Annotated in this window: 105 protein-coding genes, 2 pseudogenes and 1 riboswitch (1 of these 108 cut by a window edge); of the genes and pseudogenes, 52 read left to right on the forward strand and 55 right to left on the reverse strand. The window is 56.5% G+C overall.

What is annotated here, in order from left to right; genetic code table 11:
• Positions 1-397: 397 nt before the first annotated feature.
• The 14 genes from AC07UI_RS17240 to AC07UI_RS17305 form a co-directional block, all read right to left on the reverse strand.
• Entirely contained in the window at positions 398-2,287 is a 1,890-nt protein-coding gene (locus tag AC07UI_RS17240) for a DUF4915 domain-containing protein (RefSeq protein WP_494993634.1), read from the reverse strand.
• A 136-nt stretch (positions 2,288-2,423) separates the two neighbouring features.
• A complete protein-coding gene (gene cysC, locus AC07UI_RS17245; protein ID WP_494993635.1) occupies positions 2,424-3,035 on the reverse strand; it encodes an adenylyl-sulfate kinase in 612 nt (203 codons plus the stop codon).
• A gap of 69 nt (positions 3,036-3,104) precedes the next feature.
• Complete coding sequence (locus AC07UI_RS17250) at positions 3,105-4,253, reverse strand: glycosyltransferase family protein (RefSeq protein WP_494993636.1); 1,149 nt, start codon at positions 4,251-4,253, stop codon at positions 3,105-3,107.
• 5 nt (positions 4,254-4,258) lie between these two features.
• Positions 4,259-5,359, reverse strand: coding sequence for a non-hydrolyzing UDP-N-acetylglucosamine 2-epimerase (wecB, locus tag AC07UI_RS17255; RefSeq protein ID WP_494993637.1), 1,101 nt, complete (start codon positions 5,357-5,359; stop codon positions 4,259-4,261).
• 13 nt (positions 5,360-5,372) lie between these two features.
• On the reverse strand, positions 5,373-6,980 hold the full coding sequence (locus AC07UI_RS17260) for an FAD-dependent oxidoreductase (protein WP_494993638.1): 1,608 nt from the start codon (positions 6,978-6,980) through the stop codon (positions 5,373-5,375).
• Positions 6,934-8,217 (reverse strand): NAD-dependent epimerase/dehydratase family protein, encoded by a 1,284-nt coding sequence (locus AC07UI_RS17265; RefSeq protein WP_494993639.1) that lies wholly within the window; start codon positions 8,215-8,217, stop codon positions 6,934-6,936. The genes AC07UI_RS17260 and AC07UI_RS17265 overlap by 47 nt, the downstream gene beginning before the upstream one ends.
• Positions 8,218-8,219: 2 nt before the next feature.
• The gene (locus tag AC07UI_RS17270; RefSeq protein ID WP_494993640.1) at positions 8,220-8,627 is read right to left on the reverse strand and encodes a GtrA family protein; all 408 of its coding nucleotides are present in this window, start codon (positions 8,625-8,627) and stop codon (positions 8,220-8,222) included.
• On the reverse strand, positions 8,624-9,415 hold the full coding sequence (locus tag AC07UI_RS17275) for a class I SAM-dependent methyltransferase (RefSeq protein WP_494993641.1): 792 nt from the start codon (positions 9,413-9,415) through the stop codon (positions 8,624-8,626). Before AC07UI_RS17275 ends, AC07UI_RS17270 begins: the two co-directional genes overlap by 4 nt.
• Positions 9,412-10,425, reverse strand: coding sequence for a glycosyltransferase family 2 protein (locus AC07UI_RS17280; protein ID WP_494993642.1), 1,014 nt, complete (start codon positions 10,423-10,425; stop codon positions 9,412-9,414). Before AC07UI_RS17280 ends, AC07UI_RS17275 begins: the two co-directional genes overlap by 4 nt.
• Positions 10,426-10,437: 12 nt before the next feature.
• The gene (locus AC07UI_RS17285) at positions 10,438-12,828 is read right to left on the reverse strand and encodes a phospholipid carrier-dependent glycosyltransferase (RefSeq protein WP_494993643.1); all 2,391 of its coding nucleotides are present in this window, start codon (positions 12,826-12,828) and stop codon (positions 10,438-10,440) included.
• An 82-nt stretch (positions 12,829-12,910) separates the two neighbouring features.
• On the reverse strand, positions 12,911-15,382 hold the full coding sequence (locus AC07UI_RS17290; protein WP_494993644.1) for a glycosyltransferase: 2,472 nt from the start codon (positions 15,380-15,382) through the stop codon (positions 12,911-12,913).
• A 101-nt stretch (positions 15,383-15,483) separates the two neighbouring features.
• Positions 15,484-16,332 carry a sulfotransferase family protein gene (locus AC07UI_RS17295; RefSeq protein ID WP_494993645.1) on the reverse strand — a complete coding sequence of 283 codons (849 nt, stop codon included), beginning with the start codon at positions 16,330-16,332 and terminating at the stop codon, positions 15,484-15,486.
• A complete protein-coding gene (locus tag AC07UI_RS17300; protein WP_494993646.1) occupies positions 16,323-17,615 on the reverse strand; it encodes an ABC transporter ATP-binding protein in 1,293 nt (430 codons plus the stop codon). Before AC07UI_RS17300 ends, AC07UI_RS17295 begins: the two co-directional genes overlap by 10 nt.
• Positions 17,605-18,174 carry an ABC transporter permease gene (locus AC07UI_RS17305; protein ID WP_494993647.1) on the reverse strand — a complete coding sequence of 190 codons (570 nt, stop codon included), beginning with the start codon at positions 18,172-18,174 and terminating at the stop codon, positions 17,605-17,607. Before AC07UI_RS17305 ends, AC07UI_RS17300 begins: the two co-directional genes overlap by 11 nt.
• A gap of 542 nt (positions 18,175-18,716) precedes the next feature.
• Between AC07UI_RS17305 and AC07UI_RS17310 the strand changes: the two genes are divergently transcribed.
• The 4 genes from AC07UI_RS17310 (at position 18,717) to AC07UI_RS17325 (ending at position 23,991) form a co-directional block, all read left to right on the forward strand.
• Entirely contained in the window at positions 18,717-20,321 is a 1,605-nt protein-coding gene (locus AC07UI_RS17310) for a response regulator (protein ID WP_494993648.1), read from the forward strand.
• The gene (locus tag AC07UI_RS17315; RefSeq protein ID WP_494993649.1) at positions 20,318-21,010 is read left to right on the forward strand and encodes a sensor histidine kinase; all 693 of its coding nucleotides are present in this window, start codon (positions 20,318-20,320) and stop codon (positions 21,008-21,010) included. Before AC07UI_RS17310 ends, AC07UI_RS17315 begins: the two co-directional genes overlap by 4 nt.
• 309 nt (positions 21,011-21,319) lie before the next feature.
• A complete protein-coding gene (locus AC07UI_RS17320; protein ID WP_494993853.1) occupies positions 21,320-22,561 on the forward strand; it encodes a glutamine synthetase family protein in 1,242 nt (413 codons plus the stop codon).
• A 71-nt stretch (positions 22,562-22,632) separates the two neighbouring features.
• Positions 22,633-23,991, forward strand: a complete 1,359-nt coding sequence (locus tag AC07UI_RS17325; protein ID WP_494993650.1) for an MFS transporter — start codon at positions 22,633-22,635, stop codon at positions 23,989-23,991.
• Positions 23,992-24,046: 55 nt separating this feature from the next.
• Here AC07UI_RS17325 and AC07UI_RS17330 read toward each other — a convergent pair whose 3' ends face one another.
• From AC07UI_RS17330 to flgA, 4 genes are all read right to left on the reverse strand, one after another.
• The gene (locus AC07UI_RS17330; RefSeq protein WP_494993651.1) at positions 24,047-24,793 is read right to left on the reverse strand and encodes a flagellar brake protein; all 747 of its coding nucleotides are present in this window, start codon (positions 24,791-24,793) and stop codon (positions 24,047-24,049) included.
• A 91-nt stretch (positions 24,794-24,884) separates the two neighbouring features.
• A complete protein-coding gene (locus AC07UI_RS17335; protein WP_494993652.1) occupies positions 24,885-25,352 on the reverse strand; it encodes a flagella synthesis protein FlgN in 468 nt (155 codons plus the stop codon).
• A 48-nt stretch (positions 25,353-25,400) separates the two neighbouring features.
• The gene (gene flgM / locus AC07UI_RS17340; RefSeq protein WP_494993653.1) at positions 25,401-25,727 is read right to left on the reverse strand and encodes a flagellar biosynthesis anti-sigma factor FlgM; all 327 of its coding nucleotides are present in this window, start codon (positions 25,725-25,727) and stop codon (positions 25,401-25,403) included.
• A gap of 150 nt (positions 25,728-25,877) precedes the next feature.
• Positions 25,878-26,639, reverse strand: coding sequence for a flagellar basal body P-ring formation chaperone FlgA (gene flgA / locus AC07UI_RS17345; RefSeq protein ID WP_494993654.1), 762 nt, complete (start codon positions 26,637-26,639; stop codon positions 25,878-25,880).
• A 78-nt stretch (positions 26,640-26,717) separates the two neighbouring features.
• On the opposite strand from flgA, the gene AC07UI_RS17350 reads away from it, so the two are divergent.
• The 7 genes from AC07UI_RS17350 to flgE all read left to right on the forward strand — a co-directional run bounded on the left by AC07UI_RS17350 (position 26,718) and on the right by flgE (position 31,837).
• Complete coding sequence (locus tag AC07UI_RS17350; protein WP_494993655.1) at positions 26,718-27,650, forward strand: chemotaxis protein CheV; 933 nt, start codon at positions 26,718-26,720, stop codon at positions 27,648-27,650.
• Between the two features lie 44 nt (positions 27,651-27,694).
• The gene (gene cheR / locus AC07UI_RS17355) at positions 27,695-28,522 is read left to right on the forward strand and encodes a protein-glutamate O-methyltransferase CheR (protein ID WP_494993656.1); all 828 of its coding nucleotides are present in this window, start codon (positions 27,695-27,697) and stop codon (positions 28,520-28,522) included.
• A 46-nt stretch (positions 28,523-28,568) separates the two neighbouring features.
• On the forward strand, positions 28,569-28,820 hold the full coding sequence (locus tag AC07UI_RS17360) for a hypothetical protein (protein ID WP_494993657.1): 252 nt from the start codon (positions 28,569-28,571) through the stop codon (positions 28,818-28,820).
• Between the two features lie 62 nt (positions 28,821-28,882).
• Entirely contained in the window at positions 28,883-29,290 is a 408-nt protein-coding gene (flgB, locus tag AC07UI_RS17365; protein ID WP_494993658.1) for a flagellar basal body rod protein FlgB, read from the forward strand.
• Between the two features lie 3 nt (positions 29,291-29,293).
• Complete coding sequence (gene flgC, locus AC07UI_RS17370; RefSeq protein WP_494993659.1) at positions 29,294-29,737, forward strand: flagellar basal body rod protein FlgC; 444 nt, start codon at positions 29,294-29,296, stop codon at positions 29,735-29,737.
• 15 nt (positions 29,738-29,752) lie between these two features.
• Complete coding sequence (flgD, locus tag AC07UI_RS17375) at positions 29,753-30,481, forward strand: flagellar hook assembly protein FlgD (protein WP_494993660.1); 729 nt, start codon at positions 29,753-29,755, stop codon at positions 30,479-30,481.
• Between the two features lie 30 nt (positions 30,482-30,511).
• Complete coding sequence (flgE, locus tag AC07UI_RS17380; protein WP_494993661.1) at positions 30,512-31,837, forward strand: flagellar hook protein FlgE; 1,326 nt, start codon at positions 30,512-30,514, stop codon at positions 31,835-31,837.
• A gap of 436 nt (positions 31,838-32,273) precedes the next feature.
• Here flgE and AC07UI_RS17385 read toward each other — a convergent pair whose 3' ends face one another.
• A complete protein-coding gene (locus AC07UI_RS17385; protein ID WP_494993662.1) occupies positions 32,274-35,168 on the reverse strand; it encodes a ribonucleoside-diphosphate reductase subunit alpha in 2,895 nt (964 codons plus the stop codon).
• A 736-nt stretch (positions 35,169-35,904) separates the two neighbouring features.
• Between AC07UI_RS17385 and AC07UI_RS17390 the strand changes: the two genes are divergently transcribed.
• On the forward strand, positions 35,905-36,630 hold the full coding sequence (locus tag AC07UI_RS17390) for a response regulator (RefSeq protein ID WP_494993663.1): 726 nt from the start codon (positions 35,905-35,907) through the stop codon (positions 36,628-36,630).
• A complete protein-coding gene (locus AC07UI_RS17395) occupies positions 36,627-38,237 on the forward strand; it encodes an ATP-binding protein (RefSeq protein WP_494993664.1) in 1,611 nt (536 codons plus the stop codon). The genes AC07UI_RS17390 and AC07UI_RS17395 overlap by 4 nt, the downstream gene beginning before the upstream one ends.
• Positions 38,238-38,395: 158 nt before the next feature.
• On the opposite strand, the gene AC07UI_RS17400 is transcribed toward AC07UI_RS17395, so the two are convergent.
• Both AC07UI_RS17400 and AC07UI_RS17405 read right to left on the reverse strand, forming a co-directional pair.
• Complete coding sequence (locus tag AC07UI_RS17400) at positions 38,396-39,121, reverse strand: 4'-phosphopantetheinyl transferase family protein (RefSeq protein ID WP_494993665.1); 726 nt, start codon at positions 39,119-39,121, stop codon at positions 38,396-38,398.
• Positions 39,122-39,246: 125 nt separating this feature from the next.
• Positions 39,247-40,038, reverse strand: a complete 792-nt coding sequence (locus AC07UI_RS17405) for a dienelactone hydrolase family protein (protein WP_494993666.1) — start codon at positions 40,036-40,038, stop codon at positions 39,247-39,249.
• A gap of 206 nt (positions 40,039-40,244) precedes the next feature.
• Between AC07UI_RS17405 and AC07UI_RS17410 the strand changes: the two genes are divergently transcribed.
• Positions 40,245-40,922: a response regulator gene (locus AC07UI_RS17410; protein WP_494993667.1), complete on the forward strand. Its 678-nt coding sequence runs from the start codon at positions 40,245-40,247 to the stop codon at positions 40,920-40,922.
• Positions 40,919-42,265: an ATP-binding protein gene (locus AC07UI_RS17415; RefSeq protein ID WP_494993668.1), complete on the forward strand. Its 1,347-nt coding sequence runs from the start codon at positions 40,919-40,921 to the stop codon at positions 42,263-42,265. The genes AC07UI_RS17410 and AC07UI_RS17415 overlap by 4 nt, the downstream gene beginning before the upstream one ends.
• Before the next feature lie 46 nt (positions 42,266-42,311).
• Here AC07UI_RS17415 and AC07UI_RS17420 read toward each other — a convergent pair whose 3' ends face one another.
• Positions 42,312-43,310: an AraC family transcriptional regulator gene (locus tag AC07UI_RS17420; RefSeq protein WP_494993669.1), complete on the reverse strand. Its 999-nt coding sequence runs from the start codon at positions 43,308-43,310 to the stop codon at positions 42,312-42,314.
• 335 nt (positions 43,311-43,645) lie between these two features.
• On the opposite strand from AC07UI_RS17420, the gene AC07UI_RS17425 reads away from it, so the two are divergent.
• Together AC07UI_RS17425 and AC07UI_RS17430 are read left to right on the forward strand one after the other, a co-directional pair.
• On the forward strand, positions 43,646-44,992 hold the full coding sequence (locus AC07UI_RS17425) for a dicarboxylate/amino acid:cation symporter (protein ID WP_494993670.1): 1,347 nt from the start codon (positions 43,646-43,648) through the stop codon (positions 44,990-44,992).
• A gap of 150 nt (positions 44,993-45,142) precedes the next feature.
• Positions 45,143-46,324 carry a CaiB/BaiF CoA transferase family protein gene (locus AC07UI_RS17430; RefSeq protein WP_494993671.1) on the forward strand — a complete coding sequence of 394 codons (1,182 nt, stop codon included), beginning with the start codon at positions 45,143-45,145 and terminating at the stop codon, positions 46,322-46,324.
• A gap of 56 nt (positions 46,325-46,380) precedes the next feature.
• On the opposite strand, the gene AC07UI_RS17435 is transcribed toward AC07UI_RS17430, so the two are convergent.
• Positions 46,381-46,875 carry a SprT family zinc-dependent metalloprotease gene (locus tag AC07UI_RS17435; protein ID WP_494993672.1) on the reverse strand — a complete coding sequence of 165 codons (495 nt, stop codon included), beginning with the start codon at positions 46,873-46,875 and terminating at the stop codon, positions 46,381-46,383.
• 162 nt (positions 46,876-47,037) lie between these two features.
• Positions 47,038-47,640, reverse strand: coding sequence for a Yip1 family protein (locus AC07UI_RS17440; RefSeq protein ID WP_494993673.1), 603 nt, complete (start codon positions 47,638-47,640; stop codon positions 47,038-47,040).
• A 360-nt stretch (positions 47,641-48,000) separates the two neighbouring features.
• Here AC07UI_RS17440 and ttcA point away from each other — a divergent pair, with 360 nt between their 5' ends.
• Positions 48,001-48,825 (forward strand): tRNA 2-thiocytidine(32) synthetase TtcA, encoded by an 825-nt coding sequence (ttcA, locus tag AC07UI_RS17445; protein ID WP_494993854.1) that lies wholly within the window; start codon positions 48,001-48,003, stop codon positions 48,823-48,825.
• 37 nt (positions 48,826-48,862) lie between these two features.
• Here ttcA and AC07UI_RS17450 read toward each other — a convergent pair whose 3' ends face one another.
• The 8 genes from AC07UI_RS17450 to arsC all read right to left on the reverse strand — a co-directional run bounded on the left by AC07UI_RS17450 (position 48,863) and on the right by arsC (position 55,982).
• Positions 48,863-50,398 carry an ArnT family glycosyltransferase gene (locus AC07UI_RS17450; RefSeq protein ID WP_494993674.1) on the reverse strand — a complete coding sequence of 512 codons (1,536 nt, stop codon included), beginning with the start codon at positions 50,396-50,398 and terminating at the stop codon, positions 48,863-48,865.
• Between the two features lie 152 nt (positions 50,399-50,550).
• The gene (gene arnT, locus AC07UI_RS17455; RefSeq protein ID WP_494993675.1) at positions 50,551-52,203 is read right to left on the reverse strand and encodes a lipid IV(A) 4-amino-4-deoxy-L-arabinosyltransferase; all 1,653 of its coding nucleotides are present in this window, start codon (positions 52,201-52,203) and stop codon (positions 50,551-50,553) included.
• On the reverse strand, positions 52,200-52,367 hold the full coding sequence (locus tag AC07UI_RS17460; RefSeq protein ID WP_494993676.1) for a hypothetical protein: 168 nt from the start codon (positions 52,365-52,367) through the stop codon (positions 52,200-52,202). The genes arnT and AC07UI_RS17460 overlap by 4 nt, the downstream gene beginning before the upstream one ends.
• A gap of 362 nt (positions 52,368-52,729) precedes the next feature.
• Positions 52,730-53,365: a lipopolysaccharide core heptose(II)-phosphate phosphatase PmrG gene (pmrG, locus tag AC07UI_RS17465; protein ID WP_494993677.1), complete on the reverse strand. Its 636-nt coding sequence runs from the start codon at positions 53,363-53,365 to the stop codon at positions 52,730-52,732.
• A gap of 464 nt (positions 53,366-53,829) precedes the next feature.
• The gene (locus AC07UI_RS17470) at positions 53,830-54,501 is read right to left on the reverse strand and encodes a DNA-3-methyladenine glycosylase I (RefSeq protein ID WP_494993678.1); all 672 of its coding nucleotides are present in this window, start codon (positions 54,499-54,501) and stop codon (positions 53,830-53,832) included.
• Positions 54,502-54,611: 110 nt separating this feature from the next.
• Positions 54,612-55,034 (reverse strand): DUF2069 domain-containing protein, encoded by a 423-nt coding sequence (locus AC07UI_RS17475; RefSeq protein WP_494993679.1) that lies wholly within the window; start codon positions 55,032-55,034, stop codon positions 54,612-54,614.
• Positions 55,027-55,632, reverse strand: coding sequence for an NAD(P)H:quinone oxidoreductase (wrbA, locus tag AC07UI_RS17480; RefSeq protein ID WP_494993680.1), 606 nt, complete (start codon positions 55,630-55,632; stop codon positions 55,027-55,029). Before wrbA ends, AC07UI_RS17475 begins: the two co-directional genes overlap by 8 nt.
• Positions 55,629-55,982 carry an arsenate reductase (glutaredoxin) gene (arsC, locus tag AC07UI_RS17485; protein WP_494993681.1) on the reverse strand — a complete coding sequence of 118 codons (354 nt, stop codon included), beginning with the start codon at positions 55,980-55,982 and terminating at the stop codon, positions 55,629-55,631. Before arsC ends, wrbA begins: the two co-directional genes overlap by 4 nt.
• 125 nt (positions 55,983-56,107) lie before the next feature.
• On the opposite strand from arsC, the gene AC07UI_RS17490 reads away from it, so the two are divergent.
• Complete coding sequence (locus AC07UI_RS17490) at positions 56,108-56,575, forward strand: TlpA family protein disulfide reductase (RefSeq protein ID WP_494993682.1); 468 nt, start codon at positions 56,108-56,110, stop codon at positions 56,573-56,575.
• A gap of 146 nt (positions 56,576-56,721) precedes the next feature.
• Here AC07UI_RS17490 and AC07UI_RS17495 read toward each other — a convergent pair whose 3' ends face one another.
• The 7 genes from AC07UI_RS17495 to AC07UI_RS17525 all read right to left on the reverse strand — a co-directional run bounded on the left by AC07UI_RS17495 (position 56,722) and on the right by AC07UI_RS17525 (position 66,835).
• On the reverse strand, positions 56,722-57,126 hold the full coding sequence (locus AC07UI_RS17495) for an META domain-containing protein (RefSeq protein ID WP_494993683.1): 405 nt from the start codon (positions 57,124-57,126) through the stop codon (positions 56,722-56,724).
• The gene (locus AC07UI_RS17500; RefSeq protein ID WP_494993684.1) at positions 57,126-57,560 is read right to left on the reverse strand and encodes a hypothetical protein; all 435 of its coding nucleotides are present in this window, start codon (positions 57,558-57,560) and stop codon (positions 57,126-57,128) included. Before AC07UI_RS17500 ends, AC07UI_RS17495 begins: the two co-directional genes overlap by 1 nt.
• A 97-nt stretch (positions 57,561-57,657) precedes the next feature.
• Positions 57,658-58,641 carry a 2-hydroxyacid dehydrogenase gene (locus AC07UI_RS17505; RefSeq protein ID WP_494993685.1) on the reverse strand — a complete coding sequence of 328 codons (984 nt, stop codon included), beginning with the start codon at positions 58,639-58,641 and terminating at the stop codon, positions 57,658-57,660.
• 66 nt (positions 58,642-58,707) lie between these two features.
• Complete coding sequence (locus AC07UI_RS17510) at positions 58,708-61,461, reverse strand: response regulator (RefSeq protein WP_494993686.1); 2,754 nt, start codon at positions 61,459-61,461, stop codon at positions 58,708-58,710.
• A gap of 516 nt (positions 61,462-61,977) precedes the next feature.
• Complete coding sequence (locus AC07UI_RS17515) at positions 61,978-63,399, reverse strand: TolC family protein (protein WP_494993687.1); 1,422 nt, start codon at positions 63,397-63,399, stop codon at positions 61,978-61,980.
• Between the two features lie 20 nt (positions 63,400-63,419).
• Complete coding sequence (locus tag AC07UI_RS17520; RefSeq protein WP_494993688.1) at positions 63,420-65,552, reverse strand: peptidase domain-containing ABC transporter; 2,133 nt, start codon at positions 65,550-65,552, stop codon at positions 63,420-63,422.
• Between the two features lie 11 nt (positions 65,553-65,563).
• Positions 65,564-66,835 (reverse strand): HlyD family secretion protein, encoded by a 1,272-nt coding sequence (locus AC07UI_RS17525; protein WP_494993855.1) that lies wholly within the window; start codon positions 66,833-66,835, stop codon positions 65,564-65,566.
• Positions 66,836-67,142: 307 nt separating this feature from the next.
• Here AC07UI_RS17525 and AC07UI_RS17530 point away from each other — a divergent pair, with 307 nt between their 5' ends.
• The 4 genes from AC07UI_RS17530 to AC07UI_RS17545 all read left to right on the forward strand — a co-directional run bounded on the left by AC07UI_RS17530 (position 67,143) and on the right by AC07UI_RS17545 (position 70,361).
• Complete coding sequence (locus AC07UI_RS17530; protein WP_494993689.1) at positions 67,143-68,837, forward strand: hypothetical protein; 1,695 nt, start codon at positions 67,143-67,145, stop codon at positions 68,835-68,837.
• Positions 68,821-69,309 carry a toxin-activating lysine-acyltransferase gene (locus AC07UI_RS17535; protein WP_494993690.1) on the forward strand — a complete coding sequence of 163 codons (489 nt, stop codon included), beginning with the start codon at positions 68,821-68,823 and terminating at the stop codon, positions 69,307-69,309. Before AC07UI_RS17530 ends, AC07UI_RS17535 begins: the two co-directional genes overlap by 17 nt.
• Before the next feature lie 521 nt (positions 69,310-69,830).
• Positions 69,831-70,022 carry a hypothetical protein gene (locus tag AC07UI_RS17540; RefSeq protein ID WP_494993691.1) on the forward strand — a complete coding sequence of 64 codons (192 nt, stop codon included), beginning with the start codon at positions 69,831-69,833 and terminating at the stop codon, positions 70,020-70,022.
• Between the two features lie 147 nt (positions 70,023-70,169).
• Positions 70,170-70,361, forward strand: coding sequence for a hypothetical protein (locus AC07UI_RS17545; protein WP_494993692.1), 192 nt, complete (start codon positions 70,170-70,172; stop codon positions 70,359-70,361).
• Between the two features lie 312 nt (positions 70,362-70,673).
• On the opposite strand, the gene AC07UI_RS17550 is transcribed toward AC07UI_RS17545, so the two are convergent.
• The 3 genes from AC07UI_RS17550 to AC07UI_RS17560 form a co-directional block, all read right to left on the reverse strand.
• Positions 70,674-70,916, reverse strand: coding sequence for a response regulator transcription factor (locus tag AC07UI_RS17550; protein WP_494993693.1), 243 nt, complete (start codon positions 70,914-70,916; stop codon positions 70,674-70,676).
• Between the two features lie 504 nt (positions 70,917-71,420).
• Complete coding sequence (locus tag AC07UI_RS17555; protein ID WP_494993694.1) at positions 71,421-71,627, reverse strand: LuxR C-terminal-related transcriptional regulator; 207 nt, start codon at positions 71,625-71,627, stop codon at positions 71,421-71,423.
• Between the two features lie 17 nt (positions 71,628-71,644).
• Entirely contained in the window at positions 71,645-71,803 is a 159-nt protein-coding gene (locus AC07UI_RS17560) for a hypothetical protein (RefSeq protein ID WP_494993695.1), read from the reverse strand.
• Positions 71,804-72,203: 400 nt separating this feature from the next.
• Here AC07UI_RS17560 and cysM point away from each other — a divergent pair, with 400 nt between their 5' ends.
• From cysM to AC07UI_RS17585, 5 genes are all read left to right on the forward strand, one after another.
• Positions 72,204-73,106, forward strand: a complete 903-nt coding sequence (gene cysM, locus AC07UI_RS17565) for a cysteine synthase CysM (protein WP_494993696.1) — start codon at positions 72,204-72,206, stop codon at positions 73,104-73,106.
• Positions 73,106-74,458 (forward strand): 23S rRNA (uracil(1939)-C(5))-methyltransferase RlmD, encoded by a 1,353-nt coding sequence (gene rlmD, locus AC07UI_RS17570; RefSeq protein ID WP_494993697.1) that lies wholly within the window; start codon positions 73,106-73,108, stop codon positions 74,456-74,458. The genes cysM and rlmD overlap by 1 nt, the downstream gene beginning before the upstream one ends.
• Before the next feature lie 124 nt (positions 74,459-74,582).
• Positions 74,583-76,826, forward strand: a complete 2,244-nt coding sequence (relA, locus tag AC07UI_RS17575; RefSeq protein WP_494993698.1) for a GTP diphosphokinase — start codon at positions 74,583-74,585, stop codon at positions 76,824-76,826.
• A 103-nt stretch (positions 76,827-76,929) separates the two neighbouring features.
• Positions 76,930-77,763 carry a nucleoside triphosphate pyrophosphohydrolase gene (mazG, locus tag AC07UI_RS17580; protein ID WP_494993699.1) on the forward strand — a complete coding sequence of 278 codons (834 nt, stop codon included), beginning with the start codon at positions 76,930-76,932 and terminating at the stop codon, positions 77,761-77,763.
• Between the two features lie 24 nt (positions 77,764-77,787).
• A complete protein-coding gene (locus AC07UI_RS17585; RefSeq protein ID WP_494993700.1) occupies positions 77,788-78,327 on the forward strand; it encodes a DUF2058 domain-containing protein in 540 nt (179 codons plus the stop codon).
• Positions 78,328-78,398: 71 nt separating this feature from the next.
• Here the strand turns inward: AC07UI_RS17585 and AC07UI_RS17590 are convergent, their stop codons facing one another.
• The 4 genes from AC07UI_RS17590 to purM form a co-directional block, all read right to left on the reverse strand.
• Positions 78,399-78,578 carry a hypothetical protein gene (locus tag AC07UI_RS17590; protein ID WP_494993701.1) on the reverse strand — a complete coding sequence of 60 codons (180 nt, stop codon included), beginning with the start codon at positions 78,576-78,578 and terminating at the stop codon, positions 78,399-78,401.
• Between the two features lie 297 nt (positions 78,579-78,875).
• A complete protein-coding gene (locus AC07UI_RS17595) occupies positions 78,876-79,589 on the reverse strand; it encodes a DUF3108 domain-containing protein (protein ID WP_494993702.1) in 714 nt (237 codons plus the stop codon).
• Positions 79,590-79,597: 8 nt separating this feature from the next.
• Positions 79,598-80,248: a phosphoribosylglycinamide formyltransferase gene (gene purN / locus AC07UI_RS17600; protein WP_494993856.1), complete on the reverse strand. Its 651-nt coding sequence runs from the start codon at positions 80,246-80,248 to the stop codon at positions 79,598-79,600.
• Between the two features lie 11 nt (positions 80,249-80,259).
• Complete coding sequence (gene purM / locus AC07UI_RS17605) at positions 80,260-81,318, reverse strand: phosphoribosylformylglycinamidine cyclo-ligase (RefSeq protein WP_494993703.1); 1,059 nt, start codon at positions 81,316-81,318, stop codon at positions 80,260-80,262.
• A gap of 386 nt (positions 81,319-81,704) precedes the next feature.
• Here purM and AC07UI_RS17610 point away from each other — a divergent pair, with 386 nt between their 5' ends.
• The 6 genes from AC07UI_RS17610 to AC07UI_RS17635 all read left to right on the forward strand — a co-directional run bounded on the left by AC07UI_RS17610 (position 81,705) and on the right by AC07UI_RS17635 (position 87,021).
• Positions 81,705-82,757 (forward strand): DUF2066 domain-containing protein, encoded by a 1,053-nt coding sequence (locus AC07UI_RS17610; protein WP_494993704.1) that lies wholly within the window; start codon positions 81,705-81,707, stop codon positions 82,755-82,757.
• Positions 82,758-82,792: 35 nt separating this feature from the next.
• The gene (locus tag AC07UI_RS17615) at positions 82,793-83,863 is read left to right on the forward strand and encodes an AI-2E family transporter (protein ID WP_494993705.1); all 1,071 of its coding nucleotides are present in this window, start codon (positions 82,793-82,795) and stop codon (positions 83,861-83,863) included.
• A 233-nt stretch (positions 83,864-84,096) separates the two neighbouring features.
• On the forward strand, positions 84,097-84,801 hold the full coding sequence (hda, locus tag AC07UI_RS17620; RefSeq protein ID WP_054049492.1) for a DnaA regulatory inactivator Hda: 705 nt from the start codon (positions 84,097-84,099) through the stop codon (positions 84,799-84,801).
• Between the two features lie 213 nt (positions 84,802-85,014).
• Positions 85,015-85,635: a C40 family peptidase gene (locus tag AC07UI_RS17625; protein ID WP_494993706.1), complete on the forward strand. Its 621-nt coding sequence runs from the start codon at positions 85,015-85,017 to the stop codon at positions 85,633-85,635.
• Positions 85,636-85,801: 166 nt separating this feature from the next.
• Positions 85,802-86,335: a C40 family peptidase gene (locus AC07UI_RS17630; protein ID WP_494993707.1), complete on the forward strand. Its 534-nt coding sequence runs from the start codon at positions 85,802-85,804 to the stop codon at positions 86,333-86,335.
• Between the two features lie 23 nt (positions 86,336-86,358).
• The gene (locus AC07UI_RS17635; RefSeq protein WP_494993708.1) at positions 86,359-87,021 is read left to right on the forward strand and encodes a class I SAM-dependent methyltransferase; all 663 of its coding nucleotides are present in this window, start codon (positions 86,359-86,361) and stop codon (positions 87,019-87,021) included.
• A 149-nt stretch (positions 87,022-87,170) separates the two neighbouring features.
• On the opposite strand, the gene AC07UI_RS17640 is transcribed toward AC07UI_RS17635, so the two are convergent.
• Positions 87,171-87,755: a hypothetical protein gene (locus tag AC07UI_RS17640; protein WP_494993709.1), complete on the reverse strand. Its 585-nt coding sequence runs from the start codon at positions 87,753-87,755 to the stop codon at positions 87,171-87,173.
• Between the two features lie 157 nt (positions 87,756-87,912).
• A riboswitch (cobalamin riboswitch) is annotated at positions 87,913-88,148 on the forward strand.
• Positions 88,149-88,225: 77 nt separating this feature from the next.
• Between AC07UI_RS17640 and cobO the strand changes: the two genes are divergently transcribed.
• The 13 genes from cobO (at position 88,226) to AC07UI_RS17705 (ending at position 99,081) form a co-directional block, all read left to right on the forward strand.
• A complete protein-coding gene (gene cobO, locus AC07UI_RS17645) occupies positions 88,226-88,837 on the forward strand; it encodes a cob(I)yrinic acid a,c-diamide adenosyltransferase (protein WP_494993710.1) in 612 nt (203 codons plus the stop codon).
• Positions 88,838-88,847: 10 nt separating this feature from the next.
• Complete coding sequence (locus tag AC07UI_RS17650) at positions 88,848-90,230, forward strand: cobyrinic acid a,c-diamide synthase CobB (protein ID WP_494993711.1); 1,383 nt, start codon at positions 88,848-88,850, stop codon at positions 90,228-90,230.
• Positions 90,227-90,877, forward strand: coding sequence for a 5,6-dimethylbenzimidazole synthase (gene bluB / locus AC07UI_RS17655; RefSeq protein ID WP_494993712.1), 651 nt, complete (start codon positions 90,227-90,229; stop codon positions 90,875-90,877). Before AC07UI_RS17650 ends, bluB begins: the two co-directional genes overlap by 4 nt.
• The gene (cbiB, locus tag AC07UI_RS17660; RefSeq protein WP_494993713.1) at positions 90,874-91,782 is read left to right on the forward strand and encodes an adenosylcobinamide-phosphate synthase CbiB; all 909 of its coding nucleotides are present in this window, start codon (positions 90,874-90,876) and stop codon (positions 91,780-91,782) included. The genes bluB and cbiB overlap by 4 nt, the downstream gene beginning before the upstream one ends.
• Positions 91,775-92,770 carry a threonine-phosphate decarboxylase CobD gene (gene cobD / locus AC07UI_RS17665; protein WP_494993714.1) on the forward strand — a complete coding sequence of 332 codons (996 nt, stop codon included), beginning with the start codon at positions 91,775-91,777 and terminating at the stop codon, positions 92,768-92,770. Before cbiB ends, cobD begins: the two co-directional genes overlap by 8 nt.
• The gene (locus AC07UI_RS17670; RefSeq protein WP_494993715.1) at positions 92,767-94,218 is read left to right on the forward strand and encodes a cobyric acid synthase; all 1,452 of its coding nucleotides are present in this window, start codon (positions 92,767-92,769) and stop codon (positions 94,216-94,218) included. Before cobD ends, AC07UI_RS17670 begins: the two co-directional genes overlap by 4 nt.
• A gap of 120 nt (positions 94,219-94,338) precedes the next feature.
• Complete coding sequence (cobU, locus tag AC07UI_RS17675) at positions 94,339-94,860, forward strand: bifunctional adenosylcobinamide kinase/adenosylcobinamide-phosphate guanylyltransferase (RefSeq protein ID WP_494993716.1); 522 nt, start codon at positions 94,339-94,341, stop codon at positions 94,858-94,860.
• The gene (gene cobT, locus AC07UI_RS17680; RefSeq protein WP_494993717.1) at positions 94,857-95,912 is read left to right on the forward strand and encodes a nicotinate-nucleotide--dimethylbenzimidazole phosphoribosyltransferase; all 1,056 of its coding nucleotides are present in this window, start codon (positions 94,857-94,859) and stop codon (positions 95,910-95,912) included. Before cobU ends, cobT begins: the two co-directional genes overlap by 4 nt.
• Positions 95,909-96,481: an alpha-ribazole phosphatase family protein gene (cobC, locus tag AC07UI_RS17685; RefSeq protein ID WP_494993718.1), complete on the forward strand. Its 573-nt coding sequence runs from the start codon at positions 95,909-95,911 to the stop codon at positions 96,479-96,481. The genes cobT and cobC overlap by 4 nt, the downstream gene beginning before the upstream one ends.
• Positions 96,482-96,483: 2 nt before the next feature.
• Positions 96,484-97,215, forward strand: coding sequence for an adenosylcobinamide-GDP ribazoletransferase (locus AC07UI_RS17690; protein WP_494993719.1), 732 nt, complete (start codon positions 96,484-96,486; stop codon positions 97,213-97,215).
• Positions 97,216-97,296: 81 nt separating this feature from the next.
• Positions 97,297-97,701, forward strand: a complete 405-nt coding sequence (locus AC07UI_RS17695; protein ID WP_494993720.1) for a MarR family winged helix-turn-helix transcriptional regulator — start codon at positions 97,297-97,299, stop codon at positions 97,699-97,701.
• A gap of 52 nt (positions 97,702-97,753) precedes the next feature.
• A complete protein-coding gene (locus tag AC07UI_RS17700; RefSeq protein WP_494993721.1) occupies positions 97,754-98,962 on the forward strand; it encodes an MFS transporter in 1,209 nt (402 codons plus the stop codon).
• Positions 98,959-99,081, forward strand: coding sequence for a hypothetical protein (locus tag AC07UI_RS17705; RefSeq protein ID WP_494993722.1), 123 nt, complete (start codon positions 98,959-98,961; stop codon positions 99,079-99,081). Before AC07UI_RS17700 ends, AC07UI_RS17705 begins: the two co-directional genes overlap by 4 nt.
• Before the next feature lie 171 nt (positions 99,082-99,252).
• On the opposite strand, the gene AC07UI_RS17710 is transcribed toward AC07UI_RS17705, so the two are convergent.
• The 3 genes from AC07UI_RS17710 to AC07UI_RS17720 form a co-directional block, all read right to left on the reverse strand.
• Entirely contained in the window at positions 99,253-100,524 is a 1,272-nt protein-coding gene (locus AC07UI_RS17710) for an OmpP1/FadL family transporter (RefSeq protein ID WP_494993723.1), read from the reverse strand.
• A gap of 145 nt (positions 100,525-100,669) precedes the next feature.
• Positions 100,670-101,152, reverse strand: a complete 483-nt coding sequence (locus AC07UI_RS17715; protein ID WP_494993724.1) for a hypothetical protein — start codon at positions 101,150-101,152, stop codon at positions 100,670-100,672.
• A gap of 271 nt (positions 101,153-101,423) precedes the next feature.
• Positions 101,424-101,648 (reverse strand): hypothetical protein, encoded by a 225-nt coding sequence (locus tag AC07UI_RS17720; protein WP_019407963.1) that lies wholly within the window; start codon positions 101,646-101,648, stop codon positions 101,424-101,426.
• Positions 101,649-102,632: 984 nt separating this feature from the next.
• On the opposite strand from AC07UI_RS17720, the gene AC07UI_RS17725 reads away from it, so the two are divergent.
• Both AC07UI_RS17725 and AC07UI_RS17730 read left to right on the forward strand, forming a co-directional pair.
• Positions 102,633-102,956 (forward strand): sel1 repeat family protein, encoded by a 324-nt coding sequence (locus tag AC07UI_RS17725; RefSeq protein WP_494993725.1) that lies wholly within the window; start codon positions 102,633-102,635, stop codon positions 102,954-102,956.
• Between the two features lie 175 nt (positions 102,957-103,131).
• Entirely contained in the window at positions 103,132-104,496 is a 1,365-nt protein-coding gene (locus AC07UI_RS17730; protein ID WP_494993857.1) for a DNA recombination protein RmuC, read from the forward strand.
• Between the two features lie 167 nt (positions 104,497-104,663).
• On the opposite strand, the gene AC07UI_RS17735 is transcribed toward AC07UI_RS17730, so the two are convergent.
• Both AC07UI_RS17735 and AC07UI_RS17740 read right to left on the reverse strand, forming a co-directional pair.
• A complete protein-coding gene (locus AC07UI_RS17735) occupies positions 104,664-108,134 on the reverse strand; it encodes a hybrid sensor histidine kinase/response regulator (RefSeq protein WP_494993726.1) in 3,471 nt (1,156 codons plus the stop codon).
• Between the two features lie 230 nt (positions 108,135-108,364).
• A pseudogene (locus AC07UI_RS17740) lies at positions 108,365-108,490 on the reverse strand (TetR family transcriptional regulator); the annotation flags it as partial.
• Between the two features lie 98 nt (positions 108,491-108,588).
• Between AC07UI_RS17740 and AC07UI_RS17745 the strand changes: the two are divergent.
• The 3 genes and pseudogenes from AC07UI_RS17745 to AC07UI_RS17755 all read left to right on the forward strand — a co-directional run.
• A pseudogene (locus tag AC07UI_RS17745) lies at positions 108,589-108,693 on the forward strand (cupin); the annotation flags it as partial.
• A gap of 104 nt (positions 108,694-108,797) precedes the next feature.
• Positions 108,798-109,967, forward strand: a complete 1,170-nt coding sequence (locus tag AC07UI_RS17750; protein ID WP_494993727.1) for a TDT family transporter — start codon at positions 108,798-108,800, stop codon at positions 109,965-109,967.
• A gap of 71 nt (positions 109,968-110,038) precedes the next feature.
• Positions 110,039-111,913 (forward strand): MFS transporter, encoded by a 1,875-nt coding sequence (locus AC07UI_RS17755; RefSeq protein ID WP_494993728.1) that lies wholly within the window; start codon positions 110,039-110,041, stop codon positions 111,911-111,913.
• 120 nt (positions 111,914-112,033) lie between these two features.
• Here the strand turns inward: AC07UI_RS17755 and sugE are convergent, their stop codons facing one another.
• The 3 genes from sugE to rdgC form a co-directional block, all read right to left on the reverse strand.
• Complete coding sequence (sugE, locus tag AC07UI_RS17760; protein WP_494993729.1) at positions 112,034-112,348, reverse strand: quaternary ammonium compound efflux SMR transporter SugE; 315 nt, start codon at positions 112,346-112,348, stop codon at positions 112,034-112,036.
• A 118-nt stretch (positions 112,349-112,466) separates the two neighbouring features.
• Positions 112,467-113,432 (reverse strand): bile acid:sodium symporter family protein, encoded by a 966-nt coding sequence (locus AC07UI_RS17765; RefSeq protein WP_494993730.1) that lies wholly within the window; start codon positions 113,430-113,432, stop codon positions 112,467-112,469.
• Positions 113,433-113,605: 173 nt separating this feature from the next.
• Positions 113,606-113,938 carry the 3' end of a recombination-associated protein RdgC gene (gene rdgC, locus AC07UI_RS17770; protein WP_494993731.1) on the reverse strand. 588 nt of this gene lie beyond the right edge of the window, so the window shows 333 of its 921 coding nt (coding positions 589-921); its start codon lies off the right edge, out of view; it ends in the stop codon at positions 113,606-113,608.

Consider the following 113,938-nt stretch of genomic DNA (forward strand, 5'->3'; position numbering starts at 1 on the left):
CCCTATCTGCATCTGCAGGTAGGGGTTTTGTTTTGCGCGCGATTTGTCGGCGCGAGCTGGCTCGCGATGGCGATTTCGACGACGCCATGGCGCGCACTCGGGCGTCGACCGGCTGCCCCTACACGTATGGACGTTATTTCAAAGCAGTCGGATTTGTATTTGCGGTCTGATAATGCGCCGTCAGGTCAAGAGCCGGGAGAGACAGACGGGGGCACGAAGCCTGTATATAAATGAAATCGGTTTTATCGATGACGAGATTGCCGATCACGACCATCTTGGCGTGAAGGGTAATAGTCGCCTGATGATCGTGTTATTCGAGTAGCTGCTCTGTGTTCTGGCTCTCAGACCTGTTCACTGGAGTAAGACGCACAACGCCTCTGAGTCTCAGTGTTGTAGGCTAAAGTCTCAGCCAGCGTCGAATGCCTCTGATGGGGCGTGTCAGCCGCCAGGAGCTGCTGTTGAGTAATCGCTGGGCCACTTGTTCGCTATCTTCGAGCTTTTGGCTGATGATCTTCAGCTGCGAATCACGTTCTGCCAACAAACCTTGAGCCGCTTCCAGCTCCTGATCTTTTTTCTGAGTCACATCGACCAATAAAGCGCGAGCCGCTTCCAGCTGTTCATCTTTTTGCTGAGTCACATCGATCAACAAAGTGCGAGCCGCTTCCAGCTGTACATCTTTTTGCTGGGCCACATCGATCAACAAAGCGCGAGCGGCGTCCAGCTGTACATCTTTTTGCTGGGTCAAATCGACCAACAAAGCGCGAGCCGCTTCCAGCTGTTCATCTTTTTGCTGGGTCACATCGATCAACAAAGCGCGAGCCGCTTCCAGCTGTTCATCTTTTTGCTGAGTCACATCGACTAACAAAGCACGAGCGGCGTCCAGCTGATCATTTTTTTCCTGAAGCACATCCGACAGCTGACTGAGCTGTTGTTTCTTTACCATGGACCGTTCAGTGATCTGATCCAGTTGCTGTTGAGTGACATCGTGTTTGGCTTTGAGCTCGGCTACAAAGTTTTCCCTGTCTGTTGCTTCGGCGACCAGGCTCTGAGTTCTTTGTTCTTGAGCCTGGATCTGAACGACGGCATCAAGCAGTTGCCGAGAGACATCGTTGGATTGCTCTTGCAGGGCTGCGGACTGTCTTGACTGCTCTTGAAGTGCATCTTCAAGCAGTTTGATGCTTGACGCATTCTGAGCGAACTTGAGTTGATCTTCAGCATGGAGAGCATCGTAGCGCTCGAGCTTTTGTATCAGTAATGCGTTTGCCTGCAGTAACTCGGCAATGCGGGCATCGCGCTCGGTCAACGCCTCGACATGTTCGGTAAACTGTTTATTTCGAGTGTCGAGATGTTCCTCAAGCGACCCACTCATCAGTTTGAATCGTTCGGCCTTTTCCGCGAGCTCCTGGATTTGTGCGTCACGTGAGTTTATGGATTGACGATAATCAGTTGCTGCGCGCTGGCTGATCCCCGCGAGTAAGGCTGGGAGCGCGTCAGGTTCGTCGACGGCAAGTACGGTGTAGATTTCCGATACCGGTAATTCTATACGGCCTGTTTCCTGCCAACTTTGAGCATCCAGCGCAACCAGATTTGCGTTCACTATTGCGCTGCTATCGATATTGCGTGAGCGACTCAGGCCGATATACAGAGTGCTGCCCTGGATACAGATACCCCGGGTGTACCCGTCCAGCGTCTTGCTTCTCAACAAGCTCCCGCTGATGTCGTATTCGCGTAGCTCTCTGGTTTCGGAGTTGGCGAGCAACAGGTTGTCACCAAAGGCGATCAAGCTATGAGGTTGTGACAGTCCTTCGATCAGGCGCTCTCCAGTGTGCAAGTCCTGGACGAAGCCGGCTTGAGCCGTTTGACCTTTGTACTGACGGTGGGTTGTGAAATCACCGAAGGCACAAAACACGATGTGCTGATTCCACTGTGTCAGGCAATTGATATGCCGTGCATCGTCTTCACCAGGAAATCGCCAGCTACGAACCTCTGCCGCATTCATGTCCAGCTGCACGATTTCATTGGCTGTTGTGCCCACCGCATAAAGAGCGGGGTCCGCGATCAGTACATCATGGATGTCATGAATCGGCGTTCCCAAGTCTTGTGTGGTGCGGTTGCCCTGGTAAAACACCAAACCCTCTGGTTGCAATCCCCTCAAAAATTTGCCGTCACTCAGGCTGATACCTGTCGTGTTGATGTCATCCAGACGAAACACCTGGCCATGGTGGATAAATAGCAGCCCACCTCCATTGGGCGAGGAAACCAGCAGATTTTCGAACGCATGGGTCATGCTTGTTTTGTTCCTGGGGAAGGGACGCTTGAGGGGGCCGTTTATGACCGAGTCAACTGAAAGTCGATTGTTGCCTCTGTCAACAGGGTCAACAGAGTCATCAAGGGCATTATCGGCAGGTTTCAGGGCTTCTGGATCATTGATTTGAGGTATAGACCGAGTCAATCAGTTTGAGCAGTTGATCAACTGAGTCTTCCAGCGTCGAGATATCGGTGTCGATTCTCAGATCTGGACGCTCAGGGGCTTCATAAGGGGAGGAGATACCGGTGAACTCCGGTAATGTTCCCGCTCTTGCCTTGCTGTACAACCCTTTAGGGTCCCGGGACTCGCAGACGGCCAGTGAGGTACTGACATGCACTTCGCGAAAGCTCTCGGTCCCTATGACTTTGCGTGCCAGGTTGCGGTCATGGTTGAAGGGTGAGATGAACGCAGCGATGACAATTATGCCGGCCGAATTCATCAACTTCGATACTTCTGCAATCCGACGGATGTTTTCGGCACGATCCTCAGGGCTGAATCCCAGGTTGTTATTGAGTCCATGGCGGACGTTGTCGCCATCGAGCACAAAAGACAGCTGTCCCCTGTCCATCAGGCTCCGCTCAAGGGCGAAAGCAAGGGTGGACTTTCCTGAAGCACTTAGTCCCGTGAGCCAGATCGTAATCGGCTTCTGCGTCAGCAACTGCCGACGGTCCTCGGGTGTGACCTGACTGCCATGCCAAACCAGGAGGGGGGGGTGTTTGTCTGCCATGAAATAGCTAAATCCAGTGTGAGTGCTGAAGGAAACGTTTATTGGCCAAGTGATGCTGAGCGCGCGTACTCATATGGCATTCCGTTGCGTACTTGAGCCCGGCACAGTAAGCACCGCGTGTGCTTGTGTCTGTAGTCGGGTTGCCGCAAAGCGGGTCGACCAAAGATTATCCTGGCGAAACTGGCGAATGCTCAAGTGATTGCTCTGGAAGTTGAGAGCTTCCAGGCTGATGTTGTGTAAATCGGACTGGTCATCGACTAGCCACACTTCAGGCTCCTTGCCTCGTTGCGTCATTTCACCGAAATGGGTGGATATGACCGGAAGGCCGAGGGAGCGGTATTCATAGTATTTGATCGGGTCGACTGAAGCGGTCAGGCGGTTGAGTTTGAATGGAATCAATCCCACCGAAAAAGCGGCCATGGCCGCTATGGCATCGGTATATGAGCACTCGGGCAATAACTCGATATTGGTGGGCAGGGTGCACGGCGCAGGGGTGAATACGGGGCCGATCAACTGGACCCGGTTTTCAGGATTGGCTCGCGCCAGTGCGATGACCAGATCCCAATCGAACCAATGGCCAATGGTACCGACATAACCCAGTATTCGCTGCTTGGTGCCCAGATCGAGGCTTTCGACGGGCGCAATTTCTTGCATATCACAAGCATTAAGGGCCAGTTCGACCTTGTCAGTTTTGCCCAGGAGTTTGTCGCGAATGGCGGTGGAAGACGCCAGTACTTTAGACACCCGGCTAATGAGTCGATGCTGGCGTCCCTCCATGGCGCGTCGTGAAAGCCCTTGATAGAAGGCCGGAAAATCGTCCATGGCGTCATAGACGGCATAGCTGTCTGGCATGCGCGCCAAGAGTTGCAGGGCGAGCTCGGATGGTTTGCCGACACAAATCATGCACGGCCGACCAGCCGAAAACGCTGCGGTCTTCTTGAAGATATCGCGCCAGAGCAGCCTCTGCATGATGCTCGAGCCCGGAATGGGCTCGATCGGCAACGCCAGGGGTTTACATATCTGCAGCCAGTATGGAACCGCAACGCTTTGCTGGTCGGCAACAGGCGGCTTGGACCTGAAGTCGTGCAGCGACGGCAGGCGTGTCGGATAGGGGTCCACCCACAGCACCGGCTCTCCTGTCTGACTGTTCAGCCAGTTGACGAAGTGATGCGGGCGCTGGCTGTAGCTGGCCCACGGAACTGGCGAGAGGTAGATCATTCGCATTATTGGAAATGCTGCCTTAACACGCTGACTATGCGTTCTGCCGCCTTGCCATCGCCATAAGGGGAAACTCCACGAGCCATGGCCTTGTAAGCCTCAGGATCGTCGAGCAAGCGCTGCGCCTGTTCGACGATGGTGTCGCGATTGGCGCCTACAAGCTTGACCACGCCAAGGTCTACGGCTTCCGGCCGTTCGGTTTCTTCGCGCAGTACCAAAACCGGTTTGCCGAGCGCTGGTGCTTCTTCCTGCACACCACCGGAGTCGCTGATGATCATATAAGAGCGTTTCATCGCTGCTATGAACGGTGCGTAGTCAAGCGGAGTGCAAAGAACGATATTGGGTGTACGGCCAAGTATCTGGTAGGCAACATCCTTGACGTTTGGGTTGGGGTGCACAGGGTAAAGAATCTGGATATCCGGATTTTGCTCAGCCAGCGTTTTCAGTGCCTGGCAGATATTCTGGAACGGCTCGCCGAAATTTTCTCGACGATGGGACGTCACCAGAACCAGACGTTTACTCGAATCCAGTTCGATATCGAGCGGCAGTGTCCGTGCAGCAGTCATCAGCAAAGCATCGATGACGGTATTGCCCGTCATGGTGATATCCGCTGGGGCTACGCCTTCACGCAGTAGATTGTCCATGGAACCCTGAGTCGGCGCGAAATGCCAACGGGCCAGTTTACCGGCGATCACGCGGTTGGCTTCTTCGGGGAATGGGTTGTGCATGTCGCCGGTGCGCAGGCCAGCTTCGATATGACCGAAGGGAATCCGCAAATAGAAACAGGCCAATGCCGCGCTCATCACTGTTGTCGTATCACCTTGAGCCAGCACTACATCCGGTTTCTCGGACTGCAGGACGACATCCAGATCCAGTAGCAACCGTGCGGTCAGCGTCGTCAACGACTGATTGGGACGCATGATGTCCAGATCTATATCGGGAGTAATACCGAAGAATTCGAGCACCTGATCAAGCATGCCGCGATGCTGGGCCGTGGCCAGCACCCGGCAATTGATATTTCCTTCGGCCTGAAGGGCCTTGATCACGGGAGCCATCTTGATGGCTTCAGGGCGAGTACCGATGATGCAGAGTACCTTGTGGGTCATTCCTTTCTACTTCCTATACCTGTGTTGCAAGTGAGCGCCCTATCCGGTCCGCATTGGCCATGATCGTTAGTGTGTGCGACTTTTCTGTAAGGCTTGGCAGGCAAGCCCCATCGACGATGTGTACGCCGGGGAGTCCTGCCACTTCTCCAAAAATATCTGTCTGTCCAAGTCTGGGGGTCGGGTGCATGGGCAGGGTTCCTGCATAGTGGATATCTGCCCCCGGCTTGCCGACGGTGAAACTCATAGGCATCAATACCGCGCCCATTTTCCAGTAGCTTTTACGCAGCAGTACCTCGGCGCTTTTCATGATCGCGTTCGTCTCGGGTTGCAGACCGCCATTGATTCGCAGCGAACCATCAGCGCCCAATACGGCGGTGTTTTTGGACATGTGGCCTGGAAGGAAGATATTTCCGACCAGGCAAGAACTGAGGAGGTTTTTCAGCAGTTCGACACTGTAGCGCTTGCTCATGGGAACACGGCTGACGAACTCGGACATCGGCAAGCCCGTAGTGCTGAAAGTCGAACCGAAAGCTGTAGTGCCTGAAGCAATATCAAGTGAGAACGACAACTGGCCCAGGCCAAATGTCGAAACTCTTGGGGTCCCTAACATTCTTGGCAGCCACAGCAGGAAGGCCGCTGTCGGCGACGACAGCAGCGGTAGCGGTAGCGTGTAGTCAAGGTGTTTGAGGGCTAGTCTGGTCGACGCCAGAGTGCCTGCAGCCAGTAGAAGTCGCTGGCCGGAAAAACGCCTGGATGAACGTTGATCAGTGATCGTCCATGAGCCGTCCTGCTTAAGGAGATCGTCCACCAAAAAATCCTGGACGTGCTGGAATCCTGGGTACTGCTTGAGCTTCGGAAGTTCCAGGGAGGCGGAGTACAGCGCCTGATTCTGACAACCCCACAGACAGTTTCCAGAAAGATCACAGGCTTTTCGTTCTTCCAGATTTTGACTCAAGGCTGCCACCCGCGAGCGGCCAAGGCGAAAACCCAGGTCGGGGAACGCCTGTCTGCGCCGGGTATAGTTATCGAGCAACCGTAGGTGCAGTTTATCCAGAGGCAATGGTGGCTGTGACCACTCATCAAGACCAAAATAGCCTGAGAGGTCGTCATCGACCTGGCCACTGATGCCCATACGCCGGGAGACTGTCTCGTAGGACTTCTCCAGCTCTGCGTAATCGATGGAAAGTCCAGGAAAGTCACTGGCGCGAAGGCGTGCGACACCGCAGCCCCATGCATTCGACAAGCCGCCGGTTGCCAGTGATCCTATGCCGATGAAGTTGTTCACCTCTATGTGATTGGCTGCACTGAACCCCTGAAAGACATGGGCATGGGTCGGGGTTTTCAGTTTGGGGGACACGGCATCCAGCTGGGTCAAGGCATGGAAGTTCTCGCCTATCATCCATTTCCACTGATGCTTGTCGTTCGACCGGCTGGCGAGGTACGGGGCGGTCGGCACGGCGGATGAGCCAGACGCGGCTTGGGCATCCACCATGAGCACTTTCAATCCGGCTTTAACGAGCGGATAGGCGGCAGACGTACCCGCCGGGCCGCTACCTACAATAATTACATCGAACTCAGGCTTCACGCTTGATTTCACTTTCAAGAAATAGATGACGAGCAAAGGGTTGGCACAGCAGGGCGAATATCCGCCACGTAAGCTCTTTAGCCGCGGTCAGGCCGAGCGATATCAGGGTCGTGAAGAAGTTGCCTTGTTGCAGGGGGCCTAGAAATACGCTTGCGCCCTGAGGGCTGGCCTCGGCGATGCTGACTGCAACCTGCAGCCGCCAGGATAATTCCCGACCATAAGGCTGGTTCAGGAAGTTGTGATTATCGAGTAGGGCCAGGAGAGCCGGCCATCGCACCATCAAGCGTGAGCTGATTACCTTTTGGGTTCTGCCTGTGCGCTCAAGGGCGTTTGCATAACGACGAACCAAGCTCTGTTCCGGAGGGCTTTTGAGTAAGTAACTCAAGAGCACAATCCCCTCCTGGAGTAATTGCCTGCGATGACCACGACCTGAACGATGCATGCCACTAGCAAGCGGTCGAAGCTCAATGCCCAGTCGTCGCATGGATATCTCGGTGTCCATGTGCGGGAGGTTGATGAGTGAAAAAATGCGGTCAAGGCCAAGTTTCACGCACAGGGATTGCCCTAATAACAACCCGAGCAGTTTGATGGGCGCTACCGGGAAGGGTACTGGAAGACGAACTGCATTTATGCGGTTGTCGGCGATCGACATGAGAAAGCGACCAAAGGAAACCGGTTGCACAGAGCCCAGGTTAAAAGTCTCTGCCCGAATATCTTCCCGCTCGACGATGGTCAGGATCGAGGCCGCAAGGTCATCGACATGCACGGGTTGCACCTGGGGCGCGGGTAGAAGTATCGGAATGACCGGAAAACGACGAACCAGCCTTGATAACATTCCAAAGAGCCCGTTCTCTGGACCGCCATACACTTGTCCCGGTCTGATCACGATCCCGCCAGCGGCTAGCACTTCTTGCTCGATGCGCCACTTTGTTCGGCCATAAGCGCTAGGGGCCTCGCATGCGGCAGTCTGGCTGGATATGAAGATAAACCTGGCCGCGACTTGTGTGGCGCAGCGGATCATCGCTTGTGCCGCCTGTACTTCGTCTTCCGAGGAAATCTGAGCACTTTTCGATGTGTCCGCGGCCAGGTGGACAAAGGCCTGGGTCCCCGCCGGGCATTCAGGTGCTTGTCCATGCAGGTCGTAAGGCAGCCACGTATAAGCCGGGGGGCAGGGCTTTCGTGTAGCGGAGATGATTTCGTACCCTTTATCTATCGCCAGGGATGCCAGCCGCTGACCGATATAACCTGTCGTTCCGGTAATGAGAAGTTTCATGCTCATAAGCTTTCAGGGCCATTGGACGGGGCAGGCCTGGTCGTATCGGGATGAAATACGAACAGTTTGCTTATCCAGTAGGTCAAGAGTACGCAGGCTACGTCCGAGATAAACTTGACAGGTGTGGGGCTATTGACGAAATACAGGCCTGCGGCAAACAAGGCTGATGAAAATGGTAGGTTGATGGCGAGTAAGGAGAAGTAGCGAAGTGCTTGCGCCTTGCTGCTGCCGCTGGTCGATTTGAACGTAAAGTGTCGATGTAAAAAGAACGCAAAGACTCCCGCGATGAGCTTGCTGGCAATATTGGCCAGAATCGGCTCATCCTTGAATAATAAAATCAATAAGAGAAAACATCCCATATCCAAGGCATAAGCCAAGAGCTGGATGACACCGTACTTGATAAACGTCAAGATTTTTTCCTGATAACGACGATGTGGTGGAGTGCGAGAGTACGCCTTAAAGGGTAAAGCAGTTTTTCGACGACTTTTATCAAGGGAATCAATGGGTCAGGTAGCAGTTGGCGAAAGTTTAGCCCGCCAGAGATCAGGTACCTCGGGTAGTTACCGCATATTTCCTGGTGAACGATCTCGAGGGTAGGGTGTTTGAGTTCGAACGCCTTTCTGTCTCGTACGAAGACTATATAACTGAGGGCCTGATTGGCGCCGTTCATAGGGCCGGTCGCAGGTGTTTCCCACGACTCAAAGTTCATGTCGAACCCTTCGGATTTGAATAGGCGCTTATAGATAAAGGCTGAAAAAGGACCATAAAAAGGTTCGATCAGGATTGCGCCGCCACCCGGTTTTAATGTCCTGTCGATTTCCGCGAAAAAACGGTCGGGATGAGGGAAGTGGTGAAAACAGTTTTGCCCGTAAAATGCTTTGACCGACTGATCATCCAGGTTCATCGACTCGGCATTCAGCTCCAGGTCCAGGTGTTTGGCGAATACAATATCCGAGGCCAATACTTCAGGGTAAGAGTCGCGCATGGGGGCAATGCCGGCGCCAAGCTCTACTTCAAGGCCCTCGACCTTGAAGTAACGGTCTGCCAGACGATTAAATAAATGATGGAACTCAATGAATACTTCACGCAGCATTCGCTTACGCTGAAGAACCTTTTCATGAAGTTCAAGGCGTTCGGCGCCATCGACGTCTAGTGTCTTGAGCGAAGGGTCCGACAAAAAGTCTCTCAGCGCTTTCATTTGGTGTCTTCCCGCATCAGGTTTACGTTACGGCGTTTGGCATGCCTCGGCCTGCTTGGAACGGAGGCGATGTCATAGCCAAGGAATGCCATAATCAACTGCAATCCCATGAGTATGGGAAGCGCACCGAGCATGACCGTGCCAGCGGGCGTCGGGATGCCATTGTTAGCGGATTCAGACCAGTGAAAGCTGCCGAAGATCAGACCGAAACAGAGCATCAAAACTCCAACCGGTAACTCGATCGATGCGAGAGACATGTCCCGCAGGTAGTAATTGTAGAAAATTCTCTTGGCAAAATTTCTGCTGTGTTTGAACAAAAATTCGCCGATGATTTTCGAGATTTTAAGATTACTGACTTCTTCGCCATACTTGGCTTCCATTGGTACATCAACAACAACGGCGCGCAAGGTATTCAAGCGGAATAGAATGTCAGTCTCGAAAAAATAGCGTTCACTGATTTTATCGAGAGGCAATAGTTTTGCCACGTCACGATGAATCGCGGTATAGCCATTGGTGGGGTCGAACAGATCCCAGTAGCCTGTTGATAGTTTGGCCATCAGCGACAATACGGCGTTGCCGAAGAGGCGAACGCGCGGCATTGATTGAACTTCCTCCAGATCAAAAAAGCGGTTGCCTTTGGTGTAGTCAGCTTCCCCTGCCAGGATGGGCTCAATGAAGAGCGGGATCAGAGCCGGATTCATCTGGCCGTCCCCATCCACTTTGACAATGATGCTCGCGCCGTCGGCAATGGCTGCTCGGTAGCCGGTCATCACCGCTCCGCCTACGCCTTTGTTCAAGTCATGGGGTAGCACCCTGACCCTGGGGTCGGAACAAGAGGTTATTACATGTCCACCGGAACCATCCGGGCAGGCGTCATCCACGACATAGATACGCCATACTTCGGGGCCTATCGCTTCAATCACACCCGCTATGTGTGCGGTTACTCTATAGCTTGGGATCACTACCGCGACACGCTGTTCTTCAGTGGAAAGCTCTATTTTTAAGTTCATCGATATCGCTGACTATTGTCTGAATGAGAGTGACTTGAACTCCAATGGAGTTTCAGTATGGCCTGAAGCATAAATGACAGCGGAATGAGCATTTGGCGGTGCAACTACCGTCATCTCATGAGTTGTCCATTCTGTTTTGCAGTCAAACGTCTCAATACTGGCCCTTATGAAGGAGCCTTTGGCATCCATCCAGTTGACTTGAATTCGCCCTGGTGCCGGTGCGGTAGAGCAGCGCGCGAGCACGCTGTTTTTAAAGCTTTGTCCTGGCGTCACTTCGACGGCCTGAATTGCGGGTGTACTCACACTAACCGTAAGAATTTTCCGGGCGCCGTCATAGTTCGATGGAGAAGTCAGCGTCCAGCCATCGAGGTTGGAAAGCTCCGTATTCAACAAGCGTTCCTGGCTGTAGCGATAGGCATCATTGAATTTCCGTAGTTCGATTCCAGTCAATGTTGCGACCGGGGAGGACACTTTGAGTAGTCGGTTAAGTTGAACCTCAGGGAGTTGCGAGGAATCGATGATCAGCCAATCGACCTGGCGACTCAGCAATAACTGCGCGAGTTGGGATTCAGTGGTGGCGGCATCGAACTCGGCCTTCCATTTTACGTTATACCAGGATGCGTAAAGGGCATCGCTGTTCAATCCCGCCGTCAATGGGGACGCAAAGACTGCAACGCGACGGTGTTCTGTATTGAGTGCATTGACGATGTCGACTATTTTCCGTATCGGCAAGCGTTCAGACAGATAGGCATCACGACCTGTGGCACTGAGCAAGGCGGACGGCACTAGCTGACCATAATAGGTGGCCGCTTGGAGGAACCACATATTTGATGTGATCAACAGGATCCCGGCAATAATTCCTGCTGTCTTGGGAAATATTTTGGTGTCGGAGAAGGGCAGGACAAGTACGACTGACAGTAGTGCGAAAGAAGGGAATATATAACGTAGATACGCAGTGGACTGAAACGTCATGATCAATGCTCCTGCGCCGATAAGCAGGATACGTAAAGCGTTTCTGTTGCCACTCAGGACGAGAGCGACTGCGGCGGTGGGGAGCAGTAGCCATTGGAAGCCTGCCGCGCCGATTTTGCCTTCAATGTATCGATTTGAATTGAAGACCATTCGATAGAGCGTATCCCATGAAACCCCGGTGCCAAAGGTCGCCGAGGGATCGAAGTTCTGACTTGGCCAGAATGGAGATTGGAAGATGGCATTGAAAAACGGGAAGACGGGGTTGCCAGTCAAGTACCACGCGGAGACATAAGGGATAGCACCCGCCAGTATCAAACAAACACTGCCCAGGAGGATGGTCCGGATGACTCCCGGTATGGCCCAGGCTTTGTATTGCGATAAGAGAATAACTAGAAGGACAGGAAGAACGCTCAGCGTCACGGCCTTGGCCGCCAGCGAAAAGCCCAGCATGACACCTGCCAGGAGAAGGTGCGACAGTCGCTCCCTGGCGTCAGGGGTCGAACTTGAAACTTTCAGTATTGCTAGTGTTCCGGCCATGACAAAAGCGGTCCACACACCCTCGATGTGCAGGCTGCTGTTTTCGGCAAAGGCTAGTGGTGTCGACAGGAAGATAAGCATCGCCCAGCGGGAACTGGTCGCGGTACCTCCTGCCCAGATCACCATTTCCCTGACTTGCCACGCAACGAGCAAGATGAATGCGGAGTTGATCAGGCGCGACGCAGTCTCGTCGGCCAGCATGTAAACAATGCTATAGATCCAGTCAGCGAGCATGGGCATTACGGCCCATACATAGTTTTGTGCATCGAACCCCCATTTATGCTGCTGGGCCATGTGGGAGGGGACGAATAGGTGCATGGCCAAAGCGTCATGTCCGATCTCTGGCATGAACGCGATCAATACGTACAAACACGCGAAACTGGAGATCAAAATATCGAGCGTCGTACAGGTAACCCTTCCTGAAGAACAGGCGGTTCGTATTCGAATAAGCAGCTCATGATAAATCGATGCGGTGTGTTTGCTACCCAACAAAAGCGCAAGCAAAAGCATTGCAGAATAAAGCCAGGAGTAGTTGATCGTGTAATACGCTGCCAGGCCTGTGAATGTGCCGAACGCGCCGGCTCCGATCAGGAGGTGGGTTGGCCAACTGGCGGAGATCCTGTGGCCCAGGATACATCTGCCGAGCACTGTGGAGGAAAGACCGAACACTGCCACGACAATGATCGGCCACGCGTGTCCACAGGCAATTGAGACACAGGCTATCAACCCGGCACCGAGGACGATCGGTGAGCGGCGGGTAAAGAAAGTCAGGGCGGCCAAGCATAAAGCCGACAATACTATCGCCAGGATGTTCTTGTCCCAGTGGGGAATTTCGAAAGTCGAAAATCCGTACACACTGACCACAGTAGTTGCCAATAAAACGGCCAGTATCACTGCGTATTTTATGCTGTCTCTGTGCAAAATATCGTCTCTGGTGTTCAGCCGTTAATGGTGTACAAATCGCTTGAACAGTTTTTCAAGCGTCTCGATACGTGTGCGGGGTCCAGGCCCCCCACTTGCTCTCATATATCGCTTTGTTCTTTTCGAAGAGCGCTTGTTTTTTCTCTGCTCCCAATTTATTGAACGAGGCAGACAAATGGTGGTGAACAAAAACATCCTCGGCGCAGACTGCACGCATACCGATGTGCTGCACACGGCGGCAGTAATCGTCATCCTCGAAAAAGCCCAGTCCGTACTCTTCGCAAAGGCCACCGATCTTTTCGTAGGTCGAACGTGGGAACATGACGCAGAAAAATGCCAATGTATTGATTTCGAACCACTTGCCCATCCGTGCGCGTGTGATTTCGGCAGACTCGATGTGCATGTCTGTTATCTGGGTGTAGCGGGTACTGATTCGTGCTTCATTGCCGATATTGTTGGTGATCGGGCCAACGATTCCGATGTCCTGGTTGTCCAGGAGGTGGCGCATCAAACCCTTGGCCCAGCCAGCGGTGACAACGGTATCGTTGTTCAGGATAACCAGATAATCACCACTGGCCGCTGCAAGACCTAGATTGTTGCCTGCGGCGAAACCCTTGTTGTCGTGATTGAGGATGATGATTCGGTTCGAATGCCCCTCGGCCCAGGCTTTCAGGAACGCTGGGGTATCGTCGCTGGAGTTGTTATCGACGACGATAATCTCAAGGTTGGCATAGTTACTATGAGTCACCAGGCTGTCCAGACAGTTTTTGGTCAACTCCAGATTGTTGTAGGTCAACACCACGACGCTGATTTTGGGCATTGGCAGTGTATCGATCGATTGACGCAGGCTTACGGCTCGATGCTGCCAGGTCTGACCCTCTGCAAATAATTGACGTGCCTGAAGCGCGGACTCTGGCTCCGGAAGGCTTTTCAGGACCTCATCTATTGCCGTGACAAAATCAGCAGGGTTTTCAGCTGTCTTGACCAGTTTTCCGAATTGGCTGAGCTCCGGCAGTTTCACCGAAACCACGGGTTTGCCTGCACTCAAGTACTCGTAGACCTTCACCGGGTTGGTGGCCAGTGTCAGAGGAATGACTTTGAACGGAAGCAGGCAGACGTCCATGGCATGGAGATAGTGCGGGAGGGAGGAGTAGGGGACTTCTCCTTCCATGAGGATATTCGGGTAGGCCTTGAGGTATTTCCTGGCGTTTACCGTATCGTTGCCAATCAGCAATATCAGGTGCTGTGGGAAGGATTGGGCGATTTGCTTGAGCAGGTCCAGATCGAACCACTCGGCAATGGCTCCGTAGTAACCGATGATCTTTCTATTCTCGGAATCCTGGTAGATGTTTTCTGGTCGCTGGCTGAAGAAACTGTATTCACCGGCATTGCGGATTACCGCCACATTGCGGTTTTCACGCTTGCCGTGCTGCTCGATCCAGTCGGACGTTGCCACCAGCAGATCCGCTCTGCGCATCAAGGCTATTTCGAGATCAAGCAGTTCCTGAGCGACGTTGCCAAAGCCTTCATGATGATCCATGCAGTCATAGATCAATGTGGAGTTGGGAATGCGCCTTGCGAGTGGGAACCAGTAGGCATGCTGGACAATACAGTGCACGGCATCGACATTCGCCCACTGCATGAGCAGCGCCAGGCTTTGGCATAGTTGCGAGATCGCTGCGGTTGAGGGTGGCGCATAATAGATAGGTGGTGCACCGCTGACTTTCAGGCGGACTTGGAACAGTCCGCTCGCCTCATCCAGATTTTCTACTTCGAAGCCCGGGGCATCGTCATCAAGAAAGTTATTTGAGATGTAAAACGTCGTCTGACCTGCTTTCGCCAGCTCTTTGGCCAGGTTTTGCGGGCGTTGAATACGGAAGTGCCAGTCAATGACGCCGAACATCAGCACTACAGGCTGTGCAGCTGAAGACTGTACATTTACTTTTGTTTGAGGCGGTACGCTCGGCAGCGTCGTGATTTTTGACGACGAAGATGACTCGGCGGATGTTGCTGTACTGGTTTTCAACCAGCGTCGAATACTACGTGCCAGTTTGCTCTTTTGAGCGGGTGTGAGCGGCAGGAGTGCGTAAATTCTGCGCGACCATTTAAAAAGCTGTTTGCGTATGAAGTAACGCAGCGGCGTGCGCTCGATGGTGCTGCCCCAGTCCGAGAGCTTGACCAATTCCGCCTGTTTTAAGGCCAGCTTTGTGCGTAAGTCGACTGCCCAATCGGAAATGGCCACGGCTTCGCTGGTTTTCGCCTGGAGCAATTGTTCGGCATTTTTGAGCTGCTGCTCAGTCGTCTGCAGTTGAGCCTCGATTTGTGCGTGCTGTTCTAGCAGCAATTCGAGTTCGCGGCCTTGAAGTGAAAGACGATTGCGAAGCTCTTGTTCATCTGCGCGTAGCTCGCAGAGCAGTCGATCTCTGCTCTCGATCTCTTTGACTAAATGCAGGCCTTCGGCCGATTTGCTTTCTGCTGAAAGAGCCAGTTTTTCGATGCGATCAACAAGGCGGTCGATCTGTTCCATGCGGTCTTCTGTCCCTTTGGCTGTTGCGGTCGGCTTGGAGTTGATAGGTGCTATGGTCACGGGGGCGCGCTTTGAAAATTAAGTTTTGGTGGGCAAGGGTTTTACTTTGCGGAGTCGCTGGACATTGCCGGCGCAAGTTCATAGCCAAACTCTTGCAGCGCCTCCCGGGCTCTTTCTGCCCAAGGGTGGCAGGATGCATCGCCGAGACTTTTCCAGTTGTAACAACGGCCGTTCATTGGTGGCTGGCCAAGGTTCTGATGATGTGGCAGGTGTCGCAGGTCTTTACCGAAACTCTTCCAGTCGAGCATCCGAGAGTCGAATGTCACCTGGAGGAAGTTGCACATTTGCTGGAGCATTGTTGCGGGGTCTTCGATGAAGTCCTCGTAACGGAGAAAAAAGTAATTCTCAGGATTTTGTGAGGCAAAGCGTTGCAAGTTGAGGTTGGTCGTGTTCCAGATTCCGGGGAACGTCATCTCAATGTTTTGCGGTGCCCAGGATGTATTTTGCAGAGACAACACGACGTCACGCACATCACGGACGATATGAATCAGTTTGATATTCGATTTGAATAATTGGGTATTACGCAAGATTCCAAGCGAGCCCAGATCATTGGGTGATTTATCGCCAGCGATAATGGCTCCGGTCTTCTGAGCGATTGACGCATACAGGCTTTCGAGTATCGCAGGCACCTTGTAGTCGGCGTTGTAAATACATGCCTTGACCTCGCTGGGGCTCAGGTGGCAGCCAATGCTGGCAGCGAAGTCCTTGGTCGAAACAATCATTTCTGCAACCAGCTCGCGACCGATATGGGCGTTAGGTATACGGTCGATCAAGAACGCGAGTGGAACAATGAAGTCGGTTTCGTGTGGAATAACGATTGCCGGATTCTGGTTGAGCGATTCTTTGAGGAATGTCGTGCCCGAGCGTGGGCTGCCAAATATTATGAACATTGCGATGCCCGCTGGACGCTGAATTGGGTATCGAAACAGGTCATTGTGCTGATTTTCTTGTGGCAACTTACGCTGAAGATAATTGAATTGATTATTCGGTCCGCCAGCGTTAGCTGAGACCCACCGTCCTGCTCATAGGAAGCGCCGACGCTTATGGAGTAGTGCCCCGGGTGCAGGAGGGGAATGTGGATGCGCGCTTCGATGGTCATGCGCTCGCCAGAAGAGGTGAATCGCTCTGCCGTCATGCACTCCAGTCGGGTGTTGGTTGCAGCTATTTCTTCGCCTCTGAAGTTTCTGACGATATAGCCGAATATCAGCGAGTTATCCGGGGTCAGGCTGGCATTGGCCACGGTGAATCGAAGGATGACATCTGAGCCGCCTTGCACCTCGTCGGTCGGCGTTCGGTCTTTATCGTAAAGGCGTGCACCGATTATCTGACAGCGTTGGTCTCCCAGACGCCTGTCAATGTTGGCGATATGTTCTTCGTCGCCGTTAGAGGACGAGAAGAGGGCAGGGGCGAGCTCCGTTTCTGGAGTGGCAACGGGCATTTGAAAGAGCCAGGCCAGGTAACTGTCGACGACCTCGTTGGACGCGCCGATGCTTCGAATCCGGCCTTGATCCAGCCATATTGCCCGGTCGCAGAATCGTTTGACCAGCATGCTGTCGTGGGTCACCAGCAGGATGGAGGTGCCACGTTCCTGGAGTTGGTGCAGGCGGTCCATGCAGCGATGAACGAAAAAAGCGTCGCCGACCGCCAAGGCTTCGTCAACAATCAGGATTTCTGGATCAATATTGGCCTGGATTGCAAACGCCAGGCGAACATACATCCCGCTGGAGTAGCTCTTGACGGGCTGGTCAATGTATTCGCCAATTTCGGCGAAAGCCTCGATAGCCGCGTAGCGCTGGTCGATTTCGGCGGAGGTAAGGCCAAGTAATGCGCCATTAAGATATATATTTTCACGGCCCGTGAACTCAGGGTTGAATCCAGACCCCAGTTCCAGCAGTGCAGCAATACGGCCATGGGTAATAATGCGGCCACTGCTTGGATTAAGCGTGCCGCAGATCATCTGGAGCAAAGTCGACTTACCACTACCGTTACGGCCAATGATGCCAACCGTTTCGCCTTTTCTTATCTCGAAGCTGACATCGTCTAGCACGGGGAAAGCTTTGAAGTACTGCTTGCGCCGTCCCGAGAGCATCTGCAACAGACGGTGTGCGGGCTTTTCATAGACATGATAGAGCTTGCTGAGTTGTTCGACCTGGATAGCAACTTCAGATGACATCGGCAAAGCCTTTTCGTGTTTTCTGGAACCAGGCGAACCCGGCCCAAGCAACCAATAGAGCTACAGCCGTATAACCGGCCAAGCTACCCCAATGTGGAGCCGTACCCCGGAAAAGGGCATTGCGAGCCATTTCTACTGGAAGGGTTAGCGGGTTCATCTGCAGGGCGGCATGATCGTTTTTCGGGAGCGCCGAGAGAGGATGGAAAATTGGCGAGAGGACGAGCATGACCATGGTGATAATGCCGACGAACAGGCCAATGTCACGCAGGTACACGCTTAGTGACGCGAGGAGCCAGGAGACTCCAGGTGTCAGCAGTGCAAGGGGGAGAAGTACTAACGGTAAACGAAATATGGTTACGGGGGGAAACCCGAACAGCACCACGTAGAATGCCAGCCAGGCCAGCAGCATGAAAACGGAGGTGAAGAGCGACCAAAAAATACCCTGCATCGAACCTTTGTAGCGGCCGACTATTTCTCTGTGGATTAAGGGGTGGATAAAGTTTCGATTTACACGAAGGCTGTTGATCATTACTGCGGGAGACATGCTAAACGGCTGCATCAGTTGCTCAATCCTTGACGTCATTCGGGTACATATCCTTGAGCGAGATCCTCATGGAATGGCAGATCAAATATAATTTTCCTGACGTTTTTTAACGTCTAAAGGGAGAGTCAGCATGTTCTGCGCTCGCACCAAAATGATATCACCGTCTTGGCAGGCTGGGAATGCGAGTCTTGAATCGTGGGGTTGGCGGGGTTTAGGTAGTGCAGGTGTCGCGTAAGCGGCATTGATCCGCACCCATTGAGTCGAGTCGCACCACTGCACCAGGTAAATAGGCGATTACTTGCTCGGTACCTATAAGGGAACGCGGCAAGTGGCCGATAACCCGATGGGCAGTTCTCCTCGTTAGCTGCCCCAGTGCCAGGGAAACCCGTAGATCTAGCCCAAAGCGTGCGGGAGGCAAGCGTAATTGAAGGTTTGTGTAAAATTGCTTGATAGCCCATGGCTACTAGCTATCATCTGCGCGCCGAAATGGGCAGCGAAGATGAGCTCGTCCTTGCATTTTCCTTTGGGTTCATCTTCTTATTTGCCTGGAATCTTCGATGCTGGCGTACCAACAAAAAAGTTTTTTGATCGTCGATGATTTCTCTGATTTCCGCACTTCAGTCAGGTCGATGTTGCGCGAGCTGGGTGTGAAGGACGTAGATACGGCCGACACGGGTGAGCAGGCGCTGCGCATGTGCGCGCAGAAGCGCTACGACTTCGTCCTGCAGGATTACCATCTTGGGGACGGCAGGAAGAACGGTCAGCAGGTGCTCGAAGACCTGATGGTCGACAAGCTGATCAGCCATGAAAGCGTGTTCGTCATGGTCACTGCCGAGACCAGTCAGGCCATGGTGCTCAGTGCCCTTGAGCATGAGCCGGACGCTTATCTGACCAAACCCTTCAATCGCGCAGGTTTGGCTCAGCGGCTGGAGAAGCTGGTGCAGCGCAAGACGTTGCTCAAGCCAATCCTGCAAGCCCTCGATCGGGGCAAGCCCGCCGAAGTCCTGGCTGCCTGCGCCGCCCTTTGCAAGCAGGATCCGCGGTTTGCTCCGTTGTGCCTGCGGTTCAGGGCTGATGCCCTGCGCGATCTTAATCAGCATGAGGCGCTGGAGCGCTTTCTCAACACCATTCTGGCAGACCGCCCTTTGCCCTGGGCCTATGCGGGATTGGGTCGGTCGCTGTTCAAGCGAGGGCAGGTCAGCCAGGCACAGACTCTGTACGAAACGGCGCTGAAGGCTTTCCCGATGATGCCGGCGCTCTACGACGGAATGGCTGATGTGCTGGTCGCCCAAGGAGACTCCAGGCGCGCACAGAGTGTGCTGGAGGAAGCCGTTCGCTTGTCGCCACTGGCTGTGCGCCGACAATCGCTGCTCGGCAAACTGGCGTTGGCTAACGAGGATTTTGAAAGTGCGTCGAAAGCCTACCGCCAGGCTGTAGCCCAGGGACAGCAGTCGCGTTTCAAGGACCCGGAGAGCAATCTCGGTCTGGCCCAGGCGTTGATCAGTAAAGGCAGTGAAAGAGGGCTGGATACGCGGACCCGGCTGGAGATCAATCAGACCCTGAGCGAGGTTGCCAAGGAAAACGTCAACGATCCAGGGCTGCAGGTGCGCGCACGGCTGATGAAAGCCACCAGCCTGCTGCTCAACGATGCCGAAACCGCCGAGAAGCTGACCGAGCAGGCGATGACCCGTCTTGAGGGCATGGAGCAATTCATGAGTGCCGACGCGGCGCTGTTGGTTGCCAAACAACTCCAGCAATTGGGGCAGGCGGATGCCGGTGCATCCATGCTGAAAAACTGTGCGGAAATCTATGGTGACGACCCGGCGGTGATGCAGGGTATTGCCAAGTTGACCGACGACCCGGCGATCCTCAATTCCGGCAACGCTGCGGCCGATCTGAACCGCCAGGGTGTGCGCAGTTACAAGGCAGGTACTTTGGCCGAAGCCCGGGAGCTTTTCCGTCGCGCGCTGGTGCTGCAACCGAAAAACATCAGTATCGCCCTGAACATGGCGCAATCGCTGTTGCACGGGGCCGATGCCAGTCTCGACACGGCACTGCTGCAAGAGTGCCGGGCCTGCTTGAAAATGGTTGGCATGATGCCCGAGAGCGACGCGCGCTATCCGCGTTACCAGAAGCTGCGAAGCAAGGCCTTTGGCGAATGAATGACGGTGACAAGGGGCTCGACTTTTCCACGGTGATTGCCTCCACCGTACACGACATGAAGAACTCCCTGGCCATGCTCATGCAGGCCCACGCTCAGTGGCTCGCACGGTTGCCTGACTCCCAGCGGCAAACCGGCGAGCAAGGTGTTATCGAGTACGAGTTCGCTCACCTCAATGGCATGCTGGTGCAGTTGCTGGGCCTGTACAAACTGGGCGTCAACCAGCTGCCGTTGAAGCCTGATTACCATGAGCTCGATGACTTCATCGAAGCGCAGCTGGTATGTCACCAGGACGTACTGAGCAGCCGTGGCATTGTCGCGACCTATGAAGTCGATGACTTCAGCCCCCTCGGTTTCTTTGATCGGGAACTGATCGGCTCGGTGGTGGCCAACATCGTCAACAACGTCATCCGTTACGCCCGCCATGCCCTGTTGATCAGCGTCCGTGAGGAGGCTGGGCAGCTGGTATTGTGCGTCAATGACGATGGGGCCGGTTACCCGCGGCAGATGATCGAGCGTCAGGCCGATTACGTGCAGGGCATCAACCAGAGCAGTGGCAGCACTGGCCTGGGCCTGTACTTCGCCGCGCGTATTGCCGAGCTGCATCAGCGCAACGGCATGCATGGACGTATCGAGATCAGCAATGGCGGCCCCTTGGGGGGCGCACTATTTAGTCTCTATCTTCCTTGAGCGCCTGCGCTGACGACAAAGGGCTGCAATTGTGCACCTGCGTAACCTTTCTCTGAAATCCTGAATTATCGTTTCAGCCTTCACTTCATTGCTGACCTGCGCCCTATATCTCTGCTTTTTGCGTGTGCCTGCTTGAAATCCTGAACGGGTGGTGCGTATTTTGTACGGGTCGCCGTTCGCGGCTTGCACAGTAACAAGGATTGAGTCATGACTACCGATGGCCACAAATCACTCGTGCAGCGATTGACGGGCATTGATGAGATTGAATGTGTCACTCCGGATCTGAACGGTGTGCCACGGGGCAAGGTGATGACCACCGAGGGGTTCCTTGAGGGGCGGCGGTTGCAGATGGCGCGGGGCGTGCTGCTGCAATGCATCATGGGCGGCTATCCGCCGGTGCGTTTTTACGGCAGCGATGACGGCGATCTGGCACTCAATGCTGATCCAAAACACATCCATCGCCTGCCCTGGAGCAAGCAGCCTCGGGCTTTGGCGATTTGCGATGCAGACGAGTTGACTGGAGAAAGCTCTCGTCTTTCGACTCGCGGTCAGCTTAAGGCGGTTATCGCACGTTACGCCGCTCGAGGTCTGGCGCCGGTGGTGGCGACCGAGCTGGAATTCTTCGTATTTGCACCCAATACCGACCCGACCCAACCGTTCCTGCCGCCGGTCGGTCTGGACGGGCGTCGTGAGGAAGGTCATTCGGCTTTCAGCGTCAGTTCCAATAACGGCTTGAGGCCGTTCTTCAGTGAAGTGTATGAATGCATGGCGGCGCTGGGTTTGCCGCGCGATACGTTCATGCACGAGATGGGTATCAGCCAGTTCGAGATCAATCTGTTGCACGGCGATCCGTTGCTGCTGGCCGATCAGACATTGCTGTTCAAGCATTTACTCAAGGAAGTCGCACTCAAGCACGGCTTGACGGTGGTCTGCATGGCCAAGCCGTTGGCGCATACGCCGGGAAGCTCGATGCATATTCACCAGAGCATTGTGGAGCTGGGTACCGGGCGTAACGTGTTCAACGACGATGCCGGCCAGCCGACCGCGACCTTCCGCCATTTTATCGGTGGTCAGCAAGCGGGCATGGCGGATTTCACCGCGCTTTTTGCACCGAACGTGAACTCTTATCAACGCTTGTGCCATCCTTACGCGTCCCCGAACAATGCCTGTTGGTCACACGACAATCGGGCTGCGGGTTTGCGGATTCCGGCAAGCTCGCCTGTGGCGCGACGGGTCGAGAATCGCTTGCCTGGCGCCGATGCCAACCCGTACCTGGCGATTGCCGCGAGTCTCGCTGCCGGGCTTCACGGCATAGAAAACGAGCTGGAGCCGACCCCGGCTGTCCAGGGGGAATTTGAAGTGCCGGAAAGTTTGTCGTTACCTTGTACCTTGCATGCAGCACTTGAGCGTCTGAAGCGTAGCCAATTGGCAAAGGAACTGTTCGGCAAGGAGTTCATCGAAGGCTACATTGCTTCGAAGACCATGGAGTTGAGCAGTTTCCATGATGAAATAACGCCCTGGGAGCGGCGTGTTTTAGCGGCCCAGGCATAACCGACCCGTCGCCGTCGGGCTATCGTTTCTGATAGCCCGATGCACAATTCAAGGAGCCGCTCGGAACGCCGATGCGCCAAATCTGGAAATCCTTTCGAGCGCTTTATTTCGCCTCGCTGATGATGCTGATCGGCTCGGGCTTACTCAGTACTTACCTGGCATTGCGCCTGGCTGCCGACCATGTCGACGGTTTGTGGGTCGGTGCGTTGATGGCCGCCAACTATTCGGGCCTGGTGCTGGGCGGGAAAATTGGTCACCGGCTGATTGCCCGGGTCGGGCATATCCGGGCCTACGCGACCTGCGCCGGCATCGTCGGCGCGGCGGTGCTGGGGCATGGTCTGGTGGATTGGTTGCCGGCCTGGCTGTTCCTGCGGATGATCGTCGGCCTGGGCATGATGTGCCAGTACATGGTCATCGAGAGCTGGCTGAATGAGCAGGCTGAAGCCAGGCAGCGTGGCCTGGTATTCAGTGGCTACATGATTGCTTCCTACCTCGGGTTGGTCCTGGGTCAGCTGATTCTGGTCATGCACCCGGCGCTGGGTCTGGAGTTGTTGATGCTGGTCGCACTGTGTTTTGCCTTGTGCCTGGTGCCCGTCGCCATGACCCGGCGCATTCACCCGGCGCCCCTGCATCCGGCACCGATGGAGCCGCGTTTCTTTATGAAACGCGTGCCGCAATCGTTGAGTACCGTGCTGGGGGCGGGGTTGATCGTTGGTTCGTTCTACGGTCTGGCGCCGCTGTATGCCTCTCAGCAGGGGCTTTCCACGGAGCAGGTCGGCCTGTTCATGGGTAGCTGCATTTTTGCGGGTTTGGTGGTGCAGTGGCCGCTGGGCTGGTTGTCGGATCGCTATGATCGGGCGTTGTTGATCCGTTGCTTTGCGTTTTCTCTGGCGCTGGCCGCGTTGCCTTTGGCGATAATGCCCGAGGTGCCACTTGAAGTGTTGTTTGTCGCCGGCTTCCTTTGCTCATTGGTGCAGTTCTGTCTGTATCCATTGGCGGTGGCGTTTTCCAATGACCATGTCGAAGGCGACCGACGGGTTTCCCTAACGGCAATGTTGCTGGTGACGTACGGCGTCGGCGCAAGCATCGGGCCGCTGGCTGCGGGTGTGCTGATGAAGCTGTTTGGCAGTCAGATGCTCTATGCGTTCTTCAGCTTTTTCGCGCTGGTGCTGGTGTGGCGCATTCGGCCTAAAGCGGTGACAAACTTGCATCAGGTCGATGATGCGCCTCTGCATCACGTCGCCATGCCAGACAGTATGTCGAGCTCGCCTTTGGTGGCAGCGCTTGACCCGCGGGTCGATGAGCAGGTCGTGCACGAACAGATGCAAAATGCTGTAAACCTGGAGCCTGAGCCGGAGCACGAAGTGGATGTAACGCCCGAGGAGCCAGATCCGGAGCCTGCGCAAAGCTTCACTCAGGTAAGGCCTTAGAAAAAAAACGGGCAGTCACCGAAAGGGACTGCCCGTTTTTTATTGAGGTGTTGACTCAGAAATCGTCTTTATCAAAGCGGCGTGCTTCGCGCTGAAGCTGATAGACGAAACGCTCGACCTGGCGTTGAACCTGGCCGCTCATGTTGTGAAAGCGTACGCCGGCGAAGGTGGTGTCGATCCGCTCTTCGTGATGCAGATAACGCAATTCGACTGGCGCCGTCATTTTGCCGAAGGGCAGGGCGGCAATGAATCGGTCGTAGACCTCGCCCAGTTGCAGGCGGTCGGAGATGTCGCCTTCAAAGCGCAACTTGCAGCCGGTAGCCGAGATATCCAGCAGTTTACCCTTGATCGGGGCTTTAAGCTTTTCGCCGCCGAGTTCGATGTTGACCAACTGAGCCAGTTTCAACGCTGCACGAAACGCATTGCGACGTTGGTGATAGACCACTTCATCAGGCATCGTGCCGCGATAGCAGCGACTGCCATTGGATTCGTCGATCGTCAGAGTGCCGGTGCTTTCCCAGGCAATCCGCACGCCGTCGTGGAAACCTTCGACGCGAAACGCTTCGCCATTGAGCAGAAAGCGTTCGCCATCGCGAGGAATCATCTCGTCCAGGGCGATCATGGTGCTGTCTCGATCGACTTCGACCAGATAGCTCTGAAAGCGCTGGGTGCGCTCATGAAAAGTGATGATCAGTGGATCATGGCTCTCTTGCAGCAACCGCAGATTGGCGGCAATTTCCAAAGGGGTAGTGAGCGCCTTTGGTGGCTGCGGAGCATCTTCTGCGTTTAAGGCATTGAACACGGTTCATCAATCTCCAGACAAATACGACACACGCAAGAGCCGGCATTTTGCCAGCATGTTTCGCGTCTTGATAGAGCGCTCATCTCTGAATTCAAGCCTGACTAAGTGGGCGGGGCTTCGCAAGCTTGGAGGTTGATCCGCGGGCATCATAAAGGGCAGGAGGTTCGCCACCGGTGAGGATCTTCAACTGATTGGCGGTGGTGGCTTGCTGGATCTGGATCGAACGACCGTTGAGTTCGTTGGCTGCCTGGCAGTTGGCCAGAAGCTGATTGAGTTCGTCGCTCTGAGACAGCAGTTGATCGCCAATGGACGATTGCTCTGCAAGTCGTTCCAGGCCGCTTCGACTGGCCGGCAGGTTCAGGCTGATGAGGATCTGGCTGCGTAAACGCCCATGCTGTTCAAGCAAAATGATCAGCGCCTGTTTCTGCGCGAGAATATCTTCGAGCAGTGGCATGTCGCGACCGTGCAAAGCGAGGGCCTCGGTTTGCAGCAACTCCAGCAACTGTTGAGCTGGAGCAAAATCGTCAGTGATCAGTTGCAGTAAATTTGTGTCGTGCATGGCTGGCCTTGGGTTTTAAGCGTCCAAAAGCCTGGCGCAGGCCTTTGGCTAGCGCTGGGCTTCGAAGTTGAGCAGTTTGCTGGCTACACGGTTGCTGTCGACTTTATAGCTGCCATCGGCAATCGCTTGCTTCAACTCGGCCACGCGGGCTTTGTCGACAGCAGGTTGATCGCGCAGCGTGTCAGTGACCTTCTGCAACTGTTGAGCCTCATTACTGAGGTGAACCGACTCCCCGCTTTGGCTGGTACTGGCCTGTTCGGCCGGGGTAATCACCGGCGCGGATTTGCCGGCGTCGCCGGTTTCCTTGCTGCCGCTGGTACGCGTACTGCCTGTGGGTGAGGGGGAGCTGTTTAAACGGCTGAAATCGATGACCATGATAGAAAACCTCTGGGTATTTGGACGCTTGCCATGTTTTCGGCCATACCCGGTAAAACTTTAGGCTCAATTTTCGATGAGCCGGCGCGAGTCGGCACCTGCCTTGCTTGAGGCACAGTTTAGGGAACGCCTGAGTGCAGCGCCAGTTCCCTACATGGCGACGTCCACCTGGCCCGGCGCGGTCACGCGCGCTTTGATTACCCGTTGAGAGTTCAGATTCTTGACCCTGATCTGTTCGCTCAGACCGCCGTTGGACAACGCTTCGCCGGGCATTCGCACATTGAGCGTACCGCTGCGAACGGATATCACCACTTGATCGCCTTTGCGAACGACCTCCGCCTGTTCCATGTGGACAAGGGTAATGACCTGATCGCTGACCATTGGTCGGACGAGTTTCTGACCGATGGCCTGATCGACCGACGTCAGATAACCCTGATTGATCAGGCTGATGTCGCGCTCGCGCAGGATGACGTCCTCAGGTTCGATGATGCCGGCGCGTTTAAGTGGGCGAGTGGTGGTAACGACCTCTCGAAACAGGCGCACTTGAGCGGGAACGAAGACGGTCCAGGGCGAGGCGCCATCGCAACGCACCTTTACGATTACGTGGCCCAAAGGCTGAGCCGGACTTTCCAGCGTCGCTGTCAATTCCTTGTCGCATAGCGGCATGCGCAAGCGAGGGTCGAGTTGATTGACCTGAATTTCGTAGCGTCCTTCGGTGTGGCTGGTTGCCAGATAATCTTCTACGGTGAATTCAAGAAAGCCTTGAGTGACGCCGATAAGCAGATCAGGCAAGGTAACCGGGTCAGCAACGGCAGGGCTGCCAGCGGTGAAAAAGCACAACGCTGACAACGCGCAAAGCAATTTGCGATACGTTGATGTCAGGTGTCGGAAAAATGTCGTTTTTGCGTTCATAGCAGTTAAAAAGCAAGCCCCGTGCCGTTTAGTGATGAATGTGCATCGGATCTTAAGCGTTGGTGTAGGAGTCTGGGCATGGCTGGTGTAATGGATTCGGTGAACCAGCGCACGCAACTGGTAGGGCAGAATCGCCTTGAGCTGTTGTTGTTCCGTCTTGACGGCCAGCAGCTGTATGGGATCAACGTGTTCAAGGTTCGGGAGGTGCTGCAATGCCCCAAACTGACCCTGCTGCCTAAATCCAGTCCTGTCGTGTGCGGTGTCGCAAATATTCGGGGGGCGACCATTCCGATTCTTGATCTGGCAATGGCGACCGGTTCTGGCGGTTTGCAGGATCAAAGCAATCCCTTCGTAATCATCACGGAGTACAACACCAAGACCCAGGGTTTTTTGGTCAGGTCGGTCGAGCGCATCGTCAACATGAACTGGGAGGAGATCCATCCGCCACCCAAGGGCACCGGGCGCGATCATTATTTGACGGCAGTGACCCGGGTCGACAATCAGTTAGTCGAAATCATCGATGTCGAGAAGGTCCTGGCTGAAGTGTCGCCGGCATCGGAATCCATTTCGGCGGGTGTGGTGGACGTTGAAACGCAGCGCAAGGCGGTTTCCCTGCGGGTGCTGACGGTCGACGATTCGTCGGTAGCGCGCAAGCAGGTCACGCGTTGCCTGCAGACCGTCGGGGTCGATGTAGTGGCATTGAACGACGGCCGACAGGCGCTGGATTACCTGCGCAAGCTGGTCGAGGAGGGCAAGAAGCCGGAAGAAGAGTTCTTGATGATGATTTCCGACATCGAGATGCCCGAAATGGACGGCTACACGCTCACGGCCGAGATCCGCAGCGATCCACGCATGCAAAAGCTACATATCATCCTGCATACTTCGTTGTCAGGTGTATTCAATCAGGCGATGGTGAAGAAGGTCGGTGCCGATGACTTCCTTGCCAAATTCCGTCCTGATGACCTGGCATCCCGGGTAATCGACCGGATCAAAGCAGCAGATAACAGCTAGGGCGTTTGCCCTTGGCGGTCAACACGATTTAAGAGGCGGCATCATTGTCTACGGGTAATTTGGATTTCGAACAGTTCCGGGTCTTCCTGGAAAAAGCCTGTGGCATTTTGCTCGGTGAAAACAAGCAGTATCTGGTGTCGAGCCGTCTCAATAAACTCATGGAGCAGCAGGGCATCAAATCGTTGGGTGAGCTGGTTCAGCGCATTCAGACCCAGCCGCGCAGCGGGTTGCGCGAGATGGTGGTGGATGCCATGACTACCAACGAAACCCTGTGGTTTCGTGACACCTATCCGTTTGAAGTATTGAAGAACAAAGTACTGCCCGAGTCGATCAAGGCCAGTCCTGGCCAGCGCCTGCGCATTTGGTCGGCGGCGTGCTCGTCGGGGCAGGAACCCTACTCATTGTCCATGTCGATCGATGAGTTCGAGCGGACCAACATGGGTCAGCTGAAAATGGGTGTGCAGATCGTTGCCACCGATTTGTCCGGCACCATGCTGAACAACTGCAAGACCGGCGAATACGACAGTCTGGCCATTGGCCGCGGTCTCTCCGCGGAGCGGCTGCAACGGTACTTCGATCCGAAAGGGCCGGGGCGTTGGGCGATCAAGGCACCGATCAGGAGTCGGGTGGAGTTTCGTTCGTTCAACCTGCTCGATAGCTATGCAAGTCTTGGCAAGTTCGACATCGTGTTCTGCCGCAACGTGCTGATCTACTTCTCCGCTGAAGTGAAGAAGGACATCCTGCTGCGGATTCACAGTACGTTGAAGCCAGGTGGCTATCTGTTCCTCGGCGCATCCGAAGCGCTGAATGGCTTGCCGGATCACTACCAGATGGTCCAGTGCAGTCCTGGAATCATCTACCAGGCGAAGTGATTTGCCAGCGTCATAAAAAACGGGAGTCCTCAGGGACTCCCGTTTTTTGTCCGCCGAAATGATCGTTCCCACGCTCCTGCGTGGGAATGCATCCCGTGACGCTCTGCGTCACATCTCGAAGCGGACGCAGAGCGTCCATGGCGGCATTCCCACGCAGAGCGTGGGAACGATCACGGATCTCATGCATCCCGACATCTCGAGCGGCAGAAAAGCGGCAGGCGGCGGAAATCAGTTGCCGCTTTTCTGGCATTGCCACCTTGCCGATGCCCGCAAAGCCCCGGTTTACGGCCTTTCGTGAATTGGCACGACGCTTGCTATGTTCATCGCACGAAAAATCTGGTCACCCGAAGGTTTCCCGGCATGAGCATCAGCTTCGATAAAGCGCTCGGTATCCATGAACAAGCCCTGGGCTTCCGCGCTCAGCGTGCTGAAGTTCTGGCCAACAACATCGCCAACGCTGACACCCCTAATTACAAGGCTCGGGATCTGGATTTCTCTGCCGTGCTTGCTGCGCAGAATGAAAAGACCAAGAGCGGCACTTTCGCGTTGAACATGACCAATAGCCGTCATATCGAAGCCGAAGGTCTGGGAAATGGCGACGAGACGTTGCTGTATCGCACGCCAATGCAACCCTCGATTGACCAAAACACCGTGGACGCCCAGCTGGAACAGTCGAACTACGCGGAAAATGCGGTCAACTTCCAGGCCAGCTTCACGCTGCTCAACAGCAAATTCAAAGGGCTGGTGTCAGCCCTGCGCGGAGAGTAATCCATGTCTCTTGCCAGTGTTTTCAATATTGCCGGTAGCGGCATGAGTGCTCAAACCACTCGTTTGAACACCGTCGCCAGTAACATCGCCAACGCCGAGACCGTGTCTTCGAGCATCGACCAGACCTACCGGGCCCGTCACCCGGTGTTCGCCACCATGTTTCAGGGTGGTCAGAGCGGCGGCAGCAGTTCGCTGTTCCAGAGCCAGGATGCCGCCGGCCAGGGCGTACAGGTGCTGGGTGTGGTTGAAGACCAGAGCAATCTGGAGGCGCGCTACGAACCGAACCATCCGTCAGCCGATGCCAAGGGCTATGTCTACTACCCCAATGTCAATGTGGTTGAGGAAATGGCCGACATGATTTCCGCCAGTCGCTCGTTCCAGACCAATGCGGAAATGATGAACACCGCCAAAACCATGATGCAGAAAGTCCTGACCCTCGGTCAGTGATAAGGGGCGACTCAGATGACGAGTGTTACCGATACCACGAGCGGCCTGGATCTCAGCCAGATCCTTGCTAACTCTTCGGTCAAGACCAGTACCACCAGCACCTCGGGTCTTGCGGCGGCAACCAGTGGCACTACGGGCAAGAATGCCTTGGGCAAGGATGCTTTCTTGCAGCTGCTGGTCACCCAGTTGAAGAACCAGAACCCGCTGTCGCCGCAGGACAACAGTGCGTTTGTCGCTCAGCTGGCTCAGTTCAGCAGCCTGGAAGGCATCACCACGCTGAACACTTCGGTCAACTCCATCGCGAGTACCTTCCAGTCGTCGCAGGCGTTGCAGGCTTCTTCCCTGGTGGGTCGCTCGGTGGTTGCTCAAACCGGTACAGCTGTGGTCGATACAACCAAGAGCCTGACGGGCAGTGCAGTGATCCCCTCGTCGGTTGCCGACGCTACCGTGAGCATCACGGATAAAAACGGCAATGCGGTGAAAACCATCGACCTGGGTAGCCAAAGCGCCGGTAACGCCAGTTTTGTCTGGGATGGCACCAACGATGCCGGTGTCAAGGTCGATCCGGGCACTTATACCTTCAAGGCGAATGCCACGATCGATAGCAAGTCGACGGATTTGGTCACTTATCTACCGGCAACGGTCAACAGCGTGACCTTGAGTCAAACAGGTGGCGAGATGATGCTCAACCTCGCCGGTCTGGGCGCTGTTGCCCTGTCGAAAGTACAAACTATTGGTCTATAGAGCCGGCTTACGCGGCGCAAGGAGTGGAATATGTCTTTCAATGTCGGCCTTAGCGGTCTCTATGCAGCCAACAAACAACTGGACGTGACCGGCAACAACATCGCCAACGTCGCGACCACAGGCTTCAAGTCTTCCCGTGCGGAATTCGCCGACGTCTACTCGGCCACCAAGTTGGGTTCGGGTAGCAAAAGCGTCGGCAACGGCGTGGCTCTGGCCAACGTTTCCCAGCAGTTCACTCAAGGTGATGTGAACAACACTGGCAACGTGTTGGACATGGGCATTCAAGGGCAAGGCTTCTTCGTCTTGAGCAGCAACGGCTCGCAGACCTATACCCGTGCCGGTACGTTCAAGACCGACAAGGACGGCTATGTCACCAACACCGATGGCACTGCTCGTCTGCAAGGTTATGGTGTGGATGCCAATGGCAAGATCGTCAACGGTGTGCTGACCGACCTGCGGATCGACACGTCCAACCTGGCGCCCAAGGCTACTGGCGCGGTGTCTTCGACCGTCAACCTGAGTTCGACCGCGGCGGTTATCGATCAGACCGTTCTCCCGTTCGATCCAAATAACGTCAACACCTACACCAAGTCGTTCAGTACGCCAATCTATGACAGTCAGGGCAATCAGCACACCATGGATCAATACATGGTCAAGACCGCTGCTAACACCTGGAGTACCTACACTCTGGTAGATGGTCGTAACCTCAATGGCAGTACACCGACGGTGGGTGGTGCGACAGATCCCGTCGCTTCGACTATTACCTTTGACTCGGCAGGCAAACTTGTATCGGTGGCCACACCACCGAATACGCCGGCTGCACCTAACGCAACCAACAGCCTGCAATTGGTCGGCTGGGTTCCAGGCACTGTGACCAACGGAGTCTGGGCGGCCAACGGTTCGAGTGCGAATGCTGCGGGTGTGGCGATCGACCTGACCAATACGACTCAGTTCAATGCTGACACTGCTCGCTCGCTGCCGACCCAGGACGGTTATGCAACTGGTCAGATCACCAACCTGACCATCGACACTACCGGCACCTTGTTCGCCAACTTCAGTAACAGTCAGAACAAGGCTATTGGCCAAGTCTCCCTGGCCAGCTTTACCAACGAGCAAGGTCTGCAGGCGGTAGGCGGTACTAGCTGGAAAGAGACGTTCGCTTCGGGTATTCCGGCCTACGACGCCCCGACAACAGGTACCTTGGGTTCGGTGGTTTCCAACTCCCTGGAAGAGTCCAACGTTAACCTGACCAACGAACTGGTCAATCTGATCAAGGCGCAGAGCAACTACCAGGCCAATGCCAAGACCATCTCGACGCAAAGCACCATCATGCAGACCATCATTCAGATGACTTGATGCCTGGCTGGCTGACAGCGCTTCAAAAATAGCCCCTCATTGCAGGGGCTTTTTTGTGTGCGCCCAGCATTGATCGTTCCCACGCTCTGCGTGGGAATGCATCCTGTGACGCTCTGCGTCACCTCTACAGCGGACGCAGAGCGTCCGGGGCGGCATTCCCACGCAGAGCGTGGGAACGATCAAGACCATGAACGTCGCGTAAGGCGAGTTCAGCGTCATCGAGCGTTAGGGTGAAACAGGTGTAAACCTGTTTCAGGACTAGACATGATGATCGTGCGGTGCCTGGTCTGGCGTCATCGCGCCGGCTCTCGACAGTGCTGCGGAGCATGGGAGTGATCAACGTTCCACTTTTATCCAGGCAAAAGAAAACCCCCGATAAATCCGGAGGATCTATCGGGGGTTCAGACAAGCGCCTTGCAGCGCTTATCGGCTCAGCTTATTGGCAAGCTTCGCAATCCGGCTCGTCGATAGCGCAGGCTTTTGGCACTGGCGCGGGACCGGCAGGAGCTGCCAGTACCGAATCGTCACCGTGGTTGCCGCCGCTGGAAACAGCGTTCAGCTTGCTGGTGCTGATGGTCGACTTCTCGGTGCTGGTCGCGGCCAGGGCACGGAGGTAGTAAGTGGTTTTCAGGCCACGGTACCAAGCCATACGGTAGGTCACGTCAAGTTTCTTGCCCGATGCGCCGGCGATGTACAGGTTCAGCGACTGAGCCTGGTCGATCCACTTCTGACGGCGGCTGGCGGCGTCGACGATCCACTTGGTATCCACTTCGAAAGCAGTCGCGTAGAGCTCTTTGAGCTCTTGCGGGATGCGTTCGATCTGCTGCACGGAACCGTCGTAGTACTTCAGGTCGTTGATCATGACCGAGTCCCACAGGCCGCGGGCTTTCAGGTCGCGAACCAGGTACGGGTTGATCACGGTGAATTCGCCCGAGAGGTTCGATTTCACGTACAGGTTCTGGTAGGTCGGTTCGATCGACTGCGATACGCCGGTGATGTTGGCGATGGTAGCGGTCGGTGCGATGGCCATGATGTTGGAGTTACGAATACCTTTCTGTACGCGGGCACGGACCGGTGCCCAGTCCAGGGTTTCGTTCAGGTCGACATCAATGTACTTCTGGCCGCGTTGTTCGATCAGGATCTGTTGCGAATCCAGTGGCAGGATGCCTTTGGACCACAGCGAACCCTGGAACGTCTCGTAGGCGCCGCGCTCATCAGCCAGGTCGCAAGAAGCCTGGATCGCGTAGTAGCTGACGGCTTCCATCGACTTGTCGGCGAACTCGACGGCTGCAGTGGAGCCGTACGGAATGTGCTGCAGGTACAGCGCGTCCTGGAAGCCCATGATGCCCAGACCGACCGGACGGTGCTTGAAGTTGGAGTTCTTCGCTTGTGGCACCGAGTAGTAGTTGATGTCGATCACGTTATCGAGCATCCGCACGGCGGTGTTCACGGTGCGTTGCAGCTTGGCGGTGTCCAGCTTGCCGTCAGTGATGTGGTTCGGCAGGTTGATCGAGCCGAGGTTGCAAACAGCGATCTCGTCCTTGTTGGTGTTCAAGGTGATTTCGGTGCACAGGTTCGAGCTGTGAACCACGCCAACGTGCTGCTGTGGGCTGCGCAGGTTGCATGGGTCTTTGAACGTCAGCCATGGGTGACCGGTTTCGAAGAGCATGGAGAGCATTTTGCGCCACAGGTCTTTGGCCTGGATGGTCTTGAACAGTTTGATCTTGCCCGGGTACTGGGACAGGGCTTCGTAGTACTCGTAACGCTCTTCGAAGGCCTTGCCGGTCAGGTCGTGCAGATCCGGTACTTCGGACGGCGAGAACAGGGTCCACGGACCGTCATCGAAGACGCGCTTCATGAACAGGTCAGGGATCCAGTTGGCGGTGTTCATGTCGTGGGTACGACGACGATCATCACCGGTGTTCTTGCGCAGCTCGATGAACTCCTCAATGTCCATGTGCCAGGTTTCCAGGTAGGCACAGACAGCGCCTTTGCGCTTGCCACCCTGGTTCACGGCCACTGCGGTGTCGTTCACCACTTTCAGGAACGGTACGACACCCTGGGACTTGCCATTGGTACCCTTGATGTAAGAGCCCAGCGCGCGAACCGGAGTCCAGTCGTTGCCCAGACCGCCAGCGAATTTCGACAGCATGGCGTTGTCATGAATGGCGTGGTAGATGCCCGACAGGTCATCCGGCACGGTGGTCAGATAGCAGCTCGACAGCTGTGGACGCAGGGTCCCGGCGTTGAACAGGGTAGGTGTCGAGGACATGTAGTCGAAGGACGACAACAGGTTGTAGAACTCGATGGCGCGGTCTTCTTTGTTCTTCTCTTCGATCGCCAGGCCCATGGCCACGCGCATGAAGAAGATCTGCGGCAGTTCGAACCGGATGCCGTCCTTGTGGATGAAGTAACGGTCGTACAGGGTTTGCAGGCCCAGGTAGGTGAACTGCTGATCACGCTCGTGGTTGATCGCCTTGCCGAGCTTTTCCAGGTCGAAGGTGGCCAGAACCGGGTTCAGCAATTCGAACTCGATACCCTTGGCGATGTACGCCGGCAGCGCCTTGGCATACAGATCGACCATTTCGTGATGGGTGGCGCTTTCGGCAACTTCGAGGAAGCTCAGGCCTTCGGCACGCAGGGTGTCCATCAGCAGGCGAGCGGTCACGAAGGAGTAGTTCGGCTCACGCTCAACCAGGGTACGTGCGGTCATCACCAGCGCAGTGTTGACGTCTTTGAGCGCCACGCCGTCGTAGAGGTTCTTCAGGGTTTCGCGCTGGATCAGATCACCGTCGACTTCTTCCAGGCCTTCACAGGCCTCGGTCACGATAGTGTTCAGACGACCCATGTCGAGCGGCGCAAGGCTGCCATCGGCGCGGGTGATGCGGATCGATGGATGGGCTTGTACCGGCTCGTCGGTGGTGGAGCGGGTGGCGCGCTCTTTGGAGCGGGCATCACGGTAGATCACGTAGTCGCGAGCGACTTTCTGCTCGCCGGCACGCATCAGGGCCAGTTCGACCTGGTCCTGGATTTCTTCGATATGGATAGTGCCGCCCGATGGCATGCGACGCTTGAAGGTCGCGGTGACTTGTTCGGTCAGGCGGGCAACGGTGTCGTGGATTCGCGACGAGGCAGCGGCGGTGCCGCCTTCAACTGCGAGGAACGCTTTGGTGATGGCGACGGTGATTTTGTCATCGGTGTAAGGAACGACAGTGCCGTTACGCTTGATCACGCGCAGTTGGCCAGGCGCCGTGGCGGACAGATCCAGATTCGAATCAGTGGCCTGCGGCGCGGTGCCCTGCGGGTTCTCGCGAGTTGTGTCGGTTTGCATGGGTGTCTCCACGTTCTCTATGTTTGTTTGGGCACCGTCACGGTGCCCACCGTTCTGTCCTGAAGCACTACAACCGACAAGCGTCGGGCATAACGACTTCGGGACAGTAGGAAGGAGCTCTTTCGGGCGTCGCTTCCATGCCGAAGTCTTTGGTTTGCAGCCACAGGGCTCAAAACCGAATTCCTGATGGGTGACAGTATTTGTACTGCAACACCCGTACCGTTTTCGCGGCCAGAGGCTGGAAAACAGCTGCCATCCGCACACGCGGTTTGGTCTTCTGAAAAAGTGTTTAGTTCAACCAAGCAGGAGCAAGAAAAGCTCTTGAGTTTCTTGTCTGATTTGTGTTTGGTTTTTTGTGTGAAACCCTACATGTAGGGTTTTTTTGTCGTTGGGCTACAAGATAATGCGTTTTGGGGGGCGATTGCAACGTGCTACCTGTGGATAAAGCTGTGCGTAAATTGTGTATGAAACCGCCAAACGCAGTGTAGGCCGCGACAGCACTGGAGTAGACCGTTTGTCACTGAATTTTGCCGTTGAAAACAGCCTTGGACGGATTTTTGCGGGCGCGAACCCTATCACAAAATAACGCAGTTACCGAGCGCATTTACCTGCTTGTATTTTCAAGGGGAGCCGTTGCTACAATCGCCCCATCTATATGCAGTCTTATCCACCCAAATCATTACAAAAAGACGGGTGGATCCTTCCTGAATGTGGTTTTGCCAAGAAGAGGTCACCCGTGGAGCAAGAAGCCTGGCAGGTATTGATTGTCGAGGATGACCAGCGTCTGGCTGAGTTGACCCGCGAGTACCTGGAGAGCAACGGTCTGCGGGTTGCTATCGAAGGTAACGGTGCGCTGGCCGCGGCTCGGATCATTGCCGAGCAACCGGACCTGGTGATCCTTGATCTGATGCTCCCTGGCGAAGACGGCTTGAGCATCTGTCGCAACGTGCGTGATCGTTATGACGGGCCGATCCTGATGCTGACCGCGCGTACCGACGACATGGATCAGGTGTTGGGCCTGGACATGGGCGCCGATGACTACGTCTGCAAACCGGTACGCCCGCGCTTGTTGCTGGCACGGATCCAGGCTTTGCTACGCCGCAGTGAGCCACCTGAAGCGGTGGCTCCTGAAAAGCTCAGGCGTCTGCAGTTCGGCCCGCTGGTGGTGGACAACGCACTACGCGAAGCCTGGCTGCATGACAACGGCATCGAGCTGACCAGTGCCGAGTTCGATCTGCTGTGGTTGTTGGTGGCCAATGCCGGGCGGATTCTTTCCCGCGAAGAGATTTTCACCGCGCTGCGGGGCATCGGTTACGACGGTCAGGATCGCTCCATTGATGTGCGGATCTCGCGCATCCGTCCGAAGATCGGTGATGACCCGATTCATCCGCGGCTGATCAAGACCATTCGCAGCAAAGGTTATCTGTTCGTCCCCGAAGCTTGCGTAGACGTAGTGCTGTGAACTCGATTTTCCTGCGTATCTACGGCGGCATGTGCGCAGCGCTGATTCTGGTCGCGGTGCTTGGCGTACTGGCCTTGCACCTGCTCAATCAGGTGCGCAGTGAGCAATACCGCGAGCGCCTGGCGCACGGTACGTTTTCGTTGATGGCCGACAACCTGCAACCGATGAGCGAGATCGAGCGGCACCGGGCGTTGGTGGTGTGGGAGCGTTTGTTGGGGATTCCTCTGGCCTTGCAGACCTTCACTCAAACCAGCCTTGACCTGAGCCAGCGCAATCGCGTGCAGCGAGGTCAGGTGCTGGTGGAACAGACCGGCCCGCACGCGGCGAAGGTCTATCGATTGGTCAGCGATAAAGAGCAACTGCTGCTGACCGGTGAAGTAAAGCAAATCAGTGAGCAACTGGCGCGGGCAACGATTTACCTGTTGGCCGATGAGCTGGTGCGTTACCCGGTCGCCGAGCAACCGCAGCGCCTGGCGGCGCTGAAGGCAGACAAGGGCTTTGGCTTTGAGCTGCAACTGGTCACCCTCGATCAGGCAGATATGGATGAGGACCAGAGTCGCCGGGTCGCCGAAGGCGATACGGTGATGGCGCTGGGCAAGGGGGGCGATTCGATCCGGGTGTTTGCCGGAATGGTCGGGACGCCTTGGGTGTTGGAAATCGGTCCGCTGTATCAGATGAACCCTTATCCACCTGAATGGCTGGTGTTGATAGCTGCGCTTGGCTTGAGCCTGATCGGTTTGATTGTGTATTTGCTGGTGCGGCAACTGGAACGGCGTTTGAGCGGTCTGGAATCGGCTGCGACGCGGATCGCCAAGGGCAGCCTGGAAGCCCGGGTGCCGGCTCGCGGTGCCGACTCGATCGGGCGTCTGGCGGCCGCATTCAATGGCATGGCCGAGCACTTGCAGCGCCTGTTGGCGATTCAGCGCGAGCTGGTGCGGGCCGTGTCTCATGAGTTGCGCACACCGGTGGCGCGTTTGCGTTTTGGTCTGGAGATGATCGGTGCTGCCACCACACCGCAAGCGCGGGAGAAGTACAGGGTGGGCATGGACAACGATATCCAGGACCTCGATCGGCTGGTGGACGAAATGCTCACCTACGCACGCCTGGAGCAAGGCTCGCCGGCACTGAATTTCCAGCGGGTCGATCTGGATGCCTTGGTCAATCAGGTCATCAGCGAGTTGGCGCCTTTGCGAGCTGAGGTCAAGGTCCAGCGGGGCATTTGTCTGTCTGCCAACGACTGTGATGACGCCTGGGTCGAGGCCGAGCCGCGCTACTTGCATCGAGCGTTGCAAAATCTGCTGAGCAACGCCATGCGTCACGCCGAGTCGCAGGTGTTCATCAGCTATCAGGTCGGCCAGCAGCGTTGTCGGCTGGATGTCGAGGACGATGGTCCCGGGGTTCCGGAAACCGCCTGGGAAAGAATCTTCACGCCGTTCCTGCGCCTGGACGATAGTCGCACCCGCGCCTCCGGTGGGCATGGCCTGGGGTTGTCGATCGTGCGGCGGATCATTCACTGGCACGACGGCCGGGCGCTGATCAGCAAGAGCAAGAGTCTGGGTGGGGCGTGTTTTAGCCTGAGCTGGCCACGGCATCAGGAGAAGCGTTGAGTTTGGTCCCTGGCATATCTATTGGCTGTTAGATCGCCATCGCGAGCAAGCTCGGCTCCTACAGGGCATATAGGTTGTGCCCATATCCCGCGACCAACACAAATCCTGTAGGAGCCGAGCTTGCTCGCGATGGCGGCCTGACAGACACTAAAAATCTCTTAGGCCTCAATGCTGACCAGACTCAGCAACTGCCCATCCCCTGTACAATACTGCGCATCAAGCTCACTGCCGTTGCGCCATTCGCTGGAGAGGTCAGTCAGCAGGCGCAGACGGGCATGCCCGTTTTCGTCCCATTCAAGCACCTCGGCATGCTCGAAATAGAAGCGTTGCTGGACGATCGGGTAGAGCGCCTTGAACAGGCTTTCTTTCACTGAGAACGTCAGGGTCACTAACAGGGCGATCTGTTCCTGAGGGGCGCTGGCCATGCGTTGCAACTCGGGCGGGGTGAGGATTTCTCCGGCCAGTCGCTGGGCGCGCTCTGTATTGAGCAGGTTTTCCAGGTCCATCCCCAATCCGCGCCAATGTTCCTTATGCGCAACAATGGCTGCAGCCCGGCCGGTGCTGTGGGTGATCGAACCGCAGATGTGCGCCGGCCACACCGGTGCGCGATCCTCACCAATGGCCGGGATGCAGTCGAGCCCTTCAAGCTGCTGCAAGGCGGCCCGGGCGCAGAGGCGTCCGGCAAGAAATTCGGTTTGGCGCTTGGCCACCGAACGTTGAATGCTCGCGGGCGGTTCGATAGCGCAGCGCTGGAAATCATCAGGCGCCAACTGTGACGGATCGAAGTGAGTACCGAGCAGCACTGTGTGCGGCAGAACGACAGGCAACGGCCAGTGGGCATCGAGTGGAGTGCAACAGGCGGGAAGTGCGGAGGGCGGATTCATGTCGGGCATTTTGCCGGGTTGCGTTCAGGCTGGGTAGTAGCCTGATGCGATCCCTGTGGCGAGGGAGCTGGCTCCCTCGCCACGGTACTGATGCCTGGCTCGGAATTTTCTTGCTTGCGGGCATATCACCCAAAGATCTTCTTGAAGAAAGCCTGCATATCCGCCCATGAGTGTTCATCGGCGGCCTTGTTGTAGCCAATGTCCGGCCCGCCATGGTCGCCGTGACTCAGGCGATCGGCGTCCGGGTTGCTGAAACCGTGTTTGGCGCCTTCCAGGCTGACGAATTTATAGTCGGCGCCAGCCTTGTCCATTTCGGCCTTGAAGGCGCTGACGTTGTCTGGCGTGACCATGCTGTCCCTGGCGCCGTGCTCAACCAGCAGTTTGGCCTTGACGCTACCGGCTGTGGCCGGGGTGTCAGTCATCAGCGCTCCGTGGAAACTCACCACACCGGCCAGTGGCACGCCCCGGCGTGCGGCATCCAGCACGATTTTGCCGCCGAAGCAGTAACCGATGGCGGCGAGTTTGTTCGGGTCGGTCTGCGGCTGCTTTTTCAATAAATCGAGCCCGGCATTGAAGCGGGCGCTGGCTGTCGCGTTGTCTTTCAATGCCGCCTGCATAAAGGCCTTGGCGTCGTTCGGATGCTCGGTATTTTTACCTTCGCCATACATGTCGATGGCCAGCGCGCTGTACCCCAAAGCGGCGAGGTCACGGGCGCGGCGCTTGGCATAGTCGTTGAGCCCCCACCATTCATGAACCACGACGATGCCGGGGCGAGCGCCCTGAATGCTGTCGTCATAGGCGTAGTAGCCGATCAGCCGGGTGCCATCGGAGCCCTGATAGGGGATTTCCTGGGTCTTGATCGCCGCCTGGCTCAGCCCGCTCAAGGCCAATAATACGAAAGCAAGGAACACGCGCATGGTCAGTTCTCCTTTGAAAGACGTCCAGACAGCGTAGTCGATTTGGTTCAGCTCAGGTTCAGAGAACGTTCAGGGGGAGTTCAGGGGCAGGTGGTTAACCTTGCAGCAGTTTTCGCAGAACACTTCAGCTGAACTGGGTTACCGTTATAAGCGATCAGGGCGCGATGAAGCGCCCTTGGAGAGTCGATTTTGCCTGGAAGAGCTTTATGAAACTGCTGGTTGTCGAAGATGAGGCGCTGCTGCGTCATCATTTGCAAACCCGACTCACGGACAGTGGTCATGTGGTCGAGGCGGTGGCCAATGCCGAGGAGGCACTGTACCAGACCGAGCAGTTCAACCATGACCTGGCGGTGATCGATCTCGGCCTGCCGGGCATGGGCGGTCTTGATCTGATCCGCCAGTTGCGCTTGCAAGGCAAGACGTTTCCGATCCTGATTCTTACTGCCCGCGGTAACTGGCAGGACAAAGTAGAAGGGCTGGCCGCTGGCGCCGATGACTATGTGGTCAAGCCGTTCCAGTTCGAAGAGCTGGATGCGCGGTTGAATGCGCTGTTGCGCCGCTCGAGCGGGTTTACCCAGGCGACTATCATCGCCGGGCCCTTGTTGCTTGATCTGAATCGCAAACAAGCCTCCCTCGATGAACAGCCGCTGGCCTTGACTGCCTATGAGTACCGGATCCTCGAGTACCTGATGCGTCATCATCAACAGGTGGTGGCCAAGGACCGCCTGATGGAGCAGCTCTATCCGGATGACGAGGAGCGTGATCCGAACGTGATCGAAGTCTTGGTCGGGCGCTTGCGACGTAAACTGGAAGGGCCGTCCGGGTTCAAGCCGATCGATACCGTGCGCGGTCTGGGCTATCTGTTCAACGAGCGCTGCCGGTGATCCGTTCGCTACGCTTGCGCTTGATGCTGGCGGCGACGACCCTGGCCGTGCTGTTCATGCTGGCGCTGTTGCCGGCCATGCAGGGGGCGTTCAGCCTGGCATTGCAGGATTCCATCGAGCAGCGCCTGGCCTCGGATGTGACCACGCTGATTTCTGCGGCGCGGGTCGAAAACAATCGTCTGTTGATGCCGGAGCAGTTGCCGGATGAGCGTTTTAATCTCACCGACAGCCGTTTGCTCGGTTACATCTATGACCGCGAAGGGCATCTGGTCTGGCGCTCGAGAGCGACCAAGGAAGAAAACATCAACTACACGCCACGTTACGACGGGCGTGGCAGTAAGTTTGCGAGGATTCGTGAGGCCGATGGCCAGGAGTTCTTCGTCTATGACGTCGAGGTCAAATTGCTCGGCGGTAAAAATGCGGCGTTCAGTATTGTTGCCCTGCAACCGGTGCGTGAGTACCAGCTGACGCTGGAAGGGCTGCGGGAAAATCTCTATCTGGGTTTCGGTGCCGCATTGTTGGTATTGCTGGCGCTGCTCTGGATTGGTTTGACCTGGGGTTTGCAGGCATTGCGGCGCTTGAGTCAGGAGCTGGACCAGATCGAGGGCGGGACCCTTGAAAGCCTCAGTGAAGAGCACCCTCGTGAGCTGCTGCGATTGACCGGTTCGCTGAACCGCTTGTTGCATAGCGAGCGCGAGCAGCGCAGTCGTTATCGGGATTCTCTGGATGACCTGGCCCACAGCTTGAAAACCCCGTTGGCGGTCTTGCAAGGGGTGAGTGAGGACATGGCTCAGCGACCGCAGGGGCGGGATCAGGCCAGGGTGCTGCAAACCCAGATCGAACGCATGAGCCAGCAGATCAGCTATCAATTGCAGCGCGCGAGCCTGCGTAAAAGTGGCCTGGTGCGCCATCAGGTCCGGCTACGGCCGGTGCTGCAAAGCCTTTGCGATACACTGGACAAGGTCTATCGCGACAAGCAGGTGCGGGTTTCCCTGGACCTGTCGCAGCATTGCTATGTGCCGATCGAGCAGGGCGCCTTGCTCGAGATGATGGGTAACCTTTTGGAGAACGCCTACCGTTTATGCCTGAGCGAGGTACGCATCAGCGTGCGGGAAGCCTTGAGCGGCATCGAGTTGTGCGTGGAAGATGACGGCCCCGGCGTACCGTCGGGCCAGCGCGCACGGATACTTCAACGAGGAGAGCGCCTGGACATACAGCATCCGGGACAGGGCATCGGTCTGGCGGTGGTCAAGGACATCATCGAAAGCTACGGCGCGCGGCTGACGCTGGATGATTCGCCGCTGGGCGGGGCAGCGTTCCGGATTCATTTTCCGGTGGTTTGAATGCACCTCACCTAGCAGATTGGCTGAATCGGTAAAGGTCGTGCGCTCAATTCTCCTGGGCGCGATAAGCCCCAGGCGTCAGACCGGTCCATTTCTTGAACGCCCGGTGGAAGGCCGAGGGCTCGGAAAAACCGAGTTGCTCGGCGATCTGTTGCAACGACAGATCGGCGCGTCCCAAGTGGTAAATCGCAATGTCGCGGCGCAGTTGGTCCTTCAACTCCTGAAAACTCGAGCCTTCCTCCCGCAAATGCCGGCGCAGGGTCTGTGGGCTGATGTGCAGGTGTTGAGCGACTGTTTCAAGATCGGGCCAGTGTGAGCTGTCACGGCTGAGCAGGCGCCGCAATTGGCTGCTCAAACTGTCACCGTCATCTGGCCGTGACAGCAGATCGGCTGGCGAGCGTTCAAGGAAGTGTTTGAGCGTGCGTTCGTCTTGCAGCACAGGCATGCTCAGGTAGCGACTGTGGAATAGCAGGCTGCTGTTTGGTGTCGAGAACACCAGCGGGCAAGGGAACAGCAAGTCGTATTCGGCGCTGTGTTCGGGTTTCGGGTAGCTGAATGTGGCTTGCTCCAGGCGAATGCGCTGGCCGATCAGCCAACTGCCCAATCGATGCCAGATCACCAGCAAGCACTCGCAGAGGAAGTGGTCGGGGTCCCAAAACTGCGAATCGTCCAGGCTCAGGCGGGCCATTTCGCCCTCGCGGGTCAGGCTCAGACGCGGAGCCTCGGGGAATAGGCTATAAAATAATAAGCCGCGATTGAGTGCTTTTTCCAGGTTGCGGCAGTGAATCAATGCGTGGCACATCATGGCGAAGGTGCCGCGTTTACTGGGGCCATGGCCAAACCCCAGGTATTCGTCATCGAGCGCCTGCCAGAGCAATTGCAACAAGCCAGTGAATTGCTCGGGCGCGAGGCGTGCTTTGGGCTCCTCCAGCAACTCTGCGCCGATGCCCAGTTGTTGCAGCAAGCCCGAATAGTCAAAGCCCTGCCTGCGCGCTCCGCCGAGGGCGGCACGGGCGAAATGGCTGGCGATGGTACGTTCGCGCATAAGGGTAGGTCCGTCCATTGAGGGGGCGATGTTAGCCACGCCCCTGGCGATGGACAAGGCGGATATCCGCCAAATTGCAGGATGATGGCCGGTCGATGGGCGGATATCCGCCACTTTGGCCAGGAGGAATGTTCCGGTTAGTTTTGCTTACCCCTTATGCCTAAAGGCTTTCAGGGTTTTTTCCGCAAGGTGGCACGGGCTTTGCGGTAAGGGTGAGAGATCTGCCAGCGCGCAGCTCGACAAAACAAATCCCTCCAGTGCAGGAGGGTTCGCACTGTAGGTGTCGTGGGCGTCAGAGGGATGATTGCCGGGCGACATTCTTGAGGAACTTTGCAATGACGACTCGTCAGCCATTTTACAAATCCCTGTATCTGCAGGTGATCGTAGCCATCGCTATCGGTATTCTGATCGGCCATTTCTATCCTCAGACAGGCGTGGCGCTCAAGCCGCTGGGTGACGGGTTCATCAAACTGATCAAAATGATCATCGCGCCGATCATCTTCTGCACCGTTGTCAGCGGTATCGCTGGCATGCAGAACATGAAGTCGGTCGGCAAGACCGGCGGTTACGCGCTGCTGTACTTCGAAATTGTTTCCACCATCGCTTTGCTGGTGGGTCTGGTCGTGGTCAACATCGTCCAGCCGGGTGCCGGCATGCACATCGATGTGAGCACGCTGGATGCCTCCAAGGTCGCTGCCTATGTGGCTGCCGGTGCTGATCAAAGTGTCGTTGGCTTTCTCCTGAACGTCATTCCGACCACCATTGTCGGCGCATTCGCCACCGGCGATATCCTGCAGGTGCTGATGTTCTCGGTGATCTTCGGTTTCGCCCTGCATCGCCTGGGTTCCTACGGCAAGCCGTTGCTGGACTTCATCGATCGCTTCGCCCACGTGATGTTCAACGTCATCAACATGATCATGAAGCTCGCACCAATCGGTGCGTTGGGCGCCATGGCCTTCACCATCGGTGCCTATGGCGTCGGTTCGCTGGTGCAACTGGGCCAGCTGATGCTCTGCTTCTACATCACCTGCGTAGTGTTCGTGCTGGTGGTGCTGGGCGGTATCGCTCGTGCTCACGGCTTCAGCGTGATCAAGGTGATCCGTTACATCCGTGAAGAGCTGCTGATCGTACTCGGCACTTCCTCTTCGGAATCCGTGTTGCCGCGCATGCTGATCAAGATGGAGCGCCTGGGTGCGAAGAAATCGGTAGTGGGTCTGGTGATCCCGACCGGTTACTCGTTCAACCTCGACGGTACTGCGATCTACCTGACCATGGCCGCGGTGTTCATCGCTCAGGCGACCGACACACACATGGACATTACTCATCAGATCACCTTGCTGGTGGTGCTGTTGTTGTCCTCCAAAGGCGCCGCTGGCGTGACCGGTAGCGGCTTCATTGTGTTGGCCGCCACCCTGTCCGCCGTTGGTCACCTGCCGGTTGCCGGTCTGGCACTGATCCTCGGTATCGATCGCTTCATGTCCGAAGCCCGTGCCCTGACCAACCTGGTGGGCAATGCTGTTGCGACCCTGGTTGTGGCCAAGTGGGTCAAGGAGCTGGACGTAGACACGCTGCATGTCGAATTGGCTTCCGGTGGTCGCGGCATTACCAACGTCCGTGACGAAGACGATCTGGTTGTGGCTGAAAGCCCAGCCACAACCCCGACCTCAACGTCCGTCAAGTAAGACCGCGTTGTAATGAAAAACCCGCTTCGGCGGGTTTTTTCATGGGCGCGGTTTGAGCGCAACGGTCAGTCCAGCTGATGCTTGCGGTGATTGCCGTGGGCTTGCCAGCTGCCTACTCTGGAGGTAGTCGATCTGGATTGTGGAGCGTTCATGCAAGGTCCTCTGGCATCACTCAAAGTACTGGATTTTTCCACCTTGCTGCCAGGGCCGTTCGCCTCGCTGTTGCTGGCGGACATGGGCGCCGAGGTATTGCGCATCGAGTCGCCGGCCCGCATGGATTTACTGCGCGTGCTGGCGCCCCATGATCAGGGCATATCCGCCAGCCACGCCTACCTCAACCGCAATAAACGCAGCGTGGCGCTGGACCTCAAACAGCCCGCGGCGCTGGACGTGGTCAAGCAACTGGTGCAGGACTACGACATCGTTCTGGAGCAGTTTCGCCCAGGTGTCATGGAGCGTCTTGGGTTGGGTTATGAAGCCTTGAAGACGATCAATCCAAAGCTGATTTATGTCTCGATCACCGGCTATGGTCAAACCGGCCCGTACAAGGATCGCGCCGGTCATGACATCAACTACCTGGCCCTGGCCGGGCTGGCCAGTTACACCGGGCGTCAGGACAGCGGGCCGTTGCCGTTGGGAATTCAGGTGGCGGACATTGCCGGTGGGTCGCTGCATGGGGTGATTGGTCTGCTGGCGGCAGTGATTGCCCGTCAGCACAGCGGGCTGGGTCAGCACCTGGACGTGAGCATGACCGACTGCGCCTTCAGTCTTAACGCCATGGCCGGTGCTGGCTATCTGGCCTGCGGTGTCGAGCCCGAATGGGAAAACCAGATGCTCAACGGCGGCAGCTTTTACGACTACTACCGCACTCGTGATGGCCGCTGGCTGTCGGTGGGCAGTCTTGAACCTGCATTCATGCGGCAGCTCTGCGCGGCGCTGGGGCGCCCGGAACTGGTGGGACAGGGCTTGTCGCCCGAGCCCGAACAGCAGCAGGCGCTCAAGCTGGAGTTGCAGATTGAGTTCGAGAAGCATGCCTTTACCGAGTTGTGCGAGTTGTTCGCAGGTGTCGATGCCTGTGTCGAGCCGGTGCTCAGCCTGGCCGAGGCCTTCGAGCATCCCCAGTTGAAAGCGCGGGAACTGGTCAGCCAGGTGCCTCGGGTCGATGGCAGTACGCAGTCGCAGATGGCCTGTCCGTTGAAGTTTTCAGATGGATTACCCGAGCCTCGGCATATTGGTGCGCAGTTGGGCGCGCATACCGATGAGGTTTTGAGGGAGTTGGGGTATGGCGCTCAGCAGATTGAAGAGCTGCGTAGTGCCAGGGTGATTGGTTAGCGCCCTGGCGATGAGGCCGGTGGAGCTATTAGAGAGAGGGTGAAAAGTCGACAGCTTCACTCCACCCGCATTTCCCCACTGAACACCAGTGTATGCCGGCACCTGCGGCACAGATAACGCCGGCCCTGTTTGACCAGGCTGTGGCGCTGGGCCGAGAACGGGAAGTCGCTGTCAGCGCAAGGACAGCGGTAGATGTAACGGGTCACGTTGCGGCGTTTGATCGCGTAGGTGTGGCAGCGGTTGGGCGGTAACTCGTACACCCCGCGCATGATCAATTGCCACTCTTCGCCATGGGGCTGGATGCGCTCGCCGAACAGCTGATGGGCGATCAGGTGCGCGACTTCGTGGGCCACGGTCTGCTTGAGGAAGTCTTCGCTGTTTTCCCGGTACAGCTGCGGGTTGAAGCGCAGCAGATTTTCGTGCAAATGCGCGACGCCGGCTTTCTGGCCGCGCAACTTGAGGCTGACCGCGGGGCGTTTGAAAGGTCGTTTGAAAAAGGATTCGGCTTGTTGGAAGCAGTGTTCGACGCGGGTATTGAGTTGCTCGGGCATGCTGTACGGATCTCCAGAGGTGCCGAGTATGCCGCAAACCACGCGCATTCCGAATCGCTCAGGCGCCGAATGGTCAGCGTATCAATAGAAGGCCGCCTTGCGGCGGCCTGTTGTGTTGGCAGAATTCTATTTTTTTTTTTGTGACGATGTCAGTTGCCCGCGTCAGTTGGTATAGACCGGACCAACGCCCAGGCCCCAGACAATCACGGTGAAAGCCATGATCGCGACCAGCACGACCAGCCCTACGGCCAGCACCGAGCTTGAGAAGAGAAAACCCTCATCCGATGGAATGTTCATGAAGGTCGGTAAGCCCACATACAGCAGATACACTGTGTAGCAAATGGCCGCAGTACCGACGAACATTCCCAGCCACATGTGCGGGTACAGCGCCGCAAGACCTCCGACAAACAGCGGCGTAGCGGTGTAGGTGGCAAACGCGACGCAACGGGCCAGACTCGGACTGGCATCATAGGTACGCGCCATCCAGTGAACGAAGGCGCCCATCACGGCTACGCCGCCGAGCATGGCCAGATAGGACATGATCGTCATCCACAGTGCACTTTCCTGAGTGAGCATGACTGGAGCGCGGCTACCGATGACCCAGCCGACACGAGTGGTACCGATAAAGGCTGAAATCGCTGGAATCGCTGCGAGAATCAGTGTGTGGGTGAGGTACATATGGCTGATGCTTTCCTCTGCATCGCCACGGATTTCTCGCCATTCTTGATCAGGGTGGGTGAAGAGCCCCACAACGTGATGGATCATGCCATTCACTCCTTTTGCTATTACCATCGCCCCCCAAACGGAGCGCCTACGGGCCAAGCGGCCGAAGTAAGTAAAGGTCTCTATATGTGTACGACCTTATGTCGCAGTATAGGAAGGAGTTGCCGGCAAAGGTGCGGCCCTTTAGAGCAAATCGCGCTGTAAACGCGAGGCTTAATCGCTGCATCTTCTGGAAACATGCAGGTTCTGTGGCGAGGGAGCTTGTCCTGCATCTACGGTTACCCCCTCGCCACAGGGCGTGCGCCAGCCTTACCGGGTTTACTCATGGGCAGACTCTTCGCCCACGCAGAGTTTTTGCGTAAAATGCCGGCCTTTCGTCATACCTCGCGGATTTCAAGCGCCATGGGCACTCTTACGGTCAACCAGAACAAACTGCAGAAACGCCTTCGCCGGCAGGCCGGTGAAGCCGTCGCCGATTTCAACATGATCGAAGAGGGCGACAAGGTCATGGTCTGCCTGTCCGGCGGCAAGGACAGCTACACCATGCTCGACGTGCTGATGCATCTGCAGAAAGTTGCACCGATCAAGTTCGAGATCGTCGCGGTGAACATGGATCAGAAGCAGCCGGGCTTTCCAGAGCACGTGTTGCCGGCCTACTTGAAAGAGTTGGGTGTGGAATATCACATCGTCGAAAAAGACACGTATTCGGTGGTCAAGGAGCTCATTCCTGAAGGCAAGACCACCTGCTCGCTGTGTTCACGCCTGCGCCGCGGCACGTTGTATACCTTCGCCGATGAAATCGGTGCGACCAAAATGGCCCTCGGTCATCATCGCGACGACATCGTCGAGACCTTCTTCCTCAACATGTTCTACAACGGCTCGTTAAAGGCCATGCCGCCCAAACTGCGTGCCGATGACGGTCGTAACGTGGTGATCCGGCCGCTGGCGTACTGCAACGAGAAAGACATCCAGGCGTATTCCGACTTCAAGCAATTCCCGATCATCCCGTGCAACCTCTGTGGTTCTCAGGAAAACCTGCAACGTCAGGTGGTCAAGGAAATGCTTCAGGAATGGGAGCGCAAGACCCCGGGTCGGACCGAAAGCATCTTCCGCAGCTTGCAGAACGTTATCCCTTCGCAATTGGCGGACCGTAACCTGTTCGACTTCACCAACCTGCGGATCGACGAAACCGCAGCTTCGCGGTTCGTCAATGTGCTGAACCTCTGATGGATCGAGAGGCCTGCCAGGCCTCTCGATTTATCACTCAAGGGGTCGTTGCTTTGGGGAGAAACGCAACGCTGCCGTAGTCACGATTGTGGAACATCCGCTCACCATTGTTAGGTTTAGTGAGAATCACCTGATGGTCGGCGGTCAGGTAGTTCAGCGGCAGCTTATCCGCATCCTTATATTGCGCGATGATGATAGTGCGCTGCGGATCCCAGCGCTGACCGCTGTTTTTTTCCAGCCATGCCATGAGGGTTGCGCTATCGCCTTCACGCGGAAAGTCGTCGGTATCGCGAACGTAATAGTACGGTGCCCCCTGATTCTGGATGTACATAGGCAGTTTGTTATCAACCTCGACCATCACCATGCGCCACTGATTCCAGGGTGCACTCTTGCTGGCCTCGGCGCGTACGTCCGCGCTGAACTGGACGACCCCGCCGCCGAGATTGGTCCACGGGTAGATGATGCCCAGCACCACGATCAACAGCGCCGCTGCCGCACCGAAGCCCTTTTTCCAACCAGGGCCGCTGACCTTGCCGGCGGCGCGTTTTTCGTCAATTCGGCGGGTGACCCACCAGGCCGCTAACAGTTGGGCGAACGGCACCAGTGGCAACACATAGTAACTACGCCGGCTGCCGCTGGCGGTGAAGAACAGGAACAACAGGCCCAGGCCCCAGATCAGCCAGCGGGTGTTGGGTTCGGTTTGCCGCCAATTGCGTACCGCCAGCCACAGCCCGAGTATCCAGAACGGCGCCCAAGGCAATGTATAGACCGGGAGGTAGATCAGATAGGTGTAGATCGGTCCGAACTGGTCGAACGGCTGGAAGAAACGCACCACGTTTTCCCGGAACACCAGGCCCAGGCCGCTCGCGCCGTAAGTGGGGGCGCCGTAGAGGTGCGAGAGTATGAACGGCACCATGTACACCAGGCCGGCGATCAACACGGCCAGGCACAGTCGCAGGTTGAGGTGGCGTTTCCAGCGATTCTCGCTGAGCAGGTGCGGCAACAGCACCAACCCCGGCAAAATGAAGCCGATCAGACCCTTGAGCAGCGAGGTCGCTGCCAGCAGCAGGAAGAACACGGTGTAGCGGCCCAGTCGGGTGTCATTCGGGTCGCGCCAGTACCACCAGACGGCCGCGAGTATGCCGAATACAGTCAGGATATCGGCCGTCGCAACCCGTGCCCAAAAGATGAAATAGAAGGTTGTCGCCAGCATCCACCCGGCGATCAGGCCGGTGCCTTTGCGAAACAGCTGCTCGCCGATCAGATAGATCAGCCAGATACTCAGCCAGGCGGCGATGACCGAAGTCAGGCGTAGTGACCAATTACCCAGCCCGCCCATCAGCCAGGCAGTGGCGGTAATCAGCCAGTAAGAGGGGAGTGGCTTGTCGTAATACGGCATGCCTTTGAGGTAGGGATCGAAGTAGTTACCCGTCTGCATCATTTGCAGCGCGATGTTCGCCCAGCGGGTTTCCGCCCCCCAGAGCTCTCTCGTCCCCAAACCCAACAACAGAAGCAGTGCTGATACGCCGAGCAACAGCACCAGCGCTTTCTTGTCGCTGTTCCATAGCTTCATTTGAGTATTTCCAAGGGCGACAAATGGGCCCGTCTAGAGTGAAGGCCCCCATGGGGGGCCGTGAATGATAGATGCGCCAAGGCTAAGCAGTTCGTCATGTCTTCGATTCGTCAGGGATATGCGAAAGCCGTGTCATCGGGAATCAGGCAAGGTCATGGCTGACTCTGAGGGAAGATCAGAATCACGAGATTGCCCTGCTCGTAACGCTTGCCGCCCACAGGCAGCAGTTCGACCTCCTGTATCTCCTCCACGTTCTTGACTCGCATGATCACGCCAACCGAGCCTTGTTTGAGGGCATCGGTCATCCATTGCTGGACGCTCTTGGTGTCAACCAGACGGTTGACCGAGTCAGGATAAGTCAGGCCGTATTTCAGTTCGCCAGCGGTGTTAAACAACTCGACTTCAGGACGCTTCAGGCTCCAGGCAAGAGCAGACGCGGCCCCCAGATCGTTACTCAGCAGTTTTGTGGTTTGCTTGAGTTCTTCGATGTGTTCGTTGATGAACTGGTCGGGCATCTTGTTATGAACAATGCTGTTGGGCATGCCGGCAGGCAACAAGGCGATCAGCAGCCAGATGCCCAGGGCTGGTGCGGCCCACATGGTCAATGGTCTGACGGCCTGCAGCATGTTGGCCATGATCCAGCCCATCAATACGATGAATGTCAGCGACAGGCTCATCATTTCTTGCTGCCCGTAAACCGGCTTGGTCAATTGCAGATAGATCAGCGCGAGCAGCGAAACCGTACCGATGACAAGATTGAGCAACCCATTGATACGGATAGCGCGGCCTTGCGTTTGTGTGATCCGGTCGATCAATGTGTTGCCCATCAGTACCGCCAGCGGCAGCAGGCACGGCATGATGTAAGTCGGCAGTTTGCCTCGGCTAAGGCTGAAAAATGCCAGCGGCAGCACCAGCCAAAGCAGCAGGAAACCGGTGCCCGCTTGCTGTTTGCTCTTCCACGCTTGCGTGAATGTAGAAGGCAGCAATGCCGCCCAGGGCAGGCTGGAGACCACTAGCATCGGCAGGTAGAACCACCATGGGCGAGTGTGCTGGGCATCCTCTGCGGAGAAGCGACGAATGTGTTCATTCCAGAAGAAAAACCTCCAGAAGTCGGGTTCGTGAGCATGAATGCTCAGCACCCAAGGCAAGCTGACGATGATTGCAACGATGACGGCCAGCGGACCGTAGCGCAGCAGTTCCCCCAGGCGCCGTTGCCAGAGCATATAGGGCAGGGCGATCAACGCCGGCAGCAGCCAGGCGAGAAACCCCTTGGTCATGAAGCCCATGCCGCAGGCGAAGCCAAGTACCGCCCATGACGTCAATCGGGCCCGCTGTGTGGTGCTGTCAATAGCAAACCACAACGCCACCAGGCTCAAGTTGACCCACAAAGTGAATTGCGGATCGAGATTGGAGTACCCGGCTTGACCGGCGATGAGGCCGAAGCTCATGTAAAGCAAGGCCGAAGCAAAACTCTTGCGCGGATCATTCCAGAGGCGTCGGGCGATCAGGTACGTCAACAGCACGCTCAGCCCGGTGCTCACAGCAGAAGCGATGCGGACTCCGAACAGGTTATCGCCGAATATCGCCTGGCCGATGGCAATCATCCAATAGCCGGCGATAGGCTTCTCGAAATAACGAATGCCCATGAAGTGCGGGGAAACCCAATCGCCGCTCAGCAGCATCTCCTGGCTGATTTGGGCATAACGGGGTTCGTCTGGAATCCACAGCCCGTGAGAAGCCAGTGGCAGAAGATAGAACAGGCCAAAGGCCAACAGCAGTAATGGCAACGCCCAACGTCTAATCATGCGCTTTGTGCTCCCAGGCAGTCTTTGTGATCGTTCAGGGCGCTGCATGGCAGCAGACCCTTGGGCAAACTGTCGATGCGTGTTGGCAGCAGGTTGCCGAAGCAGTGAAGATGAGTGTCACGCTGACTGGTGTGGGTCGCCAGTGGGCGAAAATCGTTAGCCATCAGAATCCGTTCTACCTCTGTATATGTTGTTTTAGAATTTTGGTGTTCTGCCACTCAGACCTTTAAAGGCATGCCTGAAGCCTGAATGTGCCACAGACTAAAGGTTCGACTTACTCAAGAGAACTCAAGCGTCTAAACAAAAAAGTCGGGTGGCTCAGCGCAAATAATTACGTTTCCAGAGCATGTGCTCGCAACCTGCGAGTTTCGTCGCGGCGCATGTTTACGAATAAGCGATCATTGAAGTTGCTGTCGTAACGCGGTTGTTAGTAGCGAATCCTGAGGCGTCGAATAAAGTCTGGCACGTCCGGTCCGCCATTTTACTGATGGGGCATGATTGTGCAGCGATTAAAAATAGTAACAAATTATTTGACGACTTTTTTTAGTGTGGACGCCCAATCTTGCTCATTCATGACACCCAGCACATTTAGTTGGCCGCCCGCTCCGACAGAGACGAATAGGGAGCTGGTGTACTCGCTTGTAGGCGCATGTTTAAAACCCAGCTGACTTTCGAGGTCGCTGATGCATCCACTGTGGGTAACCAACACAAGATTGCGATGGGCGACTTTATGGGCGAGCGCGTCATCTGACAGGGGCTTGCCGCAGCTGGCCAGCCAGTCTTGAGCGGCGGCTGCTTGTCCGAACATGGACTGCGATGTCTGCAGTGTGCGGGTCGCCGGGCTGCTGAGTACATCGGCGTTCACCATCCCGATGGTCTGGAAGGCTTTACCCACTTCTGCCGCGGCGATGCTGCCGACACGGGTAATGCCGTCTGCCGGGCCGAGGCAGGGATTACTGGAACGGTCGCAGCGTTCAGCATGTCTGACCAGTACGATAACGTCTCCGGCCTTCCAGTGTTCATAAACACCGGCGGTGTTCATGTGGTTTCCCTCTCCCAGGTTCAACGGCGTTTTTGGCCATAACACGAATCCGGTGGCCAGAATCAAGCTGACCGTGGCGATGCCAGCCCCAAGTAGCAGTTTCTTGAGTCTGGTTGTCATGACTCGTTTCGATGGCGACCCGGCCGGGACAGAATTAACCAAATTGTTCACCCTTGTATGATTTTCAAACGAAAACTTTCAGTGCGCGCGAAGACCCTGGACAGTGACCTGAACGCAAATCTAGGGCAAGCCAGGTGGGGGATTGGTGAAAGGAATGTGAAAAATTTGGAGGGGGGCAGGCTTCCCTTGTGACAGGGAAGCCTTATTCAGGGAGGGGCTGAAGTTTGGTGTGATGACACATCCGCTCTAGTTCATTTTGCTGTGGAAATCATGTTTGAAGTTGACGATATCTAACAGGCTGCCAGAAATGAGCGGGGAGTTTGCAAAATGGAAAGTATCGAGACCGGGAGCGATCAGTTTAGCGCACTGGCGAGGCAGATCTCAGCGGGTGCACTGCCGCGTACTTGTTTACAAAAGGGCAGTGCACCCTGAACGGTTTCCAGGTGGCCGGGTTTGATCGCGGATCAATGGTTTACCGTATAAGCCAGCATGGCGGATAACTGACAGAGCGGCCGTCCGCTTTCGCTATGCCAGAGGTTGAAAACCTCTTGTACCTTCGCCTGGTCCCGCTTGCTGCCTGGAACTTTGTCGATGATGTTCTGGGCGTTCAGCGCAGCAACCACGTCGAATGTCGGAATGAACGTGTCTTTACCGACCATTCGCAGGAACCTCGGCGCCGAGAGACCACCCAGTTGGCTTCCATGTTTGGCAAGATATTGCCAGAGGCCAACGATATCGGTCGTGGGCCAGTCAGCAATGAAGGCCCCAAAGCTGCCATGTTCATGAGCAATATCGAGGATCAGTTGAGCATTGCGCGGTACGCTTTTGAGCTTGCCTAAATGCCTGATGATGCGTGCGTCCTGCATCAGGCGTTCAAGATGTTCAGCCCCCATCAACACGACTTTTTCCGGATCAAACCCAAAGAAAACCTGCTCGAACGCCGGCCATTTTGCATCCACCAGGCTGTGCTTCAATCCGGCACGGAAAACTCTTAACGCCAAGGTCGATAAATAGCGATCGTCGCTGATTTTTCTCAATTGTTGGGCAGATGCAGGGGAGGGCAGGTGTGCCTCCAGGGCCGCCACTGAACCGAAGCGATTGAGACAATATTCGTTTAACCATTTGTAGTCGTGCATGCCCTCTCCTGACTGGATAGCGATTGCCGCAAGCTCTCAGGCTTTAATAAATAAGGCTTTAGATAGGAAGTCGGGTCGTCGATGGTGGTTGGTCCGGCGACTCTCATCTATCAAGCCAGCGCTTCACCTTCCCCCGCCAGCTTGCGATTGAGCTGAAACCGCCAGCGCACATACAGTAGCGCGCTGCAGAACACGGCCAGGCTCGCGGCCATTTCCAGCAGACCGAACATCTGTCGATTCGGATCGTAGGCGGCCAATGCGCCTTTGATGAAATACAGGTTCACCACAAAGCACATCCATGAATGCCCACGGGCGCTGCCGCTGAGCATGCCCGGTGTCAGTAGAAGCAAAGGCACCAGCTCGATCAGCAGGATCACCCAGGGTCTCGCGCCATGCAGGTCGGCGATGATCAGGTAGTACGCGCACAACAGGCCGATCAAACCGAGAAAGCACAGCAGGCTCAATACTCGGGCTACCCGTACGCGTGGTTCCAGCCACTCGATTGAGGGCAGGATCTTGGGCTTTTTAGCCACGGCTGCTCTCCAGTTGCCGGGCGGTTTTCGCCAGGCGCAGGCCCAACGCCCGGCACAAGGCGACTTCGTGCTCGTTCAGCGGGCTTTTGCCATCGGCGCCAGCGTGGTGACTGGCGCCGTAAGGCGTACCGCCGCCGCGGGTTTCCAGCAGAGCTGATTCGCTGTAGGGCAGGCCGGTGATCAGCATGCCGTGGTGCAGCAACGGCAGCATCATCGACAGCAAGGTGGTTTCCTGGCCGCCGTGCAGGCTGGCGGTGGAGGTGAAGACTCCGGCCGGTTTGCCTACCAGTGCACCGGTCAGCCACAAGTTGCTGGTGCCGTCCAGGAAGTACTTCAACGGTGCGGCCATATTGCCGAAGCGGGTCGGGCTACCAAGGGCCAGACCCGAGCAGTTTTTCAGATCGTCGAGGCTGGCATACAAGGCGCCTTCGTCCGGGATGCTCGGCGCTACCGCTTCGCATTCAGTGGAGATCGACGGTACCGTTCGCAGGCGAGCTTCCAGACCGCCTTGTTCGATACCGCGGGCAATCTGCCGGGCCATTTCGTTGGTCGAACCGCTGCGGCTGTAATACAGAACCAGAATATACGGCGCACTCACGGCAGGATCTCCAGCACTTTCTCCGGCGGACGGCCGATCACGGCCTTGTCGCCGACTTGCAGAATTGGTCGCTCGATGAGTTTCGGGTGCGCGGCCATGGCGGCGATCAGCTGTGCCTCGGTCAGGCTGCTGTCCGCCAGGTTGAGGGTCTTGTACTCGTCTTCGCCGGTGCGCAGCAGCTGGCGGGCGCTAACACCCAGTTTGCCCAGCAGGCTTTGCAGTTGTGCGGCATCGAGTGGGGTTTCCAGGTAGAGCACTACGGTCGGGGCCAGGCCACGAGCTTGCAGCAGTTCCAGTGCACCGCGGGATTTCGAGCAGCGCGGGTTGTGATAAAGCGTCAGATCGGTCATGTGCGGGTCGCATCTTGCGTAAAGTGGCGGCTATTCTACCTGTGTGGCGAGCAGTCCTGAACCTTGGGAGGCGATGGGTCGCAGTCAAAGTGGATTCAGAACCAATCTTTTCAAAGGACCAAGACATGACAAGGCGACTGGCGGCGGTATTGGCGATCATCACAACCTTGCTGCTCGGCGGCTGTGGCAATGATTACGGCGTCGATCAGCAGGGGCAGAAGATCGCGTCCGAGCGTCTGGACAAACAATGGGTGGTGATCAATTACTGGGCTGAATGGTGTGGCCCTTGCCGAACAGAGATTCCCGAGTTGAATGTCCTGGCTGAGCAATTGAAGGGTAAGTCGATCGGTGTGTTTGGGGTCAACTTCGACAATGTGCAGGGGGAGGAGCTGAAGAAGGCCAGTGAAGCGCTGGGGATCAAGTTCACCGTGTTGGCCCAGGACCCGGCCGATTTTTTCGAGTTGCCGCGCAGTGAGGCATTGCCGGTGACCTACATCATTGATAACAAGGGCAAAGTGCGTGAGCAGTTGATGGGTGAGCAAACGGCGGCGGGAGTGATGGCAAAGCTTACGGCGTTGCAGGCGAAAAACTGAAGAGTCTAATGGGAACAACATAGATCTCTGTAGGAGCGAGCTTGCTTGCGATGGTCGTTAACGATAACGCGTACTCATTGAGGAAACGCATCAAGTTCAAGTTCATCGCGAGCAAGCTCGCTCCTGCAGGTACAGGGATTGTTGTATCAGCCCTCTTCCAGCCACCAACGCAGCGGCTTGCCTTCGGCCGGCCAGAAACGTACTTGCTCGATCGGCGAGATGTCCCAGCGTTGTACGGTTTCCAGTGCCAGCAGGAAGCGTTTTTCTTGCTCCATCAATGCCGGCGCGCACATTTTGCGGGTGCTGCCGACCTTGCCAAAGCTGAGTTTGTCGCCGTCCAGGGTGTAAGGCGCAAACCAGTGATTGCAGCCGCCATTGCCATAGGCCCGACCGTCTTCACCGAGGGTGATGGTCAGGTGGCTGTTATCGATCAGCGGGCGTTCGCCGATCCACTCCAGAATGTAGCTGTGATCCTGTTGCAGTTTCACTGGCTCAGCAGCGCATCCCAACAGGCTGGCACCGACCATCCCCATCATGGTCAGATGTTTCATTAGCCTGGCTCCTGGCATTTGCGGCACAGGTGCTTCTCGCCTTTGCTTACCCAGCCAAGCTCGGCTATGCGCGCTGTGGCGGCAGGCTTTTGTGCGTTGTTGCCGAGTTTGGCGTCAACCGCGAACTCGAAGTTCAGCTCGGCTGAACAGCTGTCGCAGTTGACCTGCCACGTGTGAATCGCCAGTTCACCGAACACCGGACCACGGGCCACGGCGACCCATTGGCCGATCGGGTTGATCAGGTGACGGACTTTTTCTACGGTCAGGCGCATGGACAAGTCCTTGCTGCCTTTGAGGGTGACCACCAGGACGTCATCGTTCTGTATCGAGCCGCCGTTACCGGTGACTTGATAACGACCCGGCACTAAGGCGCGGCATTCGATCAGGGTGTGTTGCGGGCTCATCAGGCTGTAGCGGAAATCGTGTTCGACCATGGGTCCTCCAAGTATGGGCGGTATGCTAGCACGCGGACGAATCCAGCATGGCCCGGGCTTGTGACCTTCGATCAGGCAGTCGACCCGTGGCTTGGCCTTACACCTGGTTCTGTGGTGTGCCCGCCGCCCAGGCGGTAATGTTCTGCAAGGTGGTTGCGGCAATCGCGGCCAGGGCTTCGCGGGTCAAAAAGGCCTGGTGGGCGGTGACGATGACGTTCGGGAACGTCAGCAGGCGCGCCAGTACATCGTCTTGCAGCGGCAGATCAGAGCGATCCTCGAAGAACAGTTGTGCTTCTTCCTCGTATACATCCAGACCCAGATAGCCCAGTTGGCCGATTTTCAGTGCGTCGATCAGTGCCGGTGTGTCCACCAAGCCACCTCGGCCGGTGTTGATCAACATCGCGCCCGGTCGCATATGGGCCAGTGACTGACTGTTGATCAGGTGTTTGCTTTCAGTCGTCAGCGGGCAATGCAGGCTGATGATCTGAGCTTGCGCCAACAACTCGGGCAGGCTCAGATATCGGGCACCGAGGGCTTCCACCTGCGGGTTGGGATACGGATCGTACGCCAGTAGCTGGCAGCCAAACCCGGCCATGATTTTGGCGAAAGTGGTGCCGATCTGGCCGGTGCCGACCACGCCGACGGATTTGCCCGCCAGGTCGAAACCGGTCAGGCCGTGCAGGCTGAAATCACCTTCGCGGGTCCGGTTGTAAGCGCGATGCAAGCGTCGGTTCAGCGCCAGAATCAAGGCCACGGCATGTTCGGCCACCGCGTGGGGTGAGTAGGCCGGAACCCGGACGATGCTCAGCCCCAGGCGTTTGGCTGCTGGCAGGTCGACATGGTTGTAGCCGGCCGAGCGCAGGGCGATCAAGCGGGTGCCGCCGGCCGCCAGCTGCTCAAGCACCGGCGCGCTGAGGTCGTCATTGATGAAGGCGCAGACCACTTCGTGGTGCTCAGCCAGAGCCGCCGTGTCCAGGCTCAGCCGTGCCGATTGAAACTGTAACTCGACATCGGCCGGTTGCTCGGTACCGAGGAAACTGTCGCGATCATAGGTCTGGCAGCTAAAGAGAATCGTGCGCATGGCTTCATCCTTGTTTGCAGGTGCGATGAGCTTAACGTTCACCTGCATTGCCAGTATTGCCGTGGGTCAAGCGCCGATGCGGGCTTCGGTAGCCAGGCGGTTGATGGCTCGGTCCAGTTCATCCAGAGCGGCAAAGGCCTTTTGGTCCTCTTGCTTGAGCAGGGTTTCACTGCGCAGGCAGGCTGCTCGCAGTTGCGGTACGCCACAGTAGCGGGTGGCACCGTGCAGGCGATGGACCCGCTCGATCAGCGCATTCTGGTCTTTGGCTTCCCGGGCGACGCGGATGGCTTCACGGTCAGCCTCCAGAGAGGCGAGCAACATCGCCAGCATATCGGCAGCCAAATCGGCTTTGCCGGCGGCCAGGCGCAGTCCTTCTTCATGATCGAGCACCAGCAACTCGGTGCTATTACCGTAGGACTCGCCGGCGCGCTCCGGCCCATGATTGCGCAGCGCAAGGCCAGTCCACTTCAACACTACCTGGGCCAGTTGGCGCTCACTAATGGGTTTGGTCAGGTAGTCGTCCATCCCGCTTTGCAGCAGGGCGCGTTTTTCATTGGCCATGGCATGGGCGGTCAGAGCAACGATCGGTAGCGGGGTGCTATGACGCTCGCTTTCCCAGTGGCGAATCACTTCGGTGGTCTGGCGGCCGTCCATCCCGGGCATCTGAACGTCCATCAGGATCAGATCGAAGGCCTGCTTCTGTACTGCCTTGACCGCGGCATCGCCGCTCTCCAACGCGAGCACCTTGGCCCCCATGTCTTCAAGCAGGGTTTGCACCAGTAACAGGTTGGCGGGGTTGTCATCGACGCAGAGCACTTTCGGCGCACGGCTGGAAATGGGCTCGCCGGGCTCGTTGCGCATCGGGCGCGGATTGACCAGGTCGGACAAGGCTCGGCGCAGCTTGCGGGTGCAGGCCGGTTTGGCCTGCAATTGACTATGGGGATTGGGCACCGAGAGATGAAACAGCGTCTGCTCAGTGGTCGGGCATAGCACCAGCACTTTGCAGCCCAAATGTTCGAGGTCCCAGATATGTTGGTTGAGGCGTTCGGGCGGCATGTCTTTGGTGGTGATGCCAAGCACCGCCAGGTCGATCGCCTCATCGGTCTGATGGGTGCCGGTGATGCCGTTGGTCAACGCTTCCAGGGTATTGAACGGGGTGACTTCCAGGCCGCAGTCTTCCAGTTGATGCTGCAAGGCCTGGCGGGCCAGTTCGTGGTTCTCCAGCACAGCGACGCGGCGACCAAGCAGTGGCGCAGACGGCAGGTCTTCGGCGTCGTCGCGGGCTTTCGGCAGACTCAGGCTGATCCAGAACTCGGATCCTTCGCCGGGCGTGCTGTCGACACCGATCTCGCCGCCCATTTGTTCGATCAGGCGTTTGGAAATCACCAGGCCCAGACCGGTGCCGCCGGGTTGTCGGGACAGCGAGTTGTCGGCCTGGCTGAACGCTTGAAACAAGGCACGCACGTCCTGATTGGACAGGCCGATACCGGTGTCTTGAATGCTGATGCGCAGTTGCACGCTGTCTTCATGCTCTTCTTCGAGCATGGCGCGGGCGACGATGGTGCCCTCGCGAGTGAATTTGATCGCGTTGCTCACCAGGTTGGTGAGGATCTGTTTGAGGCGCAGGGGATCGCCGACCAGCGACAATGGGGTATCGCGGTAGACCAGGCTCACCAGTTCAAGCTCCTTGGCGTGGGCCGCCGGGGCGAGGATGGTCAGGGTGTCCTGCAGCAGGTCTCGCAGGTTGAAGGGAATGCTGTCGAGCACCAGCTTGCCGGCCTCGATTTTCGAGAAGTCGAGAATCTCGTTGATGATCCCCAGCAGGCTGTCGGCGGACTTCTCGATGGTGCCCAGGTAATCCAGCTGACGAGGTGTCAACTCACTTTTCTGCAGCAGATGGGTGAAGCCGAGGATGCCATTGAGGGGCGTGCGGATCTCGTGGCTCATGTTGGCCAGGAACTCGGATTTGATCCGGCTTGCTTCCAGCGCCTCTTTACGTGCCAGGTCCAGTTCGATGTTCTGGATTTCGATAGTCTCCAGGTTCTGCCGAACGTCTTCAGTGGCTTGGTCGATGCTGTGTTGCAATTCTTCCTGGGCGTTTTGCAGAGTGCCAGCCATGCGGTTGATGCCTGATGCCAGTTCATCCAGCTCCTGGCTGCCGAGTGCCGGCAGGCGGGTCTCCAGGTTACCTTCCTTGAGTTGCGCAACAGCGTGTTTGATCAGGCTGAGCGGCGTATTGATTGTGCGGCTTATGCGCAGCGCCAGCAGGGCCGTGCCGGCAAGGCCCGCGGCGATCAATAGCAGGCTGGCGAACAGGCTGCGGTAACCGCGCAGCAGCATGCCGTTGTGGGACAGTTCAAGCTCCACCCAGCCCAGTAAGCGGTCGGACTCATCAGGGATCAGGTCACCGGCGAGGTTACGGTGTCGGCCGAACACCGGCAATAGATAGCGCGTCGCGTCACTGCCGGTGCGTCGCAGCATGTGGGGGCTGTTACCGATCGGTGGCTGATTGAGCATGCTCGGGCCCGCATGGGCCAGTGGCGTGCGGTCGGGAGCGAGAAAGGATACGGCGCGAACATCCGTCTGTTCCAGGGATTGGGTCGCGATGCGTTCCAGTAAATCCGAGTTGTTATGGCCCATGGCAGGGGCCACCAGCGGTGCCAGTTGTTCGGCGATCATCTCGCCATGTTGCAGGAGCTGGGTTTGCAGGTCGGACTGCTGCATCCACGTGAAATAGCCGCCCAGCACCAATGCCATCAAGCTGGTCGGCAACAGGCTCAACAACAGCACGCGGCCTTTTATCCCCAGTTTCTTAAGCACGCAACTCTCCTGCTACCACGCCATTTTGAATGACAGACGAATGACTGATGCGCACATCCGGTACGCGCCACCTGCGCAGTGTAGCCATTTGCTTGCGGGCAATCTTTGTAAATTAACGCCGCCAGCCGTCTGCTATGTAGGAGCCGAGCTTGCTCGCGATAGCGATCTCCTATCCACCACAAAACCCGCCCTGCGAGAGAGAGCCGGGGAGCAATCTTGAATAATGGGTAACTGAGAATTAATTACAGAAGATAATGACGCCCGTATCTATTGGCCATCCCCGTATGCTGGCGATAGGAGACCACCTCGTGCTGGATCGGACAATCGACGGTATAAGCCGGGAAGGTACCTGTCGCCAGATAAAAGGTAGCTTCTCCCAGTGGCAATGGGTTATGCCACCCACCACGTGGAGATAGAAGGCATCACCGGCCTCCAGGACAATGTCCATGTATGGATCTGGTGGACAGGGATGCTGGTGTTCACCCCCGGAATGGCAGTCGGCACCGCCGGGTTCAGTTACTGCAGTGTCCAGAACCCAAGGCGCCCCAGGTTAGCGGCCAATTTCAAACGAGAAACTTGCCAATTGCTCAACGCTCTAATGTGTTGCTCTTCCGCTGAAGCATAAGACGTCAATGTGTTAAGCAATTCGATCATGCTACCAACACCAGAGCGATAACGACCTTGAACTACCTCAAGAGACTGGCGCGACTGCGCCACCAATTCACCTGTACGTTCCAGGCTGAGAGTTTCGATACTAAGTGCTTGATAGTTTGCCCATAAGTCAACTAACACTATCTGTTCCGCATCGATAAGCTCAGCCCTGCTTGCCTCAAGGCGTGCTTGGGCATTACGTATTTGATAAGTGCGTTCGAATCCTTCAAACAAGGGAATATTTAGCTGCAAACCGATCGTTCTGTCGCGTTCGCTTCTATCTCCGTTGAGCGCCTGTGATCGATTGCTTTGGGTTTCGGAGATGTCAGCAGTTAACGATAATGTCGGTCTTCCTGTTGCTCGGCGCTCTTCAAGTGTGGCCTCGGCCGCTTTGATCCTCGCTTGAGCTGCTATTAGGGCAGGATGATCCTGTCGAGCCTGTTTAAGCAGTTCATCAATTGCCCGAACGAAGTATGTGTCAGGTAAGGGAGTAAGATTCCCAGCCAATTTAAAGGGCGTATTTGGGGGGATCCCCATGCGCAGTGCAATAATTCCAGTTGCATTACGCAATGCTCCAGCGTTACGAACTTGGCCAAGGCGTGCTTGAGAGTAAGCCGTCTGAGCTTGTAATCTATCTGAGAGTGCTGCGGCTCCTGCCTTATATTTGGCGTCAGCAGCTTTAAGATTTTCTGCGGCCAACGCCTCGACTTCAGTCGAAGCAATTAAGCTGCGTTGAGCGGAGAGAGCGTTGTAGTAGAGCTGTGCTGCCAAGACGAAGGAGCTTTGAAGAGTCGCATCCTGGTTGGAGTTGGCAGCTACTAGCAGTTGCCTGGCACTACTTAGTGCAGCTTCTCTACGCCCGAAATCGAATAGGACCCAGCTAAAACTCAATCTATTGGTGGTTTGTTGCTGTTTGCCTTTGCTGGAAAGCTCTGGCCGTTGTTCGTAATCACTGACGTTGCGTCCACTGGAAATGCCGATACCGCCGTTCAGTCTTGGAAGATACGAAGATTCGCTTATCCCGACTAGAGCCGCTTGTGCTTTAGCATTGGCCCATGCCAAACGTGTCTGTGGGTCGTTGCAAAGTATTCTCTCTATCGCCTCTTCCAGCGTCAGCTCTTTGGGTAGGCTACCGAATAGACATGGCATATTTCCGCGACTAAGGTCTTTTACAGAAGTGCCTGAAACGGTACTCTGAACACCAAATACATCCAGACTAGCTGCGAAGGATGTCGCGGAACAGAAAGTCAATGAAAAAAACAATGTTCCAGCAAGAATATCATTCATTGTTCTGTCGTAGCAAAAATTTATTGATTTATAGAGGTTTTGGTGTGTTTTTCCGAAACTTTTTTTCCAAAATCCAATGTTACAATTCGGTCAGCTGACGCAATCGTCTCTGGCCGATGAGCCACAATGATTCTAGTCATATGAAGGGCGCGAATGGCGTTGTTAACCTTCTGCTCACATAGAACGTCTAAGTGACTGGTAGCCTCATCAAGAAATAGTATCCTGGGTTTCTTGTATAGAGCCCTGGCCAGTAATACTCGTTGTTTCTGTCCTCCTGATAACACCGTGCCCATATCACCAACCAATGTGTTATAGCCCATTGGCATTGCCTCAATCTCGCTATGAATTGCTGCCATTTCTGCGCATTGTATTATCCATGCCATATCTGTGTTTGGTTCAAAGAACGATATATTTTCCGCTAGTGACCCTGCAAACAAAAGATCATCCTGCAGTACTGTTCCAACCATTTCTCGAAAAGCATCCATACCCATTCGACCTAGCTCAATTCCGGCTACATGTATTTGGCCAGAACTCGGATGTAGGATACCCAGCATGAGGCTGATTAACGTGCTTTTGCCGCTCCCCGAGCTACCAGTAATAGCTACAGACTCGCCCTCTGCAATCCATAGATCTAAATTATCGAGAACGAACGGTTCTTGTTCTGAATAACGGTACATTAGCCCTTTGATCTCAATGCTTGCTTCGCGTGCCGCCAGCGTTGCGGAGTCTATTTTTGCTCGACTGTCCTCTGGAGGGTGGATGACAATATCAGCTAAACGTTCACCTTGTAGCTGGAGCATATGTAACTCAAATAAATGGTCGATCAGGCTAGCGACCCGACTAACAAACTGAGTTTTGTAAGCGGTATAGGCCATCAGTACACCCACAGTGAATTGACCACTCATTACCATGTTCGCGCCAAACCAGATGGAAATTATATTTTCCATGCCAAAGAGTAAACCGTTTAGCTGTACATACATTAGTTGCAATTTCTGAGTGCGAAGGCCTGCATTAATCTGTTCAACGAGGAGCCCAAGCCAAGCGGAGCGTCGTTCGTTTTGACGTTGGAATAACTTAAGTGGCCGAATACCCCTCACTGTCTCTAGAAAATGGCTTTCCTGACGAGCAGCATGGATGATTTGCTCTTCAGTCGCATTGCGCAAGGGGCAGTACCAGACCCAACGCCCAAAGGTATACAATACCATTGCAATAAGAGCGATACACGCCAACGTTGGACTGTAGATAAACATAAGCGCTAACGTAGCGACGCTCATAAGACCGTCAAGGAGGGTAGAAAAAAAAGCGGCTGTAAGAGTATGTTGAATGTTATCGACAGCTCCGAATCTCGAAACGACGTCACCAAGATGTCGTTTTTCAAAGTATTGAATCGGTAATCTCAGCAAATGACTGAATACGTTGGCGCGCCATTGCACACTGAGCATGGTACTCATGTGCATCATCACCCAAGCACGAATGCCAGTCACCGCTTGCTGCATAAGCATCAATAAGCCGAAACCTATCGCCAAGGTCGTTAGCAAGTTTCTATCTTCACTAACAAGTACATTGTCGATGGTCCATTGAAGAAAAAAAGGACTTACCAGGGAAAACACTTCTAATGCCAATGCCAGTAAAAGGATCTGCAATAATGAACGATAAAGTCCAGTTACCTTCCCTAGCATGCTCAAAAGCTTGATTCTAGGCTTGGCTTCCCGTTTTTCAAAACCGCTGTTGGGCCACAATTCTAAGGCGATACCGGTAAAATATCTGCTTGCCTCGTTAAGGCTCAGATGGCGGACGCCATTAGCGGGATCATGTAGCGTCAGACGATTTTTATGTACAGACTTCAATACTACAAAATGATTAAAATTCCAATGAAGGATACAAGGTAACTTTAACTTAGCAAGATCTTCTAGCTCTAGCCTGATTGCGCGAGAGCCTAGTTTTAGCTCATCAGCTGTCTGGATGATGTGTTTTAGTGTGATTCCTTTCAACGACACATTGAAGCGGCGTCGTAACTCTGTCAAATTGGATCTGTAGCCATGATAACCGAGCACCATTGCAAGGCAGGCTAGTCCGCACTCTGTGGCTTCAGTCTGAAGAAACAGTGGTAGCTTGCGACCTAAGCGCAGCGATATCGCGTCCAAATATGCCATATATGCCGCTCCTAGAGTTTGCCGGTGAGACTGTAAAGCGGTTCGAGCACCCACTCGTAGAGGCGACGAGTCTCTTGCAATATGTCGGCCTCAAGCAGCATGCCCGTTTGTAACGAGCGCTGCTCGCCATAGGCCAGGACCTGTTGCTTTTCAAGATCTACACGTATGCGGTAAAACTGTTCGCCATCCACACCAAGCCCAGGCACACCGCCCGTCATGCTTGCCAATTCAGAGGGGGAAACAGAAGCTTTGGAAATAGATTTTACGACGCCACAGTGCTGACCAAATTTCTGATAAGGAAAGGATTGATAGCGGATCCTTACGGTGTCTCCAGACTTGATAAAGCCGATGGACTTGCTAGGCGCATAGAGTTCGGCCTGTAAAAGTGAATTAGTCGGAACAATGCTCAAAAGTGGTCGAGAGCTGTCCACGGTCTGACCAGGTTCCACGAGAACCGCAGTAGCAGTTCCTTCTTGAGGGGCCGTAATAACTAATGTGCGTTTAGCCTCGCTTTCTACAATGTCTTGTTCCACTCCTGATAGTACACGGTTTATACTTGATAGTTGGTTGGCATGTCTGGCTGATAAGCCAGAAAGCTCATTGCTACGCTCTACTATTTGTTGCTGGAGCGTAGTGCGCTCACGTGCGAGTGCTTGTAATGTTTGTCGTTGGCCAAGTAGTTCCGCTTGGCGCTGCTGTAGCTGGTCCATGGAGATGTAACCTTTCTCCATCAATCCCTGATAGCGACTTGAGGCGTCTGAAGCCAATAGGACTAATTGTTTTTGACTCGAGGTTTGCTCAGACAGCGTCACTATTTCCTGTTGAAGACTGCTCAGCTTACTAAGGAGGCTGTTTCTTTCTTCACTCTGTAGGTTTCTTTGTTTTTCCAGTTCGTCAAGCAAGGACGTTTTACGCTGTATAAGAGAATCGCTAATCCCCGCTTGGACAGGTCCCAAGCCCGCATTATATCGTTCACTAGATACACTTAATAAGGGGGCATCTTTCGTAACGTTTTGTCCTTCATGGACAAAGCTTTCCAGTATTCGACCATATTGTGGGACGTATATCTTGATTTGTCCCGAAGACGATATGAGCTGGCCTGGCACGGTGGTCCGCTTTGTATAGCTGCCCCATATGAAGAAAATGACTACCAGCGATGCTAGCAGTGTGGAAAACAGCGTGAATACGGCGAAGGATACAGGCCGAATTAGAACTATTTCTCCTAATAATCGTACTTGCTTCGCTTCTAATGCCTCAGTTCTAAATAACGGAGTTTTTTCCATCGATACAAAACGTCTCTTTCTCTGATTCTGGTGGGAAAAAATTGGCATGGCAGCGTAACGATATAGAGTTGCTATTGTATCTAACGTAAAGAGAGCAATACGTGATAGCGCACAGCTTGTTGTGGCGTTCAAGGCATCATAGGCTGTCGGTGCGATGGAACTATACGGCCTTATGCTCGCGATCATCACCCCTACATGTGTAGGATTTTTTCCGGCCAGTAGAATGGTTATCTTGTCTGGGATCAGCAATTGGCCGTAATCACGGAAGGGTGTTGTCGCTCTTATGGGACATAACAGGTTATCTGACTTGCAGGAAGTTTTCGTACGCTTTGAAGCAGTCGAAGCTAAAGGAACTTCAATTGTATTTTTTAACGAAAAATTAAAATGTGGTTTGAGCAAAGAGGAAGTGCTCTCAAAATACAGTTACGTTGTCACTAATAGCAGTTCTGTCGGAAAGATAGGAACAGATAAAAAAACATTTTTCGCTGAGCGGTACGGCGGAGACGGCATTTTAAGGAATGGCGGCGGTGGCCGTTGTGGTTTTGATGGTGATTTTCAAGTCAAAGGGATTGGCCCTAATCAGTTAGTTGGAGAGGATGTAGATGCTGCTGATGGAAATGGCTTTATGTCTCTTGATTCGGCGATCTATGAATCAATATGGGCCGAAATTATACATATCGCACTTCCTTACGGAGCGGTTAGAGCAGTAGCGGTTATAGATGCTGGGTATGATTTTGAACACGGAAGTAAAAGTTATCCTCGAGGCCTGTTGGTTCGAATGCCGGCAGTGCGGCCTGCTCACTTTATCAGAGCTACTTATTTTAAAGAAAGACAAACAGGTTCAATGAGTGAGGACGCTAAGCGTGTGCGTGCGGTTGTAAAGAGGCTTGTTGGTTTTCTGCCTGTTAATAAGTATGGATTAATTACAGGTACTTTGTGTGAGCAGTTGAGTATAGGTTTGAGCGAACTGGCAAAGCGTTTCGCCAGGCAATTCGCTACTGCCAGGGCAAAGCGAATAATTCATTACAATATCAGCGCATCAAATATATCTTTGGATGGGGCATGGTTAGATTTTAGTAGTACAAGAATATTCTCGAATCTGATTTGCGGAGATAGAGTTGATTTTGAGAATTTTACTGGAGAACACATTTCGGCTATAGAGAGTATTGAAAGTATTTGTTATTGCTTGGGTAAATATGGGGTTGTTAGTGCTGATGATTCAAACGAAATTTTTAGAAAGGCCGTGAGTGAGTTTGTTCTGGAATATAACAAAAAATTCAATTTGCATTGTGTCATGCGGATGGGTTTTCCATCATGTTTGCTTAATAAGGTAGCTGAAAGTAATATTTTTTTAGAGTTTTCTGGAGCTCTTCAAAAAGTACTGGCGTCTGATGATTTTTCAATGATGTCAATCTCCACTGAGGCAGGTTGGAAAGGCTATGAGTCTTGGGGGTATCGTTTCTATGCGGCACTGCTGAGAGGGAAGGCTCTTAATGTGGAGCAAAATCTCTCGATGCTGAATATAGAATTAACGCTATTGAGAAAGTTGGCTGCAACATATAGTCAGCTGTTTGAGTTGGTGTGTGGTAAGGCACGCTCAATGGGGATTAGTCGTGCGAATGTTATTTTTGGTACTGCTGTAAATCTTACCAGGATAAATCACACTAGTATCTTGCTGGCTGATCTTGAAGAGCATATTGCCGAGACCATGGAGCGGAAGGGGAGAACTGAGGAGGGGTATGGAACGCTGGTTGAAGATGCTGCTGACGCAGCATGTCTTCAATTTAGTACTGAGAAAGGGGTAAGTATTCCATTCTGGTTTAGTGGCTCCCTAAAAATATGGTACGACATTAAGAGCGGCTTGTATGTCATAAAGCAAGCAAGTGGCAATCTATTTTCGGTAAAGTGTTTGTTTGAACTTGATATAGATAAAGCTGAACTGGCTAAGGCGGTTTCTTTTTATGGTGATATATGGGGCTTTGTCCATGAAAAGAACGTTTGAACTAAATACTGCCTGTAAAAATTCTGTGGTTTTTGGTAAGGCACAGTTGCTTGGTTTTGCTTGCTTGGTCACGTCTATGTGTAGACGCTACTCATCTTTTTCAATGCGTACATTAAGGTTTTGGATCTGTCCTGCAATCGATCATAAACAAATTTTATTTTTCTTCGATAAAGCGTCCACTCCTATCGGCTACGTAACATGGGCTCACTTAGCGAGCGACAGTGAGGAGCGGCTACTTAAATGTCCTGATTTTTTAATCCATTCCGATGAGTGGAACGAGGGCGGGAGTACCTGGATTATTGATTTTTGTTTTCCTTGTGGCGGTGCAAGAGAAGCTTTAAAAATAATTAAAAGTTATCTTCAGGAAGAGGGTATTGAAAAAGTATTCTGGGTGCGTCGAAATGAAGACTATACGATTCGTAAAGTCGGTAACTTCCAATTAAAGTGCCGTGCAGGTGTTGGGGAGGATTAAAGCTATGTCGTAGGAGTTTTAAGCCGTTTGCTAGAGGAGAGCATAAGAGAGGGAAGTAGTTGTGTGAGTTTTTAGTCTGTATCATCAGAATAATTAATTGGAGGATTAGCAATGCGTGAGATTTCCTTGGTTGAAGCAGAGGCGGTCGGTGGTGCTAATGGCGCGGTTTTGGCTGGTGCAGCCATAGGTGCTGCGTCGGCAGCGGCAGGCTATATTGGAACTACAGTAGGAGGGGGGGCATTTAATACTGGAGATTTTGTCGGCGTTACGGTAGGAGGGGCATTAGTTGGAGCTGTTGGTGGGCCGACTGGTCTAGTTAACGCAATAAAAGGAGTTGGGCTCGGCTATGGCGGAGGGATAGTCGCCGGAGGTATAGGCCGAGAAATGAAACCACGCGGAGGCTAATACTAGGTAAAGGAGCGCAAAAAGCGCTTTAATTACAGCGTCTATCCTAGAATATTGGCTGTATTAGCCTTTTTGCGCTTTTATTTTATTATATCGGTCGGCTAGCAGGTGATGCTATGAAAATACTGTTGTATGCGGTTTTGTGCTTGTTTATCGCGCTTGCCTGCAGGGGGGCGAATGATTTTGCGAAAGTGACGTTTGGATTTACGTTTTCAAATAAATATCTTGATGTGTTTTATGTTCCCGCTGTTGTCTTTTTGGTCATGGCTATAGTTCCGAAGCTGATGACCTGCCTAGGCTTTTTCTGAATGAAATGATTCGAGAGAGGTATCAATGGGGGCGCTAAGTTATTCGCAAGAGGAAGGGGCGTACAGGCTTGGGCCTGAGTTCACTGGTGTCAATGCATTAAAAGGGTTTTTTCTGCTTTCTGTTAGCTATTCTTTGTAGGAGTAAGCATGTCGATTTTGTTGTCGGCTTTATTGGGTTTATTTATGGGGTTGGTTTATAAAGGAGTCGTTAGTCTGGTTAAATCGGCCTTTGGGTATACTCCTTCAGTGACGCTCGTTCAAATGTTTGTTTTTTCAGCAATTGTTTTTTTTGTTATTGCCATGGTCCCACGGTTGATGGTTTGTCTAGGATTGTCTTGAGTGGCAACAAATATGGGGGGCAATTGTGGAGTTTTTTATCTCTGATGTTTGAAGTTTATTTTGTTGTTTGGATAAGGCTCCTGGATTATTTCTAGTGAGGAGTATCTCTGTTTGTCAGAAATGCAAAGTGGAGGTGTGACTCTTGCTGTTTGGTGACTGGTTGTGATTAGTGTTTCAAATGTAAGTCGTCGTGTGCTGTTCGATAAATTGCTTCGGTAGAATTTATATTGCTTGTATCTTTTTTCGATATAAAAGGCTATCTTGAAACCTAGTGTATTGGTGCGTGGGAATCCCTGTTTGGTGTGCGGCAGTTCACTTGCATTGAATAGGGGGGGTAAAAGACTTTGAAGTATGGGTAGATTTCTTAAGTTTAATCGGTTTTTTTATTTTTGTTGCAAGTAATTCAGTTCTTGAACTGACACCTGTTTTATGGATGATTGACGATACGTGGTCGCGTACAGTGAAGTCACTTGCGCCAATGGTTTTCGCGATTTGTTTGTTGGTTTTTCCTTGGAGTAGAAGTTTTAGGATTTCTTGTTCTCTGACGGTCATCATTCGTTGGTCCATGCGTGTGTTTTAATAAGTTTGTGTGGCTATTTGGTATTAAGAAGTTCAAGGGGTTTCTAGCACTATGTGCTACATCTTCTCGGAGTTATAGCTGGTGCGGCGGTCGGAGTTATTAGTGGGACGGCCGGTATAGGTAAAGAGTTAACAGGAGTTGTAGGCGGCTATGGGGGGGATGATCGGCGGAGGTATAAGTCGAGAAATGAACACGGGCTGAAACTGTCACTAGATAGGAAGATCGCAAAAAAAGGCTAAGGCTTGCATTTAAGTTTCACCTCCGCAAGGGTTTAATTTCGTTAGTGCTTTTTGCGATTTTTATTTTACTTGTTTCAAGTTTTACTTGGTTTTTACAGGCGATGCTAAACTCAGCTAGCGGTCGCTTGTTGGATACTAAATGCGCTGGCAGGGTCTGAGTTGCCTAGTTTGGCTTTTGCTCTGTGATGCGAAAAATAGTCTGGCTGATTGATTTTTATAACCCTATAGATGTAGGGTGACTCAGAACTTTTCTTTTCTCATTTCTGCTGCGAATAGCTCCGCCCTCGAGCCGACCCCTTTCTTGCGAAGAATTGAAGACACATAATCGCGCACTGTGAAATCACTTATCCCAAGCAACAACGCGATTTGTTTATTGGTTTTGCCTTGCAGAAGTGATTGCAGGACTTCTTGTTCCCTTTTTGTCATGTTTTTAACGCCCCATGCCATTCGTGTTTAAATCCTGCTCACTCCCGGCGCTTGCCCGTCAGTGAGTAGATCGGCTCCAGAACCCATTCATAGAGACGACGCTTGTCTTGGACGATATCGGCTTCTAACAACCCGGCCTGCAGGGGCTGCGAATAGCCGTACACGGCAACCGTCTGCGAATCGAGTGCGACAGTCACACGATAAAAAAGCTTTGCTGGCAGGGTTGCATCCTGAACCGCACTTGCAACATGAGTAGATAACTCCTGAGCCGCATAGGGGCTCCTGCCACTGAATGTGCAGTGACACCCATAGACTATCGATGAAGCCCGTAGCGCACCAGTTCATGCAAACCGCCACAACTTGCGGGAAACTTCCTACATCCTACAAGTTAGCCTTGAAATGCCATTGCGATGTCTTCGCGGGCAAGCCGCGCATCTACAGGTTTTTGCGCGTTTTCTGAAGCGAGGCTTGCCTGCGAGCGAGCCGATGAGGTGCTGCTTATAGCATTCAGCCATAAGCCCCATACTTTGCGTGATATGGCCTGCGCACGTTTGCCGGTATGATAGGCGTCCCCGCAGTCTGGATTGCGAATACGCCATGACCTTGCAGTACCCAACCATCGCCGATTGCGTCGGCAACACCCCGCTAGTCCGTTTGCAACGCCTGCCCGGCGTCACCAGCAATACCCTGCTGCTCAAACTTGAGGGGAATAACCCAGCGGGTTCGGTCAAGGACCGTCCGGCGCTGTCGATGATCACCCGTGCGGAGTTGCGTGGGCAGATCCATGCCGGCGATACGCTGATCGAAGCGACCTCGGGCAATACCGGGATCGCCTTGGCGATGGCCGCGGCAATCAAGGGTTACAAGATGATCCTGATCATGCCCGGCAACGCCAGTGCCGAGCGCAAGGCAGCAATGACCGCCTATGGCGCCGAACTGATTCTGGTCACACAGGAAGAGGGTATGGAAGGCGCTCGTGACCTCGCCGAGCGGATGCAGGCCGAGGGTCGCGGCAAGGTGCTCGACCAGTTCGCCAACATTGATAACCCCGAGGCGCACTACACCGGCACCGGCCCGGAAATCTGGCGCCAGACCCAGGGCAGCATCACCCATTTCATCAGCTCCATGGGCACCACCGGCACCATCATGGGCGTTTCGCGCTACCTGAAGGAACAGAACCCGGCGGTGCAGATCGTTGGCCTGCAACCGATGGAAGGCTCGGCCATTCCCGGTATCCGCCGCTGGCCGCAAGAATACTTGCCGAAGATCTACCAGGCCGATCGGGTCGACCGGATAGTCGACATGGCCCAAAGCGAAGCCGAAGACGTGACCCGTCGACTGGCCCGCGAAGAAGGTATTTTCTGTGGTGTGTCCTCGGGCGGTGCCGTAGCGGCGATGCTGCGGCTGTCCCAGGAAGTCGAAAACGCGGTGATGGTCGCGATCATTTGTGACCGTGGCGACCGTTACCTGTCGACCGGCATTTTCGACGCGCCCAACTGATGGCCAGGCAAGAGAGAGGCCTGCGCTTCCAGCCCACTGGCGGCAGCAAGGCCGCGCAAGTCCCGACCGGCAAAAAGCAGCGCCTGAGCATTGAACGCCTGGCTAATGACGGTCGCGGTATCGCGTTTTTCGAAGGTCGCACCTGGTTCGTCATCGGCGCTCTGGCCGGTGAAGACGTCGAAGCGCGGGTCCTGGGTGCCCACGGCAAAGTTGTCGAAGCACGTACCGAGCGGGTATTGCAGGCCAGTGAACTGCGCCGTCCGGCACCGTGCGCCCACGCCGGGCGCTGCGGCGGTTGCAGCGTTCAGCATCTGCCCCACAACGAACAACTTGCCCTGAAACAGCGCATGCTCGCCGAGCAGTTGTCGCGGGTCGCAGGGGTCGAGCCCGAGGAGTGGGCCGCTCCCTTGAGCGGGCCGGAATTCGGTTACCGACGTCGCGCCCGGGTGGCGGTGCGCTGGGATGCCAAGGCGAAAAAGCTCGAAGTGGGCTTTCGTGCTGCAGCCAGCCAGGACATCGTCGGCATCAATGATTGCCTGGTGTTGGTACAGCCCTTGCAGCCGATCATGAAACGCTTGCCGGAGATGCTACGGCGTTTGAGCAAACCTCAGGCATTGGGCCATGTGGAGTTGTTCAGTGGTTCGGCCATCGCATTTCTGCTGCGGCACATGTCGCCACTGTCTGACGCTGATTTGACGATACTCAAAGAATTCTGCGCATTACATGAGGCCCAGTTGTGGCTACACGGCGAAGGCGAGCCGCAACCGGTCGAGCCGGATCAGCAGCTCGGTTATCGACTGGAACAGTGGGATTTGCAACTGGCTTATCGGCCAGGGGATTTCATCCAGGTGAACGCCGGAGTCAATGAAGCGATGGTCGCTCAGGCTCTGCAATGGCTGGCGCCGAAGTCCAGTGAGCGCGTCCTCGATCTGTTCTGCGGCTTGGGTAACTTTGCTCTGCCATTGGCTCGACTGGTTAAAGAAGTGGTCGCGGTAGAAGGGGTGTCGACCATGGTCGAACGTGCCGCCGGCAATGCCACCAGCAATAATGTGCATAACGCGAAGTTTTTTCAGGCCGATTTATCCCAGCCTTTGGCTGATGCCAAATGGGCCAGCGAGGGCTTTTCTGCGGTACTCTTGGACCCACCTCGTGACGGTGCTTTCGAAGTGGTGCGCAAGCTCGCTACCCTGGGCGCAGAACGGTTGGTTTATGTGTCATGCAACCCGGCGACGCTGGCCCGTGACACGGTTGAGTTGATCAAGCAGGGCTACCGGTTAAAACGTGCCGGGATCCTCGATATGTTTCCTCAGACGGCACATGTCGAGGCCATGGCGTTATTTGAAGCGAACTAGGATGGTTCGTCTGGTCCGACTGGCCCGCTGATGCATGACCCTCGCCAGCCCAGCGAGGGACCATTGGCAACGAAGGTCAGCGATTTTGACGCATTGAATGTGCGTCGTAGGGAAGGTAAGCAAGATGGTACAGGTGAGAGCACACCAGCCGATCAACACCGACGGCAGTATCAATCTCGAGGCATGGCTCGATCATGCGGTCAGTGTCGATATGGCGCTGGACCGTGAAGCCTTGAAAGAAGCCTGCGAGTTCGCTCGCCAGGCTGAACAGCAAGACAATGCGGCGAAGAATCTCTGGGCCGAGGGGATGTCGAGTTTCCGTACCGGTCTGGAAATCGCAGAAATTCTCGCTGACCTCAAACTGGACCAGGATTCGCTGGTGGCTGCGGTGCTTTACCGCGGTGTCCGCGAAGGGCAGATCCAGTTGCCGGTGGTCAGTCAGCGTTTTGGTCCGGTGGTGGCCAAGCTGATCGACGGCGTGCTGCGCATGGCCGCGATCAGTGCCAGTTTGAGCCCGCGCCAGTCATTGGTGCTCGGCACCCAAGGGCAGGTCGAAAACCTTCGCAAGATGCTGGTGGCCATGGTCGATGACGTTCGCGTCGCGCTGATCAAGCTGGCCGAACGCACCTGCGCGATTCGTGCGGTGAAAACCGCCGATGACGAAAAGCGCAACCGGGTCGCCCGGGAAGTTTTCGACATCTACGCGCCCCTGGCTCACCGTCTTGGTATCGGGCATATCAAATGGGAGCTGGAGGATTTGTCCTTCCGTTACCTGGAGCCCGATCAGTACAAGCAGATCGCCAAGTTGCTGCATGAACGTCGCCTCGATCGCGAACGTTTCATCACCGATGTGATGAACCAATTGCAGAGCGAACTGCACGCTACTGGCGTCGACGCTGACATCAGTGGCCGGGCCAAGCACATCTATTCGATCTGGCGAAAAATGCAGCGCAAGGGGCTGGAGTTCAGCCAGATCTACGACGTGCGCGCCGTTCGAGTGCTGGTGCCGGAAATGCGTGACTGCTACACCGCGCTGGGCATCGTCCATACCCTGTGGCGGCACATCCCGAAAGAGTTCGACGACTACATCGCCAACCCTAAAGAGAACGGCTATCGCTCGTTGCATACCGCGGTTATCGGTCCTGAAGGCAAGGTGCTGGAAGTCCAGATTCGTACCCATGCAATGCACGAAGAGGCCGAGCTGGGTGTTTGTGCGCACTGGCGATACAAAGGCACCGACGTTAAATCCAGCTCCAATCACTACGAAGAGAAAATCTCCTGGCTGCGTCAGGTGCTCGAGTGGCACGAGGAATTGGGGGATATCGGTGGCCTGGCCGAACAGCTGCGCGTCGATATCGAGCCGGACCGGGTTTACATCTTCACCCCGGACGGCCACGCCATCGACTTGCCCAAAGGCGCGACGCCACTGGACTTCGCCTACCGCGTGCACACCGAGATCGGTCACAACTGCCGCGGCGCCAAGATCAACGGGCGCATCGTTCCGCTCAACTACAGCCTGCAAACCGGTGAGCAGGTCGAGATCATCACCAGCAAGCACGGCACGCCGAGCCGCGACTGGCTGAACCCGAACCTGGGTTACATCACCACTTCCCGGGCCCGGGCGAAGATCGTCCACTGGTTCAAGTTGCAGGCTCGTGATCAAAACGTAGCCGCCGGTAAAACCTTGCTCGAACGTGAGCTGGGACGTCTGGGCTTGCCTCAGGTTGATTTCGACAAGCTGGCCGACAAGGCCAACATGAAAACCGCCGAGGACATGTTTGCCGCGTTGGGGGCTGGCGATTTGCGCCTGGCGCAGTTGGTCAACCTGGCCCAGCAACTGGTCGAGCCGGAGCGTGGCAACGAACAGCTGGAGTTGATTCCACGCAAGGCCACCGGCTACAAACCCGGCAAGCGCGGCGACATCCAGATCCAGGGCGTAGGCAACCTGATGACTCAGATGGCCGGCTGCTGCCAGCCGCTGCCGGGGGATGCGATCGTCGGTTACATCACCCAGGGCCGGGGCGTCAGCATTCACCGTCAGGACTGTGCATCAGTGCTGCAATTGAGCGGTCGTGAGCCGGAACGGATCATTCAGGTCAGTTGGGGCCCGGTGCCGGTGTTGACCTATCCGGTCGACATCATCATTCGCGCCTATGACCGCTCTGGTTTGCTGCGCGACGTTTCGCAAGTGCTGCTCAACGAGCGGATCAACGTGCTGGCAGTCAATACCCGCTCCAACAAGGAAAACAACACAGCGTTGATGTCCTTGACCATCGAGATTCCGGGGCTGGATGCGTTGGGGCGGTTGCTCGGGAGAATTTCCCAGTTGCCGAACATCATTGAAACCCGCCGCAACCGGACGCCATGAAATGCGATCCCCTGTAGGAGCGAGCTTGCTCGCGATAGAGTTTTACCTGACACACCGCTATCGCGAGCAAGCTCGCTCCTACAGGTTGCGCAGAGACCTATAGATGTATTCACTTGAAGACTTGTTGCACCTGATGAGCCGGCTGCGGGACCCGCAGTACGGCTGTCCGTGGGATATCAAACAGACTTACGCCACGATTGTGCCCCACACCCTGGAAGAGGCCTATGAGGTTGCTGACGCCATCGAGCGCGGTGACTTCGATCACCTCCAGGGCGAGCTGGGCGATTTGTTGTTTCAGGTGGTTTATTACAGTCAGTTGGCCCGGGAAGAGGGGCGCTTCGAATTTGATGGCGTTGTCGACAGCATCACCCGCAAATTGATTCGGCGTCACCCCCATGTGTTTCCGACCGGCGATCTTTATGCGCCACTGGATGTCCCGCGGCTCGACGAAGACCAGGTCAAGCAGCGTTGGGAAGAGATCAAGGCCGAGGAGCGGGCTGAGAAGTCCCATGCCCCGGAGCAGTTGTCCTTGCTCGATGATGTGCCTGGCGCGTTGCCTGCGCTATCCCGCGCGGCGAAATTGCAGAAGCGTGCGGCTCAGGTTGGTTTCGACTGGCCCGACGCCTTGCCGGTGATCGACAAGGTCCGTGAGGAGCTCGATGAAGTGCTCGAGGCCATGGCCGATAACGACGCTGCGGCCATCGCCGATGAAGTCGGCGATCTGCTGTTTGTCGTGGTGAATCTGGCCCGGCACCTCAAGGTCGATCCGGAAACTGCCTTGCGTGGCGCCAACATCAAGTTCGAGCGACGTTTCCGATTTATCGAACAGGCATTGCGCGACACCCACCGTCCCATAGAAGATTGCACCCTCGAAGAGTTGGACGCCTTGTGGGGCGAAGCCAAACGTCAGGAAAAGAATTTGCCCAGCTGCGGCTGAGCCGTTGCCTAAGTGAGTAAGTACATGAGCCTTTCCCTTCGCGACCAGTTGCTCAAAGCAGGGCTGGTCAACCAAAAGCAGGCCAAACAGGTCGGCAAAGACAAGCAGAAACAACAGCGTTTGGCCCACAAGGGTCAGATTGAACTTGACGACTCGCAGCAGCGTGCAGCCCAGGAGGCTATGGCAGAGAAGGTCAAGCGCGACCAGGAGCTCAATCGTCAGCAGCAGGAAAAGGCCGAGCAGAAAGCCCGTGCCGCGCAGATCAAGCAATTGATCGAGGTTTCGCGCCTGCCGAAGCTGACCACCGAGGACTACTACAACTTCGTCGACGACAAAAAGGTCAAGCGCCTGTCGGTCAACACCCTGATGCGCAACAAGCTCAGCAGCGGTTCGTTGGCCATCGTCCACCATGCCGGCGGTTATGAAGTCATTCCCCGTGAGGCGGCGCTGAAGATCCAGGAGCGCGATCCTCGTCGTATCGTCCAGCTCAATACCCAGACTGAAGAAGTGGATGCGGATGATCCGTACGCGGCCTACCAGATCCCTGACGACCTGATGTGGTAAGCCCCACGGCTTGACGACAAACCCCGCTCATTGGCGGGGTTTGTGGTTTTCCAGGCCTGTCATTTCATCGATCAGGCGTCGCGTTGCTGTTCCAGGTTTTCCAGTTCGGCCTTATAGCGGTGGGCGTCGCTCTCGGAGTGGAACATCCCCACCAGCATGTCTTGTTGATGCACGTCCCAGATCCGGATACCGGCGGCCAGGCCTTCGTGGGACATATGCGAATCGTCGCGTTCAGTTACTTTTACAGTCATCTGCGGGCTCCAATTTCTATTGATCTGCAGCAAGGCATCTGCAGGCCTTGGTTATATTATTTCTTAGCTTGCTAAGTAAATACCTCAGACTGGTAATGGTCTTGTGCAAAAAATGAAACAGTCCCGCAGCCCGCGAAAGACGTGACATCCGGTCGCAGGCCTCCGGCTTTTCTGACAAAAGTTTCATCTTCGACGGCATTGTTATCGTAGGCGTCCCCCTGCTCCTGCGCGGCCTTTGCAAAAACTGCAGGCGAAAAAAAGCCCCGCATTCGCGAGGCTTATTCACTTCGATCCGGATCAGCTGCCTTTGACAGCCTTGCCGTCGACCGTACCGTCCTGGAGCATGATGTTGTACTCCTTGCCGTCGGTCTCGACCTGACGCAGGGCTACCAGAATGTAGCCCCAATCCTTGGCGAACCACATTTCAGTGATGCGCTTGTTCTGTGTCGGGTCGCGGACGCGTTCGACCTTGATCGCATCGACTGAACCTGCCTTGGTCTGGACTTTCTCAGAGCCGATCACGCGGAAGTCGTAGGTGTCTGTGTCTTCACCTTCGACCACCTGATAGCTCATGCTTTTTTTGCCGGCTGCTACATCGCGCTGCAAGGCCAGTTGATAAGTGGATTTGTCCAGCATGCCTGTGTTGAGCGGGACCTTGACCGGGTCGCCGCGATCAGTACCGGTGACCATCTTGGTGGTCCAGTCGAAGTCCAGATTGACCTTCTTGGCTTTGCCCAGACCGCCGCGTTCGAAGCGATATGACTGGGGCAGCAAGGCGTCCTTGTCCAGCTTCAGGGTGCTTTCCTCGGTCAGGCTGGCGACCAGCATGGAGGCCTTGAAATTCAAGGTCCAGGAGCCGTTGGCATTTTTCGACAGGCTGCGTTCGGCCGAACCGCTCATGGGGAGTTGCTTCCAGTCGGCGGTATAACTGGCGGAGAAAGGTTGAAGGTCCGCTGCCTGCACAACAGGCAGGGCGAGCAGAGCACAAGCGAAGAGCAGGGCACGACGCATAAAATCTCCTAGATTCGAATCAAGTGGCCGCTGGCCGCAAGTAACTGACCATCCAATAATGCACCATGTTCACCAAGCGTTAACCGACCTTCGGCAAACCAGCGCACTGCCATCGGGTAAATCCGGTGCTCCTGGACGTGGACTCGTTGCGCCAGACTCTGCGGCGAGTCGTCTAACTCTACCGGGATCACTGCCTGTACGACCAGTGGCCCGCCATCGAGTTCCTCGGTTACGAAATGCACGCTGCAGCCGTGCTCGGTGTCACCGGCCTCCAGCGCTCGCTGATGAGTGTTCAACCCTTTGTATTTGGGTAGCAGCGATGGGTGGATATTCAGCAGGCGGCCCTGGTAATGACGAACGAAATCGGCACTGAGGATGCGCATGAATCCGGCAAGGACGACTAGCTTGGGTTTAAAGGCGTCGATCAGTTCGATCAAGGCGGCATCGAAGGCCTCACGACCTTCGAAAGCCTTGTGATCGAGAGAGCGGGTTTCGATACCCGCTTCTCTGGCACGTTGCAGGCCGTAGGCGTCGGCGCGGTTGGAAATCACCGCGCGGATGCGGACCGGGTTGTCCCCGGCCAGACTGTTGTCGATCAGAGCCTGCAAGTTGCTGCCGGTGCCGGAAAGCAGCACCACTACATCACAGGTGGTCGGCATCTGCTCGCGCATTAGTGAGCCTTGAGGTTTTTCAGCTCGACCTGTGCAGCGCCTTCGGCGGCGGCAGCGATCTGGCCGATGACCCACGGTTGCTCGCCTGCTTCACGCAGTACGTTGAGGGCCGTTTCAACGTGCTCCTGAGCCACGCAGATCACCATGCCAACGCCGCAGTTCAGCACGCGGTGCATTTCCACTTCGTCAACGTTGCCTTTCTCTTGCAGCCAGTCGAAGACAGCCGGGCGCTGCCAGCTGGCGACATCGACCACGGCCTGAGCGCCTTCAGGCAGAACGCGCGGGATGTTGTCGAGCAGACCGCCACCGGTGATGTGGGCCATGGCTTTGACTGCGCCAGTGTCTTTGATCAGCTTGAGCAGGGGCTTTACGTAGATACGGGTCGGGGCCATCAGCAGGTCGGTCAGAGGTTTGCCGTCGAGCTGGATGTTTTCGATGTCTGCACCGGACACTTCGATGATCTTGCGGATCAGCGAGTAGCCGTTGGAGTGCGGGCCGGAAGACGGCAGGGCGAGCAGGGCATCGCCAGCGGCGACTTTCGAACCGTCGATGATTTCGGATTTTTCCACGACGCCGACGCAGAAACCGGCCAGGTCGTAGTCTTCACCTTCGTACATGCCCGGCATTTCAGCGGTTTCACCGCCGACCAGCGAGCAGCCGGACAACTCGCAACCTGCGCCGATACCGGTCACGACCTGGGTAGCGGTCTCGACATTCAGTTTGCCGGTGGCGTAATAGTCGAGGAAGAACAGCGGTTCTGCGCCGCACACCACCAGATCGTTGACGCACATGGCGACCAGGTCGATGCCGATGCTGTCATGTTTATTCAGGTTCAACGCCAGACGCAGCTTGGTGCCGACGCCGTCGGTGCCGGAGACCAGAACCGGCTGTTTGTAGCCTGCCGGGATTTCGCAGAGGGCGCCAAAACCGCCCAGGCCGCCCATGACTTCCGGGCGCGCAGTGCGCTTGGCGACGCTCTTGATGCGTTCGACCAATGCTTCACCGGCGTCGATGTCTACACCGGCGTCCTTGTAGCTCAGGGAGGGTTGCTTGCTCATGATCCAGGCCTTTAGGGGGGATTCAGGGATATCGACCGAGTCCAGTGAGACCACTGAAAAAACCAATGCGCGATTGCCGCGCGAGTATTTCAGGGTGCCCAGCTGTTGCCGGTCTGCGAAGGCGCGCGATTTTATCAGGCTTGAGGGGCAGCGGCCATCCTCGGGCCGACGGGTAGGGACATATCGCGTTAAAAAAAGCCGTTATTGCTCGTGTTGGTAGCCTCGCTCGGAGCTGTATAAGGTATAGCCTTTAACCAGCTATCGTTATGACAGTGCAAAAACTTCCATCGGTCGTATGAATGTTTTGCGCAGGCGTGTGGTCACAGCCTTGCTCAATCGTGTTCATGCGGTCTGTTCCAGCCGCTTTTTTCCGTCGGGAATCTTCCATGCGTCTGTGTAAAATTCTATTTGTGGGTTGTTTGTCATTTGTCAGTCTGGCGAGTCATGCCGAAGCCCTTAGTGGTCTCTATCAAGTGCGCGAACCCGTCAGCGGTCAGACCCCGCAAGAGCGCGATCAAGCCACGCAAAAGGCTTTGGAGACTCTGGTGCTGCGCTTGACCGGTGATGCCAAAGCCGCGCAGGGCCCAGGGCTGGCGGCTATTCGCAAGGATCCGCAGCAGATCATCAGCCAATACGGCTATGACGCCGGGCCTCCTGAAAGCCTGAAAGTCGATTTCGATCCGGTCAGCACTGATCGCGCATTACGTCAGGCAGGGTTGGCATTGTGGGGTAGCAATCGTCCGTCGATTCTCATTTGGTGGCTGAACGATTCGACCGAAGGCTCCAGCCTGATGGGCGACGGCCAGGCCAGCGCCGAGCCGCTGCGCCGAGCAGCCCAGCACCGCGGTTTGCCACTGCGTTTGCCGTTGGGGGATCTGAGTGAACAGATCGTCGGCACCGCACCGATTCTTGAAGGGACCGACCCGGCGCCGCTGTATGCAGCTTCGCAACGCTACGCCGCTGACGCCTTGCTGGCGGTACATGCCCGTCAGGAGGGTGGGCAGTGGCAGGCCAAATGGCGTCTGTGGCTAGGCGATCAGCGTGAACAGGGCAGTGTGCAGGGCGCCGATACCGCAGCTCTGGCCGATGCCGTTTTGCTGGCCGTCAGTCAGAAGCTGGCACCACGCTTCGTCGCCAGGCCGGGAGCGTCGACCGAGCAGCTGCTGGAGGTGCAAGGCATGACCCTGGAGCGCTACGCGGCGCTTGGGCATTTACTTGAGCCGTTTGGCGCGCAAGTGCAGCGTATCGAGGGTGACAGAGTCATTTATCGGGTCAATGGCAGCGCCGAGCAATTGCGAGCGCAATTGGGGTTGGCGAAGCTGCAAGAGGTTCCCGCGGGTGTGCCGGTGGCGCCGGTAGCGTCTGCTCAGCCAGCGGTCGAAGGTGCAGCGCCGGTTAGTGCTCCGGCACCAACCGCGCAACTGCGTTTCCGCTGGTAAGTTTTTCTTTCCTTATATACAAGCTGGAGTGGTTCATGGCTGATACGCGTCGTTGGGTGTGGTTGGGTGGGGTCATCCTGCTGTGCGCGTTTGTGTATCTATTGCATCCGATCCTCTCACCGTTCCTGGTGGCGCTGCTGCTGGCCTATCTGTTCGACCCTCTGGTGGATCGGCTGGAAAAGCTCGGCCTCTCGCGAACCTGGGGCGTGGTGGCAGTGTTCGCGCTATTCACCTTGATCGTCATGACGTTGTTGCTGGTTCTTGTGCCCATGCTGGCCAAGCAGTTGTTCCGGCTGTATGAGCTGGCACCGCAAATGCTCGATTGGTTGCAGCACACGGCGATGCCTTGGGTGCAGTCGAAACTGGGGCTTGCAGAAGGTTTCTGGAAGTTCGACAAGGTCAAGGCTGCGATCAGTGAGCATATGGGGCAGACCACCGACATTGTCGGTGTGGTACTGAGCCAGGCAACGGCCTCCGGCCTGGCGTTGATCGCCTGGCTGGCTAACCTGGTGTTGATCCCGGTGGTCAGTTTCTACCTCCTTCGGGACTGGGATCTGATGATGGCCAGGATCCGTAGCCTGCTACCTCGCAATCGTGAAGAGCGTGCGGTGTCATTGGCAGGAGAGTGCCACGAAGTACTTGGGGCATTTGTTCGCGGTCAGTTGCTGGTGATGCTGGCCTTGGGTGTGATCTATGCAGCAGGCTTGATGCTGGTCGGGCTGGAGCTCGGGCTGTTGATCGGTCTGATTGCCGGCCTGGCGGCCATCGTGCCATACATGGGGTTTGTCATCGGGATTGGCGCGGCGTTGATCGTCGGGTTGTTTCAGTTTGGTGGTGATCTGTATTCGATGATTGGCATTGTCGCGGTGTTCATGGTCGGTCAGGCGTTGGAAGGCATGGTGCTAACGCCGTTGTTGGTGGGGGACCGGATAGGCTTGCACCCGGTGGCGGTGATCTTTGCGATCATGGCAGGCGGTGAGCTGTTTGGATTCACCGGGATCCTGCTGGCGTTGCCGGTGGCAGCGGTGATCATGGTGCTGGTGCGCCATGTCCATGATTTGTATAAAGATTCTGGCATGTACAGTGGTGTGGAAGATTCTGATTGAGATGCGCTGTCGATTAAGCGCCCAAGGCTGCCCGGCTCATTGCCGGGCAGGCCTGTAGGGTGTTCATGGCTGTCACATCCGCCGTCAAACAAACCCCGTCGGTACCCGTAAATTAACGCAAACCTTTGATTTTGCTTATGGTCTGCTGCATTGTGCGCCCGGCGTCACGGGTATAAACTTTGCAAACTTTACACAGAGGCCACTAACGGTTCGTTTGGAACTGTTCAGTCAGCATGAAACCGATTCAGCTGCCCCTAGGTGTGCGTCTGCGTGATGACGCCACCTTTATCAACTACTACCCAGGCGCCAATGCCGCTGCACTCGGCTATGTCGAGCGGCTTTGCGAAGCCGACGCCGGCTGGACCGAAAGCCTGATCTATCTCTGGGGCAAGGATGGCGTCGGGCGTACGCACTTGCTGCAAGCCGCTTGCTTGCGTTTTGAACAAATGGGCGAGCCGGCGGTGTACTTGCCGCTGGCAGAGTTGCTGGATCGCGGTATCGAAATTCTCGACAACCTTGAGCAATACGAGCTGGTCTGTCTGGATGATTTGCAGGCGGTAGCGGGGCGAGCGGACTGGGAAGAGGCGTTGTTCCATCTGTTCAACCGTTTGCGTGACAGTGGTCGGCGTCTGCTGATCGCCGCTTCAACCTCCCCACGTGAATTGCCGGTGAAGCTGGCGGACTTGAAATCACGCTTGACCCTGGCGTTGATTTTCCAGATGCGTCCACTGTCCGATGAAGACAAGCTGCGAGCTCTGCAATTGCGTGCTTCGCGTCGTGGTCTGCACCTGACCGATGAGGTCGGGCACTTTATCCTCACTCGCGGCACTCGCAGCATGAGTGCGTTGTTCGAGCTGCTGGAACGTCTCGATCAGGCTTCGTTGCAGGCGCAACGCAAGCTGACCATTCCCTTCCTTAAAGAAACCCTAGGCTGGTAAAACCGCAGTCTGTAGCGCTTTTTTGGCACTTTCAAGGCGCCAGAAAACCCGCTCCAGGGATGCTTCCAGGGTGCGCGAGCGTTTATATCGGGCTTAAGGCCTTAGATGTAAACGAGAAACCGATAAGTCACATTTACATCGATTGAATTTGCAAATGAGGATGATAGAAGGCATAGTCGCGGCTTCTTTATATCTTCAGCCACGGTCGTGCCCATGCTAAAGCGCTTCGCACCCCTCGTGCCTCTCGCACTCGTCACCCTGTTGTTTGGTTGCGCTGCTCACTCTCCGGTGTCGCAACAGCAAGAACAACAGTTTAAAAATTCTGTTACTGCCCAGTCTTCCGCTGCTTACCGGGAAGAACTGGCGACTGAAAAAGAACTGGCCGACTTCGCCGGCAGCAAGCCGTACCAGCTGCCAGTTCTGGCCGACAGCATCCTTGAGCGTGGTATGTCTCTGATCGGTACCCGCTACCGTTTCGGTGGCACCTCCGAGGCTGGCTTCGATTGCAGCGGCTTCATCGGTTATCTGTTTCGTGAAGAGGCGGGCATGAATTTGCCGCGCTCCACTCGCGAGATGATCAACGTTGACGCACCGCTGGTCGCTCGCAACAACCTCAAGCCCGGTGATCTGCTGTTCTTCAGCACCAGTGGTCGCCGTGGCCGTGTCAGTCACGCGGGGATCTACCTGGGTGATGACCAGTTCATCCACTCCAGCAGCCGTCGTAGCGGTGGTGTTCGAGTCGATAACCTGGGCGACAGCTACTGGAGCAAAACCTTCATCGAAGCCAAGCGCGCACTCGCCATGGCCCCGACCACGGTCACTGCTAGCAAGTAATCAATCTTTTTGTAAGGTTAAGTTAAAGTCTTACTTGAAGTTTGACGCGTAGCCGCTAGAATCCTGACCTATTGTTGATAACCTAACCGCGTAAGCCCTGCTTACGCGGTTTTGTTTTCAGCCTCACGGCAGAGAAAGCCGCATCCAGATCAGGATTGTTCTGCATATGTCGACGTCGGCCCGCCTCGCCCTTCTCGTTTTCGCCGCACTGCTCAGTGCATGCGCCAGCCATACTCCGCCGCCAGCTCCGGTGGTTCGGCCTCCTGTTTTCGCTTCCCCTCAAACCTATTCGCCTGCCGCTGAAGACGTGCTTTTCCGTGCGTTGGGCCTGGTGGGTACGCCTTATCGTTGGGGGGGTAATACACCGGATTCGGGTTTTGATTGCAGTGGCCTGATCGGCTATGTCTATCGCGATGCAGCTGGCATCACTCTGCCGCGTTCGACCCGCGAGATGATCGGCATGCGCGCTCAGGATGTCGACCAGAATGCACTGCAAACCGGCGATCTGGTATTTTTCGCCACCAATGGCGGCTCGCAAGTCAGTCACGCCGGGATCTATGTCGGCGAAGGCCGGTTTGTTCACGCGCCGGCCACTGGCGGAACGGTTAAGCTGGACAGTCTGTCCAAAACCTATTGGCAGAAAGCCTATCTAAGCGCCAAGCGGGTATTGCAGCCTGAGCATCTGGCGCGCAACCCTTAGGTCGCACCTTTGCAGAGGTTGTCATGACCGCTCGCACTCTCAATCTCGACGATTCCCTCTACAGCTATCTGCTGGATGTTTCCCTGCGCGAAACGCCGTTGTTGCGCCGCTTGCGTGACGAAACCCAGGCCTTGCCCATGGCCCGCTGGCAGGTGGCGCCCGAGCAGGGTCAGTTCCTCGCGTTGTTGGTCAAGCTGACCGGCGCCAGGCGTTTGCTGGAAGTCGGTACTTTCACCGGCTACAGCGCCTTGTGCATGGCCGCAGCCTTGCCGGATGACGGTACCTTGATTTGCTGCGATATCCCGGGTGATTACAACGCCACTGCACGCCGTTACTGGCAGGAGGCGGGTGTGGCGCAGCGAATTGATTTGCGTCTGGCGCCTGCACTGGAAACCCTGGCGCAGATCGAGCAGCAAGGGCAGGGTGGCTGTTTCGACTTGATCTTCATCGATGCTGACAAAGCCAACTATCCAGCCTATCTGGAGAGTGCCTTGCGTCTGCTGCGAAGTGGCGGTCTGGCGATTTTCGATAACACGCTGTGGAGCGGGCGGGTGCTTGAGGTGAATCCTGAGAGTGAAGACACTCGAGCCATCCAGGCATTGAACCGCGCCTTGAAGGATGACTTGCGTGTCGACTTGTCACTGTTGCCGTTAGGCGATGGCCTGACGTTGTGCCGCAAACTGTAGGAGCACAGCTTGCTGGCGATGGCGATGGCGATGGCGATGGCGATGGCGATGGCGATGGCAGTGGCGAGTTGCGGCTTGAGTATGCTGGTTCCCCTATGAATGCACCGATGTAACCATAGAGAGGCGAAGCTGCCCGGTGGTTCAGCGTTTCAGCCGCGGGCTTCTTTGAATAGCACGGCGACGCCCGGATGATAGTTGCCTGCTTCATTGCGCAACTTGTGATAGGGGTAAGGGAAGTACCAGGCCACGGCGCAGGTATGTTCCTTTTGCAGATCGTCGACCATGTCCTGGAGTTCTTCGGGGGTGGCGCTGTGTTGGGGTTTGTGTGGCGCTACGAACAGACAGCCGAGCTTCAGATCGCTGGCGTAGCTGATCTTCCTGGCATCGCTCACGGCGTCGAGCAGCGCTTGAGTGAGGTTCAGGTTATTGACCCGTGGCCAGCGCTGGGTGGCCTGGATGTAGACCCGTTCCTCATTGGTGGCGATGTAGAGGTCGGCACGTCCATTGCGGTCGCCGTCTTCCTGCTGTTTTTTCGTCGGGGTCTGTTCCAGTGTCACCATTTCCGACATCCAGGCGGCAGCCGAGAGCAGCCCAAGGTTGGCGCGTTCATCAAACCAATAAGGGGATTCGTTATCACCGCGTACCTGGATGTAGCGATCGATACATTCAAACCAGCGCTCCAGCACTGGGCGCAGGAATTCCAGCTTCGGATTGCTGATGATCATGCCTTGCATGTTGCCCACCTTTATTTTTGTGATGTTAGTGTTGTGGCTATTTGATATCACTGCTTTCAGTGTGGCACAAGATTGGCGTCAGTTTATTGAACGACGGCACATAATATCGCGGGCGAACGCCCCGGGTTTAATTGACGCTCCACCCCCAACCCTCTAACCTTCGCGACTTGTTTCAGGTGCTCTGTGACCCAAGGTCGACAGAGTGAAACAGGGAAGCCGGTGAGTGTGCGTTCTTTAACAGAACGGACAGCGATCCCGGCGCTGCCCCCGCAACGGTAAATGAGTCAAGGCTGCGCTTTTGGCCACTGTGTCGACTGTCGATACGGGAAGGCGTGCAGCTCGGCAGCGATGCCCCTCATGAGCCCGGAGACCGGCCTGATCCATCCAGCGGCATCACGGTGGGCGATGCCAGGCTTATGCCGTCTATTTCTATTCCTGCCCCCCCGTTATCGTTCCAACGGAGAGCTGCCATGACTGAATCCCCCGATCGTGACGAACGCCATCTGGCGCGTATGTTGCGCAAAAAAGCCGTGATCGACGAGCGTATTGCCAACTCGCCGAACGAGTGCGGGCTGCTGTTGGTCCTGACCGGCAACGGCAAAGGCAAGAGCAGTTCTGCCTTTGGCATGCTTGCACGGGCCATGGGCCACGGAATGAAATGCGGCGTGGTGCAGTTCATCAAGGGTCGCAACAGCACCGGGGAGGAGCTGTTCTTTCGACGCTTCCCCGAGCAAGTACGCTTTCACGTCATGGGCGAAGGCTTCACCTGGGAAACCCAGGATCGCCAGCGTGACATCGCCGCAGCCGAAGCGGCCTGGGAAGTGTCCCGTGAACTGCTGCGTGACCCGGCCATTGGCCTGGTGGTGCTTGACGAGCTGAACATCGCCCTCAAGCACGGTTATCTCGACCTGGACCTGGTTCTCAGCGATTTGCAGGCTCGCCCGCCAATGCAGCACGTGCTGGTAACCGGCCGCGGCGCCAAGCCCGAAATGATTGATCTGGCCGACACGGTTACCGAAATGGGCGTGCTCAAACATGCGTTCCAGGCCGGGATCAAAGCGCAAAAGGGCATTGAGCTGTGAGTATTGAAGCATGAGTGATGCACGTCATTGTCCGGCGGTATTGATCGCCGCACCGGCTTCCGGTCAGGGCAAGACCACCGTGACCGCCGCGCTGGCCCGCTTGCATCGCAATCAGGGGCGCAAGGTGCGGGTATTCAAGTGCGGTCCGGACTTTCTCGACCCAATGATTCTCGAGCGCGCCAGCGGCGCGCCGGTGTATCAATTGGACATGTGGATGGTCGGCGAACAAGAAAGCCGTCGACTGCTGTGGGAAGCGGCGGGCGAGGCTGACCTGATCCTGATCGAAGGCGTCATGGGCCTGTTCGACGGTACGCCATCCAGCGCCGATTTGGCGCGGCACTTCGGCGTGCCGGTGCTCGCCGTGATCGACGGTACGGCCATGGCCCAGACGTTCGGTGCTCTGGCCTTGGGGCTGGCGCGCTATCAGGCGGACTTGCCGTTTGCCGGCGTTCTGGCCAACCGGGTTGGCACGTTGCGCCACGCGCAATTGCTCGAAGGCAGCCTGACCGAAGGCCTGCGCTGGTATGGCGCGCTGTCTCGCGAAACCGGGATCGAACTGCCGAGCCGCCACCTGGGCCTGGTGCAGGCCAGCGAACTGAATGATCTGGATCTGCGCCTCGACGCGGCGGCCGAAGCCTTGGCCAGCAGTTGTGAAGTGGCGTTGCCGCCGGCAGTCGGGTTCGCTGCGCCTGAGGTTGTCGTCGCCGAGCCATTATTAGCCGGTGTGCGGATTGCCGTGGCTCGCGATGAGGCATTTGCTTTCACCTACGGGGCGAGCCTGGACCTGCTACGGGCGATGGGCGCCGAGTTGCTGTTCTTTTCGCCGATCCATGATCGCGAACTGCCCGAGGCTGACAGCTTGTACCTGCCGGGCGGCTACCCGGAATTGCATCATGTTGCGCTGGCGGAAAACGCCACGATGCTGGCTGCGATCCGCGCGCACCACGCGGCCGACAAGCCGTTGCTGGCCGAGTGTGGCGGCATGTTGTATCTGCTCGACTCTCTGACCGATGTCGACGGTCAGCGCGCCGAACTGGTGGGGTTGCTCGCCGGCGAAGCGGTGATGCAAAAGCGTCTCGCGGCGTTGGCCTTGCAGGCGGTTGATCTGCCAGAGGGCTCGTTGCGCGGCCACACCTATCATCACTCGCTGACCAGTACAGCGCTTGAGCCGATAGCCCGGGGCCTGAGTCCTAACGGTGGGCGTGGCGCCGAAGCGGTCTACCGTGACGGTCGAATGACCGCTTCCTATGTGCACTTCTATTTCCCTTCCAATCCCTCTGCGGTGGCAGCACTTTTTGCGCCTGGCTCGCAAACCGCTATCGCGAGCAAGCTCGCTCCCACACTAGATCGTGTACTTCCTGTAGGAGCGAGCTTGCTCGCGAAGAGGCCATGACCGACAACGCCTTTAGTCCGGCCGAACGTGAGGCTGTTTATCGCGTGATTGGCGAGCGCCGCGACATGCGTCACTTTGCTGGCGGCACCGTCGAGCCCGAACTGCTCAGGCGTCTGCTCGAGGCCGCCCATCAAGCTCCAAGCGTGGGCCTGATGCAGCCGTGGCGGTTTATCCGCATCACCGACCGCCCGTTGCGCGGCAAAATTCAGCAACTGGTCGAAGAAGAACGTGTACGCACTGCCGAGGCGCTGGGCGAACGTTCCGACGACTTCATGAAGTTGAAAGTCGAAGGCATCAACGACTGCGCTGAAGTGCTGGTCGCCGCGCTGATGGACGATCGCGAGCGGCATATCTTTGGGCGCCGGACCTTGCCGGAGATGGACATGGCGTCGTTGTCCTGCGCTATTCAGAATCTCTGGCTGGCGTCCCGCGCCGAAGGCCTGGGGATGGGCTGGGTGTCGCTGTTCGAGCCCCAGGCGCTGGCCGACTTGCTGGGTCTGCCGGCCGGGGCCAAACCGCTGGCGGTATTGTGCCTGGGTCCGGTCACGGCGTTTTATCCGGCCCCCATGTTGGTGCTTGAAGGCTGGGCGCAGCCGCGCCCGCTGAGTGAATTGCTGTATGAGAATTATTGGGGAGTGAGTCAATGAGTGTGGCGTTGTTGAGTGCCGCCGCGGTCGCGCTGGATGCGCTGCTGGGCGAACCCAGGCGCTGGCATCCGCTGGTGGCGTTCGGCCGTTTTGCCGATCGCATCGAGCAACGTTTCAACTCCGGCGGTCGTGGCTGGCGCAGTCACGGCGTCACTGCCTGGGTGATGGCGGTGTTGCCGCTGACTCTATTGGTGACCGCCTTTGCCTGGCTGCCATATATCGGTTGGCTGGTCGAGATCCTCGCGTTGTATTGCGCCCTTGGCTTGCGCAGCCTTGGCGAGCATGTCAAGCCGGTCGCTCAGGCTCTGCGCAGCGATGACCTGGAGCAAGCACGACGTCGAGTGGGCTATCTGGTCAGCCGTCAGACCAGTGAGCTTGATTCCACGGAAGTCGCCCGGGCCGCCACTGAGTCGGTGTTGGAAAACGGTAGCGATGCGGTGTTCGCTGCGTTGTTCTGGTTTGCCGTCGCCGGCGCACCGGGGGTGGTGCTGTATCGCCTGAGTAATACGCTGGACGCGATGTGGGGCTATCGCAATGAACGCTTCGAACGCTTTGGCTGGGCGGCGGCGAAGATCGACGATGCTCTTAACTATATTCCTGCTCGCCTGGTTGCCCTGACCTACGCGCTCTTGGGCAAGACCCGTCTGGCGCTGAAGTGCTGGCGGACTCAGGGACCCACCTGGGACAGCCCGAACGCAGGTCCGGTAATGGCAGCGGGCGCGGGGGCCTTGGGCGTAGAGTTGGGCGGGGCAGCGATCTACCACGGTGAACTGCACCAGCGTCCGCAACTGGGTGAGGGCGTGCCGGCTGATGCCAACTCCATCGACCGTGGCTGGCAACTGGTGCAGCGCGGGGTGTGGTTATGGTTGCTGATTTTCTGCGTGGGAGCTGAGCTCTATGCTTGACCACGGCGGACGGTTGCGCAAGGCCGCGCTGCAATACGGTATTGCCGAAGCGGATTGGCTGGACCTGTCCAGTGGCCTTGCGCCTTGGCCGTGGCCGGTACCGCAGATCCCTCTGCGGGCCTGGGCGCGTTTGCCGGAAACCGATGATGGTCTTGAGCAAGCCGCCTGCGATTACTACGGCGCGACTCAAGTGCTACCGGTTCCGGGCTCGCAAGCGGCGATCCAGTTGCTGCCGCGATTACGCCGTGCCGGCAAGGTTGGCGTGCTCTCGCCCTGTTACGCCGAGCATGCCGAGGCATGGCGCCGCTGCGGCTACATCGTGCGTGAGGTGCTGGAGCAGGAAGTAGACTTCTTTCTCGACCACCTTGACGTGCTGGTGGTGGTCAACCCGAATAACCCCACCGGCCTGAGCCTGACCCCGGATCGGTTACTCGACTGGCATGCTCGACTGGCGCAACGCGGCGGCTGGCTGGTGGTCGATGAAGCGTTCATGGACAACACACCGCAGCTCAGTCTGGCCGCTCATGCCAATCAGGTCGGGTTGATCGTTTTGCGATCATTCGGCAAGTTTTTCGGTTTGGCCGGTGTACGTCTGGGCTTCGTGCTGGCCGAGCGCAAACTGCTCAAATTGCTCGCCGAACAGGTCGGACCCTGGGCGGTCAGTGGGCCGACACGGGTGTTGGGGCAGGTTTGCCTGCGCGATACGGTGGGGCATGCCCGGCAACGTCTGCGCAGCGAAGAAGCCAGTCAACGGTTGACGCAAGTGCTTGAGCACCATGGATTCAAGCCACAGGGCGGCTGCGCCTTGTTCCAATGGCTGATCACTGAGCGCGCTGAACATCTGCACGAATTCATGGCTCAACGCGGCATTCTGTTGCGGTTGTTTACCCACAACAGCAGCCTGCGTTTCGGCTTGCCGGCCGATGAAGCCGATTGGCTGCGCCTCAATCAAGCGTTAGAGGCCTACACCAAGGAACAAACACCATGACCACGCTGATGGTGCAAGGCACCACCTCGGACGCCGGTAAAAGTACGCTGGTAACGGCGCTGTGCCGCTGGCTGACCCGCCAAGGCGTCCGCGTCGTGCCCTTCAAACCGCAGAACATGGCGCTCAATAGCGCGGTAACGGCGGATGGCGGCGAGATCGGTCGTGCACAAGCGGTGCAGGCTCAGGCCGCCAATCTTGAACCGCACACCGACATGAACCCGGTGCTGCTCAAGCCCAACAGTGAGACCGGCGCGCAGGTGATCATTCATGGTCGCGCGGTGACCAGCATGAACGCCGTGGCCTATCACGACTACAAAGCCATCGCCATGCAGGCGGTGTTGGCCTCCCATCAACGCCTGAATGCCGCCTACCCGGTGGTGATGGTCGAGGGTGCGGGTTCGCCGGCCGAGATTAATCTGCGTGCTGGCGATATCGCCAACATGGGGTTTGCCGAAGCGGTGGACTGCCCGGTGTTGCTGATCGCTGACATCAATCGCGGTGGAGTGTTTGCCCATTTGGTGGGCACTTTGGAATTGTTGTCGGCCAGCGAGCAGGCACGGGTCAAAGGCTTCATCATCAACCGTTTTCGTGGCGACATTGCCTTGCTGCAACCGGGCCTCGACTGGCTCCAGGAGCGCACCGGCAAGCCGGTAGTTGGCGTGTTGCCATACGTGATGGACCTGCACCTGGAGGCTGAAGACGGCATCGATCAGCGTCAGACCGACAAGGTCGGGCAGGTGTTGAAAGTGGTGGTGCCGGTCTTGCCGCGCATCAGCAACCACACCGATTTCGATCCGCTGCGTCTGCACCCGCAAGTCGATCTGCAATTCGTCGGTCCGGGCCAGCCGATTCCTCCGGCTGATTTGATTGTTCTTCCCGGTTCGAAAAGCGTACGCAGCGACCTCGCGTTCTTGCGCGCCAACGGCTGGGACACGGCTATCTCGCGGCACCTGCGCTACGGCGGCAAGTTGCTGGGAATCTGCGGCGGTTTGCAGATGCTCGGCGAGCAGTTGCATGACCCGCTGGGGCTTGAAGGTGCGCCGGGGTCCAGTGCCGGTCTGGGCCTGCTGGCCTTCGCCACAGTCCTTGAAGAAGAGAAGCAACTGCGCAACGTACGTGGCCATCTGGCGCTGGAAGACGCACCAGTCAACGGTTATGAGATTCATGCCGGAGTCACTACCGGTGCCGCGCTGGAGCGGGCTGCCGTGTATCTGGATGACGGCCGCAGTGATGGCGCGCAAAGTACGGATGGGCAGATTTTCGGCACCTATCTGCATGGCCTGTTCGAGTCGTCGGCGGCCTGCAGTGCGCTGTTGCGCTGGGCGGGTTTGCAGGAGGTGCAGGAGGTGGACTACCACTCCTTGCGCGAGCGTGACATTGAGCGCTTGGCCGATCTGGTGGAAAAGCATCTTGATACGAGCTATTTGCGCGAACTCTGTGGGATTTAGGGTGACCCTGATGCCGCCATCGCGGGCAAGCCTCGCTCCTACAGATACGGTGAAACCTGTAGGAGCGAGGCTTGCCCGCGAGGCGTCAATGGCCACACCGCTCATTAAAGGATTTCGAACATGCTGCAACTGATCCTCGGCGGCGCCCGCTCCGGTAAAAGTCGTCTGGCTGAAAAACTCGCCTGCGACAGCGGTCTGGCCGTGACTTATATAGCGACCAGCCAGCCGCTGGATGGCGAAATGAACGAGCGCATTGCCCATCATCGCCAGCGTCGTCCGGTTGAATGGTCATTGATCGAAGAACCCTTGGAGCTGGCCCGCGTATTGCGCGACACCGCCAGTGCCGAACGTTGCCTGCTGGTGGATTGCCTGACCTTGTGGCTGACCAATCTGCTGATGCTGGAAAACCCCGAGCGCCTGGCCCTTGAGCGTGAGGCGCTGCTGGAGTGCCTGGAGTCTTTGCCGGGTGAAATTGTTTTTGTCAGCAACGAGACCGGTCTGGGTGTCGTGCCGCTGGGCGAATTGACTCGCCGCTATGTCGATGAAGCCGGTTGGTTGCATCAAGCCCTGGCTGAGCGCTGTCAGCGTGTCGTACTGACCGTCGCCGGCCTGCCCCTGACTTTGAAAGGAACTGCGTTATGAATAACTCCTGGTGGCTGAACCCGTGCAAACCGATCGATGCGCTGGCTTACGAGCAGGCGGCGGTCCGTCAGCAGCAATTGACCAAGCCGGCCGGTTCCCTGGGCCAGCTTGAGTCCATCGCGGTGCAGTTGGCCGGGTTGCAAGGGCGTATCAAGCCGAGTCTGAATCAGTTATGGATTGCGATCTTTGCAGGTGACCACGGCGTAGTCGCTGAAGGCGTCTCGGCGTTCCCTCAGGAAGTCACCGGGCAGATGCTGCACAACTTCGTCAGCGGCGGTGCGGCAATCAGCGTGTTGGCGCGGCAACTGGGGGCGCAGCTCGAAGTAGTCGATCTGGGCACTGTCACGCCTTCGCTGAATCTGCCGGGCGTGCGTCATCTGAACATTGGCGCTGGCACACAGAACTTTGTTAACGGCCCCGCCATGACGCATGCTCAAGGCGAATTAGCCCTGCAAGCCGGACGGGACAGCGTGCGCCGTGCCATTGCGGCAGGTGCCGAGCTGTTTATCGGCGGTGAGATGGGCATCGGCAACACCACGGCTGCGAGCGCCGTGGCCTGCGCGTTGCTCGATTGTCCGGTGGCGCATCTGGTTGGGCCTGGCACTGGCCTGAATGCCGCGGGCGTCAGCCATAAAGTGCACGTCATCGAGCGCGCGCTGGCATTGCATGCCGCCCAGCGCGGCGATGCGCTGCTGACCTTGTTCAATCTCGGCGGTTTTGAAATCGCGGCGCTGGTCGGGGCTTATCTGGCCTGTGCCCAGGAAGGCGTGGCCGTGCTGGTGGACGGCTTCATCTGCAGCGTCGCGGCGTTGGTCGCGGTGCGCTTGAATCCTGCGTGTCGCGACTGGCTGCTGTTTGGTCACCGCGGTGCCGAGCCGGGTCATCGTCATGTGCTTGAGGCATTGAAGGCCGAGCCTTTGCTAGAGCTTGGCTTACGCCTGGGTGAGGGCAGTGGTGCCGCGTTGGCAGTGCCGTTGTTGCGACTGGCCTGTGACCTGCATGGCCAAATGGCAACCTTCGCGGAAGCGGCTGTGGCGGATCGCCCGGCATGATGCAACTGGACCTGCTGCGCCACGGCGAAACCGAACTCGGTGGCGGTTTGCGCGGCAGTCTGGATGACGCGTTGACGGCCAAGGGCTGGGAGCAAATGCGCGCCGCGGTGCTGGCAAAGGGGCCGTGGGATCGACTGGTCAGCTCGCCGTTGCAACGTTGCGCACGTTTCGCAGAGGAACTGGGCGCACGTCTTGGGTTGCCGGTGCAGCTGGAAAAAGACCTGCAAGAACTGCATTTCGGTACCTGGGAAGGGCAGAGTGCAGCGGCGTTGATGGAAACCGACGCCGAAGCGCTGGGCCTGTTCTGGGCGGATCCCTACGGGTTCACCCCGCCAGGGGGCGAGCCGGTGACGCAGTTTTCGGCACGGGTGCTGGCGGCGGTCGAGCGGCTGCACCAAACCTATGCCGGTGAGCGGGTGTTGCTGATCAGCCATGGCGGGGTCATGCGTTTGCTGTTGGCCCAGGCTCGTGGTCTGCCCCGCGAGCAATTGCTCAACGTTGAAGTCGGCCACGGTGCGCTGTTTTCGCTGCGGGTCGAGGCCAATCTCAGGTTGAGCGAAGGAATCTGAACATGCTGCCTTTCTGGATCGCCCTGCAATTTCTCAGCAGCTTGCCGATACGTCTGCCGGGTATGCCGCAGCCGCAGGAACTGGGCCGTTCGTTGCTGTTTTATCCGCTGGTGGGGTTGCTGCTCGGCGGGTTGTTGTGGACGTTGAACTGGGGGCTCGCCGGGGCGCCCTTGTTGTTGCACGCTGCGCTGTTGCTGACTGCCTGGGTCTTGTTCAGCGGTGGTTTGCATCTGGATGGCCTGGCCGATAGCGCCGATGCCTGGCTGGGTGGTTTTGGTGATCGTGAGCGCACCCTGACCATCATGAAGGACCCGCGCAGCGGGCCGATTGCGGTCGTGACGCTGGTGTTGGTGCTGCTGCTCAAATTTGCCGCGTTGCTGGCGCTGATCGAGCAGCAGCACAGCATTGCGTTGATCCTGGCGCCTTTAATCGGCCGCAGCGCGTTGCTGGGGTTGTTTCTGACGACGCCTTACGTGCGAGCCGGTGGGCTGGGACAGGCATTGGCTGATCATCTTCCGCGTATGGCCGGTAAACAGGTGTTGTTGCTGAGCACGGTGGCCTGTGTGCTGATCGCGGGATTACACGGTGTGTTTGCCGCAGTGCTGGCGACAGCGGTGTTCTTCTGGTTGCGACAAGTAATGATGCGGCGGTTGGGTGGGACTACTGGCGATACCGCAGGCGCCTTATTGGAGCTGCTGGAAGTGGCGGTGTTGGTGGGATTGGCGTTGGTCTGATGATTTGTAGGGCGATGAAGAGCGTACCGTAGAAATCCTTCAAAACTTGCTTTCCCTCAACCGCGGGTATATACACGCACTATGCTTCCTTCCCAATGTTTATGCACCAACCTGCGTCGTGCCGCCCGAGGCGTCAGCAGGTATTACGACGGCGCTCTCGACGGCTTCGGGATCAACGTTGCGCAGTATTCTTTACTGTGCAATTTGCAACGTCTGGATCAACCGAGCATTTCGACCCTGGCGCACGCCATGGGCCTGGACCGCAGTACCCTGGGGCGCAATCTGCGGGTGCTGGAGGGTGAAGGTCTGGTTACGCTGGTCGAGGGTGAAGATCATCGCAATCGTGTTGTACTGCTCACTGAAACCGGGCTAGAGCGACTGGCGGCGGCCTTGCCGGCGTGGGAAGCGGCGCAGCAGCGTTTGATCGAGAAACTGGGTGCAGAAAAGCGGGAAACCTTGCTGGCCTTGCTGGACGAGCTTGCCTGAAGGCAATAAGTCCGATCATAAGCGGGTATATACCCGCTACCGGAGAACAAGAATGACATCGATGTGGCGTACCAGCGGTTGGGTTCTTCTCGGGAGTGCGCTGATTCTCGCGTTGTCCTTGGGAGTGCGACATGGCTTTGGGTTGTTTCTGGCACCGATGAGTGCGGAGTTTGGTTGGGGGCGTGAGGTGTTTGCGTTCGCCATTGCCTTGCAGAACCTGATCTGGGGCCTGGCGCAACCCTTTACCGGTGCGCTGGCCGACCGTTTCGGCGCGGCGAAAGTGGTGCTGCTCGGCGGGGTGTTGTATGCCCTCGGATTGGTGTGCATGGGGTTGTCCGATTCGGCCTGGTCGTTATCGCTCAGTGCTGGTTTGTTGATCGGTATCGGTCTGTCGGGCACTTCTTTCTCGGTGATTCTGGGGGTGGTTGGGCGCGCTGTTCCTCCCGAGAAACGCAGCATGGCTATGGGGATCGCCAGCGCTGCCGGCTCTTTCGGCCAGTTCGCCATGTTGCCCGGGACCCTGGGGTTGATCGGTTGGCTTGGCTGGTCGGCGGCGCTATTGGTGCTGGGTTTGCTGGTGGCGTTGATCGTGCCGTTGGTAAGCATGCTCAAGGACAACCCGTTGCCGGTATTCGGGCATGAGCAGACCTTGTCCGAGGCCGTGCGTGAGGCTTGCTCGCATTCCGGCTTCTGGCTGCTGGCGTTCGGTTTTTTTGTCTGTGGTTTTCAGGTGGTGTTTATCGGCGTGCATTTGCCGGCGTATCTGGTGGATCAGCATCTGCCCGCCACCACCGGAACCACAGTGTTGGCGCTGATCGGGCTGTTCAATATCTTCGGTACCTACACCGCTGGCTGGCTCGGCGGGCGGATGTCAAAGCCGCGCCTGCTGACCGGGCTGTATCTGTTGCGTGCGGTGGTGATCGGCCTGTTCCTGTGGGCACCGGTGACGCAGATCAGCGCCTATCTATTTGGTATGGCCATGGGCTTCTTGTGGCTGTCGACCGTACCGCTGACTAACGGCACGGTGGCGACACTTTTCGGCGTGCGAAATCTGTCGATGCTCGGTGGCATCGTTTTCCTGTTCCATCAATTGGGTTCGTTCCTTGGTGGTTGGCTGGGCGGGGTTGTCTACGACCGGACCGGTAGCTATGACTTGATCTGGCAGGTTGCGATTCTCTTGAGCCTGATGGCCGCTGCGCTGAACTGGCCGGTGCGCGAACGTCCGGTTGCGCGCCTGCAAATGCAGGCAAGTGCGGTATGAACAGCTTCTGGCCATGGTCCGTCGGCTTGAGTGTCTGCGCGCTGCTATTGGCGTTGGCCTGGTGGGGCTGGCATCAGGGCGGCCTGGCGCTGATGCAATTGGGCATCGGTACTTGTTAGAGGCTACTTGTCGGGGGCGCTCAGGGGCGAGTAACTTCGCCGTCTGACTTGAGGCGGTGTAAAAAGCCGTGGCTTCAAATCCCTGATCGCTGGCCACTAAAAAGCCCCGCCTCTGTACAAGAGTGCGGGGCTTTTCAATTCAACTGGCGAGCCGTTCAGGCTCGCTGTGAATCAGAAACGGTAGGTCGCGCCTGCACCGAAACCGTTTGCCCAGTTTTGATACTTGGCGTTGTAGGTTTGGCCACGGTCGTTGCTGTTGTTGATACCGACCGACTCTTCGTGCAGGTACGAGTACGCTACGTCGATGGTCAGATCGTCAGTCGGGCTCCAGCCGGCGCCGAGGCTGAAGATCTTCCGATCGCCAGTCGGGATGCGTGGAGAACGGTCGATGTTGTTGGTGGGTGCCTGGTCAAACGTCAGGCCGGTACGCAGCACCCATTGTTTGTTCAGCTTGTACGAAGCACCGATGGCGTGAGCCCAGGTGTCGTGCCAGTTCTGTTCTTCGGTGATGGTGCCGAATTGGCTGGCCAGCACAGGCTGAACGCCCTTGTTCTCGACCGTGATGTTTTCCAGGCGGCTCCAGCGGGTCCAGGTGCTGCCTGCATAGAGGGTCCACCGGTCGTTCAACTCGTGAGTGAGCGATAAATCGACCGACTCAGGGGTTTCGATTTTCAGCGAGGCGTCATACTTCTGGCTGGCGCTCAGACCTATAGCGTTCAGCACGCCATAGTCCACCTCGGTGTCCCCCTTGAGCTTGTACTTCACTTTCGAGTGATAGGTCAGGCCTACGCGGGTGCTGTCGGTAGCTTGTACCAGGACGCCGACGTTGTAGCCCAGCGCGGTATCGTCACCCTTGATCTTGACTCTGCCATCAGGGGCGGCCTGGGTGATCGACAGATTGGATTCCAGTGTGCCGTCGATATGGTTGATGGTCGGACCGAAGCCGATGGAAACCTTATCGTTGAATGCATAGCTGACGGTTGGTTGGAGGGTCAAAACCTTGACTTGGCTTTTGCTGCCGAAATAACGGCCGGCAAAACCGTTTTCGTAATCTGTTACCAGACCGAATGGCGCGTACATGCCGATACCGAACGCCCATTGGTCGTCGATTGGCTTGACGTAGTAGGCCATCGGGACGGCAATGAGTGGCACCATGTCGCCTTTGTTGGTGCCGCCGTTGGGGCTGGAGCTGGCGTGGCTGATATCGGTGTGAGCGTCGATCAGGGCAGCGCCACCGGTGACTTGTTCACGCTTGATGCGCGACATACCGGCAGGGTTACCATAAATTGTGCTTGCATCATCGGCAGAAGACGATCGTCCGGCGAACCCAGTACCCATCCCGCTGATGCTTTGTTCGTTGACGGCAAAGCCAGCTGCGAAAATCTGGGTGGATGCCAACGTAACGGCAAGGCTAAGCGTGGTTTTGAGTATTACTTTTTTCATTATTAGAACTCCTGGTGATCACCGACGCGAAAATTACCAACATTTTCATCCGAGCGCTATAGGTGGTATCGCTTGAGATAGAGCGGTTTTGTAGGACAATCAGACCAGAATCCGGGATTTTCGCGCAATCTTGCACGGATCCCGGTCAGCAGGCGAGTTGATTCAGAGGTGATACACAGGTTTGCCAGGCGCACGTGAAGTCCCTTAAGCGGCCTTGAGGCTGAAATGTCTGGCGCCAAATCCGGGCCATTCCCAGCAGATCATCTGCTTCGGGCAGGGGCGTGTTTTGCTCTTCTATCAGCAGCCAGGCAATGGCGGTGGCATAACGCAGGTTGACTGTCAGTTCGAGGTGCGGGCCACTGAGAAAGGCGTGCTGACTGGCCAGGCCACGAACCAGGCTCGCACGCTCCGGATCCAGGGCCAGGTAATGGTCCCAGAGCGCCTGATGGCGCGGCTCGGCGATACGGTACAAGCCATGTCCACGGCGGTCGTGAAGGGCGGAGCCGAGTGCGGATTGGCTGGCAGCGATACCCAGCAGCAACGCTTCGGCGGTAGGGCTGTGGCGCCCGAGGTAGATCAGCGTCGGGCGAATGACGTAACGGCATAGTTCGCTGGCGGCGATACCCATAAGCCCTCCAGGCGCGTTATTGGGCGGCGAGGTCTGAGGGGCTTGGCAGCAGTGGATCGGTTCAGACTCGCCGGAAGCGGATCACGCCGCTTGAGTTGAAGTCTAGTGTCATATTCGTGCTGTAAAGGTCTGTTTTTAAAATATTTCTGGCTTCGAGTTATAACCGTTAGATCCGTTGGTGCTATAAGCCAATACGAATGAAATAGAAACCTTGGGCAATAAAAAAACCCTGCTGTCAGGCAGGGTTTTGGGTTTTCAGCAGTCTGGCGTATCAGGCAATCAGTGCCTGACGGGTACGCTCGATCACAGCCTGCAGCGGCTCGGCGCTGGAGTATTGATCGGGGTACAGGCGTTCGCTGTGACGGGCGATGCCGTGTTCGTTGACCAGTGTGAAGCTGAAGCAGCCTTTGCGAGCGGCCATGATCAGGCAGTTCATTGGTGCAAAAGCGTTGGTGAGGGTGCGAATGGCATCCTGAGTGTGGATTTGAGTAGACATGTTGGTGTTCCTGCAAATGACACGGATAAGAACCGTGCAACGTTAAAACGTTCCAGTAACGTCGACCACCATTGGTCTGACGAAGAACCCGACTGGAACAAAGCAGCCAGTTAGAAGCGCTTTGATTTATGTGCGCTTGGGCTGGCAGGTAGGTACTTAGGAGGGCAGGCAGCACATCAGGGGCAAAGGTTCTGGGCCCAGGGTGAAGATCCTGATCAATCTGCAGGTTGGTTCGGTCAGAGTATGAAAACTTCGCAACACCCTTTGCATTCGATTCAAAGGCTGTGTCGTCGCAAGTTTTACCTGGAAACCATCGAGGTGGTCGATCCCGTGTTGTCGGTAGAGGCTTCTCTTTAGGGAAGGTGTACCGGGGGACTTGTTCGACCGTAATTGACTTTCAGCTTGGTACTAACGCCGCGGATAGTAACGGATTGAATTCAAGAATGGAAGTGTGTTAGGCAAAAAACTGTTGTTCGGCCAAAGCCGCAACCGTACTCCGCGAGCAGCAAGAGGGTGAACAGGAGAAGGCTAGCAGACAATCTGACCGGCAGTTGGCCAGTGTGGCTGCCGCAGGTGCCGGTTGGAAGGCACCTATTTGAATACTTGCCACTGGGTTCTTCCCGCAGTGTGTACCAAAAAAGTGCGCCGATATAACCGCCTCGAGAGGACTTGTGCACATTTGTTGCGCAGCGTGTCATCGCGCTGTCACCTCGTGTTCTTGAGCGATCGCTGCCTGTAGCAAAAATTTAAGTCAATGAAAAACATCGTTTTTTTTTACTGGTGAAAAAATCGTCAGTTTGACTGCGGGCCACGTTCCATGGGGGTTTGAGGGAGTTGCAGGACGGTTGTCCACTGAGTTATCCACAGCTTCTGTGGATTGTCCCAAGCGCTTGCTCTAGCACGGGCGTACAGGATTTTTTCGGCTTTACCCGTACGAAAAAAAGAGTAGAGTGGCGCGCCTTCCGATCTGCCCCACAGTACGTTATGAAGTTTCGCTCAGTATCTCCTTCTGCCACCTCCACACCTTCAGGTGTTATCGAACCCAAGCGCTTTTCGTTACGTGTCGCCATGTGGCTGCTCGACAGTCCGCGTCTGGGCAATAACCCTAACGTCAAGCACTTTGCCGGACGTTTGCTCAAGCAACCGGCACGTGAGGGGGTGGTGGCCGCGCAAAGCCGTCTGGGGCAATTGATGTGTCGCGAATGCGGCAATGCCCGGGATCGGCGGATCGGTCATGATTTGTTGCGTCAGGCCGCCCGTGCAGGCGATCGACATGCCATGCGCGAGCTCGGTCAGATCCAGGATTGAGCTGTCCCTGGCCCGACGCCTTGGTTAACCTTCGTGCTTTATTTAATCGGCAGGAGTGGCTATGGCTATGGACTTGACCAGCATATTGCTGGGGCTGGCGGGTGCTGCACTGCCGTTATTGGTGCTGGTTTGGCAATTACAGCAACGCCTGAGTGCCCGGCAATCCGAGTTGTCGCTGCTCGAGGAGCGTCTGAGCACGGCTCAACTCGCGCAAGAGGGGCTCAATGCCCAGCTCGATGCCAGTCGCGATGAAGTCAGCGACCTGAGCCAGGCCAATGCCACCAAGCAAGCGGATCTGGCGGCCGTTCGCCGTGAAATCGAACTGTTGCAGATCGAACGTGACAACGCTCGCGATGCCGCTCACGCCTGGAGTCTTGAACGCGCCAGCAAAGAAAGCGAGTTACGCAGGCTGGATGCCCAGGCCGCGTCACTCAGCGCCGAGCTGCGCGAACAACAGGAAAGCCATCAACAACGCCTGAGCGACCTGCAAGGTTCGCGGGATGAGTTGCGTGCGCAGTTTGCGGAGTTGGCCGGGAAGATCTTCGATGAGCGTGAGCAGCGCTTTGCCGAGACCAGCCAGCAGCGCCTGGGTCAGTTGCTCGATCCACTGAAAGAACGCATTCAGTTGTTTGAAAAGCGTGTTGAAGAAAGCTATCAGGCCGAAGCCCGCGAACGCTTCTCTCTGGCTAAAGAGCTCGAGCGGCTGCAGCAATTGAACCTGCGCCTGAGCGACGAGGCGACCAACCTCACTCGCGCCCTCAAGGGCCAGAAAACCCAAGGCAACTGGGGTGAGTTGATTCTCGAGCGGGTACTTGAACATGCAGGTCTGGAGAAAGGCCGCGAGTACCAGACACAAGTCAGCCTCAAGGGCCCGGATGGTGAACGTTTTCAGCCGGACGTGCTGATCATGTTACCGGGTGACAAGCAGGTGGTGGTCGACTCCAAGGTCAGTCTCACTGCTTATCAGCAGTACGTGGTTGCCGATGACGAGGTAATCAGTCAGGCGGCCCTCAAACAGCATGTGTTGTCCCTGCGAAACCATGTCAAAGGTTTGGCCGGTAAGGACTACAAACGTCTGGAAGGCCTGCATAGTCTGGATTTCGTGCTGCTTTTTGTGCCGATCGAAGCGGCTTTTTCCGCCGCGTTGCAAGCGGAGCCGAATCTGTTTCAGGAAGCCTTTGACCGTAACATCGTGATCGTCAGCCCGACCACCTTGCTGGCGACGTTGCGGGTGATCGACAGCTTGTGGAAGCAGGAGCGCCAGAGCCAGAACGCTCGGGAGATCGCCGAGCGCGCGGGCTGGCTGTATGACAAGTTTGTGTTGTTCATTCAGGACCTGGACGAAGTCGGAAATCGCCTGCAGCAACTGGACAAGGCCTACAGCGCGGCACGCAACAAATTGACCGAAGGCCGCGGCAATCTGGTCAGCCGCAGCGAGCAGCTCAAGCTATTGGGTGCGCGGGCCAGCAAGAGTTTGCCGGCGGATCTGCTGGAGCGCGCGATGAGTGATGCGGACGGGATGGTGGAAATGCCGGACTAGTGGCCTGTGTGGCTAGTTCGTTAGCTCAAATTCGGATGCCGGCGGCCCAGAGCCAAGGCGCTGTGACGAGTCATAGCCCGCTATGGCGAGGAACAGCAACGCAGGATATGGGCTGCTGGCGCCGAAGTTGACTAACAGAACTAGCCACACAGGCCACTAGGCTGCTCCTACAAAGGCAAATGCCGACTCAACAGCGCTCTCAGTGCCGCCGGTTTCACTGGTTTGGCTAGATAATCCAGTCCTGCGGCATGCACCTCGGCGACCATTTCAGGCCGTCCATCGGCGCTGATCACCACGCCGGGCACCGGCTCGCCGAGCTGGGTGCGCAGCCAGGCCATCAAACCGGTACCTGTCTCGCCGTCATCCAGGTGGTAATCCACCAGCGCCAACTGCGGCCGAATGCCTTCGCTGAGCAGCGCCACGCATTCATCGCGATTGCGGGCTGTCCAGACCTGGCAACCCCAGCGCGTCAACAGGCTGTTCATGCCGATCAGGATGCTGTCTTCGTTGTCGATGCACAGTACTTGCGCGCCACTTGGCAAATGGCCGTTCAGCTCGGCGACTTTGGCCGGGACGCTGATTTGCGCACGAACCAGCGGTACGCTGACGCTGAACACGCTGCCCTTGCCCGGCCAGGAGCGTACTTGTAACTGATGCCCAAGTACCCGGCAGAGCCCGTCAGCAATTGCCAGGCCCAGGCCCAGACCTTTCTCGGCGCGTGTCTGGTGACTGTCGAGGCGCTTGAACTCCTCGAAGATTACCTGACGTTTGTCTTCCGGAATGCCCGGCCCGCGATCCCAGACTTCCAGGCAGAGTTGCCCGTCTTTGCGTCGTGCGCCCAGCAACACCGGACCTTTGGCGTAGCGAAAGGCGTTGGTCAGGAAGTTCTGCAAAATCCGCCGTAGCAATTTGATGTCGCTGTCGACCCGCAAGCGGCTGCCGCGCAGGCGAAACTTCAGACCTTGCTCTTGTGCCAATGCCTTGAATTCGGCGCCGAGGGTATCGAACAGATCGTTGAGTACAAACGGCTTGCGATCCGGGTTGATCTTGCCGTTTTCCAGGCGTGAAATGTCCAGCAGATCACTGATCAGGTCTTCGGCCGAACGCAGCGAGCTGTCCAGATGCTGCACCAACTGCTGCGCCTCGGCGGACAGGCCGTCGTCCTGATGGGAGAGGGCGGCAGAGAACAGCCGCGCGGCGTTCAATGGTTGCATCAAATCGTGGCTGACCGCCGCGAGGAAGCGGGTTTTCGACTGGTTGGCAGACTCTGCCGTGCCCTTGGCTTGCGTGAGTGCGACGTTCAGCTGCGACAACTCATGGGTGCGCGCAGTGACCCGTTGCTCCAGACCCTCGTTGGCCTCGGTCAGCGCCTGTTCGGCTTCGCGGAACGCGGTGATGTCGGTGAAACTCATGACGAAACCGCCGCCGGGCATAGGATTGCCGATCAGCTCGATCACCCGGCCGTTGGGGAATAGACGTTCGGAGGTATGCGCCCGGCCCTGACGCATCCAGTGCAGGCGCCGGGCTACGTGTACTTCGGCTTCACCCGGGCCGCACAGCCCGCGTTCGGCGTTGTGGCGGATGATGTCGGCAATCGGTCGACCAACGCTGATCAGCCCGTCAGGGTAGTTGAACAGCTCCAGATAGCGCCGGTTCCAGGCCACCAGTTTGAGCGACTGGTCGACCACGCTGATGCCTTGGGTGATGTTTTCGATCGCGCCTTGCAGCAGAGCACGGTTGAACTGCAGCACTTCCGAGGCTTCGTCGGCGATGCGCACGACGTCCTCAAGCTGCATCTCCCGACCTTCGATGGCGGCCTTTACCACGGCGCGCGTCGAAGAGGCGCCGAGTACACCCGCCAGCAAGCGTTCGGTGTGAGCGATCCATTCGTCGTCGGCGTTCTGGTTCGGATTGAAGCCTTTTCCCTGGCGATAGGCAAAGCGGATAAAGCTTTGCTGTGCTCGTTCCTCGCCGACAAAGCGCGCGGCCAGACTGAGTAAATCGTTGATCTGCACCGCCAGCATCGAGCGAGCGCCAGGGCGGGCGCTGATTTCCTGACCGATAAAGCGTCCGGCCTGCCAGTGCTCGGAAACCCGGGTGCGCGACAGTACCGAGACCCAGGCAAACAGTGTGAAGTTGCCCGCCAACGACAGCACCACGCCTTGGGTCAGCGGGCTGATCGGGAGGTTCAACGGATTGCCGTGCAGCCACGCCAGCCCCGGGAAACTGTTCAGCGACCAGCCAAGACTGTGGGCAGTAATCGGCAGTACCAGGGTGTAGAACCAAAGAAAGGTCCCGGTGGCCAGCCCGGCAAACACACCACGGCGGTTGGCTTGCTTCCAGTACAGTGCGCCAAGCATCGCTGGCGCCAGTTGGGTGACAGCGGCGAAGGCGATCTGGCCGATGGTTGCCAGACTCGCCGTCGAACCCAGCAGGCGATAGCTGACATAGGCCAGTAACAGAATCACCACGATGCTCACCCGGCGCACCGACAGCATCCAGTAGCGGAACACTTCGAACGGCCGCTCGGCGTTTTTTCGGCGCAGCAGCCACGGTAGCAGCATGTCGTTGGAGACCATGGTCGACAGCGCGACGCTGGCGACGATCACCATCCCGGTGGCCGCCGACGCTCCGCCGATAAATGCCAGCAACGCCAGCGCCGGATGGGCCTGGGCCAGCGGCAGGCTAATCACGAAAGAGTCGGGCAGCACTGAACCGGGCAACATCATTTGTCCGGCCAGCGCGATCGGCACCACAAACAACGCGGCCAGCGCCAGATAGGCCGGGAACACCCACCTGGCCAGGCGCAGGTCGTGGGGTTCGATGTTTTCCACCACAGTGACGTGGAACTGTCGCGGCAGGCAGATGATCGCCATCATCGCGACGCCAGTCTGTACCACCATGGACGGCCAGTTGATGGTTTCTTTCCAGTATTGCTCCAGGCGTGGCGCGAGCATGGCCTGATCGAACAGATCGTCGAAACCATCGTACAAGCCATAGGTGACGAAGGCGCCAACCGCCAGAAAGGCAAACAACTTGACCAGCGACTCGAAGGCAATCGCCAGCACCATGCCGCGGTGGTGTTCCGTGGCGTCCAGGTTGCGGGTACCGAAAACAATGGTAAACAAGGCCAGAACCAGCGAAACGATCAACGCCGTGTCCTGGGCGCGGGTACCCATGGCGTCGGCACCGGCACCGATCAACAGGTTCACACCAAGAACGATGCCTTTAAGCTGCAAGGCAATATAGGGCAGTACGCCAACCAGACAGATCAGCGCTACGACCACCGCCAATGACTGCGATTTTCCGTAACGTGCGGCGATGAAGTCGGCGATGGAGGTGATGTTCTCCTGTTTGCTGATTATCACCATTTTTTGCAGCACCCTGGGTGCCAGCAGCATCAGCAGGATCGGCCCCAGATAGATCGGCAGGAACGCCCAAAGTTGTTCCGCTGCCTGGCCTACGGCGCCAAAGAAGGTCCAGCTGGTGCAGTAGACCGCCAGCGACAGGCTGTACACCCAGGCACGCACCCGCGGCGGCAGGGGCGCACTGCGACGGTCACCGTAAAAGGCGATGGCGAACATGATGGCCATATAGGCCAGGGCGACGGCGGCGATCAGCCCGCTGGACAGCGACATGGGAACTCCAGGCAAAAGACACCCGGGCATTGCAGCCCGGCAAGACAGTCTCGCATGATGTTTGGGGTTAGTCAGTGTCGACCAAGGTCTCGGCGCGGCCAGGTGTCGCAGGAGAGCCTCGGTTGAATTGTTATTGTCTGTACCGGCCTCATCGCGAGCAAGCTCGCTCCTACAGCAATCGCTGGGTCACGCCGAGATCATGTAGGAGCGAGCTTGCTCGCGATGAGGCGTTACTGACGCAACGCAATCTCGATCAGTTCATGAAGCTCTTGCAGCGCCAGCGGCGCGGCGGAAAACAGGATCCGGAACACCGTTGGCGCTACGACCATATTGATCAGCCGATCAACGCCAGGCAGCGCACAATGGTTGACAGCAGTGGCTGATGGAGCGGCGCTCCAGCGCTCATCGATTCCCGCCTCGAATCAGCAAGCGCGGGATCGAGCCGTCTGCGCTGCTGGAGGTGGGGGACATCTTCTACGCTGATATTGGCACCGAACATGTCGCCCATCCGCTGGGAGCGGCCAGGGTTCTGGTGGTCGAAACCGAAGGCAGTGTTTAGTTATTATCGGTAAAACAGATAACAGTTAGAGATATTACCCGTTATATAGATATTCTATTCAGTTCTATCATGGGCTCCACCTCACCAGAGGACAGGAGTTCACCATGACATGCCCCAACAGCGTCAACAACGGTTTGCGGCCACTGAGCCATTTGCAGCATCCGCGCGAAGCCATCCGTCAATTCACCCCCAACTGGTTCGCCGCGACCATGGGCACCGGTGTGCTGGCTCTGGCCCTGGCCCAATTGCCGGTTCACGCTCCCGGCCTGCAGGCTTTTGCCGAAGGTTTGTGGCTGTTCAATATCTTCCTGTTTGTGTTGTTCAGTGGTGTTTATGCCGCGCGTTGGGTGTTGTTCTTCGATGAGGCGCGGCGGATTTTCGGGCATTCCACGGTGTCGATGTTTTTCGGCACCATCCCCATGGGGCTTGCGACCATCATCAACGGCTTTCTGCTGTTCGGTGTGCCGCGTTGGGGTGAAGGCGTGGTGCCGCTGGCCGAAGTGCTCTGGTGGCTGGATGTCGCCATGTCGCTGGCTTGCGGCGTACTCATCCCCTACATGATGTTCACTCGCCAGGAACACAGCATTGACCAGATGACTGCCGTCTGGCTTTTGCCGGTGGTTGCGGCTGAAGTCGCGGCGGCCAGCGGTGGCTTGCTGGCCCCACATCTGCTTGATGCCCATTCGCAGCTTGTGGTGCTCGTCGCCAGCTACGTGTTGTGGGCCTTTTCACTGCCGGTAGCCTTCAGCATCCTGACCATCCTGTTACTGCGCATGGCGTTGCATAAATTGCCCCCCGCAAACATGGCTGCTTCGAGCTGGCTGGCCCTTGGGCCAATCGGTACCGGAGCGCTGGGCATGTTGCTGTTGGGGGCCGATGCTCCAGCGATCTTTGCCGCAAACGGTTTGCCGGGCGTCGGCGAAATTGCAGCCGGGCTGGGGTGGGTGGCCGGTATTACGCTGTGGGGTTTCGGGCTGTGGTGGATGCTGATCGCGGTGCTGATCACCCTTCGTTACTTGCGCGCCGGGATCCCGTTCAATCTTGGCTGGTGGGGTTTTACCTTCCCGCTGGGTGTCTATTCACTGGCCACTTTGAAGCTGGCCAGCACCTTGAACCTGACGTTCTTCAGTGTGTTTGGCTGCGTTCTGGTGGCTGCATTGGCGATTATGTGGCTGATTGTGTCGAAACGAACCGTACAAGGTGCCTATCGAGGTGAGTTGTTTGTTTCGCCGTGCATTGCAGGATTAGCGAAAAAACCGGCAAAGATTAGCTAAGGTTGTGGCCTGGATCGAAGTTCGGCATTCCAATCCAATAACAGCATCCAAGCCACTCAGGGACATGGAAGATGAGTCACCCGTCGCAGTTCACCTTGCTTCGCAAACGGCGTTTCCTGCCGTTTTTTGTTACGCAGTCCCTTGGGGCGTTCAACGACAACATCTTCAAGCAGTCGCTGATCCTCGCCATTCTGTACAAGTTGACTATCGAGGGTGACCGGTCGATCTGGGTCAATCTCTGCGCGCTGCTGTTCATCCTGCCGTTCTTTCTGTTCTCGGCCCTGGCCGGGCAATTCGGCGAGAAATTCGCCAAGGACGCCTTGATCCGTCTGATCAAGCTCGGCGAAATCGCGATCATGGCGGTCGGCGCCGTTGGTTTCATGTTCGATCATCTGTCGCTGATGCTGGTGGCGCTGTTCGCCATGGGCACTCACTCGGCGCTGTTCGGTCCGGTGAAGTATTCGATCTTGCCGCAGGCGTTGCGCGAAGAGGAGCTGGTGGGCGGTAACGGTCTGGTGGAAATGGGCACCTTTCTGGCGATTCTGGCCGGGACCATCGGCGCCGGGATCATGATGTCTTCCAGTCATTACGCACCGATTGTTTCCACGGCGATCGTCGGCGTTGCGGTGCTCGGTTATCTGGCCAGCCGTAGCATTCCCCGGGCTGCAGCGGCCACTCCACAAATGCGCCTGAACTGGAACATTTTCAGCCAGTCCTGGGCCACCTTGCGTATGGGGCTGGGACAAACGCCCGCGGTGTCCCGCTCGATTGTCGGTAACTCGTGGTTCTGGTTTGTCGGGGCAATTTACCTGACGCAGATTCCGGCCTACGCCAAAGAGTGGCTGTACGGCGACGAAACCGTGGTCACGCTGATTCTCACGGTGTTTTCGGTAGGCATCGCGACGGGCTCGATGCTCTGCGAAAAGCTCTCCGGGCGCAAAGTGGAGATTGGCCTGGTGCCGTTCGGCTCGTTCGGCCTGACGGTGTTTGGCCTGCTGCTGTGGTGGCACTCCGGCGGCTTTGCGCAGAACGTCCAGGCCAATGACTGGATCGCGGTGCTCAGCTACGGCCCGGCCTGGTGGGTGTTGATCGATATTCTTGGCCTGGGCATTTTCGGCGGTTTCTATATCGTGCCGCTGTACGCGCTGATTCAGTCGCGCACCGCTGAAAACGAGCGGGCGCGGGTGATTGCGGCGAACAACATCCTCAATGCCTTGTTCATGGTGGTTTCGGCGATTGTCTCGATCGTGCTGCTCAGCCTTGCCAAATTGTCGATCCCACAGTTGTTCCTGGTGGTGTCGCTGCTGAACATCGGTGTAAACGTCTACATCTTCAGCATCGTTCCCGAGTTCAGCATGCGCTTCATGATCTGGCTGCTCAGCCATTCCATGTACCGCGTGCGGCACCGCAACCTGGAGTTGATTCCCGATGAAGGCGCGGCGCTGCTGGTCTGCAATCACGTTTCGTTTGTTGACGCCTTGCTGATTGGTGGCGCGGTGCGTCGGCCGATTCGCTTCGTGATGTATTACAAAATCTACAACCTGCCGGTGTTGAACTTCATCTTCCGTACTGCCGGGACCATTCCAATTGCCGGGCGCCAGGAAGATATCCAGATTTACGAAAGAGCCTTCAAGCGCATCGCCCAATACCTGAAGGATGGCGAGTTGGTGTGCATCTTCCCGGAAGGCAAGCTGACTGCCGATGGCGAGATCAATGAATTCAAGAGTGGGCTGACACGGATACTGGAAGAGACACCGGTACCGGTGATTCCATTGGCCTTGCAGGGGTTGTGGGGCAGCTTCTTCAGTCGCGATCCGAACAAGGGTTTGTTCCACCGACTCTGGTCGCGTGTGACCCTGGTGGCCGGGCCGGCGGTAACAGTGGAAGTTGCAGAACCGGCGCACTTGCAGGCGTTGGTTGGGCAGTTACGTGGAACCGTTAGATAGTCGGTGATTTCGCTGATGCCATCGCGGGCAAGCCTCGCTCCTACGGGGGGCATCGATCACATGATTGTGGCCTGACGCAACTCTGTAGGAGCGAGGCTTGCCCGCGATGGCGGTAGCGGCCTAAGCGCTGGCTTTGAGCCCAACCAACCCGGCAATGATCAGCGCGACGCTGGCCAGGCGGAACAGCGCCATGGATTCACCAAACAGGATGATCCCGGCGATGACCGTGCCCACTGCGCCGACGCCGGTCCAGATGGCGTAGGCAGTGCCCAGTGGCAGATCCTTCATCGCCAGGCCAAGCAGGCCGAGGCTGATCGCCATAGCGCCGATGGTCAGGACGGTGGGCAGGGGGCGGCTGAAGCCGTCGGTGTATTTCAGGCCAACGGCCCAGCCGACTTCAAACAGGCCAGCGAAAAACAGGATGATCCAGGACATGAAGACCTCCATCGATTGACGGGGTCGTCCCCAGATAAATAACTCGTTCGAGCCGCGAGGTCGTCCTCGCGATGCGCAGTATAGTGCCCATTATTAACCTGGGGATCAAGTTCCAGGGTCAGTCGGCTGCTTGCTGCGCGGCCAGTTCGCGGTCCTGTTTCTCACTCATCCGGCGCAAATACGTCGAGAGCAGCGCCCCGGAAATGTTGTGCCAAACACTGAACAACGCGCTGGGTACCGCCGCCAGCGGCGAGAAGTGTGCGCTGGCCAACGCCGCGCCCAGGCCGGAGTTCTGCATGCCGACTTCCAGTGACAGGGACTTGCGTTGCGCCAATGGCAGTTTGAACAGGTGTCCGGTGAAGTAACCCAGCAGGAAGCCGAAGCTGTTATGCAGCATTACCACGGCCATGATCAACAGGCCGGACTCTGCAATCTTTGCCTGACTCGCCGCAACAACGGCGGCGACGATGATCACGATGCTGACCACCGAAACCAGCGGCAGCACGTCAACCGCATGGCGGACCCGAGCGCCCAGCAGACGCTGGGCGACCACACCGAGCATGATCGGCAGCAACACGACTTGCAGGATCGACCAGAACAGTTCCATGAACGATACCGGCAACCATGCCGAGGCCAGCAGCCACATCAGGGCCGGCGTCAGCAACGGAGCGAGCAGGGTGGTGACGGCGGCAATCGCCACCGACAGAGCCAGGTCCCCGCGGGCCAGCCAGGTCATCACGTTCGACGAGGTGCCGCTCGGGCAGCATCCGACCAGAATCACCCCGACGGCAATTTCTGGCGGCAGGTGAAACGCCTGGCAAAGTAACCACGCCACACCGGGCATGATCACGAAATGTGCGACCACGCCCAGCGCCACGCGCCACGGGTGGCGGGCAACTTCAGCGAAGTCTTCAAGCTTGAGGGTCAGGCCCATGCCGAACATCACCAGCCCCAGCAGCGGCACGATGGCGCTTTTCAAACCGATGAACCACGCCGGTTGCAGGAAGGCCACCACCGCGAAGATCAATACCCAGTAAGCGAAGGTGTTGCCGACAAAGCGACTCAGTGCTGCCAATGCACGCATGACCTGTTCCTTGTTATTAAGTAGCACCACAAAACAACTGTAGGAGCGGGCCGGGCGGCGTTCCGATGCTCGCGAAGGCGTCATAACAGTCAACATCTATGCCAACTGACAGTGCGCTATCGCGAGCAAGCGAACGTCGCCCGGCTCTTCCCACAGTAGAGATCACAAGCCTTTTAGATCCCTTGCGGAAGCTCTTCGCCGCCCAACGCCTCAACCAGCGCCGGGAGGAATTCGCCGAAGGTCAGCATCATCAGGGTGAAGCTGGCGTCCAGTTGGCCGAGGGCTTCATCGCCACCGTCCTGTTCTGCCTGATCCTGCAGCAGGTCTTCGAACTTCAGGCGCTTGACCACCATCTTGTCATCGAGCACGAAAGACAGTTTGTCCTGCCAGGCCAGCGACAGCTGAGTCACCACTTTTCCGGTGTTCAGGTGCAACTGGATTTCGTCGCTGGTCAGGTCCTGACGCTTGCAACGCACGATGCCGCCATCTTCATGGGTATCGCGCAG

It is taken from the genome of Pseudomonas sp. GW821-FHT04C07, assembly GCF_059420325.1.

Bases quoted from the DNA above. Each gene is read 5' to 3' on its own strand.
- arnT (WP_494993675.1), bottom strand. From the start codon at position 52,203: ATGATTAGACGTTGGGCGTTGCCATTACTGCTGTTGGCCTTTGGCCTG.
- AC07UI_RS17650 (WP_494993711.1), top strand. From the start codon at position 88,848: ATGAGTGATGCACGTCATTGTCCGGCGGTATTGATCGCCGCACCGGCT.
- AC07UI_RS17535 (WP_494993690.1), top strand. From the start codon at position 68,821: ATGAAAAGAACGTTTGAACTAAATACTGCCTGTAAAAATTCTGTGGTT.
- AC07UI_RS17755 (WP_494993728.1), top strand. From the start codon at position 110,039: ATGAGTCACCCGTCGCAGTTCACCTTGCTTCGCAAACGGCGTTTCCTG.
- AC07UI_RS17590 (WP_494993701.1), bottom strand. From the start codon at position 78,578: ATGACTGTAAAAGTAACTGAACGCGACGATTCGCATATGTCCCACGAA.
- AC07UI_RS17305 (WP_494993647.1), bottom strand. From the start codon at position 18,174: ATGCAGCCGTTTAGCATGTCTCCCGCAGTAATGATCAACAGCCTTCGT.
- cysM (WP_494993696.1), top strand. From the start codon at position 72,204: ATGACCTTGCAGTACCCAACCATCGCCGATTGCGTCGGCAACACCCCG.
- AC07UI_RS17400 (WP_494993665.1), bottom strand. From the start codon at position 39,121: ATGAATCCGCCCTCCGCACTTCCCGCCTGTTGCACTCCACTCGATGCC.
- hda (WP_054049492.1), top strand. From the start codon at position 84,097: ATGAAACCGATTCAGCTGCCCCTAGGTGTGCGTCTGCGTGATGACGCC.
- AC07UI_RS17700 (WP_494993721.1), top strand. From the start codon at position 97,754: ATGACATCGATGTGGCGTACCAGCGGTTGGGTTCTTCTCGGGAGTGCG.
- purM (WP_494993703.1), bottom strand. From the start codon at position 81,318: ATGAGCAAGCAACCCTCCCTGAGCTACAAGGACGCCGGTGTAGACATC.
- AC07UI_RS17350 (WP_494993655.1), top strand. From the start codon at position 26,718: ATGGCTGGTGTAATGGATTCGGTGAACCAGCGCACGCAACTGGTAGGG.
- AC07UI_RS17545 (WP_494993692.1), top strand. From the start codon at position 70,170: ATGTCGATTTTGTTGTCGGCTTTATTGGGTTTATTTATGGGGTTGGTT.
- AC07UI_RS17385 (WP_494993662.1), bottom strand. From the start codon at position 35,168: ATGCAAACCGACACAACTCGCGAGAACCCGCAGGGCACCGCGCCGCAG.
- AC07UI_RS17460 (WP_494993676.1), bottom strand. From the start codon at position 52,367: ATGGCTAACGATTTTCGCCCACTGGCGACCCACACCAGTCAGCGTGAC.
- AC07UI_RS17725 (WP_494993725.1), top strand. From the start codon at position 102,633: ATGAAGTTTCGCTCAGTATCTCCTTCTGCCACCTCCACACCTTCAGGT.
- arsC (WP_494993681.1), bottom strand. From the start codon at position 55,982: ATGACCGATCTGACGCTTTATCACAACCCGCGCTGCTCGAAATCCCGC.
- AC07UI_RS17440 (WP_494993673.1), bottom strand. From the start codon at position 47,640: ATGATCCATCACGTTGTGGGGCTCTTCACCCACCCTGATCAAGAATGG.
- flgB (WP_494993658.1), top strand. From the start codon at position 28,883: ATGAGCATCAGCTTCGATAAAGCGCTCGGTATCCATGAACAAGCCCTG.
- AC07UI_RS17310 (WP_494993648.1), top strand. From the start codon at position 18,717: ATGCTGGCGTACCAACAAAAAAGTTTTTTGATCGTCGATGATTTCTCT.
- AC07UI_RS17715 (WP_494993724.1), bottom strand. From the start codon at position 101,152: ATGGGTATCGCCGCCAGCGAACTATGCCGTTACGTCATTCGCCCGACG.
- AC07UI_RS17335 (WP_494993652.1), bottom strand. From the start codon at position 25,352: ATGCACGACACAAATTTACTGCAACTGATCACTGACGATTTTGCTCCA.
- ttcA (WP_494993854.1), top strand. From the start codon at position 48,001: ATGGGCACTCTTACGGTCAACCAGAACAAACTGCAGAAACGCCTTCGC.
- AC07UI_RS17750 (WP_494993727.1), top strand. From the start codon at position 108,798: ATGACATGCCCCAACAGCGTCAACAACGGTTTGCGGCCACTGAGCCAT.
- flgC (WP_494993659.1), top strand. From the start codon at position 29,294: ATGTCTCTTGCCAGTGTTTTCAATATTGCCGGTAGCGGCATGAGTGCT.
- AC07UI_RS17585 (WP_494993700.1), top strand. From the start codon at position 77,788: ATGAGCCTTTCCCTTCGCGACCAGTTGCTCAAAGCAGGGCTGGTCAAC.
- AC07UI_RS17425 (WP_494993670.1), top strand. From the start codon at position 43,646: ATGACGACTCGTCAGCCATTTTACAAATCCCTGTATCTGCAGGTGATC.
- flgA (WP_494993654.1), bottom strand. From the start codon at position 26,639: ATGAACGCAAAAACGACATTTTTCCGACACCTGACATCAACGTATCGC.
- AC07UI_RS17520 (WP_494993688.1), bottom strand. From the start codon at position 65,552: ATGGCATATTTGGACGCGATATCGCTGCGCTTAGGTCGCAAGCTACCA.
- cbiB (WP_494993713.1), top strand. From the start codon at position 90,874: ATGAGTGTGGCGTTGTTGAGTGCCGCCGCGGTCGCGCTGGATGCGCTG.
- AC07UI_RS17265 (WP_494993639.1), bottom strand. From the start codon at position 8,217: ATGAAACTTCTCATTACCGGAACGACAGGTTATATCGGTCAGCGGCTG.
- flgM (WP_494993653.1), bottom strand. From the start codon at position 25,727: ATGGTCATCGATTTCAGCCGTTTAAACAGCTCCCCCTCACCCACAGGC.
- purN (WP_494993856.1), bottom strand. From the start codon at position 80,248: ATGCCGACCACCTGTGATGTAGTGGTGCTGCTTTCCGGCACCGGCAGC.
- AC07UI_RS17325 (WP_494993650.1), top strand. From the start codon at position 22,633: ATGCGCCAAATCTGGAAATCCTTTCGAGCGCTTTATTTCGCCTCGCTG.
- relA (WP_494993698.1), top strand. From the start codon at position 74,583: ATGGTACAGGTGAGAGCACACCAGCCGATCAACACCGACGGCAGTATC.
- AC07UI_RS17555 (WP_494993694.1), bottom strand. From the start codon at position 71,627: ATGGCATGGGGCGTTAAAAACATGACAAAAAGGGAACAAGAAGTCCTG.
- AC07UI_RS17470 (WP_494993678.1), bottom strand. From the start codon at position 54,501: ATGCACGACTACAAATGGTTAAACGAATATTGTCTCAATCGCTTCGGT.
- AC07UI_RS17540 (WP_494993691.1), top strand. From the start codon at position 69,831: ATGAAAATACTGTTGTATGCGGTTTTGTGCTTGTTTATCGCGCTTGCC.
- AC07UI_RS17280 (WP_494993642.1), bottom strand. From the start codon at position 10,425: ATGAACTTAAAAATAGAGCTTTCCACTGAAGAACAGCGTGTCGCGGTA.
- AC07UI_RS17315 (WP_494993649.1), top strand. From the start codon at position 20,318: ATGAATGACGGTGACAAGGGGCTCGACTTTTCCACGGTGATTGCCTCC.
- AC07UI_RS17290 (WP_494993644.1), bottom strand. From the start codon at position 15,382: ATGGAACAGATCGACCGCCTTGTTGATCGCATCGAAAAACTGGCTCTT.
- cobO (WP_494993710.1), top strand. From the start codon at position 88,226: ATGACTGAATCCCCCGATCGTGACGAACGCCATCTGGCGCGTATGTTG.
- wecB (WP_494993637.1), bottom strand. From the start codon at position 5,359: ATGACCCACAAGGTACTCTGCATCATCGGTACTCGCCCTGAAGCCATC.
- AC07UI_RS17300 (WP_494993646.1), bottom strand. From the start codon at position 17,615: ATGTCATCTGAAGTTGCTATCCAGGTCGAACAACTCAGCAAGCTCTAT.
- AC07UI_RS17500 (WP_494993684.1), bottom strand. From the start codon at position 57,560: ATGGTCGAACACGATTTCCGCTACAGCCTGATGAGCCCGCAACACACC.
- AC07UI_RS17430 (WP_494993671.1), top strand. From the start codon at position 45,143: ATGCAAGGTCCTCTGGCATCACTCAAAGTACTGGATTTTTCCACCTTG.
- AC07UI_RS17610 (WP_494993704.1), top strand. From the start codon at position 81,705: ATGCGTCTGTGTAAAATTCTATTTGTGGGTTGTTTGTCATTTGTCAGT.
- cobT (WP_494993717.1), top strand. From the start codon at position 94,857: ATGAATAACTCCTGGTGGCTGAACCCGTGCAAACCGATCGATGCGCTG.
- AC07UI_RS17615 (WP_494993705.1), top strand. From the start codon at position 82,793: ATGGCTGATACGCGTCGTTGGGTGTGGTTGGGTGGGGTCATCCTGCTG.
- AC07UI_RS17625 (WP_494993706.1), top strand. From the start codon at position 85,015: ATGCTAAAGCGCTTCGCACCCCTCGTGCCTCTCGCACTCGTCACCCTG.
- AC07UI_RS17550 (WP_494993693.1), bottom strand. From the start codon at position 70,916: ATGATGACCGTCAGAGAACAAGAAATCCTAAAACTTCTACTCCAAGGA.
- AC07UI_RS17720 (WP_019407963.1), bottom strand. From the start codon at position 101,648: ATGTCTACTCAAATCCACACTCAGGATGCCATTCGCACCCTCACCAAC.
- AC07UI_RS17670 (WP_494993715.1), top strand. From the start codon at position 92,767: ATGACCACGCTGATGGTGCAAGGCACCACCTCGGACGCCGGTAAAAGT.
- AC07UI_RS17420 (WP_494993669.1), bottom strand. From the start codon at position 43,310: ATGCGCGAACGTACCATCGCCAGCCATTTCGCCCGTGCCGCCCTCGGC.
- AC07UI_RS17705 (WP_494993722.1), top strand. From the start codon at position 98,959: ATGAACAGCTTCTGGCCATGGTCCGTCGGCTTGAGTGTCTGCGCGCTG.
- AC07UI_RS17630 (WP_494993707.1), top strand. From the start codon at position 85,802: ATGTCGACGTCGGCCCGCCTCGCCCTTCTCGTTTTCGCCGCACTGCTC.
- cobU (WP_494993716.1), top strand. From the start codon at position 94,339: ATGCTGCAACTGATCCTCGGCGGCGCCCGCTCCGGTAAAAGTCGTCTG.
- AC07UI_RS17505 (WP_494993685.1), bottom strand. From the start codon at position 58,641: ATGCGCACGATTCTCTTTAGCTGCCAGACCTATGATCGCGACAGTTTC.
- cobD (WP_494993714.1), top strand. From the start codon at position 91,775: ATGCTTGACCACGGCGGACGGTTGCGCAAGGCCGCGCTGCAATACGGT.
- bluB (WP_494993712.1), top strand. From the start codon at position 90,227: ATGACCGACAACGCCTTTAGTCCGGCCGAACGTGAGGCTGTTTATCGC.
- cysC (WP_494993635.1), bottom strand. From the start codon at position 3,035: ATGGCAGACAAACACCCCCCCCTCCTGGTTTGGCATGGCAGTCAGGTC.
- AC07UI_RS17495 (WP_494993683.1), bottom strand. From the start codon at position 57,126: ATGAAACATCTGACCATGATGGGGATGGTCGGTGCCAGCCTGTTGGGA.
- rlmD (WP_494993697.1), top strand. From the start codon at position 73,106: ATGGCCAGGCAAGAGAGAGGCCTGCGCTTCCAGCCCACTGGCGGCAGC.
- pmrG (WP_494993677.1), bottom strand. From the start codon at position 53,365: ATGACAACCAGACTCAAGAAACTGCTACTTGGGGCTGGCATCGCCACG.
- AC07UI_RS17690 (WP_494993719.1), top strand. From the start codon at position 96,484: ATGCTGCCTTTCTGGATCGCCCTGCAATTTCTCAGCAGCTTGCCGATA.
- flgD (WP_494993660.1), top strand. From the start codon at position 29,753: ATGACGAGTGTTACCGATACCACGAGCGGCCTGGATCTCAGCCAGATC.
- AC07UI_RS17695 (WP_494993720.1), top strand. From the start codon at position 97,297: ATGCTTCCTTCCCAATGTTTATGCACCAACCTGCGTCGTGCCGCCCGA.
- AC07UI_RS17405 (WP_494993666.1), bottom strand. From the start codon at position 40,038: ATGCGCGTGTTCCTTGCTTTCGTATTATTGGCCTTGAGCGGGCTGAGC.
- AC07UI_RS17595 (WP_494993702.1), bottom strand. From the start codon at position 79,589: ATGCGTCGTGCCCTGCTCTTCGCTTGTGCTCTGCTCGCCCTGCCTGTT.
- AC07UI_RS17435 (WP_494993672.1), bottom strand. From the start codon at position 46,875: ATGCCCGAGCAACTCAATACCCGCGTCGAACACTGCTTCCAACAAGCC.
- AC07UI_RS17765 (WP_494993730.1), bottom strand. From the start codon at position 113,432: ATGCGTGCATTGGCAGCACTGAGTCGCTTTGTCGGCAACACCTTCGCT.
- AC07UI_RS17275 (WP_494993641.1), bottom strand. From the start codon at position 9,415: ATGAAAGCGCTGAGAGACTTTTTGTCGGACCCTTCGCTCAAGACACTA.
- AC07UI_RS17640 (WP_494993709.1), bottom strand. From the start codon at position 87,755: ATGCAAGGCATGATCATCAGCAATCCGAAGCTGGAATTCCTGCGCCCA.
- AC07UI_RS17320 (WP_494993853.1), top strand. From the start codon at position 21,320: ATGACCACCGAGGGGTTCCTTGAGGGGCGGCGGTTGCAGATGGCGCGG.
- AC07UI_RS17735 (WP_494993726.1), bottom strand. From the start codon at position 108,134: ATGTCGCTGTCCAGCGGGCTGATCGCCGCCGTCGCCCTGGCCTATATG.
- cobC (WP_494993718.1), top strand. From the start codon at position 95,909: ATGATGCAACTGGACCTGCTGCGCCACGGCGAAACCGAACTCGGTGGC.
- AC07UI_RS17635 (WP_494993708.1), top strand. From the start codon at position 86,359: ATGACCGCTCGCACTCTCAATCTCGACGATTCCCTCTACAGCTATCTG.
- AC07UI_RS17710 (WP_494993723.1), bottom strand. From the start codon at position 100,524: ATGAAAAAAGTAATACTCAAAACCACGCTTAGCCTTGCCGTTACGTTG.
- AC07UI_RS17240 (WP_494993634.1), bottom strand. From the start codon at position 2,287: ATGACCCATGCGTTCGAAAATCTGCTGGTTTCCTCGCCCAATGGAGGT.
- AC07UI_RS17410 (WP_494993667.1), top strand. From the start codon at position 40,245: ATGAAACTGCTGGTTGTCGAAGATGAGGCGCTGCTGCGTCATCATTTG.
- mazG (WP_494993699.1), top strand. From the start codon at position 76,930: ATGTATTCACTTGAAGACTTGTTGCACCTGATGAGCCGGCTGCGGGAC.
- flgE (WP_494993661.1), top strand. From the start codon at position 30,512: ATGTCTTTCAATGTCGGCCTTAGCGGTCTCTATGCAGCCAACAAACAA.
- AC07UI_RS17490 (WP_494993682.1), top strand. From the start codon at position 56,108: ATGACAAGGCGACTGGCGGCGGTATTGGCGATCATCACAACCTTGCTG.
- AC07UI_RS17250 (WP_494993636.1), bottom strand. From the start codon at position 4,253: ATGATCTACCTCTCGCCAGTTCCGTGGGCCAGCTACAGCCAGCGCCCG.
- AC07UI_RS17525 (WP_494993855.1), bottom strand. From the start codon at position 66,835: ATGGAAAAAACTCCGTTATTTAGAACTGAGGCATTAGAAGCGAAGCAA.
- AC07UI_RS17515 (WP_494993687.1), bottom strand. From the start codon at position 63,399: ATGAATGATATTCTTGCTGGAACATTGTTTTTTTCATTGACTTTCTGT.
- sugE (WP_494993729.1), bottom strand. From the start codon at position 112,348: ATGTCCTGGATCATCCTGTTTTTCGCTGGCCTGTTTGAAGTCGGCTGG.
- AC07UI_RS17295 (WP_494993645.1), bottom strand. From the start codon at position 16,332: ATGTTCATAATATTTGGCAGCCCACGCTCGGGCACGACATTCCTCAAA.
- AC07UI_RS17450 (WP_494993674.1), bottom strand. From the start codon at position 50,398: ATGAAGCTATGGAACAGCGACAAGAAAGCGCTGGTGCTGTTGCTCGGC.